The 115,343-nt window shown below is 71.9% G+C and carries 94 protein-coding genes and 2 pseudogenes (1 of these 96 only partly in view); 42 read left to right on the top strand and 54 right to left on the bottom strand.

What is annotated here, in order from left to right; genetic code table 11:
- Together AC6I72_RS37855 and AC6I72_RS37850 are read left to right on the top strand one after the other, a co-directional pair.
- Positions 1 to 91: pseudogene (locus AC6I72_RS37855) on the top strand (transposase family protein); its annotated part reaches 490 nt to the left of the window's first position; the annotation flags it as partial.
- 549 nt (positions 92 to 640) lie between these two features.
- A complete protein-coding gene (locus AC6I72_RS37850; protein WP_498006375.1) occupies positions 641 to 1,213 on the top strand; it encodes a hypothetical protein in 573 nt (190 codons plus the stop codon).
- Between the two features lie 381 nt (positions 1,214 to 1,594).
- Here the strand turns inward: AC6I72_RS37850 and AC6I72_RS37845 are convergent, their stop codons facing one another.
- Both AC6I72_RS37845 and AC6I72_RS37840 read right to left on the bottom strand, forming a co-directional pair.
- On the bottom strand, positions 1,595 to 2,308 hold the full coding sequence (locus tag AC6I72_RS37845; RefSeq protein WP_498006373.1) for a class I SAM-dependent methyltransferase: 714 nt from the start codon (positions 2,306 to 2,308) through the stop codon (positions 1,595 to 1,597).
- 53 nt (positions 2,309 to 2,361) lie between these two features.
- A complete protein-coding gene (locus tag AC6I72_RS37840; protein ID WP_498006371.1) occupies positions 2,362 to 2,841 on the bottom strand; it encodes a hypothetical protein in 480 nt (159 codons plus the stop codon).
- A gap of 171 nt (positions 2,842 to 3,012) precedes the next feature.
- Here AC6I72_RS37840 and AC6I72_RS37835 point away from each other — a divergent pair, with 171 nt between their 5' ends.
- The 3 genes from AC6I72_RS37835 (at position 3,013) to AC6I72_RS37825 (ending at position 7,281) form a co-directional block, all read left to right on the top strand.
- Positions 3,013 to 4,284, top strand: coding sequence for a sensor histidine kinase (locus AC6I72_RS37835; protein WP_498006370.1), 1,272 nt, complete (start codon positions 3,013 to 3,015; stop codon positions 4,282 to 4,284).
- On the top strand, positions 4,272 to 4,922 hold the full coding sequence (locus AC6I72_RS37830; protein ID WP_498006368.1) for a response regulator transcription factor: 651 nt from the start codon (positions 4,272 to 4,274) through the stop codon (positions 4,920 to 4,922). The genes AC6I72_RS37835 and AC6I72_RS37830 overlap by 13 nt, the downstream gene beginning before the upstream one ends.
- 874 nt (positions 4,923 to 5,796) lie before the next feature.
- A complete protein-coding gene (locus AC6I72_RS37825; RefSeq protein WP_498006366.1) occupies positions 5,797 to 7,281 on the top strand; it encodes a hypothetical protein in 1,485 nt (494 codons plus the stop codon).
- A 384-nt stretch (positions 7,282 to 7,665) separates the two neighbouring features.
- Here AC6I72_RS37825 and AC6I72_RS37820 read toward each other — a convergent pair whose 3' ends face one another.
- Positions 7,666 to 8,574, bottom strand: coding sequence for an NAD(P)-dependent oxidoreductase (locus AC6I72_RS37820; protein ID WP_498006364.1), 909 nt, complete (start codon positions 8,572 to 8,574; stop codon positions 7,666 to 7,668).
- A gap of 84 nt (positions 8,575 to 8,658) precedes the next feature.
- On the opposite strand from AC6I72_RS37820, the gene AC6I72_RS37815 reads away from it, so the two are divergent.
- Positions 8,659 to 9,072, top strand: coding sequence for a winged helix-turn-helix transcriptional regulator (locus AC6I72_RS37815; protein ID WP_498006362.1), 414 nt, complete (start codon positions 8,659 to 8,661; stop codon positions 9,070 to 9,072).
- Positions 9,073 to 9,287: 215 nt separating this feature from the next.
- On the opposite strand, the gene AC6I72_RS37810 is transcribed toward AC6I72_RS37815, so the two are convergent.
- From AC6I72_RS37810 to AC6I72_RS37800, 3 genes are all read right to left on the bottom strand, one after another.
- The gene (locus AC6I72_RS37810; RefSeq protein WP_498006360.1) at positions 9,288 to 9,428 is read right to left on the bottom strand and encodes a hypothetical protein; all 141 of its coding nucleotides are present in this window, start codon (positions 9,426 to 9,428) and stop codon (positions 9,288 to 9,290) included.
- Between the two features lie 112 nt (positions 9,429 to 9,540).
- Positions 9,541 to 9,996, bottom strand: a complete 456-nt coding sequence (locus AC6I72_RS37805; RefSeq protein WP_498006359.1) for a VOC family protein — start codon at positions 9,994 to 9,996, stop codon at positions 9,541 to 9,543.
- A 154-nt stretch (positions 9,997 to 10,150) separates the two neighbouring features.
- Positions 10,151 to 10,750: a TetR/AcrR family transcriptional regulator gene (locus tag AC6I72_RS37800; RefSeq protein WP_498006358.1), complete on the bottom strand. Its 600-nt coding sequence runs from the start codon at positions 10,748 to 10,750 to the stop codon at positions 10,151 to 10,153.
- Positions 10,751 to 10,867: 117 nt separating this feature from the next.
- Between AC6I72_RS37800 and AC6I72_RS37795 the strand changes: the two genes are divergently transcribed.
- Together AC6I72_RS37795 and AC6I72_RS37790 are read left to right on the top strand one after the other, a co-directional pair.
- The gene (locus AC6I72_RS37795; RefSeq protein ID WP_498006356.1) at positions 10,868 to 11,617 is read left to right on the top strand and encodes an SDR family NAD(P)-dependent oxidoreductase; all 750 of its coding nucleotides are present in this window, start codon (positions 10,868 to 10,870) and stop codon (positions 11,615 to 11,617) included.
- A gap of 14 nt (positions 11,618 to 11,631) precedes the next feature.
- Entirely contained in the window at positions 11,632 to 12,381 is a 750-nt protein-coding gene (locus AC6I72_RS37790; protein ID WP_498006354.1) for an SDR family oxidoreductase, read from the top strand.
- 524 nt (positions 12,382 to 12,905) lie between these two features.
- Here AC6I72_RS37790 and AC6I72_RS37785 read toward each other — a convergent pair.
- Positions 12,906 to 13,292 (bottom strand): VOC family protein, encoded by a 387-nt coding sequence (locus tag AC6I72_RS37785; RefSeq protein WP_498006352.1) that lies wholly within the window; start codon positions 13,290 to 13,292, stop codon positions 12,906 to 12,908.
- 319 nt (positions 13,293 to 13,611) lie between these two features.
- Here AC6I72_RS37785 and AC6I72_RS37780 point away from each other — a divergent pair, with 319 nt between their 5' ends.
- Complete coding sequence (locus AC6I72_RS37780) at positions 13,612 to 14,139, top strand: DinB family protein (RefSeq protein WP_498006350.1); 528 nt, start codon at positions 13,612 to 13,614, stop codon at positions 14,137 to 14,139.
- A 38-nt stretch (positions 14,140 to 14,177) separates the two neighbouring features.
- Here AC6I72_RS37780 and AC6I72_RS37775 read toward each other — a convergent pair whose 3' ends face one another.
- From AC6I72_RS37775 to AC6I72_RS37690, 18 genes are all read right to left on the bottom strand, one after another.
- Positions 14,178 to 15,257, bottom strand: a complete 1,080-nt coding sequence (locus tag AC6I72_RS37775; RefSeq protein WP_498006348.1) for a winged helix DNA-binding domain-containing protein — start codon at positions 15,255 to 15,257, stop codon at positions 14,178 to 14,180.
- 143 nt (positions 15,258 to 15,400) lie between these two features.
- Entirely contained in the window at positions 15,401 to 16,402 is a 1,002-nt protein-coding gene (locus AC6I72_RS37770; RefSeq protein WP_498006347.1) for an acyl-CoA dehydrogenase family protein, read from the bottom strand.
- Between the two features lie 5 nt (positions 16,403 to 16,407).
- Positions 16,408 to 17,568, bottom strand: coding sequence for an acyl-CoA dehydrogenase family protein (locus AC6I72_RS37765; RefSeq protein WP_498006345.1), 1,161 nt, complete (start codon positions 17,566 to 17,568; stop codon positions 16,408 to 16,410).
- A gap of 21 nt (positions 17,569 to 17,589) precedes the next feature.
- Positions 17,590 to 18,354, bottom strand: a complete 765-nt coding sequence (locus AC6I72_RS37760) for a thioesterase II family protein (protein WP_498006343.1) — start codon at positions 18,352 to 18,354, stop codon at positions 17,590 to 17,592.
- On the bottom strand, positions 18,351 to 19,610 hold the full coding sequence (locus AC6I72_RS37755) for a cytochrome P450 (protein ID WP_498006341.1): 1,260 nt from the start codon (positions 19,608 to 19,610) through the stop codon (positions 18,351 to 18,353). Before AC6I72_RS37755 ends, AC6I72_RS37760 begins: the two co-directional genes overlap by 4 nt.
- A gap of 69 nt (positions 19,611 to 19,679) precedes the next feature.
- On the bottom strand, positions 19,680 to 20,411 hold the full coding sequence (locus AC6I72_RS37750) for a sulfotransferase-like domain-containing protein (RefSeq protein WP_498006339.1): 732 nt from the start codon (positions 20,409 to 20,411) through the stop codon (positions 19,680 to 19,682).
- Positions 20,408 to 21,271, bottom strand: coding sequence for a RimK family alpha-L-glutamate ligase (locus AC6I72_RS37745; protein ID WP_498006337.1), 864 nt, complete (start codon positions 21,269 to 21,271; stop codon positions 20,408 to 20,410). The genes AC6I72_RS37750 and AC6I72_RS37745 overlap by 4 nt, the downstream gene beginning before the upstream one ends.
- A gap of 79 nt (positions 21,272 to 21,350) precedes the next feature.
- Positions 21,351 to 22,364: a BtrH N-terminal domain-containing protein gene (locus AC6I72_RS37740; RefSeq protein ID WP_498006335.1), complete on the bottom strand. Its 1,014-nt coding sequence runs from the start codon at positions 22,362 to 22,364 to the stop codon at positions 21,351 to 21,353.
- On the bottom strand, positions 22,361 to 22,972 hold the full coding sequence (locus AC6I72_RS37735) for a beta-sandwich domain-containing protein (RefSeq protein WP_498006334.1): 612 nt from the start codon (positions 22,970 to 22,972) through the stop codon (positions 22,361 to 22,363). The genes AC6I72_RS37740 and AC6I72_RS37735 overlap by 4 nt, the downstream gene beginning before the upstream one ends.
- Before the next feature lie 64 nt (positions 22,973 to 23,036).
- Positions 23,037 to 23,711: a 2OG-Fe dioxygenase family protein gene (locus AC6I72_RS37730; RefSeq protein ID WP_498006332.1), complete on the bottom strand. Its 675-nt coding sequence runs from the start codon at positions 23,709 to 23,711 to the stop codon at positions 23,037 to 23,039.
- A gap of 298 nt (positions 23,712 to 24,009) precedes the next feature.
- Complete coding sequence (locus tag AC6I72_RS37725) at positions 24,010 to 29,349, bottom strand: type I polyketide synthase (protein WP_498006330.1); 5,340 nt, start codon at positions 29,347 to 29,349, stop codon at positions 24,010 to 24,012.
- On the bottom strand, positions 29,342 to 29,572 hold the full coding sequence (locus AC6I72_RS37720; RefSeq protein WP_366726278.1) for an MbtH family protein: 231 nt from the start codon (positions 29,570 to 29,572) through the stop codon (positions 29,342 to 29,344). Before AC6I72_RS37720 ends, AC6I72_RS37725 begins: the two co-directional genes overlap by 8 nt.
- A 30-nt stretch (positions 29,573 to 29,602) precedes the next feature.
- The gene (locus AC6I72_RS37715) at positions 29,603 to 34,228 is read right to left on the bottom strand and encodes an SDR family oxidoreductase (protein WP_498006328.1); all 4,626 of its coding nucleotides are present in this window, start codon (positions 34,226 to 34,228) and stop codon (positions 29,603 to 29,605) included.
- A 76-nt stretch (positions 34,229 to 34,304) separates the two neighbouring features.
- The gene (locus AC6I72_RS37710; RefSeq protein ID WP_498006326.1) at positions 34,305 to 35,129 is read right to left on the bottom strand and encodes a mycofactocin-coupled SDR family oxidoreductase; all 825 of its coding nucleotides are present in this window, start codon (positions 35,127 to 35,129) and stop codon (positions 34,305 to 34,307) included.
- Positions 35,126 to 36,256, bottom strand: a complete 1,131-nt coding sequence (locus AC6I72_RS37705) for a M20/M25/M40 family metallo-hydrolase (protein ID WP_498006324.1) — start codon at positions 36,254 to 36,256, stop codon at positions 35,126 to 35,128. Before AC6I72_RS37705 ends, AC6I72_RS37710 begins: the two co-directional genes overlap by 4 nt.
- Positions 36,249 to 37,127, bottom strand: coding sequence for an acetylglutamate kinase (gene argB / locus AC6I72_RS37700; RefSeq protein WP_498006323.1), 879 nt, complete (start codon positions 37,125 to 37,127; stop codon positions 36,249 to 36,251). Before argB ends, AC6I72_RS37705 begins: the two co-directional genes overlap by 8 nt.
- A gap of 78 nt (positions 37,128 to 37,205) precedes the next feature.
- On the bottom strand, positions 37,206 to 38,180 hold the full coding sequence (gene argC / locus AC6I72_RS37695; protein WP_498006322.1) for an N-acetyl-gamma-glutamyl-phosphate reductase: 975 nt from the start codon (positions 38,178 to 38,180) through the stop codon (positions 37,206 to 37,208).
- A gap of 8 nt (positions 38,181 to 38,188) precedes the next feature.
- Entirely contained in the window at positions 38,189 to 38,368 is a 180-nt protein-coding gene (locus AC6I72_RS37690; protein WP_037853601.1) for a hypothetical protein, read from the bottom strand.
- A 201-nt stretch (positions 38,369 to 38,569) separates the two neighbouring features.
- On the opposite strand from AC6I72_RS37690, the gene AC6I72_RS37685 reads away from it, so the two are divergent.
- The 6 genes from AC6I72_RS37685 to AC6I72_RS37660 all read left to right on the top strand — a co-directional run bounded on the left by AC6I72_RS37685 (position 38,570) and on the right by AC6I72_RS37660 (position 43,536).
- Positions 38,570 to 39,892, top strand: a complete 1,323-nt coding sequence (locus AC6I72_RS37685; protein WP_498006321.1) for a DegT/DnrJ/EryC1/StrS family aminotransferase — start codon at positions 38,570 to 38,572, stop codon at positions 39,890 to 39,892.
- Between the two features lie 86 nt (positions 39,893 to 39,978).
- Entirely contained in the window at positions 39,979 to 40,824 is an 846-nt protein-coding gene (locus AC6I72_RS37680) for a transketolase (protein ID WP_498006319.1), read from the top strand.
- A complete protein-coding gene (locus tag AC6I72_RS37675) occupies positions 40,821 to 41,843 on the top strand; it encodes a transketolase family protein (protein ID WP_498006318.1) in 1,023 nt (340 codons plus the stop codon). The genes AC6I72_RS37680 and AC6I72_RS37675 overlap by 4 nt, the downstream gene beginning before the upstream one ends.
- Entirely contained in the window at positions 41,840 to 42,109 is a 270-nt protein-coding gene (locus AC6I72_RS37670; RefSeq protein WP_078883864.1) for an acyl carrier protein, read from the top strand. The genes AC6I72_RS37675 and AC6I72_RS37670 overlap by 4 nt, the downstream gene beginning before the upstream one ends.
- Complete coding sequence (locus AC6I72_RS37665) at positions 42,106 to 43,317, top strand: acyltransferase family protein (protein WP_498006316.1); 1,212 nt, start codon at positions 42,106 to 42,108, stop codon at positions 43,315 to 43,317. Before AC6I72_RS37670 ends, AC6I72_RS37665 begins: the two co-directional genes overlap by 4 nt.
- A gap of 30 nt (positions 43,318 to 43,347) precedes the next feature.
- Positions 43,348 to 43,536 (top strand): acyl-CoA carboxylase epsilon subunit, encoded by a 189-nt coding sequence (locus AC6I72_RS37660; protein ID WP_498006315.1) that lies wholly within the window; start codon positions 43,348 to 43,350, stop codon positions 43,534 to 43,536.
- Positions 43,537 to 43,736: 200 nt separating this feature from the next.
- Here AC6I72_RS37660 and AC6I72_RS37655 read toward each other — a convergent pair whose 3' ends face one another.
- Positions 43,737 to 44,138, bottom strand: a complete 402-nt coding sequence (locus AC6I72_RS37655; RefSeq protein WP_498006313.1) for a PaaI family thioesterase — start codon at positions 44,136 to 44,138, stop codon at positions 43,737 to 43,739.
- Between the two features lie 64 nt (positions 44,139 to 44,202).
- Between AC6I72_RS37655 and cysC the strand changes: the two genes are divergently transcribed.
- The 3 genes from cysC to AC6I72_RS37640 are packed head-to-tail and all read left to right on the top strand — an operon-like array spanning position 44,203 to position 46,987.
- The gene (gene cysC, locus AC6I72_RS37650; RefSeq protein WP_498006311.1) at positions 44,203 to 44,763 is read left to right on the top strand and encodes an adenylyl-sulfate kinase; all 561 of its coding nucleotides are present in this window, start codon (positions 44,203 to 44,205) and stop codon (positions 44,761 to 44,763) included.
- A complete protein-coding gene (gene cysD, locus AC6I72_RS37645; RefSeq protein ID WP_498006310.1) occupies positions 44,760 to 45,680 on the top strand; it encodes a sulfate adenylyltransferase subunit CysD in 921 nt (306 codons plus the stop codon). Before cysC ends, cysD begins: the two co-directional genes overlap by 4 nt.
- Positions 45,680 to 46,987 (top strand): sulfate adenylyltransferase subunit 1, encoded by a 1,308-nt coding sequence (locus AC6I72_RS37640; protein ID WP_498006308.1) that lies wholly within the window; start codon positions 45,680 to 45,682, stop codon positions 46,985 to 46,987. The genes cysD and AC6I72_RS37640 overlap by 1 nt, the downstream gene beginning before the upstream one ends.
- On the opposite strand, the gene AC6I72_RS37635 is transcribed toward AC6I72_RS37640, so the two are convergent.
- The gene (locus AC6I72_RS37635) at positions 46,977 to 50,345 is read right to left on the bottom strand and encodes a condensation domain-containing protein (protein ID WP_498006306.1); all 3,369 of its coding nucleotides are present in this window, start codon (positions 50,343 to 50,345) and stop codon (positions 46,977 to 46,979) included. The two genes, AC6I72_RS37640 and AC6I72_RS37635, sit on opposite strands and share 11 nt — an antisense overlap.
- Positions 50,346 to 50,625: 280 nt before the next feature.
- Between AC6I72_RS37635 and AC6I72_RS37630 the strand changes: the two genes are divergently transcribed.
- The 8 genes from AC6I72_RS37630 (at position 50,626) to AC6I72_RS37595 (ending at position 65,269) form a co-directional block, all read left to right on the top strand.
- Positions 50,626 to 52,026 carry an MFS transporter gene (locus tag AC6I72_RS37630; RefSeq protein WP_498006305.1) on the top strand — a complete coding sequence of 467 codons (1,401 nt, stop codon included), beginning with the start codon at positions 50,626 to 50,628 and terminating at the stop codon, positions 52,024 to 52,026.
- 82 nt (positions 52,027 to 52,108) lie between these two features.
- Positions 52,109 to 53,992 (top strand): non-ribosomal peptide synthetase, encoded by a 1,884-nt coding sequence (locus tag AC6I72_RS37625; RefSeq protein ID WP_498006303.1) that lies wholly within the window; start codon positions 52,109 to 52,111, stop codon positions 53,990 to 53,992.
- 80 nt (positions 53,993 to 54,072) lie between these two features.
- Positions 54,073 to 55,278 carry a cytochrome P450 gene (locus AC6I72_RS37620; RefSeq protein ID WP_498006302.1) on the top strand — a complete coding sequence of 402 codons (1,206 nt, stop codon included), beginning with the start codon at positions 54,073 to 54,075 and terminating at the stop codon, positions 55,276 to 55,278.
- A 1-nt stretch (position 55,279) separates the two neighbouring features.
- A complete protein-coding gene (locus tag AC6I72_RS37615) occupies positions 55,280 to 56,317 on the top strand; it encodes a methyltransferase (RefSeq protein ID WP_498006300.1) in 1,038 nt (345 codons plus the stop codon).
- Positions 56,314 to 57,069, top strand: a complete 756-nt coding sequence (locus tag AC6I72_RS37610; RefSeq protein ID WP_498006299.1) for a thioesterase II family protein — start codon at positions 56,314 to 56,316, stop codon at positions 57,067 to 57,069. The genes AC6I72_RS37615 and AC6I72_RS37610 overlap by 4 nt, the downstream gene beginning before the upstream one ends.
- 282 nt (positions 57,070 to 57,351) lie before the next feature.
- Positions 57,352 to 60,663 carry a non-ribosomal peptide synthetase gene (locus AC6I72_RS37605; RefSeq protein ID WP_498006297.1) on the top strand — a complete coding sequence of 1,104 codons (3,312 nt, stop codon included), beginning with the start codon at positions 57,352 to 57,354 and terminating at the stop codon, positions 60,661 to 60,663.
- A complete protein-coding gene (locus tag AC6I72_RS37600) occupies positions 60,660 to 61,481 on the top strand; it encodes a thioesterase II family protein (protein ID WP_498006296.1) in 822 nt (273 codons plus the stop codon). The genes AC6I72_RS37605 and AC6I72_RS37600 overlap by 4 nt, the downstream gene beginning before the upstream one ends.
- Entirely contained in the window at positions 61,478 to 65,269 is a 3,792-nt protein-coding gene (locus AC6I72_RS37595) for an SDR family NAD(P)-dependent oxidoreductase (RefSeq protein ID WP_498006294.1), read from the top strand. The genes AC6I72_RS37600 and AC6I72_RS37595 overlap by 4 nt, the downstream gene beginning before the upstream one ends.
- Before the next feature lie 1,766 nt (positions 65,270 to 67,035).
- Here AC6I72_RS37595 and AC6I72_RS37590 read toward each other — a convergent pair.
- Positions 67,036 to 67,410, bottom strand: coding sequence for an STAS domain-containing protein (locus tag AC6I72_RS37590; protein ID WP_498006292.1), 375 nt, complete (start codon positions 67,408 to 67,410; stop codon positions 67,036 to 67,038).
- Positions 67,411 to 67,438: 28 nt separating this feature from the next.
- A complete protein-coding gene (locus AC6I72_RS37585) occupies positions 67,439 to 68,623 on the bottom strand; it encodes a PP2C family protein-serine/threonine phosphatase (protein WP_498006472.1) in 1,185 nt (394 codons plus the stop codon).
- Between the two features lie 277 nt (positions 68,624 to 68,900).
- On the opposite strand from AC6I72_RS37585, the gene AC6I72_RS37580 reads away from it, so the two are divergent.
- The 3 genes and pseudogenes from AC6I72_RS37580 to AC6I72_RS37570 form a co-directional block, all read left to right on the top strand.
- Complete coding sequence (locus AC6I72_RS37580; RefSeq protein WP_498006291.1) at positions 68,901 to 69,497, top strand: DUF6233 domain-containing protein; 597 nt, start codon at positions 68,901 to 68,903, stop codon at positions 69,495 to 69,497.
- Between the two features lie 7 nt (positions 69,498 to 69,504).
- A complete protein-coding gene (locus AC6I72_RS37575) occupies positions 69,505 to 70,233 on the top strand; it encodes a dienelactone hydrolase family protein (protein WP_498006290.1) in 729 nt (242 codons plus the stop codon).
- Positions 70,234 to 70,350: 117 nt separating this feature from the next.
- Positions 70,351 to 70,665: pseudogene (locus tag AC6I72_RS37570) on the top strand (alpha/beta fold hydrolase); the annotation flags it as partial.
- Positions 70,666 to 70,779: 114 nt separating this feature from the next.
- Here AC6I72_RS37570 and AC6I72_RS37565 read toward each other — a convergent pair.
- Positions 70,780 to 72,096 carry a hypothetical protein gene (locus tag AC6I72_RS37565; RefSeq protein WP_498006288.1) on the bottom strand — a complete coding sequence of 439 codons (1,317 nt, stop codon included), beginning with the start codon at positions 72,094 to 72,096 and terminating at the stop codon, positions 70,780 to 70,782.
- A gap of 786 nt (positions 72,097 to 72,882) precedes the next feature.
- On the opposite strand from AC6I72_RS37565, the gene AC6I72_RS37560 reads away from it, so the two are divergent.
- The 4 genes from AC6I72_RS37560 (at position 72,883) to AC6I72_RS37545 (ending at position 78,187) form a co-directional block, all read left to right on the top strand.
- Entirely contained in the window at positions 72,883 to 76,014 is a 3,132-nt protein-coding gene (locus tag AC6I72_RS37560) for a tetratricopeptide repeat protein (protein WP_498006286.1), read from the top strand.
- A complete protein-coding gene (locus tag AC6I72_RS37555) occupies positions 75,945 to 76,247 on the top strand; it encodes an MmyB family transcriptional regulator (protein ID WP_498006284.1) in 303 nt (100 codons plus the stop codon). The genes AC6I72_RS37560 and AC6I72_RS37555 overlap by 70 nt, the downstream gene beginning before the upstream one ends.
- Before the next feature lie 190 nt (positions 76,248 to 76,437).
- Positions 76,438 to 77,436 (top strand): AraC-like ligand-binding domain-containing protein, encoded by a 999-nt coding sequence (locus AC6I72_RS37550; protein ID WP_498006283.1) that lies wholly within the window; start codon positions 76,438 to 76,440, stop codon positions 77,434 to 77,436.
- Between the two features lie 349 nt (positions 77,437 to 77,785).
- Positions 77,786 to 78,187, top strand: a complete 402-nt coding sequence (locus AC6I72_RS37545; protein WP_498006281.1) for a hypothetical protein — start codon at positions 77,786 to 77,788, stop codon at positions 78,185 to 78,187.
- 277 nt (positions 78,188 to 78,464) lie between these two features.
- Here AC6I72_RS37545 and AC6I72_RS37540 read toward each other — a convergent pair whose 3' ends face one another.
- The gene (locus AC6I72_RS37540) at positions 78,465 to 79,385 is read right to left on the bottom strand and encodes a helix-turn-helix transcriptional regulator (RefSeq protein WP_498006279.1); all 921 of its coding nucleotides are present in this window, start codon (positions 79,383 to 79,385) and stop codon (positions 78,465 to 78,467) included.
- A gap of 176 nt (positions 79,386 to 79,561) precedes the next feature.
- On the opposite strand from AC6I72_RS37540, the gene AC6I72_RS37535 reads away from it, so the two are divergent.
- The 3 genes from AC6I72_RS37535 to AC6I72_RS37525 all read left to right on the top strand — a co-directional run bounded on the left by AC6I72_RS37535 (position 79,562) and on the right by AC6I72_RS37525 (position 82,930).
- Positions 79,562 to 80,485: an aldo/keto reductase gene (locus AC6I72_RS37535; RefSeq protein WP_498006277.1), complete on the top strand. Its 924-nt coding sequence runs from the start codon at positions 79,562 to 79,564 to the stop codon at positions 80,483 to 80,485.
- Between the two features lie 416 nt (positions 80,486 to 80,901).
- A complete protein-coding gene (locus tag AC6I72_RS37530) occupies positions 80,902 to 81,723 on the top strand; it encodes a YhjD/YihY/BrkB family envelope integrity protein (protein WP_498006275.1) in 822 nt (273 codons plus the stop codon).
- A 187-nt stretch (positions 81,724 to 81,910) separates the two neighbouring features.
- The gene (locus tag AC6I72_RS37525; RefSeq protein WP_498006273.1) at positions 81,911 to 82,930 is read left to right on the top strand and encodes a CorA family divalent cation transporter; all 1,020 of its coding nucleotides are present in this window, start codon (positions 81,911 to 81,913) and stop codon (positions 82,928 to 82,930) included.
- A 226-nt stretch (positions 82,931 to 83,156) separates the two neighbouring features.
- Here the strand turns inward: AC6I72_RS37525 and AC6I72_RS37520 are convergent, their stop codons facing one another.
- The 19 genes from AC6I72_RS37520 to AC6I72_RS37430 form a co-directional block, all read right to left on the bottom strand.
- A complete protein-coding gene (locus AC6I72_RS37520; protein ID WP_498006271.1) occupies positions 83,157 to 84,464 on the bottom strand; it encodes a hypothetical protein in 1,308 nt (435 codons plus the stop codon).
- Positions 84,465 to 85,403: 939 nt separating this feature from the next.
- A complete protein-coding gene (locus tag AC6I72_RS37515) occupies positions 85,404 to 85,934 on the bottom strand; it encodes an SRPBCC family protein (RefSeq protein ID WP_498006470.1) in 531 nt (176 codons plus the stop codon).
- A gap of 92 nt (positions 85,935 to 86,026) precedes the next feature.
- Positions 86,027 to 86,641: a DUF6817 domain-containing protein gene (locus AC6I72_RS37510; RefSeq protein ID WP_498006269.1), complete on the bottom strand. Its 615-nt coding sequence runs from the start codon at positions 86,639 to 86,641 to the stop codon at positions 86,027 to 86,029.
- Positions 86,642 to 87,106: 465 nt separating this feature from the next.
- On the bottom strand, positions 87,107 to 88,606 hold the full coding sequence (locus AC6I72_RS37505) for a CoA-acylating methylmalonate-semialdehyde dehydrogenase (RefSeq protein WP_498006267.1): 1,500 nt from the start codon (positions 88,604 to 88,606) through the stop codon (positions 87,107 to 87,109).
- Positions 88,607 to 88,629: 23 nt separating this feature from the next.
- A complete protein-coding gene (gene iolD / locus AC6I72_RS37500; protein WP_498006265.1) occupies positions 88,630 to 90,630 on the bottom strand; it encodes a 3D-(3,5/4)-trihydroxycyclohexane-1,2-dione acylhydrolase (decyclizing) in 2,001 nt (666 codons plus the stop codon).
- On the bottom strand, positions 90,627 to 91,598 hold the full coding sequence (gene iolB, locus AC6I72_RS37495) for a 5-deoxy-glucuronate isomerase (RefSeq protein WP_498006263.1): 972 nt from the start codon (positions 91,596 to 91,598) through the stop codon (positions 90,627 to 90,629). Before iolB ends, iolD begins: the two co-directional genes overlap by 4 nt.
- On the bottom strand, positions 91,595 to 92,473 hold the full coding sequence (locus tag AC6I72_RS37490; RefSeq protein WP_498006469.1) for a Cgl0159 family (beta/alpha)8-fold protein: 879 nt from the start codon (positions 92,471 to 92,473) through the stop codon (positions 91,595 to 91,597). Before AC6I72_RS37490 ends, iolB begins: the two co-directional genes overlap by 4 nt.
- Positions 92,473 to 93,447: a 5-dehydro-2-deoxygluconokinase gene (gene iolC, locus AC6I72_RS37485; protein ID WP_498006262.1), complete on the bottom strand. Its 975-nt coding sequence runs from the start codon at positions 93,445 to 93,447 to the stop codon at positions 92,473 to 92,475. The genes AC6I72_RS37490 and iolC overlap by 1 nt, the downstream gene beginning before the upstream one ends.
- Before the next feature lie 3 nt (positions 93,448 to 93,450).
- Entirely contained in the window at positions 93,451 to 94,362 is a 912-nt protein-coding gene (locus AC6I72_RS37480; RefSeq protein ID WP_498006260.1) for a TIM barrel protein, read from the bottom strand.
- A gap of 280 nt (positions 94,363 to 94,642) precedes the next feature.
- On the bottom strand, positions 94,643 to 95,338 hold the full coding sequence (locus AC6I72_RS37475; RefSeq protein ID WP_498006258.1) for an MgtC/SapB family protein: 696 nt from the start codon (positions 95,336 to 95,338) through the stop codon (positions 94,643 to 94,645).
- A complete protein-coding gene (locus AC6I72_RS37470) occupies positions 95,335 to 95,727 on the bottom strand; it encodes a hypothetical protein (RefSeq protein WP_498006256.1) in 393 nt (130 codons plus the stop codon). Before AC6I72_RS37470 ends, AC6I72_RS37475 begins: the two co-directional genes overlap by 4 nt.
- Positions 95,728 to 96,603, bottom strand: coding sequence for an MBL fold metallo-hydrolase (locus tag AC6I72_RS37465; protein WP_498006255.1), 876 nt, complete (start codon positions 96,601 to 96,603; stop codon positions 95,728 to 95,730).
- A complete protein-coding gene (locus AC6I72_RS37460; RefSeq protein WP_498006253.1) occupies positions 96,600 to 97,415 on the bottom strand; it encodes an HAD hydrolase family protein in 816 nt (271 codons plus the stop codon). Before AC6I72_RS37460 ends, AC6I72_RS37465 begins: the two co-directional genes overlap by 4 nt.
- Entirely contained in the window at positions 97,415 to 98,242 is an 828-nt protein-coding gene (locus AC6I72_RS37455; protein WP_498006251.1) for an inositol monophosphatase family protein, read from the bottom strand. The genes AC6I72_RS37460 and AC6I72_RS37455 overlap by 1 nt, the downstream gene beginning before the upstream one ends.
- On the bottom strand, positions 98,239 to 99,042 hold the full coding sequence (locus tag AC6I72_RS37450; RefSeq protein ID WP_498006250.1) for an HAD family hydrolase: 804 nt from the start codon (positions 99,040 to 99,042) through the stop codon (positions 98,239 to 98,241). Before AC6I72_RS37450 ends, AC6I72_RS37455 begins: the two co-directional genes overlap by 4 nt.
- Positions 99,043 to 99,241: 199 nt before the next feature.
- Positions 99,242 to 100,027, bottom strand: a complete 786-nt coding sequence (locus AC6I72_RS37445) for an HAD family hydrolase (RefSeq protein WP_498006248.1) — start codon at positions 100,025 to 100,027, stop codon at positions 99,242 to 99,244.
- Positions 100,015 to 101,169, bottom strand: a complete 1,155-nt coding sequence (locus AC6I72_RS37440) for an ABC transporter ATP-binding protein (protein ID WP_498006246.1) — start codon at positions 101,167 to 101,169, stop codon at positions 100,015 to 100,017. Before AC6I72_RS37440 ends, AC6I72_RS37445 begins: the two co-directional genes overlap by 13 nt.
- A 7-nt stretch (positions 101,170 to 101,176) precedes the next feature.
- Positions 101,177 to 103,033 (bottom strand): ABC transporter permease, encoded by a 1,857-nt coding sequence (locus AC6I72_RS37435; protein WP_498006244.1) that lies wholly within the window; start codon positions 103,031 to 103,033, stop codon positions 101,177 to 101,179.
- A gap of 66 nt (positions 103,034 to 103,099) precedes the next feature.
- Entirely contained in the window at positions 103,100 to 104,311 is a 1,212-nt protein-coding gene (locus tag AC6I72_RS37430) for an ABC transporter substrate-binding protein (RefSeq protein WP_498006243.1), read from the bottom strand.
- 300 nt (positions 104,312 to 104,611) lie between these two features.
- Here AC6I72_RS37430 and AC6I72_RS37425 point away from each other — a divergent pair, with 300 nt between their 5' ends.
- The 3 genes from AC6I72_RS37425 (at position 104,612) to AC6I72_RS37415 (ending at position 107,786) form a co-directional block, all read left to right on the top strand.
- Complete coding sequence (locus tag AC6I72_RS37425; RefSeq protein WP_498006241.1) at positions 104,612 to 105,919, top strand: phytase; 1,308 nt, start codon at positions 104,612 to 104,614, stop codon at positions 105,917 to 105,919.
- A gap of 257 nt (positions 105,920 to 106,176) precedes the next feature.
- Positions 106,177 to 107,148 (top strand): inorganic phosphate transporter, encoded by a 972-nt coding sequence (locus AC6I72_RS37420; RefSeq protein WP_498006240.1) that lies wholly within the window; start codon positions 106,177 to 106,179, stop codon positions 107,146 to 107,148.
- A complete protein-coding gene (locus AC6I72_RS37415; RefSeq protein WP_498006238.1) occupies positions 107,142 to 107,786 on the top strand; it encodes a DUF47 domain-containing protein in 645 nt (214 codons plus the stop codon). The genes AC6I72_RS37420 and AC6I72_RS37415 overlap by 7 nt, the downstream gene beginning before the upstream one ends.
- Positions 107,787 to 108,001: 215 nt before the next feature.
- Here the strand turns inward: AC6I72_RS37415 and AC6I72_RS37410 are convergent, their stop codons facing one another.
- Entirely contained in the window at positions 108,002 to 108,745 is a 744-nt protein-coding gene (locus AC6I72_RS37410; RefSeq protein WP_498006237.1) for a GntR family transcriptional regulator, read from the bottom strand.
- A gap of 167 nt (positions 108,746 to 108,912) precedes the next feature.
- On the opposite strand from AC6I72_RS37410, the gene AC6I72_RS37405 reads away from it, so the two are divergent.
- Positions 108,913 to 109,944 carry a Gfo/Idh/MocA family protein gene (locus AC6I72_RS37405; RefSeq protein WP_498006235.1) on the top strand — a complete coding sequence of 344 codons (1,032 nt, stop codon included), beginning with the start codon at positions 108,913 to 108,915 and terminating at the stop codon, positions 109,942 to 109,944.
- A gap of 154 nt (positions 109,945 to 110,098) precedes the next feature.
- Here AC6I72_RS37405 and AC6I72_RS37400 read toward each other — a convergent pair whose 3' ends face one another.
- Positions 110,099 to 110,737 carry a TetR/AcrR family transcriptional regulator gene (locus AC6I72_RS37400; RefSeq protein WP_498006234.1) on the bottom strand — a complete coding sequence of 213 codons (639 nt, stop codon included), beginning with the start codon at positions 110,735 to 110,737 and terminating at the stop codon, positions 110,099 to 110,101.
- Between the two features lie 187 nt (positions 110,738 to 110,924).
- Here AC6I72_RS37400 and AC6I72_RS37395 point away from each other — a divergent pair, with 187 nt between their 5' ends.
- Positions 110,925 to 112,016 (top strand): zinc-binding dehydrogenase, encoded by a 1,092-nt coding sequence (locus AC6I72_RS37395; RefSeq protein WP_498006232.1) that lies wholly within the window; start codon positions 110,925 to 110,927, stop codon positions 112,014 to 112,016.
- A 35-nt stretch (positions 112,017 to 112,051) separates the two neighbouring features.
- Here AC6I72_RS37395 and uppS (AC6I72_RS37390) read toward each other — a convergent pair whose 3' ends face one another.
- Complete coding sequence (uppS, locus tag AC6I72_RS37390) at positions 112,052 to 112,993, bottom strand: polyprenyl diphosphate synthase (protein WP_498006230.1); 942 nt, start codon at positions 112,991 to 112,993, stop codon at positions 112,052 to 112,054.
- 129 nt (positions 112,994 to 113,122) lie between these two features.
- On the opposite strand from uppS (AC6I72_RS37390), the gene AC6I72_RS37385 reads away from it, so the two are divergent.
- Positions 113,123 to 114,121: a squalene/phytoene synthase family protein gene (locus AC6I72_RS37385; protein WP_498006229.1), complete on the top strand. Its 999-nt coding sequence runs from the start codon at positions 113,123 to 113,125 to the stop codon at positions 114,119 to 114,121.
- Between the two features lie 136 nt (positions 114,122 to 114,257).
- On the opposite strand, the gene uppS (AC6I72_RS37380) is transcribed toward AC6I72_RS37385, so the two are convergent.
- Entirely contained in the window at positions 114,258 to 115,223 is a 966-nt protein-coding gene (gene uppS / locus AC6I72_RS37380; RefSeq protein WP_498006228.1) for a polyprenyl diphosphate synthase, read from the bottom strand.
- Positions 115,224 to 115,343 lie beyond the last annotated feature (120 nt).

Genomic DNA, 115,343 nt, shown 5'->3' with positions numbered 1-115,343 from the left:
CGCAACGACTGCAAGGCGTGGGAACTCTCCGGCGCGAAGGACGCCGTCGGGCACCTCGGTCATAGCGGACGGCGGCTACCGGGGCACCGGCCGGGCGCGCGCAGGGGAAGGCAGGCACCGTGACGTGGACGCTGCCAGGCCCGAGACTCACCCCCCGTGCCAGGCCGGCTCTGCGCCTGTACGGCCTTGCCGGCCGCGGCCAGCAATTACAGCGGTGTCTGTACATGGCTCGTTCAGGGGGGCGCACCCGTCGGCACGGGCGGTGGAACTAGCCCGTACAGGCCAACAACCCCCCGGTCATCACCCACATGGGTTGTGCGTGACTCTGGCTGATGACTCGTGTGCCCGAGCGGTGCATGGTGTTCGCGTCCGAAAGGGAAGACGAAGCGGCACGCCGTACCGGGGAGGACGGGCCGGGATCGTGTGACGCACCGGCCCGTGCCCGTGCCGTCGATAGTCCCGCCGCGGGAAGTGCCGGCTGCCGGAACTCCGCTCCGCCAAGGCCGCTCACCGGCCGACCCGCCCGGTCGTCACCGCCGTACCCAGCGTGTCCCCCTCGGCAGCCAGCCGCATGTCGCAGCGCTCTTGGTGCCCACCGGCAGCAACGCGCGCGGATCAACCCCGTGAAGGAGACATCACCATGCCCCGCATACCGACTCCGCGCCGCGCTGTGACGGCCCTGCTGCCCGTCCCCGCGCTGGTCTGCGCCCTTCTCACGGGCGTCTCGCAGCCCGCTCACGCCCAGGACGGCGTCCCCCTGGCAGCCTGCCCCGGCTATGCCGAGCAGACCATCAGCCCCGCGCTGTCAGTGCTGCCCCAAACCGAGACGGTGAGCGTGGACGGACAGTTCGGTCCATGTACAGGACAGCTCATCGATCCCGAGCACGCTTTCGCCGAGTACACCGCCAGCGCCACGGGAACGCTCAGCTGCACACTCAACGCCCCGATCACCAACGCGAGCGGCACCGTGCGGTGGCAGGACGACGCCGGCCACAACACCGGCACGTCGCACTTCACGGGCGGCATCACCCTGAGCCAGCGCCCCGTGGGCGAGACCGTCGGCATCGTCGTGGCCACCATCGACTCGGGCGACTTCCAGGGCCGCACCCTGCAGATCACCAGCGCCCGTCTGACCATCGACCCGGTGCAGTGCCTGACCACCGGCGTCCAGCGCGTCGCCGGCCCCGGCACCCTGGCGATCCTGCCCCTGTGAGCTCGGTCGTTCTCCCGGCTCCGCAAGGACCTGATCGGTGAAGTGGCCGGGGTGCGGACACCGCGGACCGCGCCCGCACCCCGGCCACGCGGAAGTACACAAGGTGCGGGTCACCACCGAGGCCGTCATCGGCGCCGTCGCCGACTCCCCCGCCGCGCCCCCGACAGTGCTGCTGGGCTGGTCATGCCGCAGATGTCGAAGGTCGGACTGATACGCGGCGATCCGGCGTGATCACCGTGCCGGCATGGAGATGCGCGAGCTCGAGCGGGCGCCGCCGTTTTGTGGCTGGCCGCGGTTCAGGCGGAGCCCGCTCGCCTCTTGGAGCGGCCTACCGCGCGCCGCGTTGTTCAGCTCGGTGACCGCGGTCCCTGCGTGCGCTGCTCACGCTTGCGCGTCGTCGGTGTTCCGGTCGCGGTGGGCCAGGCGCTCGCTCTGGTGGCCTGGCGCGTCGGCTCCGCAGGGTCGGAAGCGGGCGAGGTATGCCGGGCTTGGGCCGCGGCGCTCGGTCAGGTGGAGGCCGACGGCGTCGGCGAGCCGGTGCAGCCGGCCGAAGGGGATCCAGTGCCGGTCGAAGAACTCGCCGATCACCAGCCGCCCGCCCGGTGCCAGCACCCGCGCCGCCTCGCGCAGTACCCGATCCGGCTCGGGGATCTCACCGAGCGCGGTCACGGCGTAAATGGCGTCGAACGTCTTGTCGGCGTAGGGCAGTTCACGTGCGTCCGAACGGGTGGGCCTGATCGTCGCCAGGCCCTCGCGCTCGGCGCGGCACATCACGTGGTCGAGCATCTCCTGCTGGATGTCGAGCACATCGAGCCGTCCCTCCGGCCCGAGCTGCGGGGCGACGTGCAGCGACTGCAGGCCGGTCCCCGGGCCGATCTCCAGCATCCGCTCCCCCGGTCGCGGCCGCAGTACGGCGTCCGTCCGGCCGGCGGTCAGGAACGGCAACGGCACGTCGAGCAGGCCGCGTTGGGCGTACGGATAGGGCGCTGTGTCGCCCAGCCACCAGGCGGCGGCCAGCGCGGCGCCCGCCCCGGCGGCGACCGCCCAGCGGGTCCGGGCCGGGATCGCGGCGGGGGCGGTGGGGATGCGGTGCATGGTGTTCTCCGGTGGATCGATTCGGTCCGTGGTACGTGGTCGGGCGGTCGGCGTCACGCGGGCCGGCTCAGCGTCCGCAGCGCCAGCCGACCGCACAGCGCGGCGAGCGGCAGCTCGGCGCCGAGCGCCATGGCGACCGCCGTGGCGAAGTCGCCGCCCGGGGCCGCGGTCGTGGTGTCGAACCAGGCGTCCACCACAAGCAGCGTCGCGGTCGCGGCGGCTGCCAGGGCGTGCCGCCGGTCGCCGCGGGCGGCGAGGAGGCCGGTGGCGATCAGGCCGAGCGCCTCCAGCGCGTCGAGCCCGACCCAGGCGACCGGCCAGTGCGCCGCGGTCGCGGTGGCCGGCAGGCCCGTGGCCAGCACGTACAGCCACGGCAGCAGGCCGAGCCCGCAGGCGACCAGCAGCCACCCGGCCCGCCGCATGCCCCGCGCCGGGCGCGGCTCCTCCGCCTCTTGGTGGAGCGGGATGACCTCGGCGCGGCCGAAGCCCTCGGCACCGGCCACTTCCTCATCGCACACGACCCGTTGACGCATCGTCTTCCCCCGCTCCCTGCCGGCTCTGCCCTTCACGTGCTCCACCCTCCGCCGCACACCGGGGCGCCGTCAGTCACGCAGGGTTCCGACCCGGGGTGGAGACAAGTGCACCCCCGAACCGGGCAGAAGCGTCATGGCACGGGGATGGCCTGCGGCTTTACCGTTTGACCCATGCAACTCACGACGTGGCTGCAGCTGGTGCCGGGCCGATCGTTCCGCAGGGCGGGACACCGGACCGCGCTCGTCGCCGCCGGCCTGCCGCTCCACCTCGCCGTGGTGCCACTGTGGCTCTGGCTGCTCGGCACGACGGCGGCGTTGGTGCGCGCGCCCGGCGCGGTGGCCGTGGCTCCGCTGCCCGTGCTGCTCACGCTCGCGGTGACACCCCTGCTGACCGTCGGGCAGCGGCGGCGCTACCGAGCGCTCGTCGGCAAGGACCTGCCGCGCCCCGCCGTACCCGGGCCGGGACGCAACTGGAAGTCGGCGGTGCGCCGGCTGACCGGCCGGGCCTTGTGGCGGCAGGTCTGCTACCACGCCGTGGCGGGTCCGCTGCTCGCCGTCCTGGACCTCGCCGTCCTCACCGTCTGGGCCACCGCTCTCGTGGCCGCCTCCATCTACGTGTGGATCTGGGCGCTGCCCCCGCAGTGGCGGGTCACCGACCTCGGGTACACCACGCAGGCCGCGTACATCACCGCCGGCGGCCTCGCCCTGCTGTTCCTCGGGCCGCGGCTGACCGGCGCTCTGGTGCGGCTGGAGACCCGGGTGGCCGAGGTCCTGCTCGGCCCCAGCCGCACGGAGAGGCTGGCCCGCCGGGTCGCCGACCTCGCCGAGAGCCGGGCCGGCGTGCTCGACGCCGCCGACGCCGAGCGGCGGCGGATCGAGCGCGACCTGCACGACGGCGCGCAGCAGCGCCTCGTCTCACTCGCCGTCAACCTCGGCCTGGCCAGGGCCACCCTCGACGACCTGCCGGAGGACGCCCGCAAGGTGATCGACGAGGCGCACCGCGAGGCGAAGGAGGCGATCGCCGAACTGAACAACCTGGTGCGCGGCCTGCATCCGGCTGTCCTTGAGGACCGCGGCCTCGACGCCGCGCTGTCCGGGGTCGCCGCCCGCCTCCCGATCCCGGTGCGCGTGGCGGTGGACCTGCCGCAGCGCCCCTCACCCACGATCGAGGCCGTCGCGTACTTCGTGGTCTCCGAAGCCCTGACGAACGTGGTCAAACACGCCCAGGCTTCCCGGGCGGACGTGACCGTGGAGCGGATCGGGGAGATACTGCTGGTGGTCGTCGCGGACGACGGAGCGGGCGGCGCGGATCTCGCGGCGGCCGGCGGCACCGGGCTCGCCGGGCTCGCCAAGCGCGTCGCGTCCGTCGACGGCACGTTCTCCTGCCGCAGCCCCGCCGGGGGCCCGACCGTCATCACCGTGGAGCTGCCGTGCGCGCCGTGATCGCCGAGGATTCCCTCTTGCTGCGCATCGGCGTGGTCAAGGTGCTGGAGGCGGCCGGCTTCGAGATGTGCGCGCAGGTCGCCGACGCGGAAGGGCTGCTGGCGGCCGTCGAGGAGCACCGGCCCGACATCGCCGTGGTCGACGTGCGCATGCCGCCCGGCTTCACCGACGAGGGAGTACGCGCCGCGCTGGTGATCCGCCGCCAGTACCCGCGTACCGCCGTGCTCCTGCTGTCGCAGTACGTGGAGGAGCGGTACGCCGCCGATCTGCTCGCCGCCAACACCTCGGGCGTCGGCTATCTGCTCAAGCAACGCGTCGCCGACGTGGAGGAGTTCGCCGAGGCGGTACGCCGGGTGGCGGCCGGCGGCACCGCGCTCGACCCGCAGGTCGTCGCGCAGCTGCTGGTGCGCCGGCACAGCGATCCGCTCGACCGGCTCACACCGCGCGAGCGGGAGGTGCTGGAGCTGATGGCGGGCGGCCGGTCCAACTCCGGCATAGCCGCCGAGCTGGTGGTGAGCGAGAGCGCTGTCGCCAAGCACATCAACAGCATTTTCACCAAGCTCGACCTGCCCAGGGCCGACGCCGACCACCGCCGCGTCCTGGCGGTGCTGCGCTTCCTGGGCGTTGCGACCGTGTAGTACGCGACCCTGCCGTATGCCCAGTCGACAACGGTGCTGACCGCCATCTGGTGGGGAATGCGGCTCCTTCGGAGAGGTGCTCTTCACCAGGCTCTGCCGCGCTGGAGTCGAAGGTGGTGGCCGTCGTGCGCAGGGTCATGGCATGGGGGGCCCGGTCAGCGCGGGTGTATTCGCAGTCGCCGCCGGCGCGCGGCCGGGTACGGCAGCGCGGCGAGCAGTTGCGGCTGTCCGGCCGTTTCCGGTTCCCCATCGGGGTGTCACTGACGTACCAGACGGCTTCGCACTGCGGGCAGCGGAACCGGGCCAGGGGGCGGGCGCCCCTTCAGCAGAGCGGTGTACGCCTCGCCCCCGGCGTCGATGGCAGCCCAGCGGGCCCGCTGCATCCTCCAGGACCGGGTCCGGCACCGGGCGCCGCAGTACAACCGCGAGCACCGGCTCCCCTTCCGTTCCAACGGAACCAGGCCCGCTCACCGTCGATATGCAGCAAGAACTCCGCAACCGGACCCGCGGGGGCGGGGTCGTCCGGCGAGGGTGGCTGCTGTGGTATGGCGGCGCTGATGCCGGGGCCCGGAGCGGCCAGAACAATGCGATGGTCACGAACCGGTGTACAGAACCGATACACAGAATGAACGCGAGACGAGAAACACCTTCCATGAGAGTCATGGGGCAGTCGATACTGTGGGGAAGCAAGGCCCCGCCGGATGCCCCGACTTGCCACGCACCCGGTCTCAGCACGAGCACGGAAAGGACACCGGTGGGTAGTAACACTGCTTTCGACAACCGTACGAAGCAGCCGGCCGTTCCACAGCCCCGGCCTCTCATACGCGGCCCGGAGCATCTGGCGGGGGCGCCGGACCGCCACAGCGTCGGACCGATGATGGGGTCCATACAGGCGCTCGCCGGCAACAAGGCCGCGTCCGCCGTCGTCCAGCGTCTCGCGGGGAACGACGAGACGGCGAAGCCCGCCGACGAGCAGGCCAAGCCGGAAGCGAAGAAGAAGTCCCGTACCGGGCTGAACATCCGGGAGCGGATCGCCGGCGCGCTGGAGCGGGCCAACAAGCACCTCGACGTCCTCGACACCTTCGTCCTGCGCGGCATGGTCCCGGCCAACGCGGAGATGAACTGGAAGTCGTCCCAGAACGCCGACACGCACTTTTCGGAGCAGGTCGGCGCGTCCGCCGCAGCGGCCAGTGCCGAGATGGGGCTCACCGACGGGGTCACGGCGGTCAACAACGTCATCGACGCCACCAAGGCGTACAAGGAGTCCAAGCAGAACCCGACGGGTCCCTCCTCCCATGCCCCGCGCAAGAAGTATCCCTCCAAGATGCTCGACGCGATCCAGAACACGGCGACCGACGCCTCCGACTTCATCGGCGTCGCCAGGAACGCTCTGCACGCGGAGGGCCTCGTGACGGCGGCGAGCGTCGCCGAGGCCGGGAGCGGGATGGTCGGCGCCGTCGCGGGCGTCAAGAGCGTCCGTGCGGCGCGCCGGTTCGGGCTGACGACGCGCAAGTACCAGAACGTCAAGAAGATCGACGTGCCCGCGCCGGTGCAGGAGCCCGAGATCAACCGGCTCCACAAGGCGGAGGTGGACAGCCACTGGGCGCTCGCGCAGGCGTATGTCGCGCTGGAGCGTGCCCATGACGGCGACGACGAGGGCCTCGCGGACCGGCTGGGCGCCGCCCTGGACCAGACCGGTGCGGCCTTCACGAGCATCGAGAAGGCCGCCGACGACGTCAAGAAGGCACAGGACACCGTCGCCCTCAACACCGCCCGGGACTACGCGCTGGCGAAGCAGCGCAACAAGCTCTGGAAGCAGGGGGTCGGCGCGGTCGGGGACGGCGTGAGGTCGGCCGGCGGCGCGGTGGCGATCGCAGCGGCTGCCACGGGGACGCTGGCGAGCAACCCGGCCGGCTGGGCGCTGGCCGCGACAGCTGCGGGGCTCCTGCTCTCGGTCACCGCGTACAAGGCCGGGCGCGCCGGCAAGAAGCGTTACGACGGCGCCCGCCACCCCGAGCGCTGGGCCCCGCCCACGGAGGAGGGCGAGCAGACGACAGCCGAGCCCGCCTCCCGCCAGGACGCCCTCAAGGAAGCGCTGAAGTTCTGGAAGAAGGCCGAACACAGCAAGCGCGACGCCATGGCGCGCACCCTCTACGGCCTCGCCGCGGGCCCCGATGTCCCGGCCGGCAAGGGCACCTCGCCCGAACTGCGCACCTCGGCCCGGGAACTGCTCGTCGCGCTGAAGTCGGGCCCCGGGAACCTGCACATGACGGAGGAGGCGTGGGCGGCATCCCTGAACGACCCCGCCGACGCCGAGAAGTGGCACAAGGAGATCGCCAACCAGCTTGCTTCGAGCTGAGGTTGGCGGCATGCCCGGCTGTCCAGGTCTCCGGTTCGCCCGGTTGCCCGGCTGACGGTCTCCGGCGAGAGGCACCGCCCCGGCGGCGTCTCTCGCCGGCCCCGGGGCGCGGACCGGAAATCCGGAGGATCCGGACGGCATTCGGGTGCAGCAGGAGTGACCTCGAGCAGCAGAGGCTTGCCGTACTCCACAGCGGCGTCACCGACGCCACGACCGGGCTTTCACGCGGGCGCGTCGAGCCCGTGTACGACTCCGCCGGCTCAACGACGAAGACCGGCACCGCTTCCCACGGGAGGGGACCGTATGGGCAACGGCGACGGTGGCGCTGACGTATCGCCCCGGCCACACCGGCCGGGGCCGGAACGTCGGGTGGCCGCGCACGGGTCAGCGCGGTCCTCGGATGCTGTCGATGATGCGGGTCCAGTTGTCGCTGCCGTGTCCGTTCTCGATCGCCCGCCGGTAGTGGGCCTGCACGGCCAGGGGGAGCGCGAGGTCGAGGCCGAGTGACGTACTGGTCTCGACGATGTGGTCGGATGTCGCGCCCATCATCGTGACCGTGCTGAGGTCGCCGGGATGTTCTCCGGCATCAAGCGCGGTGCCGGGGTTCTCTTCACCAGCCCTCAGGATGTCGCCGATCGAGTCGGCGGAGGAGAGCAACTCCGGCAGCGCTTCCTTGGCCTTCATTCCTGCGGTGCCCAGCATCGCGGTGGCGTGCATGAGTCCGGACAAGGTGGTGAGGAACACCGCGAGCTGGGCTTGATACATCATCTGGGCGAGGCCCGGGTCTTCGCCCAGATACTTTGGTGTTCCCAGCAGTGTCAACGCCGCCAGGTGGCGCTCCATCACTTGGTCGCGGCCGCTGTAGTAGACATGGGCTGCCTCCGTGCCGACCATCGGCGCGGGGACCATGACACCTCCGGTGAGGAAGGTGGCGTCGTGGCCCGCTGCCCAGGTTGCTGCCTCGCGTGAACGGTCGGGAGTGTCAGAGCTCAGGTTGACCAGTGTCCGGCCGGCGAGCGATGCGGTGGCGCTGCCGAGGATGTCGTACATCGCCTGGTAGTCGGTGAGACTGAGGATCACGAGGTCACTCGCTTCGACCGCTTCGCTGGGTGTCGCCGCGAGCGTCGCTCCGTCGGTGACGACGCCGTCGGCCCGACCGGCGGTGCGGTTCCAGACGGTGACCGGGTGGCCGGCGGTGAGGAGGGTGCGGGTCATCGCCTGGCCCATCGGGCCGAGCCCGATCACGGTGACAGTGCTGTCCTGCCTGGTGGTGTGGTTCTGTTGTTCGTTCACCCCTCCATGCTCGGAGAGTGTCACTACTCTCAGAAGTACCCACTATTTTCTGCGGTACTTACCTTTCCGTAAGGGGGACCAGTGATGGCCAAGGCACCGAGACGCGGGCCCTACATCTGCGGCATCGACGCTGCGCTCGACGTGGTGAGCGGCAAGTGGAAGGGACTGATCCTCTGGGAACTCGACGCCCATCGCGTACGCCGTTTCGCTGAGCTCCGTCGCGGTCTGCCGGGGGTGAGCGAGAAGATGCTGACGCAGCACCTGCGCGAGATGGAGGAAGACGGTCTCGTGCACCGAGAGGTCTATGCCGAGGTGCCGCCGCGGGTGGAGTACTCCCTGACCGAGCACGGGCGCACGCTCAACCAAGCGCTCGGACCGCTCGGCGCCTGGGGGGTCGAGCGGATGCGCCGCGAAGGCTCCGAAGCGGTCGCCGTGACCGAGACCTCACACGAGGTAAGCGTCCCGGCCGGCAACCCTGTGCGTGGGTGCCACTCCTGATGGGCTGAACGCTGCGGGGGGACCACGCTACCTATGCCCGGCCGTGCACGGTCGACCGGACTGGTCCCGCTTTCGGGCCACGCCGGGCCGCCCGCACCCAGGAGGAGTCGATGCGCTTCCCGCTGGCGTGCAGGGTGCCGAGGAGGGCCAGTGCCTGGGCGGAGGGGAGGGCGTCGGCCAGGGCGTTGGCGTGCCTTTCACCAGCCGCGCCTCGATCAGCAGGCCACCGGTCGGAGCGAGCGCTCCCACACGCTCACCATGCCGAAGACGGCGACCGAGGCCAGGAAGGCACCGTCGTCGGCCGGACGGACCGGCGGTCCGGCCGCCCAGGAGGGACCCGCCGTGGCCGAGGGCACAGGCGGACAGAGTCACTGCGGGGAACCCGATGGCATGCCAAGGTCATGCTCGATGGCAGTACCGGCCACGACCGTGGACGAGTGATTGTGGTCGGCGCCATCACAACAGCCCTCAGACGACGTCGAACTCGTTGCCCTCGGGGTCCTGCATGGCCGCGGCGTAAAGCCCCGTGCGCGGCTCATCCTTGATCTTCACCACGGTGGCACCGGCTTCGACCAGCCGGTCCACAGCGGCCCTGACCCGCCGCGCGCGGACGTCCAACGGGACGTCACGGCCGCCACCGGCCTTCAGGTCGAAGTGCCACCGGTTCTTGGCGGCCTTCGGCTCCGGAACCTGCTGGAACCACACACGGGGCCCGCGACCCGCCGGATCGACGATCGACTCCGCGGTGTCGCCTGCCCCGGCCGGCAACTCTTCCGCGGGCACCCCCGTCGCCTCCCAGTAAGCGCCCCACGTCGCGTACCCGTCCGGCGCGGGCTCGGGCACGTAGCCCAGGGCCTCCGCCCAGAACGCCACCATTGTCCGCGGATCGGAGCAGTCGATCGTCAGCTGCACTGTCATCTCCATGCCCGGAGCCTCCCAGACAGGTCTGACACACGATCCACCGACGATCACGGCCGCCGCGTGTCGCACTGTCCGGGAGACGTGTGTGCGGCTGACGGCAGCGCGGATCTCGGTACGCCTGCACAGCGAGGGACTCTTCGCATGCCCGGGGGACCGGTCATGCCCGCAGTCCGTCCAGCGCCGTGTCGATCGCCGCCAGGGCCGCCGCCCTGTCGAGCCCCGCCCTCGATACGAGCGAGAGGCCCTGGACGATGTAGAGGAGGAGTTGTGCCTGGGCCTCGGGGGAGCAGGTGTCCGTGACCTCTCCGTCGGCCTGTGCGCGGCGGAGCGCAGCGGCGACGATGTCGGTGAACCGGTGGTACGAGCGGGTGACGATCTGCGTGGCTTCGCTGTCCTGGGGGACGAGCTCGGCGGTCGTGTTGCCGATCAGGCAGCCCTGTGGGACGCCCAGGTCGGAGATCAGTTCGTCCAGCCGCGCGGGATGGGTCAGGATCTCCCGCAGGGCGGGCAGGAGGGGGCGGGTGTCGAGCGCGGCGGTCAGGTGCCGCTCGTACACCTCCCAGTAGAGCCTGACGGCCTCGAGGTAGAAGCGGCGCTTGTCGCCGAACGCGCCGTAGAGGCTGCCGCGTTCGACCGCCAGCGCGTCGACCAGGTCCTGGATCGACGTCGCCCCGTATCCCCGGGACCAGAAGAGTTCGAGTGCGCGCTCCAGCGTCCGTTCCTTGTCGAACTCGCGGGGGCGTCCGGTTCGTGCCACGGGACAGATCCTACGACTTCTTGACTTGGCGTTCAAGAAGTCGTAGCTTCCGTCGCGACACTTCTTGAACGACTGCACAGAAGTCGGTCGCTCGCCGGCCGGCATGAAGGGCGAAGCATGGAATTCGCAGGCAAGACGGCACTCGTCACCGGATCCGGTGCGATCGGCGGACTCGGGCACGTCACGGCCGGGGTGCTGGCCGCGGGCGGCGCCGGCCTGATCCTCACCGGCACCGATCCGCAGCGCGGCGCCCAGGTCGTGGAAGACCTCCGCGCAGCCGGCGGCGGCTCCGCCGGGGCGGTGCGTTTCATCGCCGCCGATCTGTCCGACCCGGCGAGCGTGCGGCAGCTGGCCGAGGACGCCGGCCCCGTCGACATCCTGGTCAACAACGCGAGCGTGATGACGTTCTCCCCGACCACCGGACAGGACCTCGCGAGCTACGAGGCCGCCTTCGCCGTCAATGTGCGGGCGCCCTTCCTGCTCACCGCCCTGCTCGCGGAGAAAATGGCCGCGAACGGCGGCGGCAGCATCGTCAACGTCAGTTCCACCGCGGCGGGCCTCGGCATGCCGGGCATGGCCGTCTACGGTGCCACCAAGGCCGCGCTCGAATCGCTCACCCGCACCTGGGCGGCGGAATTCGCCGGCTCGAACGTGCGGGTCAACGCCGTCGCCCCGGGCCCGATGCGCACCTCGAAGGTGGTCGCGGCAATGGGCCCGGACATGGGCGGCATGGGTCTGACCACCGCACTCAAGCGCACCTCCGACCCGGCCGAGGTGGCCCACGTGATCGCCTTCCTCGCCAGTGACCGGGCCAGTTACATGACCGGCGCGGTCGTGGCCGCCGACGGTGGCCGCACCGCGATCTGAAGAGGGACAGGACAATGGACCGACTTGCAGGAAAGCACGCACTGATCACCGGGGGGACGAGCGGCATCGGCCTGGAAACGGCCCGCGAATTCCTCGCCGAGGGAGCGACCGTGGCCATCACGGGCCGTTCGCGGGAGAAACTGGAGGAGGCGGCCCGGGAGCTGGGCGGCCCGCTGCTGACCATCGTCAGTGACGCCGGCGACGTACCCGGCCAGGCGGCGCTCGCGGCGCGTCTGCGGGAGGAGTGGCCGAAGCTCGACATCCTGATGAGCAACGCCGCCGACATCACCCACCTCCCCATCGAGGCATGGACCGAGGAGGCGTTCGACAGGCTCGTAGCGACCAATCTGAAGTCGCCGTTCTTCCTGATCAGGGACCTGCTGCCGCTCTTCTCGCGGCAGTCCTCGGTCATCCTCGTGGGCTCGGTCTCCGCGTACATCGGACACGACAACGCGGCCGTCTACGGCGCGGCCAAGGCGGGTCTGCTCTCCTACACGCGAGGGCTGACCCATGAGCTGAAGGACCGGGGCATCCGCGTCAACGGACTGAGCCCGGGTCCGACGATCACCAATGCGTTCGCGTCCCTCGGCCCCGAGCGCCAGGCCGCCCTCTACGAGGAACTCCGGCAGACCGTGCCTCTGCATCGCCTGGGCACCGCCACCGAGCTGGCGAAGGCGGCGGTCTACCTCGCCTCGGACGAATCCGGCTACACCGCGGGGACCGTGCTGCGCGTCGACGGAGGCATCGGGCAGCTCGCGTACTAGGTTCCGTCTCCGATCGGATCTTGCCCTGAGCGGGAAGGACGTGAGTGGGACCGCTGCCTCGTAGAAGGTGGCGGTCCTGTCATCCCGGGTGGGTGCACCACGAGGCCGTTCCGGGTCCGGCAAGCGTCCGACGTTCCCGCAGCCGGCGCGGCACCGGACCGTGGTCCGCGAGGTCGTCGGCTACGCGATGGCCCACCATCACCGCGCCGAACTCGTCGTGGACGCACTCGGCATGACCCACGACCGGAGTGGACCGGAGGACGGCTGCCTGATCCACAGCGATCGCGGAGGTGAATCCACGTCGGCCCGATTCCGGGACCGCACAGGCACGTTCGGACCGCGGCAGAGCTGCGGACGCACCGGGTCGTGCTTCGACAACTCCCCCGCGGAGAGCTTCTGGACCCTGCTCAAAGAAGGGACCGGCACCCGCACATCATCCGACCGGGCCCCCGGCCGCCCGAAGGGCTTCAACTTCATCGAGACCTTCTGCAACCGCCACCGCCTGCGCAGGCCCCTGGGCAAGGTCACTCAAGACGGAACTCGTTGCCTTCGAGGTCCGTCATCACTATGTGGCCGGTGTCGATCACGGAGGCAGGCTCTTGGCGGCGTACGCGCGTCGCCCCGAGTGCGAGGAGCCGCTCGCACTCGGCCTCCAGCGCCGTCATCCGCTCCTCGCCCGTCAGCCCGGGGGCCGGGTGGACCGCGATGCTGAGGCGGTTCCCGGTGCCCTCGGCCTCCGGCACCCGCCGGAACGACAGCCGGTACCCCCGGCCCTCGGGGTCCTCCAGCACCGCGCGCGTGTCGCGCTCGCCCTCCGCGCCGACGTGGACGTAGCCCAATGCGGCACTCCAGAAGGACGACAGCGCGCGCGGGTCGTGCGCGTCGACGGTCACCTGGACGCGATCACTCATCGGGGTGCTCCCTCGGTACCAGGCACGCCGGTACGGACATTACAGATCGCGTTGTGGGCAAATGATTTCCGTGACCCGTCATGTGGAGTGGTACGTGCGTCCTCCCCCGCCCCACGTCCTCCGAGAGCCACGCCATCATGCGGTCTTTTTACACCAAGACAACAGTGGCGACAAGGAATCTACGAGTCGCGCGGCGTCTTCGACGACGATCAATACCCCATACGACTACTGTCGGTGGTGATGTGAGTGCAGACTGTGCTGAACCGGTTACCCTCGTATGCGTTCATCACCGACATCACGATTTCGGCAGGAGTACTGGATGATCTGGCGAACCGAGGTCCTCGATCAGCTCGACCTGTACTGGGACCACCACTTGATGCCCAGGCTGGCCGGTCTCACCGACGACGAGTATCTGTGGGAGCCGGTGGCGGACTGCTGGTCGGTCCGCGTCGGCGAGGACGGAAGGGCCTCGCTCGACCTGCGACGCCCCGCCCCCGAGCCGCCTCCCGTGACGACGATCGCCTGGCGCATGTGCCACGTCGCCTTTCACGTACTGGGCATCCGGTCCAGCGCTCACTTCGGCGACGGATCACTGACCTTGGAGACCGCGTCCATCCCCGTCACGGCCGCGGACGGGCTCGGGGCGCTGCACGAGCACTACCACGCATGGCGCAAGGGGGTGCTCTCCCTCGACGACGCGGAACTGGCGCGGCCCATAGGAGATGTCGAGGGGCCGTGGGGAGAGCGGCCGATGGCGACCCTGCTCCTGCACGTCAATCGTGAAGTGATGCATCACGGAGGGGAGATCGCCCTGCTCCGCGATCTCTACCGCGCCCGCTTCGCGTGAGCTGCGGGCGAGCGCGGCAGAGCGGTCGGGCCAGGTCGTCAGACGATGCGCACCGGCAGCCGGCTCACTCCGCTGGCGCGGGCGACGTGCGCGGCCTCCTTCTCGACCGCCTTCACAGGGAGCCGTTCGGTGTCCGGGAACGGGGTCACCACCAGCTCCTGGTCGACGATCTCCCACACCCCGACGACTCTGCCGTCCTTCACGACCACGGGGGAGATCCAGCCGGCGGCGCGGCTCACCGCGGAGCGGTGTTCCGGTGCGAGGACGACCTCGTCCTTGGTTCCGGGGCCGAGGAGGTACTGGTCGAAGCCGCCGAGCAGCCTGATGCCGGTGCACGGGGCGGTGGCGGCGAGTTCCTCCGCGTGCTCCGTCAGGACGAAGGCCTTGCGCCCCTCGACGTCGACCTCGGTGAGCTCGTCGCCCATGTCGCCGAACCACTTGCGCAGCTTCGGCTTGCTCGTGCTGTTGAGCGACAGCCAGCGGTCGAAGGTCTCGATCGTCGCAGGGCCGTACGCGCCCAGGTAGGCCTTGATCACCGTGGGCGCCGCCTCGTCGGGTTCGGGCATCTTGCCCCAGTCCGCACCGAACTGGCTCGCCGGCAGCGTGAACGTGATCTTGTTGCCCCGGTTCGGGCCGTGGCACAGGACGCCTCGCCAGGCCAGCGGTTTGAGCACGGAGCCCCACCCCGACCGCAGTCGCTCCTCCATGCTCACGAACCGCTTGTCGGCGACGAGCCGGGTGACGAGCTCATCCCGGGTGAGCACCACTCCGTCGAGGATTCCCGCCACCTCTTCGGTCAGCTCGTCGACCTGTCGGGGCGTGACGCCGGAGGCCCGGGTCCAGGACGGCTTGAGCCAGCTTCCCGTGTTCGCCATGAGCGACAGGTAGGGCCCGGCCTCGCTCGGCCGCAGGAGGTGCAGGGTTCCGCGCATCGCCCAGGTCTTCATCAACGAGAGGTCGGCGACCTCCCGGTTGACGCTTTCCCGGTCGGGTGCCGCCTGCCGAAGTGCGACGTTCAGCTCGGCGACACTCCAGACCTGTGCCTGCACGCCACAGAGTCTGCCGACGACGTCACTCGCACTCGGCTGGGTACGCGGCTCCAGGAACTGCCGCTGCATCCGCCACGCAAATACCTGTCTCCAGCTGGCCTTCACACCGTTCCTTCCGGCCCACAGTCCACACACTGCATGAGAATCTGCATGTCAACCTACACCGAGAAACCCGGGATGCCAGCGGAACGGTGAATGTGGGCCGACCGGAGTCAGGCGGCGGATCCGGCTTCCCGCCACAGCGCGGCGGGGGTGCCCAGCCGCGCCGACTCCACGGCCACCATCCGGTACACGGATGCCGCTGTCGAGTGCGCGAGCATTCCCCGTACGCCGTGCAGTTGGAGGGCGATGCGGCTGGCGAGCTGCGCGTGTTCGCCGGCGACCGCCAGCATCGCCGCCGCGTCGGGGCGCCCGCCGCGGTCGAACTCCCAGGCCGCCTTGTTCAGCAGGAGCTTCCAGCCCTCCCCCTCGCCGATCAGGACGGCCAGCCGGTGGGCGACCGTCTGCCGCTCCACGAGCGGTTTGCCGGACTGCGTGCGGGTGTTGACATGGGCGCGGGCCACATCGGTGATCCAGTCGGCGATGCCCAGCAGCAGTGCCGCCTGCCGGATCCGCGCCGCCGCCAGGGCCCGCTGCCAGTGAGCGGTGGTCACCGGCAGAGACTGGGACGGCGCACCGTGGAATCTCAATCGCGAGGCGGGTATGCCGAGATGCTCCGCCGGCTCCGTGACGCAGGTGCCGGGTTCCGGAATCGCCAGACGCCATGCGGCGCCGTCCTCGCCGGCGGTTCGCACGATGCACAGCGCGATGTCACCCGCAGGCAGCGATTCCGACTCGCCCCACAGCCGGCCTCCGTCCCGCACTTGTACGGCGCCGCCGCCTCGCGCCCCCACGACCACCGCGTGCCGGGTGCCCTTGTACAGGTCAGCGAGGATCTCGGCCAGCAGTTCCGTGGGTGCGCCGTCGCAGTCGAGCAGGTCGAGCGCGAACGCGGTCGCCCGATAGCTGTCGAGCGGTTCGAGTCCGTGTCCGAGGCGTTCGTTCACGACGATGTCGGCGCTGAGTCCGAGCGCGAAGCCGCCGAGGCGCTCCGGTGCGCCGAGGGAGGGCACGCCGATGTCCGCCAGTTGAGCGGGGAGGTCGCCGGTGCGCGTGAGGACCGTGTCCACGGCGCTGCGCAGACGCTGCTGGAACGGATCAGGTCGCAGGTCCATCGCGGTCAGTCCTCCCTCGGGGCGTGGGTGAATACCCGGGCGCTGCTCAGAATGTCCAGCATGACCTCCGAGGCCCCGCCGGAGATGGTCATTCCCGGTGCCTCCCGGAAGGCTGCCTCCAGAGTGCGGTCACCGGGGTCGGGCCCGGGTTCCAGCAGGTCCTGGCCCAGGGTGTCCAGGGCCCACCAGGCGATGCGCTGGGCCGATTCGCTGCAGTGCCATTTCGCGAAGGAGGATTCGGCGATGTCGGGACTGCCGTCCTGAAGGTTCTGCATGACCTGGCAGCTCAGCAGTTTGCTCGCGGTGATCCGCGCCTCGTGACGGGCCAGTTCGGTGCGTACGGCATCGGACTGCCGTGCACCGTTCCTGTCGACACGCTGCGCGACGAGATCCAGCCAGTGGCGTCCCCGCGCGTAGTAGTCCAGCCCCGTGCGCTCCGCGGCGAACATCTGAGTGATCAGCGACCAGCCCTCGCCGACCTGGCCGAACAGCGCTGACTCGTCGACACGCACATCGGTGAACCAGATGTCGTGGAACTGCTCGTCGGCCAGGCTGGGAATGGGGCGGATGACGACACCGGGTGCGTCCAGCGGGACGAGGAAGAGGGTGAGTCCCTCGTACTGGCTGCTCTGCGGATCGGTCCGTACCGCGATGAGCGCGATGTCGGCGTAGGCGCTCTTGAGGTTGTAGGTCTTGCGCCCGTTGAGGACCCAGCCGGTGCCGTCGCGCACCGCGGTCGTGGTGATGCCTGCCAGGTCGGATCCGTTGCCGGGCTCGGTGAACAGGATGCACGACGTGAGTTCGGTGCTCGCCAGGGCGGGCAGCAGCGTCCGGCGCTGCTGCTCCGAGCCCGCGGCCAGGATCAGGGAGCCGACGTTCTGCACCGAGATGCAGTACAGATTCTGCGGTATCCGGTGGGCGACGAGCTTTTCCAGCAGCGCCACGGTCGCGGTGAAGTCGGCGCCCCTGCCGCCGTATTCGACCGGCCAGGAGGGAGCGAGGATCCCTGCGTCGCCCAGATGCCGGTACAAGGCACGGGGGTCGCCGTCCATGCCGTCCTGCCGGGTGGCGAGCTCCCGCAGCAGCCGTTCCGTCTCCGGGGCCGTCAGAATCTCCTCGACCTCGTTCGCGAAGTCGACGCTCTGAGGTGGCACATCGAAGTCCACGCTCTCACTCCTTGTCGGTAGTCAACGCGCTCGACGGACCGCGGCGAGTACGGCCCGCATGATCTCGGCCCGGTGCTCGGTCAGGAAGAAGTGCCCGCCTCGCAGCACGGAGAGGGTGAACTCTCCCGATGTCTGGTCGCCCCAGCCACGCATCGCCGTGGGAGGCACCTCCGGGTCGGCGTCTCCGCACCAGGCGGAGATCGGGCACGAGAGCCGCGGTGCCTCCTGGTACCGGTAGTTCTCGATCATGGCGAAGTCCGCCCGGATCATCGGCATGAGCAGGTCCAGCAGTTCGTCGTGCTCGAAGACCGTCTGGTCGGCGGCGCCGTAGTCGCGCAGCATCTGGATGAACTCGGCGCGGGGCAGGTGGCTGACGGGGGCGATCGGACGCACGATCGTCGGCGCGGGGCGGCCGCTGACGAAGAGGTGCCGCACCGGCCGGTTCAGCGTCTGAAGCCGTCGGCTCACCTCGAACGCCAGCATGGCTCCCATACTGTGCCCGTACAGGAGGGTCCGCGTGGGTTCGGCGGCGATGGTGTCGGCGATCTCCTCGGCGAGCTGCACCAGATCCTTGGCCGACGACTCGGTCATGCGGCCACCGCGGCCGGGCAGCTGCACCGGCACCAGTTCGACGGGGCTCGCGCAGTGGGGCGCCCAGTCGGCGTAGTAGGTCGCGGAACCACCGGCGAAGGGCAGGCAGTACAGACTGTGTGTCGCCGTGGCGGAGCGGAACCGGCCGTCGAACCACAGCCGGGCGTCGGAGCGGTGCACGGGGTAGCTGCTCACCGTACGTGTGCCTCACGAGGAGTGAACCGCACCGGCATGCTCTTGTAGCCGGGCACGAAGTGGGAGGCGACGTGCTTCACCTCGCCGGCGATCTCGATGCTCTCCACCCGCTCCAGGAGTTCGTCGAGGAAGATGTCGAGGCCGACCTTGGCCAGGTTGGCGCCGATGCAGTAGTGCGGTCCCAGGCCGAAGGCGAGGTGCTTGTTCGGCCGTCGTGCGACATCGAAGGTGTAGGGGTCGGGGAAGACCCTCTCGTCCCGGTTGGCCGCGCCGATCCACGCGGTGACCGGCTCGCCCGCCCGGATGGTTCGGCCGTGCATCTCCACGTCCTTGACGGCGTACCGCATCAGCGCGGTGACCGGGGAGGACCAGCGCAGGAGCTCCTGGAGGCAGGACGCCCGCAGCTCGGGGTTCTCCTGTACGGCCCGGTACTGCTCCGGGTGTTCGGCCATCACGGACATCAGGGTGCACAGGGCGTGCGGCGTGGTGACGTTCGCGCCGATGAGCAGCACGAAGGCGTTGAGGAGGACCTGCTCCTGCGTCATCGGTCCTTCCGAGAGATCCATGCCGACCATCGCGCCGATGACGTCGGGGTCGACGTCGTCCCGGCTCCGCTGCGCGTACTCCTTCTGGAAGTACTCGAACAGCTCGTGCCGGGCCTGGCGCACGGTGGCCTGCGCACTGCCGGCGGAGTAGTCGGGGTCGTCGTAGGCGATCGTCATCATGACCAGCTCCGCGAGCCTTTCCCAGGACTCGGGGGGCAGGCCCATGAGCGTGCCCGTGACGGCCATCGGGAACATCATCGTCTTGTGGGCGATGTCGTACACGCCGGCTTCCAGGACCGACTGGATCAGGTCCTGCGACAGTTCTCTGAGCAGCCGCTCCTGAGTGGCGACCACGGAGGGGGCGAACGCCTTGTTGAGCGGCTCCCTGAACTCCCGGTGCCGGGGCGGATCGGTGTCGGCCATCATGTTGTCGGACGCGATGTCCGCGGTGTTGAGGTCGAGCACGCACAGGATCGTGCCCCGCCGGGAGGAGAACTCCCCGTGGCTGCGCAGCACCCGGCTGACGTCCTCGTGGCGGGTCACGACCCAGAACGGCTCCCGGCCACCGCCGGGGTCGGCCCGGTAGAGCGGCTGGTTCTCACGCAGGTCGGCCCAGAGCGCGTGCATGTCCGTGGCGGCGTGGAATCCGGAGTTGAGCAGGTCGGAGTCCTGGAACTGCACCGGGCAGAACGGGGGCTTGGAAATAATCATCTGCCGTACCTCTCGGATCTGATCGGCCAGAGCGCCCATTTCATCGGCGAGTCGGTGTCCCGGGTCCCGTCAGGAGATCCGGAGCCGCCGCTCCCACAGGTACTCGTAGAAGGGAATGTGGTGTTCGTAGAAGCGTTGCAGCAGCGGGTCGTTGTCCGTCGTCCTGTCGTAGGTCCGCTCGCGGCGCCGTATCGTCGACGTGGCGCTGACATCCGTGTGCCAGCGCGCGGACTGGCTCCACTCCGGCCGCTGACCCGGCTGCCATTGGAGGGCGTCGGCGCGGAAGGGCAGGCCCACCGTCGCGCAGTACTGCCGGACGGTCGCCTCCGGGTGGTCCACGAAGTCGTCGGAGTCCAGGATCACCGCACTGCCGCCGGCGTCGAGTACCGCCTGGTGGATCCGGTGGAGGTAGGCGATGCCCACTTCGTGACAGGCCATGTCCGGCTTGATGGCCGCGTACGACGGGATGATCTCCTTCGGGTTCCTCAGCAGGAAGGCGTGGTGCCCGCTCTTGAGGAAGTCCGGACGTGCGAACACGGAGTCGTAGAAGCAGTCGGTGGTGTCCTTGAAGAACACCGTTCGCTGTGCCGCGAGTCCGATGAGCGTGTCCGTCAGGGTGTCCGTGCTGTGCACCACGCGGCCGTCGATCACGGTGCTGCCGTCGTTGGCGATGTTGCAGAACGGCTCGTGCAGCGCCAGGACGTCCTGGCGTTCCACCATCATCCGGAAGAACACCGTGGAGCGGGAGCGGGGCGCGCTCCACAGCGCGAGCAACGAGGGGGGACCGGCCGTCGCGCTCATGCCGCCGCCCTTTCCTGTGCCTCGATCTCCGCGACGGCCCACTCGACGATGCCTTGCGCGACGTCGATCCCGGTCGCGTCGACGGCGCCGTGGAACTCGGGGGTGTGGTTGACCTCGTTGGCGTAGAGGCGCTCCTGCTGGTCGATGAGCAGGTCGACGCCGAGGAACCCGCCTCCTACCGCGTGTGCCGCCGCGACGGCGAGCTCCGTCAGTTCGGGGGTGATCGGACAGGGGGTCGCCGCGCCTCCGATGGCGGTGTTGGTCCGCCAGTCGTCGACCGCGTTCTTGTAGATCGCGCAGATCACCCGGTCACCCGCGACGTAGGCCTTGATGTCGCGCCCGGGTTTGTCGATGTGCTCCTGCAGGAAGAAGACGTGCTGCTGCGGGTTCGGCAGGGCGGCACGGTGTTCGAGAACGGCCCGGCCCTGCTCCTCGTCGCGGACGCGCGTGGTCAGGTGTCCCCACGAACCGGTGACGGGTTTGACCACGACGGGGTACCCGAGCTTGGGCATCGCTTCCAGGGCCGCCCCCGTGCCCCAGGTCGCCGCGGCCTGCGGCATCCGGAGCCCGGCGCTGTGGAAGGCGAGGGCGGTGCGCAGTTTGTCGCCGCAGACGTCCAGTACGCGGGGCCTGTTGTAGGTGGGGACCCCGAGCGCTTCCAGCGTGGTCGCTACGGAGGCGGCACGGCTGTGGCTCACTTCGCGCATGAGCGCGGCCCGGTAGGGCGGCCGGCCGTCGGCGAGCAGCAGCCTGAGCCCGCGCGGATCGACGTGCTCGCAGCGCAGCCCGAGCCGCTCGAACGCTTCGAGGATCAGCCGCTCCTCGCGGCGTATCCGGGAGGCGACCACGGCTATGGGCATGGCAGTTCTGTCCACGATTGCCCTTCACGGTCGGTGTGCGGTGGTGGAGGTGTCGTCGGCCGGCTGCGTGCCGGCCCGGTCAGGACACCGCGTCCGCGGCGAGTTCGAGCAGGTCGAGGGCGGCTTCGAGGCGCCGGACGAGTGCGGTGGCGTGCCCGCGCAGTTCCGCCGGCCGGTGCCGCTGCCAGACGCGTGAGTGGGCGCCGGTCATGCGTACCCCGGTCCAGCCGTGTGCCACCGCGTCGACACCGGCCGCTGCTTCCGCCAGTTCCGGGATCCGCCATTTCACCGAGTGGGCGCGCAGGAACTCGGCGTGCAAGCCGCTCTGGGCCTGGATGTTCCACGAGATGACGTACAGCTCGCTCAGGGCCTCGGACGCCGCGTTCGTGCCGGGAGTGAGCGCGCACAGCTCGTCGAGGTACCGGCGCAGGCCGGGCAGTCCCGTCTGGGTGTCCGCAGGGGGCTCCTGCCGGTACCGGGCGACGTTCTCCCGGATGACACGGCCGACCCAGTGCCGGTCCGGTTCCGGGACGGGGCCCGTCATACGGGTCCTCAGCCAGCGGCGGCCACTGGGGCTGGCGCTGAAGAACACGTCCGCGTCGTCCGGCGGGTTGAGCGATCCCCAGCTCGCCAGGAAGTCGGCGAGCGGGATCGCGCCCTGGAAGGCAGGGGGCTGGGCGTCGGAGACGTACACCTCGGTCTCGGTGATCCGGTAGACCACGAGGAGGTGCGCGGCGTGTACGTCGTGGAAGGCGGGCCGGAAGGGCAGATGGAAGTTGTCGACGGCGGCGATGGGCAGCACGCCTGCCGCGAGCGCCTCGCGCAGGTCGTCCACGCCGTCGCCGTCACTGCGGTGCCAGGTCGACTCGAAGGGGTGGTAGAGGGCGAGCCGCCCGGCGAGCGAATCGGGTTCCGCGAAGAAGAAGTACTCCTCCGAGCTCCAGGCCCCGGGGCGGCGGCGGAACTCCCAGGGCGCGCCGAGGACGGTGACCGGGTCGTGGCCGTCGCGGATCAGCGCCGTCGCCAGGGTGCCGTGCAGGCAGCTTCCCAGGTCGCGTGTCCAGAGTTCGACGGGCGGTGCGGTGGTGGTCATGTCGTCGCCCCTTCCGCGAGTCGTACGGCGGCCGCGGTCCGCAGGGTGAGCGCGAAGACGTGCATCGCGACCGAACGCGGCAGCCGCAGGGACCGGGCGACCCCGTGGCGCGGCATCCCCACGCGGGTCAGCCACATCGTGGTGGGCAGCCCTTCCTGGACGTGGTGCGGGTAGTGCATCCGGGAGGTGCGGAAGGCACTGAGCTCTCCGAACGCGGGGGTGCCGTCCAGGAAGTCCGAGATTCCGACCCGGAGCGGATCGGCGTGCCCGTCGTCGTAGTGGGCCCAGATGGTGTCCTCGCTGCGCCGTTCCGAGGCGGCGAGGAGATAGATCCAGTCGTACTGGCCCGGCGGGATGTCGACGACCTGTCCTTCGCACCGGATGTTGTCCCCCCTCGCGTGCGCGTTCGCCCAGGTGAAGGGAATGCCGGCCACCGTGATCAGGGATCCGGGCGCGGGAAGTTCCGCTGCCGGGAAGGAGTTTCCCCAGGCGTTCAGCCGCCCGGAGCCGAGGTCGCGGACGTCGGTCGTCGCCCGGTTGTTGAGCAGGCCGTCGATGTCGATCAGGCGGAACTCCGGTGCCGATGCCGTTCCGGGCAGTGTGAGCACGCGCGTATCCGGTTCGCTTCGGGTGGGTGCCGAAGTCTCTGCCACGTGAGTCATCAATCCCCCATCACCGGATGAATCCGTACGTGCGTCCTGTCACTTCCTCCGGGACGGGCACACGGTTGAAGTCGACGATCATGGTGTCCCGCCAGCCGGACCCGGTGCCGGCTTCGGGCCGGATCTCGCTGACGCTGTGTTCCATCGTCGTGTCGGACACGATCAGGGTCTCCAGCGGCTCGGTCATGACGACCGAGAACTGTGCCCGCGACTCGTTGTTCCGGAACAGTTGGTTACGTCCTCCGGCACACTGGTGCCGGTCGATCAGGTGTATGGCCACGTAGGCGTGACCGTCCGAATGACGGCCCTCCGGTGCCGGTTCCGAGCTTTCACCAGGATCCGCGATGACCCGGATGAAGTGGATGCCGAGTTCCCAGTCCTGCTTCCCCGCCGCCTCGTTGACGACGGCGACGGTCTCGCGCAGCAACCGGGGAAGGCAAGGACCCGTCAGTACGGCATCGGTCAGCGGCTCGAACACGCGCAGCCGGCCGCCGAAGGCGCGGTTGATCTCCTTGCTCTGGAAGAAGTCGGATCCGCGCAGCGGCTCCAGCGCACCGTCCCGGTGCGCGAGCACCCTGCCGAACCGCCGGTTGCGACGGCACCGCTCCTCGCCGAGGTAGGGGTCCGGGACGAGTTCGTCCCAGGCCGAGGCGAATTGCTCCCAGTCGCTTCCCTCGGTGGGCACGCTCAGGCGGCCGTGTGCCCAACCGTGCTGAGCGAAGTGATCGGCGCGCAACCTTCCAGGTATCGATTCCTCGATCAGCACTGAGTCCTGACCTGGCATGTGGGGCTTCCCCTCTGCGGTGCGACGTCATACACGAAAACCCGCAGTCGTTGCCGAAACAATACTACAAATACTGCACCTATACTGCGACGACCCTCTGGAAAGGCTGCAACGAGCCGGGCCCGGGACAGGTGGGTCGCGCCGTCCCGGGCCCGGACGGCCCGGGGTGGCGAGATCGTCGTCACCCCGGGCCGGCCGGTCACCCGGCCGCGGCCGCGACGGCGTCGAGCTGCTCGGCAGTTCCCGATCCCTGTTGAGGTGCGGGAAGGCCGGCGACCGGGTCGGTCTCCTCGGCGTCCGCGGTGGCACCGCCGACCTCGGCGGCGAGGAACTCCGCGAGGGCGCGGACCGTCGGGTTGCTCCACAGGATCGTCGGCGGCAGGTCCACCGCGAAACACCGGTGCAGCCGTACCCGGAGTGCCACGGTGAGCACGGAGTCGACACCGAGCTCCAGCAGGGGCTGGTCGATCGCGATGTCGTCCACCGCGAGGTTGAGCTCGGCGGCCACCTGCTCGTGGGTCACCTTCAGCACCAGCTCCGGCAGTTCCCCGGCCGGCACGGTGGCCCAGTCGACGCCCCCGGCATCGGCGCTCTGCGCCCCCGCGTCGGTGACGGACAGGTGGGAGAACACCGGCAGCGTGTGATCCGGCATGACCCGCATCACCGCCGCGTACGGCAGCGCGAACCGGTCCGCGTAGGCCCAGCTGCGCAGCGCCTCGGAGACGGTGATGCCACCGAGTCCGCGGGACTCCGCCTCCAGGATCGTCGCCCTGCCGGTGGTCTCGCCCATGCCGCGTCCGATCCACTGCGCCCACGCGAAGCTCGTCGTACCCGTCTCCCCCCGCGAACGCCGCAAGGCGGCGAGCGCGTCCAGGAAGGAGTTCGCGGAGGCGTAGCTGACCTGGCCGGTGAGCCGTGCCAGCTGGCCGCACGAGGAGAACATCGTGAAGAAGTCCAGCGTGCCGGCCGGGAAGAGCCGGTGCAGGACCATCGCGCCGTCGGCCTTGGGGCCCATGGTGGTGTCCAGGTTCGCCGCACCGGTCTTCTCCACCAGCGCGTCGGAGACCACACCGGCGCAGTGCACGATGCCCCGGACCGGCGGCATGTCCAGAGCGCCCGGGTCCAGGGCACGGGCCGTCGCCTCGGCGTCGGAGATGTCCAGGCTGAGGACACGCACCGTGGCGCCCGCCGCCTCCAGGGCGACGACCTCGGCGATCTGCGCGGCCACGGCGGGGTCGTCCACCTGGTCCCACCGCGACCGGGAGGGAAGACCCCGCCGGCCGATGAGCACCAGACGCCTGGCGCCCTGCTCGACCAGATGGCGCGCGGCCTCCAGGCCGAGCGCGCCCAGACCGCCGGTGACCAGGTACGTACCGTCGGGGCGGCAGTCCACCGGTTCGCGCTCCGCGGGCCGCGCGACCTGGCGCAGCCGGGCGGCGGTGACGCCTTCGGAGTCGAGCGACAGTACGTCCTCGGTGTGCGGCAGAGCTCCGATGAGCGAGGCCACCTGCTGGGGTACGGCGTTCTCCGCGACGTCGATCACGCCGCCCCACAGGTCGGGGCGCTCGCCGGCGACGATGCGTCCGGCGCCCCACAGCGGGGCGTGCGCGAGCGCGGCCTCCGTCGCGCCCGCCCGTACCTCGCGGGTGAGCGCCCACACCCTGGGCCGCCGCCGCTCGTCCGGGACGGCCGCCACCTGTTGCACGGCGTCGACGAGCAGCTGCGCGCACCGGCGCGCCGCCTGCTCGGGTGCCTCCCCGGGCAGCAGCGCCTCGGGCGCCACGACGACCACGTCGGCGCAGGTGAGCGAGGCGTCGCCGATCGCGGTCGCGTCCGGTACCGCCCGTGCCCGCACTCCGCGTGCGGTGAGCGCCTCGACCAGGGCGGGGCCGCCGGCGGCGCCGCCCACCACCAGGGCCTGGGACGGGACCGGCGCGTCCGCGGGGACCTCCACCGGCTCCCAGGCGAGTTCGTGCACCAGGTCGCGCGGGCCGACCGCGCCGGAGCCGATGTCCTGGACCTTGACGTAGCGCAGCCCTCGGGCCTCGCAGACCACGGCGCCGCTCTCGTCGGCCACCGTCATGCTGATGGTGTCCGGGGTGCGCGGGTCACGCACGGTGTGTACGTGGATCCTGGGCGGCGGGGGGCCGACGAAGGACAGGGACTCCAGGTGCGAGCAGGTGCGCAGGACGTTCGAGTTCTCGTCCATCACCAGCACACCACTGGCGGTCAGCGCGGCGTCGACGACCGCGGTCCAGCTGGACGGGTGCAGCTTCGGCGTGTGGTCCACCGTGATCGTGGAGAACTGCTCGTCCTCACCGCGCAGGAGCTCCTCCACGACCCAGGGGAAGGTGTACCCGTCCACGCCCATGGTCCGGAAGATCCCGTCGACCTTGGCCCAGGTCCAGGACACCGGGCAGCGGGCCCGGATGACGTCCGGGTCCTCCATCGGACGCGCCCCGACCTCCGGCTCGTGCACGACGGTCGCGGTGGTGTGGGTGAGCCACTCGTCGTCGCGGACGCCGCCGCTCTCCTGGTCCCGCTTGATGCGGCTGGCGATGCGCACCTTGTCCTGTTCCAGCACCACCTGGACCACCCGTGTCGGGTGCGCGGCCAGCGGGATGCGGAAGACGATGTCGCGCAGTCCGCAGGCCCGTTCGCCCTCGTTGGTGGCGGCGGTGATGAACGAGTTGAGCACCACGGACGCGGGCACCGTCTCCACGCCGACGACCTTGTGCGACTGCGCGTACGGACGGTTCTCCATGTGCAGTTCGGTCTGCCAGACGCGCTGGACCGGAGCGCTGGCGACGGTGGTGCGCGCGCCGATCAGCGTGTGGGTCTGCGGGTCGTGGCCCAGGCCCGCGCCCTGTTCCGGTGCGGTGTCCGGGAAGATCCAGTACGGCTTGTGCTGCCAGCGCACCGCGGGGACGTCCACGAGGTCACCGTCGTAGGACCAGGTGACCGGAGTGCCGAGGCTGTGGAGCCGGGCCAGGTTGGCCAGCACGGTGCGCTGCTCCGGCTGTTCCCTGCGCAGGGTGATCGCCACGTGGGCGTCGGGGACCCCGGCGTCCAGTGCGGTCTCGGTGATGGAGTGGGCCACCACCGGGTGCGAGGAGACCTCCAGGAAGACCCGGGTGCCGTCGTCGAGCGCGGCCCGTACGGCCTGGTGGAAGCGGACCGGGTCGGCCAGGTTGGTGGCCCAGTACTCGCCCTCACGGGGAGCGTCGGAGCGCGGGTCCGCGAGGGCGGTGCTGTACAGCGTCACCCGGGGTGTTCCGGCCCGCAGTGCGGCGGCGGCCTGCCTGACCTCGTCGAGGATCTCCTGGACGTGCGGGCTGTGGAAGGCGACGTCGGTGTTGACCCGGCGAGCCTGGATGCCGTCGGCCTCCAGGTCCGCGAGCAGGGCCTCGACCGCGGCCGTGTCACCCGACACCACGGTCGACAGAGGGCTGGCGGCGATCGCCGCGACCACTGCGTCCCGGCCGGCGACCCGCTGTTCGACGTCGGCGAACGCCATGGGCACCATCGCCATCGCGCCACGCCCGGCGATCTTTCCGAGGGCGCGGGCGCGGCGGCAGGCGAAGCGTGCCGCCTCTGCGCGGTCCAGGCTCCCGGCCACCGCGGCGGCGGCGATCTCGCCGACCGAGTGCCCGATGATCGCGCCCGGACGCAGGCCCAGGTCCGACCACACCTCGGCGAGGGCGACCTGCATCGCGAAGGTCATCGCCTGGGTACGGACGACGGTCCACGGGCCGCCCGCCTCGATCGCCTCGCGCGGGGTCCATCCGAGCTCTTCGGAGAAGACCGGGGCGAGTTCGTCGATGACCTGGGCGAACACGGGCTCGGTGGTGAGCAGTTCCCGGCCCATGCCGGACCACTGCGCGCCGTGCCCGGAGAACACCCAGGCGGGTCCGGCCGCGCCGCCGTCACCGAACCCGGACGCCGATGCCAGGGCCACCGCGGGGGATTTCTCGCCGCCGGCCAACGCGTCCAGTCCGCCGAGCAGTTCCTCCGTGGTGCCGGCCACGACGGCGGCCCGGCGGGAGAGATGGGAGCGGCGGGCGGTGAAGGTGTGGGCGAGATCGTCCAGGGCGGTCTCGGGGTGTGCCCGCAGCCACGCGGCGACCGAGCCGGCCAGTCCTCGTACGCCCTGCTCGGAGGCGGCGGACAGCGGGAAGACCTGGGGGCGGCCCGTGGCGGCGGCGGCCGGGCGCTCGGTCCTGTCCGGGCGCGGCGGGGCCTGCTGCAGTACGGCGTGGGCGATCGAGCCGCCCACGCCGTAGCTGGAGACACCGGCGCGCATGCCGTGTTCGCCCCGCGGCCACGGCGTCGGCTCGGCGACCAGACGCAGTCCCCTGGCCTCCAGCCCGAGCCCGGGATCGGGCTCCTCGTGCGGGCTGGGCGGCAGTTCGCCGTGGCGCATCCCCAGCAGGACCTTGATCACGCCCGCGATGCCGGAGGCTGCCTCGACGTGGCCCACGTTCGGCTTCAGCGTCCCGATCAGCAGGGGGTTGTCGCCGTCCCTGCCGGGGCCGAAGACATTGCCGATGGCCTGGGCCTCCGCGGCGTCACCGAGCTGGGTGCCGGTGCCGTGCGCCTCGACGTACTGCACTGTGCCGGGGTCGATGCCGGACCGCCGGTAGATTTCTTCCAGCATGCGCTGCTGGGCACTGCCGTTGGGGGCCATCATGCCGTCGGAGCGGCCGTCCTGGAAGACACCGCTGGCCAGGACGAGCCCGTGCACCGGGTCACCGTCGCGCACCGCGTCGGACAGTCGCTTGAGCACGACGACTCCGCCGCCCTCGCCGCGCCCGTAGCCGTCGGCCGCCTTGTCGAACGACTTGCTGCGGCCGTCCGGGGAGGTCGCGGAGGCCGCGTCCAGGGCCACGACCAGCGCCGGCGAGGCCATGATGTTGATGCCGCCGACGATGGCCACGCTCGTCTCGCCCCTGTGCAGCGCCTGGCCCGCGACGTGCAGGGCGGTCAGGGATCCGGCGCAGGCGGTGTCCACGGCCATGCTGGGGCCGTGCGCGTCCAGGAAGTACGAGATGCGGTTGGCGATGCCGTAGAAGGTGGTGCCGTTCACGGCCCAGGCGCCCGTGCGGTCCAGGTCTTCGAGCAGGCGGCGGCCGTAGTCGTTGGAGTTCGCCGCCACGTAGACGCTCGCGTCGGTGCCGGCCAGCGAGGTCGGCGGCAGTCCGGCGTCGCACAGGGCTTCCCAGGCGAGTTCGAGCATGATCCGCTGCTGCGGGTCGATGTACTCGGCCTCGCGGGGCGTGATCTGGAAGAACTCGGCGTCGAAGCCCTCGATGTCCCGCATGAACGAACCCTTGCGGGTGGTCGTGCGCAGGATGTCGCGGGTGCGGCTGTCCGTCACGTACGGGTCCCAGCGCCGGTCGGGCATCTCGCCCACCGCGCTGCCCCCGGCGCGCAGGAACTCCCAGAGCCGGCCGGGGGTGTCGAGGTCGGGGGCGAACCGGCAGCTCATGCCGATCACCGCGAGGGGCTCCACGGGCGGGTTCTGCACATTCTCAGCCAACGCGCTCTGCTCCCTTGTCGTCACCGGCGCGGCGCAGGCTCAGCGGCCGCAGATCAGTCCATACCTCGGCTATGTGTGCCAGGCAGTCGCTCTTGGGGCCTTGGAAGCCCTCCGCGGCCCAGCCGGCCGGGACGTCCTGCCCGGCGGGCCAGATCGAGTACTGCTCCTCGTGGTTGCGCACCACGAGGTACGTGCGCTCGTCCGAACTCACTCCCACTCCCATCGGTCATGCGGTGATGTGCGGTCCTGCGGGTCAGCCGCGCGCGGGCCGGGCTTTCTCCCGGTCGTTGCCGGCGGGCGGGAAGGACGCGTCGAGCGTCCGGATGTACCCGGCCAGCTGGGCCGAGGAGTACAGGGCCCGGGTGCGCAACAGCTCGTCCAGCTCACCGGGCTCCACGGGGGCGGTGAAGCGGCGCAGGGTGCGGGGGGCCGTGGCGGACGGATCCGCGGCCAGCCGGGCGGCGGCCTGCCCTGCGATGCCCGCCACCCAGACCCGGCCGGGGTCCAGCTCGCCCACGGCGGTGTACCACGCGTGGTCCGGGCAGGGGCTCAGTGCATGACCGGCGGCGCGCAGAGCGGCCAGCAGGTCCTCTGTCGTGCCGACGGCGGCCGGGACGGCGTCCAGGTAGCGGGTGCCCGGTTCGGTGTGATCGCGGTCGGCCAGCAGCACCGCCCGGGCCACGGCGTCGGCGGGCAGCGCCTGGAACAGTTCGTTGCCCGGCTGCGCGAAGCTCTCGGGGAAGCCGCTGGTCTCGATCATCGCCCGGCACCAACTCCACACGGCGTCTGCGGGGTTGATCTGGTACCGCCGCTGATCGCCGAAGACGCTGGGAATCCTGATCACCGCGGCGGGTACGTCCAGTTCGGCTGCCAGGTGGAGGTACTGCTCGGCCACCGCCTTGGAACGCACGTATCCGTTCGCGGCGGACGGCAGTGCCTTCAGCGGGCCCGGCGGCACGGTCGAGCCGGGCGGGTACGCGGCGGAGTCGGCCACCGAGCTGGTGGACACCACAGTGAGAGCCGAGCGGCGGCCGCGGGCCGCGAGTTCCAGCAGACCTGCCATGCAGTGCGTGTTCGCCGCGGCCAGCCGCTCGTACGGGTAGACGTGGTTCACCCAGGCCGCGGCGTGGATGATGCGGCCCGCCCGGTCGGCCAGGCGGTCGCGGTCCGGTCCGGCGAGGCCGAGCCCGGGTTCGGCGATGTCGCCGTCGACCAGTTCCAGCCGTGCGGCGTGCTCCTCGTGCCACAGCCCGAGGTCCGCCATCCCCGCCACCAGCTCCTCCCGGCGGGCGGTCCCGCCGCGGAGCAGGCAGATCACCCGGGCCCCCGCGGCAAGGAGTTCGGCGAGCACGAACCGGCCGACGAAGCCCGTGGCCCCGGTGAGCAGGACTGTGTCGCGGTCCGCGTCCGCCCGGGCCCCCGGGCGGGGGATCCCGGCGGCCCGGGCGGCCAGGTCGGCGCGCACGTCGGCGAGTTCGGCCGCCGCGTCCTGTCCCGGCTCCGGCGCCGCGGCCCTCTGCGCCGCGGTACGTGCCGCGTCCACCTCGTCGGCCAGCGGCTGCAGTTGAGGGCGGCGGAAGAGGGTCTCCACCGGCATCTCGACGCCGAAGGCCGTGCGTATCCGGGCGACGAGGTGCATCACCATCAGGGAGTGGCCGCCGAGTTCGAAGAAGCTGTCCTCGCCGCCCACCGCGGGGACGCCGAGCAGCTCCTGCCAGATCTCGGCAAGTTGCCGCGCGGTGTCGCTGCGGGGCGCCTCGCCGCGCGGTCCGGCCGGCGCCGCGTGCTCCTTGCGGTCGGTCAGGGCCCGGCGGTCCAGCTTGCCGTTCCGGGTCAGGGGCAGCTCGTCGAGGACGGTGACCGAGGCGGGCACCATCCATTCCGGCAGGGAGCGCAGCAGGGTCCGGCGAATCCCGGTGCCGCTGACGCCGGCGTTCCCCTCGGCCGGTACGACGTAGGCCGCCAGGACGGCGGCGCCCACCCGGTCGCGTTCCACCACCACGGCGGCACGGGCGACGACGGCCAGGGCGTCCAGCGCCGCCCGGACCTCACCCGGCTCGATCCGGTGCCCGCGGATCTTCACCTGGTCGTCGGCGCGGCCCAGACAGACCAGCTCTCCGTCGCCGCGGCGGACCGCCAGGTCGCCGCTGCGGTACATACGGGCGCCGGGACGTCCGGCGAACGGGTCGGGGAGCATGCGCTCCGCGGTCAGCCCCGGGTTGGCGACGTAGCCCAGGCTCACCCCGTCCCCTCCGACGAAGATCTCCCCGGGTACACCGGTGCCGACCGGACGCAGGGAATCGTCCAGCAGGTACAGGGACAGGTCGGCGAGCGGAGGTCCGATCGGGGACGCCGTCCCGGCGAGGTCCTTCTCGCGCAGCGGCCGCGCGGTGACGTGCACGGTGGTCTCGGTGATCCCGTACATGTTGATCAGTTCCGGCCGCCGGTCGCCGTACACACGCGTCCAGGGACGCAGCGCGGTGGGATCGAGTGCCTCGCCGCCGAACACCACGTACCGCAGCGCCGCCGGGTCGGGGTGCTTCAGCAGGGTCTCGCTCACCTGGCCGAACGCGGACGGGGTCTGGCTCAGCACGGTGACCCGCTCGTCCCGTACGAGTTCGGCGAAGACGTCGGGGGCGCGGGTCGCCCACTGCGGGACGACCACCAGCCTGCCGCCGTGCAGCAGCGCACCCCAGATCTCCCAGACGGAGAAGTCGAAGGCGTAGGAGTGGAACAGGGTCCATACGTCGTCCGGCCCCACCCTCAGATGCTCGTCGCAGGCGGTGAACAGCCGGAGCACGTTGCGGTGCGTGACGAGCACGCCCTTGGGGCGGCCGGTGGATCCCGAGGTGTAGATGACGTAGGCGGGCGCGTCCGCGGGTACGTCCACGGCAGCCGGGCCGGGGGTCTGCTCCCGCCATCCGGGGTCCTGCCAGTCCACCACGAGGATGCGCGGTCCGTCGTCCAGTTCCTCCAACGCGGGTGCCGACGCGGTGGCCGGGGTGGTCAGCACGGTCCGGACCCGGCACTCGGTGAACTGGTCAGCGGTGCGTCCGGCGGGATTCTCCGGGTCGACGGGCAGGTAGGCGGCACCCGCGCGAAGCACGCCGAGAACGGCGGCGGGCAGGTCCACGGTGCGGTCGAGGACGAGGCCGACGATGCTGCCGGGTCCCTCACCCCGCTCTTGCAGGGCGGCGGCGATCCGGTCGGCTCGTGCGGACAGTTCCGCGTAGGTGAGCCGGTCCCGCTCGTCGGAGACGGCGGGGGCGTCGGGCCGCCGAGCCGCCTGCGCGGCGAACACCCCGTGCAGGGTCCGGGCCGGCCGGGCGACGCCCCCCTCGGCCGTCACCGGCGCGCGGGCCGGGATCACCACGGACTCGCCGGGAGCGAGCATCTCCAGGTCCGCCACCGGGGTGTCCGGTGCGGCCAGCCCGGCGCGCAGCAGCGTCTTGAGCCAGCCGGCCCAGCGGGCCACCGTCTGCGCGTCCAGCAGTTCGTCGTCGTAGGGCACGTAGCCCACGACCTCGTCGCCCTCGCACCACAGTTCGGCCATCAGGTCGTAATGGGTGGCTCCGCCGTCGAGTTCGGCGAAGGTGACGTCGATGCCCGGCATGGCCGGCGGGGTGGGGGCGCCGTCACGCAGCGAGAAGGAGGTCTGGAAGATCGGTGTCTCCCCGGGGCGCCGCGAGGGCCGCAGCTCGCGCACCAGCATGTCGAACGGCACGTCCTGATGGGTCATCGCCTCGCTCAGGGCGGTTCCGGTGCGGCGTATCAGGGTGTGCAGGTCCGGCCGGTCACCGACCTGGACGTGGATCGGCAGCCAGTTCAGGAAGTACCCGATCATCTGCTGCATCTCCGCGCGCGGCCGCCCGGCCACCGGTACACCGACCACCAGCGAGTCCGACCGCACGAGGCGGGAGAGCAGGGCTATGTACCCTGCGAGGAACGCGCCCAGGAGGGTGGTGTCGTGCTGCCGGGCCGCTTCGCGCAGCCCGGCGACCAGGTCGGCGTCGAACCGTACGTGGTGGAACTTCCCCTGGCTGCCGCGGACCGCGGGCCGGGGACGGTCGGTGGGCAGGTCGAGACTGTCCGGGGCGCCGTCCAGGCGGTCGCGCCAGTGATCGAGGGTGCGCCGCATCGTCGTGCTGTCGACCGTGGCCCGCTGCCATGCGGCGAAGTCGGGGTAGTGCAGGTCGAGCGGGGGCAGCTCCCCCGGTGCCCCCAGCTCGCGGGCGTACAGCTTGCCGAGGTCGTCGAGCAGGATGCCCAGCGACCAGTTGTCGGAGACGATGTGGTGCTGCACCACGGCCAGCAGGTGTTCGTGTTCCCCCGTCCGGTACAGCGTGCAGCGCACCAGGGGTCCTTCTTCGAGGTCGAAGTCCTCGGTGACCAGTGCGGAGGCCTGCTGCCGGGCGGCGAGGGCGGGATCGGCGGCGGTGCGGCAGTCGACCCGCTCCAGCGGGAGATCGAGCTGTTCCCGTACCACCTGGTAGGGGCGGCCGTCGCGCTGCCGGAACACGGTGCGCAGTGCCTCGTGCCGTCGGCCGAGCTGCCGCAGTGCCCGCTCCAGCGCGTCGGGGTCCAGTTCGCCTTCGAGGCGCAGGGCGACCGGGACGTGAAAGATCTCGCGCCGGGTCAGCAGCTCGTACATGAACCACAGCCGCTCTTGCTCGAAGGAGCAGGGGGCCTCGGGCGCACCGCCGGCGCGACGGGTGATGCCGAGGCCGGCGCCCTGACGGGCCAGCAGTCGCTCCACCAACCGGCGTTTTTCCGGGCTCAGTTCGGCCAGCCGCGAGCGCAGGGCGGCGAGATCGGGCGGCACCGCGGCGGCCACCGGCGTGTCCGGCAGGGACCGTGGCTGCTCGGTGGGCAGATCCATGGCAGAGGACTCCTTGTCGGGTCGGCGGTCCGCGGCAGGGCAGGTCGTTCGCGTGGACGTGGTGCGGGCGGGCGGCTCAGTGGGCGGTGAAGCCGCCGTCCACCAGGAGTTCGGTGCCGGTGACACCGCCGGACCGGTCACCGGCCAGCCAGAGGCAGGCGGCCGACACCTCCGCGGCGGTGACCAGTCGGCCGATCGGATGCAGCGCCGCCGACGTGCGCTCGTAGTCGGGCAGTTCGGCGCCCATCGACGCGGCCACGGCGCGGGTGCTGCGGGTGCCCAGTGCGGCGTCGTCGGCCACGGTGGTGGGACAGACCGCGTTGGCACGTATGCCGTGGCGTCCGTACTCCAGCGCGATGGACTTGGTCAGTCCGATCACGCCGTGCTTGGAGGCGACGTAGTTGGCGTACCGCTCGAAGGCGACGCGTCCGCCGGTGGAGGCGGTGTTGACGATCCGTCCGCCGCCCCGCTCGACCATGTGCGGCAGCACTGCGCGGCAGGTGCGCCAAGTGCCGCTCAGGTTGACGTCCAGCGCCAACTGCCACTGTTCCTCGCTGAGTTCGTGTACGCGGACGCCGCCGGGACCGAGGACGCCCGCGTTGTTGAGCAGGACGTCGATCCGGCCGAACGCGTCGAGCCCGGCGTCCACCACCTTGTCCACGTCCGCCTGGTGGCGTACGTCGGCGACTCCGGTCAGGACGCGGCTGCCGAGCCTTCGGCAGGCTTCCGCGGTCTCCTCCAGGTCACGCCGGCCGGCCATCGGGTAGGGGCCGTCGTCGGGGGCGCAGCGGTCGAGGAGGATCAGGTCCGCGCCCTCGCGGGCGAAGGCCAGCGCGTGCGACCGGCCCAGCGCGCGAGCAGCACCGGTGATCAGGGCGACGTCGCCGTCGAGCATCATCATGCCTCCAGCAGCTCGGGCGCGCCGGTGGTCCGCGGCGGCGCCGCGAGGCGGCTCGCCAGCCGGGGCAGCGCGAGGGCCAGGACGTCGATCGCGCGGTACAGGTCGCCGAGCGGGATGTGTTCGTCGGTGGTGTGGTCCAGGTGGGCGTCGCCCGGCCCGTAGGCGGCCATGGGGATGCCCCAGGGGGCGAGGGTGTTCATGTCCGAGGTGCCGGCCTTGCGTTTGAGCGTCGGGCGGACTCCCTGGGCGGCTATCGCGGCGCGGAGCTGGCTCACCACGGGGTCGGTGCGCGGCCGGGTCACTCCGGGGACCCGTTCGTCCACCCGGATGCGGCTGTGCGGTCTGCTGCGGGCGAAGCGTTCCAGCGCGGCGAAGTCGAACCCCGGCGGCACCCGGCAGCTCAGGAAGGCCTCGGCCTCGGCCAGATCGCCGTGCAGCCGGACGAGCGTCGCGGCGGCGACCCCGAAGGCGACCGGGTCGTCCTGTTCGGGCGAGAGTCCCCGCAGATACTCCTGTATGTCGTGGGCGAAGCGGGCGGCGCACTCCACGGCGGTCGGCTCCGGGCTGCTGGTGTGCAGGGGTGGCCGGCTGATCTCGTAGCCGATGCCGATACGTCCCTTGTAGCCCAGGCAGACGCCGTCCCAGCCGCTCGGTTCGCCGATCACGAGCGCCGCCGGGGGCGGCACCGTGGCCAGCACGTGGTGGGCGCCGCGGGAGCCGGCGACCTCCTCGCCGACCGCGCCGATCACGTGCACGCGTACTCCCTCGGTGCGGGCCGCGGCACAGATCATGGTGACGATGGAGCCCTTCGCGTCCACCGCGCCGCGGCCGTAGAGCAGATCGCCGACCTGGACCACCGGTACCTGTCCGGGGACGGTGTCGATGTGTCCGAGCAGCATGACGGTGGGGCCCGTGCGCGGGCCGATCAGGCCGTGCACGTTGCCGACCTCGTCGACGTACGAGTCGAGGCCCAGCTCGGCCATCCGGTCGGCGAGGAAGCGGGCGACGGGCAGTTCCCGGCCGGAGACCGAGGGGATGCCGAGCGCGGCCCGCAGGAGCCAGGCCGGGTAGTCCCCGTCGCCCGCCGCGGGGCGGGTACGGTCGGCGGTGCGCTGGTGGTCAGCCATCTTCGGGCCTCTCCCCTTCGTCGCACAGCCGGCTGCCGGCACCGGAGAGGGCCTGGTGGATCGGCCGGTGCAGATGCGCGGCGCCGATGGCCACCTGCCGCACGGTCCTGCTGGCCCGCAGCCCGGCGCGTACCTTGTGCCGCATCCGTCCTCGGACGACGTCGCCTTCCAGGTGGTGCGGGCCCACCCGCGCGATCCGGGTGGCGGGGTCGCCGAGGTCGGCCAGGACGCCACCCACATCGGTGAGCAGGACCAGGGCCGACGCGTCCAGGGCGGTCGCCAGCCGGGCCGCCGCCTCGTCGGCGTCCACGTTGAGCAGGTTGCCCGCGGCGTCGCTGGCCGGCGGGGAGACCACGGGGACGTGCCCCCGGTCCAGCACCGCGCGGACCGGCGCGGGGTCGACGCGCTCGATGCGGCCGGACCGGTCGTCCCGGATCAGTACGGTCCGGCCGTCCTGCACGGAGCGCAGGGCCGGTTTGCGGGTGGCGGTCAGCAGGGCGCCGTCCGCGCCGCTCAGGCCCACCGACCGTGCGCCGCGTGCCCGTAATCCGCTGATCAGACGTGGTTTCACCCGCCCGAGCAGGGCGAGGGTGATGACATCGAGCATGGCCGCGTCCGTGCGACGGCTGTGCGTGCCGTCCGGGGACCTGATCACCCGCCGCTCCACGCCGAGTTGTTCCGACAGCAGGTCGGCGACTGCTCCGCCGCCGTGGACGAGTACCGTCGGCCGGCCGGCGAGCGCCAGTTCGGCCACCTCGTCCAGTACGGGCTCCGGGTCGCTCCCGCCGCCGATCTTGACCACGATCGGCCCGTCGTGCGCGAACCCGCCGATCAGCGGGTTCGGCTCGTGCCCCCTCGGATCCTGCGCCATGTTCCCCGCTCACCTCCCCTCGTCTCGTGCCGCTGTTCCCCTCGCGCCGTTCGGACGGGCCGTGTTCACGGGCCGGCATCAGGCGGGGTGCAGTCCGGTGAATTCCAGTCCGGCGTCCTGTGGCATGCCGGCCGCCACGTTCAGGCTCTGCACCCCGCCCCCCGCGGCCCCCTTCACGAGGTTGTCCAGCGCGGCGACCAGGACGATGCGGCCGCCGTCCTCGTCCACGGCGCAACCGATGTCGACGAAATTGGTGCCGCCGAGGAACTGCGGATCGGGCATCCGGTGCACCCCGCGCCCGCGGGACACGATCCGGACGAACGGGTGGTCTCGGTAGGCGCGCTGCAGCACGTGCAGCACCTCGCGGCGGGTGACCGGCCGCGGGGGTGTGACATGGCAGAGCACCTGCGCGCCGCGCACCGTGGGGACGGCGGTCACCGTCATCCGGGCACGCACCCCGGCCAGTGCGGCGATCTCCTTCTCGTGCCGGTGTCCCGCGGGCTTGTAGACCCGGAAGGCGTTGCCGCGCTCCGCGTGGTGCGAGGCAGGGCTCGGCTCCGCTCCGGAGCCCGACGACCCGGCCCGGGCGTCCACCACCACGTCGCCGGCCACCAGACCACTGCGCTGGACCGGAGCCAGGGCCAGGACGGCCGCGGTGGCCATGCATCCGGGCACGCTGATCCGGGTGGCGCCGACGAGTTCGCCGGCGAACAGCTCGGGCAGGCCGGTCCGGTAGGCGGTGCCGTCCGCCGAGGGCCGGCCGCCCCGGAAATCGGGGCTCAGGTCCACGATGGTCGTGGCCCGGCCCGTCACCGCTGTCTCCACCTCGGCGGAGGCGCCGGAGGGCAGGGCCAGGAACGCCGCGTCCACCGGCTCCAGCTCCTCGGGGGACCGGAAGGCCAGGGCGAGATGATGCAGGTTGGGGTGCACCTCTGCCACCGGCCGGCCCGCATGCCGCCGCGAAAGCGCCTGTGCCAGTTCCAGCTTGGGGTGGGCATGCACCAGCCGCAGCAGTTCACCTCCGGTGTATCCGGCCGCGCCGACGACGCTCACCTTCACGACTACTCGCCCCAGTCCTCTTCGACCTCCGGAGCGAGGGCCAGCACCACGGGCCCGGTCGCCACGACCTCGAGCTCGCTCGAACACTGTCCGCAGACCACGATCTCGGCGGCGAGCACATCAGGGCGTACCTCCAGCGTCCCGGCGCACTCGGGACACGGCACGCTCAGCGCCGTAGTCATGTGTTGCCTCCTGTAGATTGTGTGATGAGCGTCTCCAAGAACACTGCAGAAGCTAACACAGACTCCACAAGGGCACACCCCCAAAGATCAGTTGATTCAGACTGTCGACAGTCTCTCCGGGATGCGGCAACAATGGGGCGCCGAGTACGCAGACTCTGCACAGTGGGGAACTCGCAGCCGTACGACCGGAGGTACCCGTCCATGCCCGAGCTCGCCCACGCCACGACCCGCCTGGCCCTGCTCGGCGGAGACCGGGCCGTACCGAAGGACAGCGTGGGCGGCACCTGGCCGCTGGTCACCACCGCCGACGAACAGGCCGTGCTGCGGGTGTTGCGCGAGGGCCCGCTGAACGCCGCCTCCCCCGGAGAACGCGAGGTCGGCGGCCTGGAACGGGCCTGGGCGCAGGCCACCGGGACCCGGCACTGTGTCGCTGTCGCCTCCGGCACCGCCGCACTGCATCTGGCCCTGCGCGGCTGCGGGATCGGTCCGGGCGACGAGGTGATCGTCCCGGCACTGACCATGAACGCGACCGCCCACGCGGTGTGCGCGGCAGGCGCCACACCCGTGTTCGCCGACGTGGATCCCGACACGTACACACTCGACCCGCGGTCCGCCGCAGCGGTCTGCGGACCGCGAACCGCCGCGCTCCTGCCGGTACATCTGCACGGACTGCCGGCCGACATGCGGGCGCTGGACGAACTGGCCGGCCGACGGGGCGTCCCCGTCGTGGAGGACGCGGCCCAGGCACACGGCGCGCAGCTCGACGGGCGCCGGGTCGGCGCCCTCGGCAAGGCGGGCTGCTTCAGCCTGCATCCCCACAAGAACCTGCCGAGCTGTGGTGAGGGGGGACTGATCACCACCGACGACGACAGCCTGCACGAACAGCTGGTACGGCTGCGCAACTTCGGCGAGCTGGAACCCACCGGGGCTCGCAGCTACATCGCCCACCGGGCCGCCCTCAACGCCCGGATCACACCGATGGCAGCCGCGTTCACCCGCTCCCAGCTGGCCCGCTTCGACGACTACGCCCGCCGCCGCGAGCCGGGAATCCGCCGGTTCCTGAACCGGCTGGCTCAGCTGCCCGGACTGCGGGTGCCACAGGTCCCGGCCGGACGCACCCACGCCTGGCACATCCTGCGGCTGATGCCGGACCCGGAGGCGTTCGGCCTCGGGCCCGAGCACCGCTGCGCCCTGCGCGCCGCCCTGCACCGGATCCTGCGGGCCGAGGGGGTGCCCGTCTCCCGGTACCAGGTCGCTCCGCTCGCGGCGCAGCCCGCGTTCCGTCCCCCGGGTGCGTCCCCGGCGGACGCCGCGGACCAGGTGGACGCCCTCCTCCCGGTGACCGTCGCCGTCGTCGACGGATCGCTGTGCCTGCAGCGCCGGCACCTCGATCCGGCCGCCGGGCCCCTGCTGCAGTCGTACGCCGACGCGTTCGAGAAGGTCTGGCAGAACCTCGAACTCGTCCGCCGGATGGCCACCTCCCGCTCCGCTCCCGGCTGGCGGGAGGCGCTGCGCCAGGGGTGAGCCGCCCGCCGCTCCCCCGCCGGTTCCTCCGCTCCACGTCCTGGTCCACGTCCCGGACCGACGCCCGTCCGAAGGGAATCCGCACGATGGCCGTACCCCTCACCGGCCCACCGCAGCCACCCGCCCCCGCGCCGCCTCCGCAGCCGCTCGACCCGGCGGACATGGCCCGGCGGATCCGCCAGGACGTGATCCGCATGGCGGGCGGGCCCGAGGGCGCGCACGTCGGCGGCAGTCTGTCGTGCGCGGACGTCCTGGCCGTCCTGCACACCCGGCTCCTGCGTCCGGGCGACTCGTTCGTGCTGAGCAAGGGGCACGCCGCACCCGCGCTGTACAGCACGCTGGTCCAGCTCGGAAGGCTCCCGGCGGACGAGCTCGACAGCTACACCGCGCCGGGCAGCCGGCTGTTCGGCCACCCCTCGCACGACCTGCCCGGAGTCGAGTTCGCCACCGGTTCCCTGGGCCACGGACTCGGCCTGTCGGTGGGCCTGGCCATCGCCGAGCAGCTGCACGGCGGCGACGGACGCGTGTACACCCTGCTCGGAGACGGTGAACTGCAGGAGGGCAGTGTCTGGGAGGCCGCCCTGCTCGCCGGTCACCGCAGGCCGCCCGGGCTGGTCGCGGTGGTGGACCGCAACGGGCTGCAGATCACGGGCGGTACGGAGGACTGCGTCGGACTCGAACCGCTGGACGCCAAGTTCGCGGCGTTCGGCTGGGAGACACGCACCGTCGACGGACACGACCTGCCCGCGCTGTACGAGGCCCTGCAGCCGTCCCCGGGCGGTCCGGTCGCGGTGCTCGCGCGCACCGTGAAGGGCCGCGGGGTGCCGTTCCTCGAGGCCCGCGTGGCCGGTCACTACGCCAAGCTCAAACCGGCCCTGGTCAGCAGGGCCCTGGCCGCGCTCGGCCACCCCGTGCAGGGAGGTACGGCGTGACGACGGCGCGCCCCGCCGAGCAGACCCCGCAGCCGGTCCTCGGCCCGGATCCCCGGGCCGCGTACCGCGAGGCGCTGCTGGAACTGGCCGCCGCCGACAGCCGCGTGGTCTGTCTCGACTCCGACACCGGCGGCCTGGAGAACACCTTCGGCGAGCGCTTCCCGGACCGGTACGTCAATGTCGGGATCGCGGAGGCGAACCTGATGACGGTGGCCGCCGGACTCGCCCGCCGCGGATTCCTTCCCTACGTGCACACGATGGCCACCTTCGCCACGATGCGCGCGGGCGAGTTCCTCAAGCTGGACGTCGTGGGAAACCGGCTACCCGTACGGGTGGTGGCCACCCACGGCGGTCTCTCCGCCGCCCACTTCGGCACCAGCCACTTCGCGCTGGAGGACCTCGCGGTGACCCGCGCCCTGTCCGACCTGACCGTCGTCGTACCCGGTGACGCACGCCAGATCGGCCCTGCCATGCGCCAGTTGCACGAGGTGCCCGGTCCCGCCTACCTGCGGCTGGGCCGCTCGGCCACCCCCGTGCCGCCGGGGCCTGCCCCCGCCTTCCGGCTGGGCCGCGCCCGGGTCCTGCGCGAGGGCGCCGACGTCACGCTGGTGGCCGCGGGACCGCTGCCCCTGCTCCTCTCGCTGGAGGCCGCGGCAGAACTGGCTGCCGACGGCACCGAGGCGCAGGTCCTGGACCTGCACACCCTGCACCCGTTGGACCACGAGGGCCTGTTGGCGGCGTGCCGGGGCCGCGCCGGAGTGGTGACGGTGGAGGAGCACCGGCCGCAAGGCGGGCTGGGCGACGCGGTCACCGAGGTGGTCGCCGCCGAACTGGCTCTCCCGGTGCGCCGCGTGGCCGTACGAGGCCGTCCCGGCGTGCGCGTCGCCGGCCAGCGGGCCGCGCTGGAGCAGCTCGGCGTGAGCACCGGCGCGGTGGCGGACGCGGCCCGGCACCTGCACGCAGCACGAGCCGAATCACCGGCGCAGCACACTGCCGCCGGCCCAACCATGAGGGGATGACGATGGCGAGCCCTGGGCTGGTCCACGACGAAGACCGCATCCGTTACGTGCAGAGCGTGTTCCGACGCGTACTCCGTCTGGAACAGGACGCGGCCCCCGACGACGACTTCTTCGTGCTCGGCGGAACCTCGCTGGCCGCCATGGAAGTGATCGACCTGATCGAGCGGGAACGGGGGCTGCGCATCCCCGTACGGAACTTCTACCGCTCCACCGTGGTGCGCGCGCTGGCCCTCGAGCTCGACCCGTCCCGCAGGGAGGCCCCATGACCATCCAGAGACCGGCGGCGGCACCACAGCTGTCCGTCGCCACGCCCGATCACCGGGTCCACCGGCTTCCGTCCCTGACCGGGCTGCGGTTCTTCGCCGCGTTCCTGGTGGTGATCTCGCACGTCGGGACCAACCTGCTGCCGCGGGTGGCTCCGGATCAGACGTTCGCGATCAGGGTCCTGTACGAGTGCGGTGCCTTCGGGGTGTCGTTCTTCTTCATCCTGAGCGGGTTCGTGCTGACCTGGGTCGCCCGGGACGAGGACTCCGTGGGGCGGTTCTGGCGGCGCCGCTTCTTCAAGATCTATCCGAACCATCTGGTCACGCTGCTCGCCGCCCTTCTGCTCGCGGCGGGCGCGGGCCATGCCCTGTCGGGACGCGACGCGAGCACGACACTGCTGCTGGTGCAGTCCTGGATCCCGGACATGAAGCTCCAGTACAACCTGTGGTCGAACACTCCGACCTGGTCGCTCGCCTGCGAAGTGCTCTTCTACCTGGCGTTCCCGTGGCTCCTGAAGCTGCTGCGGAAGATCCCGCCGGCCCGCCTGTGGGTGACGTTCGCGGTGGTCTACGCGGCGATCTGGGCGGTGCCGCTGGTGGCTTCCTGGATGCCGACGTCCGGGGGTGTCCACCCGGGCACCGGCCAGAACTGGCTCTCCATGTGGTTCATGACGTTCTTCCCGCCGGTGCGGATGCTGGAGTTCGTGCTGGGCATCGTGACGGCGCTGATCGTCGTCAACCGGCGGTGGATCCGGCTGCCGTTCGCCGTGTCGCTCGTGTTCCCCCTGATTCCGCTCGTCGCCGAGGGCAGCATGCCCGACGAGCTCGGGTTCGTGGCGCTCACGTCGCTGCCGCTCGCCTTCCTCGTCGCGGCCGTCGCCAGCGCCGACATCAACGGCCGCAACGGCCGGACCTGGCTCGGCAGCAGGCCCCTGGTGTTCCTGGGCGAGATCTCCTTCGCCCTCTACCTCGTGCACTGGCTGGTGGTGGCCTACGGCTGGATCGGCCGCAGCTCCCCCGCCTGGGGGGCTCGGCCGGAGCCCTCGACATGGCCGGAGATCCTCGGCCTGGCGGGTCTGACCATCGCCTCCAGCCTGGTGCTGGCGTGGCTGCTGTACACGCTGGTGGAGCGGCCGGTCATGAGGCGGTGGAGCCGGCCCCGCGCGGCCCGGACCGAGGGCGTGCTCACCGCCGCCCCGGAACGGGGCTGAGCCCTGTCCCGGCAGACCGGCCCCGCCTGGTTGCTCCGGGTCGAGAGGGGACACGCGGAGCCCGAGGAACTCGCGGCTCTCACCGCCCTGCTGCTGGTCTGCGCCGCGGCCCGGCGGCAGGCCGGGGGCGGTGTCCCCTCCCGGGACCACTCCCCCGCCGGCCGGCGGCGCCCGCTGCGCATTCCGCAGTTCCGGGCGCCGCACAGCTGGCAGGGCTGAGAGCCGCGGACAGAAGCGGGATCCGGTCAGCGGACGGTGTCCGGTGCGTGCGATCGCTCGGCGCCGGAAGGTCCTTGTGGCGCACCTGCCAGGGCCTTCCGGCGCCGCGGCGAGGGCGCGCCGGGCGCCCCTCGCCGTGGCCTGCTTCTGTTCCGGAGCTCTGGGGCCGTCCCCCTTCCTGTCCGTCCGTGATGCCGGAGTCAGCGGAGGTTGTGCAGCCGGACCTGTCCACGGGCGACGAGCCGGCCCGCCGCGTCCACCGTCTCCACCGACCAGACCTGTTGGGTGGCGCCGCGGTGGACCGGCAGGGCCGTCGACGTGAGACGGCCGTCGGCCACGGTCGCGGGAGCGAAGAAGTCCGTGCTGTTGCTGACCCCGACCACGGTCCCCCGGTCGCCCAGCCAGCGGTCCGCTGCCGCGCTGGCGACGGACTCGACCACAGCGCAGTGCACCCCGCCGTGCAGTATCCCGTGAGGCTGCAGCAGGTCGGCGCGCACCGACCAGTACGCCACCGCCCGGTCCGGGTCGATCCGCTCGAACTGCAGGCCCAGGTGCTCGACGTAGGGCCCAAGTCGGCTGTCGGTCTTGTCAGTTGTCGTCATGTATCGAGTATTTCAGCTTTTGTCGTGTTTTCCTACTGTACCTGGAAGGCGGTTCGGATCGACCATGGTGATCGGGCCTGAATCATGTGACTGCGGCGTGACCGTCCTGCTGACGGGGCTGCCGAGTGCGGGCAAGACGACGGTCGCGTTCCTGGTCGCCGGGCGACTGCGCGACGCGGGACACCGAGTGGAGGTCCTGGACGGTGACGTCATGCGGAAGACACTGTCGGCAGGGCTCGGATTCGGCCGGGCGGACCGGCACGAGAACCTGCAGCGGATCGGGGTGATGGCCGAGGTCCTCGCCCGCAACGGCGTGATCGTCCTCGTGCCGGTGGTCGCGCCGTACGCCGACAGCCGCGACGCCGTCCGGCAGCGGCACACCGCGAGCGGGACCGCATTCCTGGAAGTCCATGTGGCCACGCCCGTGGAGGTCTGTGCGCAACGGGACGTCAAGGGCCTGTACGCCCGGCAGCGGGCCGGCGAGCTGACCGGTCTCACCGGGGTCGACGATCCCTACCAGGCGCCCGAGAAGCCCGACCTCGTCATCCCGACGGTCCGGCAGTCGGCCGACGCGTCGGCCTCCCTGCTCATGGACCTGCTCGTGCGGAAGCGGTTCGTGGCATGACGGCGACGACACCGCTCCCGCGCTACGGGATCAGCCATCTGGACGCGCTGGAGTCCGAGGCCGTGCACATCTTCCGGGAGGTGGCGGGCGAGTTCGAGAAGCCGGTGATCCTGTTCTCCGGCGGCAAGGACTCGATCGTCATGCTGCACCTGGCGCTCAAGGCGTTCGCGCCCGCGCCGGTCCCCTTCTCGCTGCTGCACGTCGACACCGGGCACAACTTCCCCGAGGTCCTCGCCTACCGCGACCGCGCGGTGGCCCGCCACGGACTGCGGCTGCACGTCGCCTCCGTGCAGGACTACATCGACCGCGGGGTGCTCAAGGAGCGCCCGGACGGCACCCGCAACCCGCTGCAGACCGTGCCGCTCACGGAGAAGATCCACAGCGAGCGGTTCGACGCGGTCCTCGGCGGCGGGCGCCGCGACGAGGAGAAGGCCCGCGCCAAGGAGCGCGTGTTCAGTCTCCGCGACGAGTTCTCGCAGTGGGACCCGCGCCGCCAGCGCCCGGAACTGTGGCAGCTGTACAACGGGCGGCACGGCCCCGGCGAGCACGTCCGCGTCTTCCCGCTGTCCAACTGGACCGAGCTGGACGTGTGGCAGTACATCGCCCGCGAGGACATCGAACTCCCCGGGATCTACTACGCCCACGAGCGCCCGGTGTTCCGCCGCAACGGCATGTGGCTGACCGCCGGCGAGTGGGGCGGCCCCAAGGACGGCGAACGCGTCGAGACCCGGCTGGTCCGCTACCGCACGGTCGGCGACATGTCCTGCACCGGCGCCGTCGACTCCGACGCGGTGACGCTGGACCAGGTCGTCGCCGAGATCGCCACGTCCCGGCTCACCGAGCGGGGCGCCACCCGGGCCGACGACCGGCTGTCCGAGGCCGCGATGGAGGACCGCAAGCGTGAGGGGTACTTCTGATGAGTGGATCCACCGGACGGTGGGCCGGTCCGTCGGCCACCGCACTGCTGCGTTTCGCGACGGCCGGGTCGGTCGACGACGGCAAATCCACCCTCGTCGGCCGTCTTCTGTACGACTCCAAGTCGGTCCTCACCGACCAGTGGGAGGCCGTCGAGCGCGCCTCCCGCCACCGCGGCCAGGACGCCCCCGACCTGGCGCTGCTCACCGACGGCCTGCGCGCGGAGCGGGAGCAGGGCATCACCATCGACGTCGCCTACCGCTACTTCGCCACCGCCCGGCGCCGGTTCATCCTGGCGGACACCCCCGGGCACGTGCAGTACACGCGGAACATGGTGACGGGCGCGTCCACGGCCGAGCTGGCCCTCGTCCTCGTCGACGCCCGCCACGGCGTGGTCGAGCAGACCCGCAGGCACGCCACCATCGCCGCCCTGCTGCGCGTCCCGCACCTCGTCCTCGCCGTCAACAAGATGGACCTGGCGGGCTACGAGGCGCGGGTGTTCGCCCGGATCGCCGAGGAGTTCACCGCGTACGCGACGGAGCTGGGCGTCCCGGAGGTCACCGCGATCCCGATCTCCGCGCTCGTCGGCGACAACGTCGTGGAACCGTCGGCGAACATGGACTGGTACGGCGGTCCCACCGTCCTGGAGCACCTGGAGACGGTCCCGGTCAGCCACGACCTGACCGGCTGCCACGCCCGCCTCCCCGTCCAGTACGTGATCAGGCCGCGGACCGCCGAGCACCCGGACTACCGCGGCTACGCGGGTCAGATCGCCGCCGGTGCGTTCCGCGTCGGCCAGGAGGTCACGGTCCTGCCCTCCGGCGCCACCTCGCGCATCAGCGGTATCGACGTGCTGGGCGAAGCGGTCGGCGAGGCGCGGGCGCCGCAGTCGGTGACGCTCCTGCTGGAGGACGACATCGACGTCGCGCGCGGTGACCTCCTGGTGCCGTCAGGGGACGGCCCGGTCGCCCGCCGGGACGTCGAGGCGACGGTCTGCCACGTCGCGGACGCGCCGCTCGCGGTCGGGCAGCGGGTGCTCCTCAAACACACCACCCGTACCGTCAGAGCCATCGTCGCGGAGATCCGGTCCCGGCTCGTCCTGGACGGGATCGTCGCGCACCCGGAGCCCGGGCAGCTGGTCGCCAATGACATCGGCCGGGTCCGGATCCGTACCGCGGAGCCGCTCGCCGTGGACGCCTACGCCGACTCGCGGCGCACCGGCTCCTTCCTGCTGATCGACCCGGCCGACGGGACGACGCTCGCCGCGGGCATGGCGGGTCCCGCGTTCGGCGCGGCCGTCACCGGCTGAGGGACCGCGGCTCCCGCTCCGTCACGGGCAGGTCGTCGATCGGGGTCCGCGGGCCGCGCGCCGCCACGGCGAGCAGCTCCAGCACCTGGTCGATCCGCCGGTAGCCGGTCGCCCGGTCCCACAGGTCGGTGTCGAGCTCCACCATCGCCGAGAGTCCGGAGGGGCGCAGCAGCCCGTGGAAGGCCATGTCGTAGCGGGCCGTGCCGTGGGAGACGAAGCGGTAGTCGCAGTCCAGGTCCGCGAACCGGGCGGGCATCCAGGACTCCAGCTGCAGTTCGCAGGTGACCTGGTAGATGGGGTGGGTACCGGGCACTCGCCGGGGCCGGACCGCCTGGACGATCTCCGCGAAGGGCAGCTGCTGGTGTTCGTAGGAGCGCAGGACGGCCTCGCTCACCCGCTGGACGAGTTCGTCGAAGCGGGGGTTGCCCGACAGGTCGAGCCGGACCGGGACGACGTTGAGGAAGCAGCCGATCAGCCGGTCGGCTCCCCGCTGCGTGCGGTTGGCGGTGGGGATCCCGATGACGATGTCGCTCTGGCCGCTCAGCCGTCTCAGCACGATCGCGACGGCGGCGCAGAACACGGTGAACGGGGTCGTGCGGCAGACGCCGGCCAGTTCACGCAGAGTGGTGGCCGCGTCGGCGGAGGCCGGTCGTTCCAGGAACTCGCCGCGGAAGCCGGCCCGGTCGCCGCGCGGGCGGTCGGTGGGCAGGCGCAGCGGGGCCGCTCCGGTCAGCTCACGGACCCAGAACCGCCGCAGGCGTTCGCCCTCCGCGCCGGCGAGGGAGTCCTGCTCGTCCTTGGCCAGGGTGGCGAGGTCGGTCTCGTGCGGCGGCAGGACCGGAGCGCGTCCGGCGGTCCTGGCCCGGTAGGCGGTGCTCAGCTCCTGCATCAGCAGGGTCTGGGACACCTCGTCGGTGACCAGGTGGTGGAACAGGAGCTGGACCTGGCCGCGGTCCGCCCCCAGCAGGATGATCCGGGCCCGCAGCAGCGGGCCGCGGGTGAGGTCGAATCCGGTGTAGGCGATCTCCTGTTCCAGGCGCCGCAGTTCGGCTTCGCGGGCGGCGTCGTCGTGGTCGGTCAGGTCGATCACGGGGACGTCGACCGGGGTGTGGGGACTGATCCGCTGCACCGGCAGGCCGTCGACCTCGACGAACGTGGCGCGCAGGCCCGGCTGGTGCGCGACCACGTCGTTCAGCGCCGCGGCGAACGCCCCCGGGTTCAGCGGTCCGGCCAGGTCCAGGATGAGCGGGATGGTGTGGGTGAGCGCGTCCGGGTCGGCCTGCTGGGCGAGCCACAGCTGACGCTGGCCGGACAGCAGAGGTGTGTCCACGGTCTGCGCGGTTTCTCCCGCCGGCTGCGCGGTGGCGGGGTGCGCGTCGTGCTGCTCCGGCGCGTCGGCGCTCTTCTCCGGCGTGGTGTCCGGCAGCGCGGCGAGGAGTTCGAGCATGCCGTCCAGTTCGGGTTCGGTCTCCCGCAGGTGGGCGGTCAGCTCTGCCGGGGTCGGATTCTCGAACAGCGCGCGGACCCGTACCCTGACGCCGAGTGTCTCCTGCATCTCGCTCACCAGCGCGGTGGCCAGCAGCGAGTGCCCGCCGCAGGTGAAGAAGTCGTCGTCCGGGGCGAGTCCGGGCACCTCGAGTGCCTGTGCCCAGATCTCCGTGACGAGGTCGAGGAGCCGGTCCTGGCCCGTGCCCGGACGGGCGTCCGCCACCGGGGCGGGTGTCTCCACCACGATCTCCAGCCGGCCCCGTGGATCGCGCCGGGCCGTGAGGCCGGTGGGGACCCCGGCGAGCAGCAGGTCCGTGGGGTGATGCACGGATCCTCCGGGCCGCAGCTCCAGGTCCTCCGCCCGGGCCCCGCGCAGTCCGGCCAGGACGGGCCGGTACTCGGGTCCGGGTGAGCGGTCGAGCAGGAACGTGACGGCTCCGCCGCCGGGCAGGTCCACCCGGAGTTCCTCCGCCGGCTTCCCGTCGGCCGGCTCCCGGTCGTCCAAGGCGAGACCGGCCGGCTCCGGTGCGCTCAGTTCCAGTTCCGGCAGGCGCAGCGCGGGCCGGGCCAGCCACTGCCGCAGCACCCCCGCGTAGTCGTCCACCAGAGCGTGTATCCCGTCCGGGGTGTAGAGGTCGCTGTCGTACTCGAGCCACAACCGGACCTGGTCGCCGGTGACGTCGATCTCGGCGACGGTGTCGAAGCGGCCGCGGTCGCGTTCGACGTCCAGGGTCCGTACCGGCTGTCCCCCCAGGGTCAGTTCGCCGACGGCGTCCACGCGCGGCATGAACATGTGCTGGATCAGCGGGGGCCGGTCGGTCGGGCGCGGGGCGGCCGCGGCCCGCACGATCCGGTTGAACGGCAGCCTGCCGTGCTCGACGGCGGCGGCCACCGCGGCCGAGCAGCGGGACACCGCGTCGGCGAGGTCCGGTGCGCCCGCCAGGTCCAGCCGCAGCGGGACGGTGTTGGCGAACTGCCCGACAAGCGGCTCCAGCTGGGGAACGGTCCGGTTGGCCGCGAGTACGCCGAGTATCAGGTCCGTGTCACCGGTGGAGCGGGTGATCATGGCCGCCCAGCCCGCCAGGCACAGGGCGTAGGGCGAGGCGTGCAGGGTCCGTGCGGTGTTCCGCACGGCGGGTCCGTCGACTCCCCGCAGGACGAGGCCGACGCGTCGGCCGGCGCCTCGGCGGACACGGCGGCGCGGGCGGTCCGGTCTGACGTCCAGGGCGGTGGGCGCGTCACGCAGGGTCTCCCGCCACCACGCGGTGTCGGGTTCCTGGACGGCCGGGAGCAGCGAGGCATGTTCCCACTGGGTGAAGTCGCCGTACTGGAGTTCGGGTTCGGGTACCGGTGAGGGGGCCCCGGCGAGCGCGGCGTCGTAGTCGGCGGCCAGCTCCGACAGCAGGAGCCGGACCGCGGTGGCGTCCGCGAAGATGTGGTGCACGGCCAGGGCCAGGGTGTCCTCGCCCGCCGGGTCGCTGTCGCGCAGCAGCAGGAACGCGATCCCGCATCCGGCGGCGGGGTCGATCCCGGTCGCGGCGAACCGGGACAGTTCCCGGTCCCGGGCCTGACGTGCGTCCGCGTCCCGGTCCGGGGAGGGGAGAGTGGTGATCGTCAACGGCAGCCGCTCGGGCACGGGGAGCACCACTTGGCTCGGCTGTCCGTCGTGCAGCCGTACCGCGCTGCGCAGGATCTCGTGCCGGGACAGCAGGGCGCCGACCGCCGTGCGCAGAGCGGCCGCGTCCAGTGGGCCCCGCACCGCCAGCGCCACGCACTCGGTCAGCGGGGCCTGTTCCGTTGCCGATCCGTCCGAGGACCAGAAGTGCTCCTGGATGACCGCTAGGGGCATGTAGTCTTCGTAGTCTCTCATGGACATACGATATCGTGACGCGCAGACACTTGCCCAGGGGCGCGCCGGGGGCGGAGGGTTGTCTTCAAGCCACTTGCCCATCCGATCCGGTCGGGTGATCTCGTCATACGTGCCGACTCTGCGGAAGGACTGGATGCCCGATGCAGACTGAATGTACGGTTCAGCCTGGCCGCATGTGACGCCGTCGTCGATTGTGGTGTGCGTTGAGGGAGTTCGTCTGCCAGCACCCGACCGGACACGGCGTCTCGCACCGAATTCCTGCAATGAGGAGCCACAGGGCATGACCTCGACCAACTCGTCATCCGGGACGGGGACCACTCCGGCAGCGTCAGAAAGTGCCGGGGCAGAGGTCTCGCCCACATCGCCGCCGGAACCGTCCGGCGACACGTCCGCCCCCACGGGTGGCACGAGCACGAAGCCGCGCTCCGTCCTGTTCCGCAACCGCGACTTCGCTCTGGTCTGGGGCGGCGAGTCGATCAGCCTGCTCGGCAGCGAGATCAGCGTGGTCGCGCTGCCGCTGCTCGCCGTCATCACCTTCGGCGAGGGCGCGTTCGGGGTCGGCATGCTCATCGCCGCCCAATGGGTTCCGTTCGTCGTGCTCGCGCCGCTCATGGGGGTGTTCACCGACCGCCTGAACCGGCGGATGCTGATGCAGCTGTCCAACGCGGTCCGCTTCGTCGTCCTCGGCTCACTGCCGCTGGCCTGGGCGCTGGGCAACCTGACGATGGTCCACCTGTACGCGGCCGCGCTCGTCAAGGGCGTCTTCGACGTCGTCTTCCAGCTCGCCTACCAGGCCTACCTTCCGCAGCTGCTGGCGCGCGAGGACCTGGTGGACGGCAACGCCAAGACGCAGCTGAGCCGCTCGGTCGCCCTGATCTTCGGACGCAGCGGTGGCGGCGCGCTGGTCAGCGCACTCGGCGCCGCGCGGGCGATCACCGTCGACGCCGTCTCCTACCTGCTGGCGGCCATCGCGCTGGGTTTCGTACGGTTCCGTGAGCCCGAGAAGCAGCAGACCGCGCGCGGTCTGAGCGCCACGCTGGCCGACCTGCGTGGTGGCATCACCATGACCTTCGGCAACAGACTGCTGCGGTATCTGACGCTGATGGCCACCTTCGGCAACACCGCCGTGTCCATGGTCCTCGCGATGATCATCGTGTTCGGGTACGACGACCTGGGACTGAGCGCGGCGCAGGTCGGGCTGACCCTCGGTGTCGGTGGCGCCCCGGTGGTGGTCGGCGCGATCCTGTCCCGCCGGATCAACGAGCGGCTGGGCATCGGCCGCACCCTGCTGATGACCCACTCGATGCTGGTGGTGGCGTTCGCCCTGCTGCCCGTGTCCCAGGCCGGCGGGACCGGGTTCGCCGTGGCCGTGCTGATCGTCTCCCAGGGCATCTCGTCGTTCACCACACCCGTGGGGAACGTCGGGGTCATGACCCTCATCCAGAAGGCCACGCCGCCGCAGGCGATGGGCCGCGTCGGCGGCGTCTCCCTGCCGCTCGTCTGGGGCGCCAACGCCGTCGGCCCGCTGCTGGGCAGTGCCGTCGCCGTGACGGCCGGCAACAGCGCCGCCTTCTACCTGGCCTCCGCGCTCGCCCTGTGTGCCGTGCTCTGGATCCTGGCCGGTTCGGTGACCCGGCTGACCGACGACGTACCGGAGGACATGCGACTGGTCGTCGGCTGACCGACGGTCCGGCGACCCGACGACCGACCCGTACGGCCGGACCGCCCTGCACGGCTCATCCCCCTTCAGAGAAGAGGACTCCATGATCCGCCAGCAGGACGCTCCGGCCGTACCCGGGGCCGGGCCGGCCACCACGGTGGTCTCCCGTATCGAGCTGTTCGCCCGCGACACCCCCGATGCCCCCGCGGTCCGGCACGGCGAACGGGAGCTGACCTACCGGGACCTGGACCGGCGTGCCGGGCAACTCGCCTCGGAGCTGGTCGAGTCGGGAGTACGACATGGCGACATGGTCGCCATGTACCTGGGCCGCTCCATCGAGTGGGTGGTCGGCATGCTCGGCTGCCTGAAGACGGGCGGTGTGTGCATGCCGCTGGACCCGGCCGTACCCGCGGAACGGTTCGACCGGGCGGTCGCCGCGGCGCGCCCCGCGGCCGTCGTGACCGCGGTTCCCGGCCGTGGTACGGGCAACCCCCTGCCCGCACTCCCCGCCGGGCTGCCCGTGGTCACCCTCGACGCGAGCGCTCCGCTCCCCGCAGAGACACCCGGCGGCGGACTCGCCCCGCGTGCGCAACCACGGTGCGAGGACCTCGCGTACGCGATGTTCACCTCCGGTTCCTCCGGTGAGGCCAAGATCGTGCTGGCCCAGCACTCCTGGCTGGCGCTCAGCGCCGCCCGCAGCGCCGCGGTGAACGCCACCACCGCCGCCGACCGCGGTTCCTGGCTCGGCGCGGCCGGCGCCGGGATCGCGCTGCACGAGGTCGGCGGTCTGCTCTGGCAGGGGGCCCAGCTCGTGATCGGCGACCACGAGGTGATCGCGTCACCGCCCGCCCTGCGGGACTGGCTGCTCGCCGAGCGGATCACCCAGAGTTTCGTGATCACCCCCGTCGGCGAGGTCCTGCAGAATCTGCCCTGGCCGCGCGAGTGCGCGCTGCGGCTCCTCACCCTGGGCGGTGACCGGCTGAACCGGTGGGGGCCCGCGGACCTGCCGTTCGAGGTCGCCGTCTCCTACGGCAGCCTGGAAGCCTTCCAGATAGCCAACTCGTGCCATCCCTGGTCCCAGAGGTGCACTCCCGCCACGGCCACCGACGCCGACCGCGCCAGCGCCCCGCCTGTCGGCCGGCCGATCGCCGGGGTCACCGTCCACCTGCTGGAGGACGACGGCCTGACACCGGTCGTCGACGGGATCGGCGAGGTGTGGATCGACTCGGACTGCCTCAGTCTCGGGTATCTGGGCGATCCGGCGCAGACCGCGGACCGGTTCCGGCCCAACCCGTTCGGCGCCGCGGGCAGCCGCATCTACCGCTCGGGCGACGCGGGCAGGTTCCGTCCCGACGGGATCCTGGAGCACCACGGCCGGATCGACAACATCGTGAAGATACGCGGCCACCGGGTGGAGCTCGGGGATGTCGAGTGGGCGCTCGGGCAGCACCCGGACGTCGACCAGGTCGCCGTGGTGGCGACCTGGGACGGCGACCAGCGCCGCCTCGTCGCCTGCTTCGTCGCGGCACGCGAGATCGCGCCGCTGGAGCTGCGCGACCACGCGGTGGAACGGCTGCCGGACTGGATGGTCCCGGTCGCGTACGTGCAACTGGACGAGTTCCCGCTGAACACGTCCCGCAAGATCGACCGCCGCAGGCTGCCCCCGGCCGACTGGTCCCGGGGACGTCCGTCGCGCCCCTGGCGGGCACCCGCACCCGGAGCGCAGACCGAGCTGGCCCGCCTGTTCGCGGATCTGCTGCAGGTGGACCGGGTCGGAGCCGACGACCACTTCGTGGAACTCGGCGGCGACTCCCTGCTGCTGGCCCGGTTGCAGAGCAGGATCGAGCAGCGCTTCGGCGTCCGGATCGAACTGCCGGACCTGATGGCCGGCCCGACCGTCGTCGAACTGGCCGGACGCATCCCGGGGGCCACCGCCGGGCGCACCGGCGCGGCCGCGCTGCCGCCCATCGTGCCCCGGCGCCGCTGAGCACCGTCCGCCGGCGGCGCCGCCCCGGCACTCCGCACGAGACACCTCGTCCGACCGAAGACATCGGCAGGGAGGCCTGCATGACCACCGAAGCCGCGGACGCCACCGACCGGCTGGTGACCGCTTTCGACCACCACGACCCCGGATACACCCCGCGGACCGCGGAGCGGATCAACACGGAGATCCGTGAGCGGGGGGTGACGTGGTCACCGGCGTACGGCGGCATCTGGATACTGTCCCGGTACGCGGACGTGCGCGCCGCCCTGACGGACTGGCGTACCTACAGCTCGGCCCGCGGCGTGCACTTCCCGCGCGCCGAGGGGATGCCGATGTTCTCACCCATCGACTACGACCCCCCGGCGCAGCGCGGGATACGTGAGCGGATGGCCGCTCCGATGACGGGCGACGCCGTCTCCGCGATGGTGCCTGAGCTGCGCCGCATGGTCGCGCGGCTGCTCGCGCCGCTGGCCGGGCGCGGCCACGGGGACCTGATGGCCGAGTTCGCGGAGCCGTTCGCCATCGAGGTGCTCGGAGTGGCCTTCGGGCTTTCCGAGAGCTGCCGCGCCCGGATCCGCGAGGCGACGCGGACGATGTGGACCTACATCTCGGCCGACCGGGACGCGAGCAAGTTCTGGCCCGCCTTCCACGCCCTGCTGGCCGAGGAGGTCGAGCGGGTGCGCGACGAGCCGGACGGCAGCTATCTCGCCCGGCTCGCGGCCATGCGGCGGGACGGTTCGCCGTTGCCGGACGAGGAGCTGTACTCGATCATCGTCAGCTTCTGCGTCGCCGGGCACGACAACACGATGAACTCGATCACCCGCCTCGTGCACACGCTGGCCCAGGATCCCGCACTCCAACTGAGGCTGCGCCGCGAGCCGGAGCTGCGCCCGGCCGTCGCGGAGGAAGCCCTGCGCCGCTGGTGTCCCACCGACCGGTTCACACGGGTCACCACCCGTGAGGTCACCGTCGCGGGCACCGTCATTCCGGCGGGTGCCCGGGTGGTGCTCCTGTTCGACGCTGCCAACCGGGACCCGGAGAAGTTCCCGGATCCCGACACCTTCGATCCCGACCGCGGCAACTCCCATCAGCACCTCAGCTTCGGGCACGGCATCCATCACTGCATGGGGGTGCACCTGGCCCGCGCCGAGTTCGCCGCCGTGCTCGACGAACTGTCCCGGCTGCCGCTGTTCGACCTGGAGCAGCCGAGCGACCTGCATTTCGAGAACGGTCGGCACATCATGTTCGACCGGGTGTCGGTGCGGTTCCGCACCGGAGAGGAGCACTGACATGGCCGCCGGTTCCGGCTCCGGGACGCCTCCCGGCACCCCGCCTCCGACCCTGCTGACCGACCTGGCGACGGGGCTGTGGAAGACCCAGACCCTGACCGCGGCGATCGAGACAGGCCTCTTCGAAGCCCTGGCCGCCGGCGACGCCGACGCTCCCGAGACGGCGCAACGGCTCGGCATCGGCAAGCGGCCGGCCGAGATCCTGCTGACCGCGTGCACCGCGCTCGGGCTGCTGGAGCAGCGGGACGGGCGCTATCGGAACACCGCCGTCGCGGCGCACTACCTGGTGCCCGGCCTGCCCGACTACTTCGGCGGTTACGTGCAGATGGTGGCCCGGTACACCGCGCCGGGGTGGCTTCGGGCGACCGAGGCGGTACGCACCGACGCCCCCACCAAGCCGGTGCCCGACCCGGACCGGAACATGTTCGAGGAGGGCAACCGGCCGGAGTCCTTCTGGGAGGGGCTCTTCACCTTCTCCACCCTGACCGCCCGCCAGCTGGCGGCGTCGGTGGACCTCTCCGGTGTCCGCCGGATCATGGACGTCGGCGGCGGCGCGGGCGCCACGCTGATCGAACTGTGCCGGCAGCACCCGCACCTGAGCGGCACCGTCGTCGACCTGCCGCACGTGTGCGCACTCGCCGGCGAACGCATCGCCGCGGCCGGTATGACCGGACGCATCGACACGGCCGCGGCCGACTTCTTCGCGGATCCGCTGCCCTCCGGGCACGACGCCGTCCTGCTGTCGATGATCCTGCACGACTGGGACGAGAGCCAGAACCGGAAGATCCTCGCCTCCTGCCTGGACGCGCTGCCCTCCGGCGGCACCGTCCTGATCAGTGAGCTGCTGGTGGACGACGACAAATCCGGCCCGGTGGACGCGGCGCTGATGAGCATGAACATGCTGGTGGGCACCTGGGGACGGAACTACACCGGCGCCGAGTACACCGACTGGCTGCGCGACGCGGGCTGCTCCGAGGTGCGCACGGTCCGGTTCGCCTCACCGGGGGCGAACGGTGTGGTGGCGGGGGTGAAGGCATGATGGAGCCCCGTCAGCGGCGCTGGTTCCTGCGCGAGCCGTCGCCCGACGCCCGGATGCTGCTGCTGTGCATGCCGTACTCCGGGTGCGGCGCCTCCATGTACCGGGCCTGGCCCGCCACCATCGGTGAGGCGGAGGTGGTCCCGCTGCAACTGCCCTGGCGGGAGAACCGGATGCGCGAGCCGCACTTCGGCACCTACGAGGAGCTGGCCGCCGCGCTGCTGGACGACGTCGGGGAGCTGCTGACCTCCCGGCCCTACGCGCTGTTCGGGCACTGCGGGGGCGCCCTGCCGGCGTTCGAGACGGTGATCGGGATCGCGGAGCGCGGGCTGCCCGCGCCGGTGCGGTATTTCGTGTCGAGTCAGGTGGCTCCGCAGGACGGTCCCTGGGGTCGTTTCCTCGGGCTGGACGACCAGGGTCTGCGGGACGAGATCGCCGGGCTGCTGACCGCGATGGGCGCCGCCGCCTCCGCCGACGAGCTCGTCGACCTGTTCATCGACGTGATGCACGCCGATCTGGAGGCCAACCGGAAGTACTTCCGTCCGGCCGGTACGGTGCCCTGCCCCATCACCGCGCTGGGCTGGGACGACGATGTCGAGGTACCGCACCGTCTGATGGGCGGCTGGCAGGCCTGGGCGCCCACGGACAAGGTGGTCCTGCCGGGGACCCACTACACCTTCCTGGACGCGCCGTCCGCGCTGGTCCGGGTACTGGCGGACCGTCTCACCCTCGGCTCCGGCTCCCTCGCGCCGTGACCCGCCGCCGGGACCAGTAAGAGCTGCGAACAAAAGGGGCGCCCGGCTCGCGGTGTCCGGCACGCACGCTCGCGGCGTTGCCGAAAGGCCCTGGTAGCTCCGCTACAAGGACCTTCCGGCGCCTTGCGATCGCACGCACCGGACACCGCCCGCTGATCGGAACCCACTTTTGTTCGCAGCTCTAAGCGGCATTTGAAGTATTGCGTTGACTCCAATGTTGCCTGTTGGATGAGCCTTTGAAGTATGTGTCGTGGTGTACATGCCGACTTGGAGGACAGTGGCATGAGTCAACAGAGCGAGCTGCTTCGCCGACTGCGCCGGCTCCCGGGGGAGCGCCGGGACGCGCTGTTGGCTCAGCTGGAGGATGTGTCCGCCGGAGCCCGGTCCGCCCCCCTGTCCTACCGGCAGGAGCAGCTGTGGCTGTTCGACCGGTTCGCCCCCAGCAGCCTGGCCTACGGGCTCGGCTTCGCCCTCCCGATCGAGGGCCGGCTCGACACGGAAGCGCTGGGCGCGGCGCTGGCCGATCTGCTGCAGCGCCACACCGTGCTGCGCTCGACGTTCTCCGACGAGGACACCCGGGGCACCCAGCGGCTGAAGCCGGTGCCCCGCATCCGTCTGGAGACCGAGGACGTTCCCGCCGAGCGGTTGCACCCGCGCGCCGACGAGGTGGTGCAGGGCGAGCTGCGCCGGGGATTCGACCTCAACTCCGGCCCGATGGTCCGTTTCCGGCTGCTGCGGTCCGCCCCCGACCTGCACCTGCTGGTGCTGACCAGCCACTCCATCGTCCTCGACCCGCGCTCCGCACGCGTGCTGCAGGGCGATCTGGCCCACGCCTACCGCGCCCGGGCGGCGGGCGCAGCGCCGGCCTGGGCGCAGGATCCGGTGGAGTTCGGTACCTACGCGGCCTGGCAGCGGGCCTGGTGCGAGCAGGACGCCGCCCGCGAGGCGACCACCTACTGGCGTGACGCCCTCGCGGGCTGGGAGAGCACCGAGCTGCCCACCGACCTCCCCCGTCCGCGGCTGATCGACCTGAGCAGCGACGTCGTCCGGCGGCCGCTGCCGCCCGGACTGGCGGCGGCCGCCGACGACTTGGCGACCGGGAGCGGCGCCGAACGGCGGGACGTCCTGCTGGCCGCTTTCCTGGTCGTGATCGCCCGCCACACCTCCCGGGGCGACCTCACCATCGGACTTCCCCAGGACGTCGCGGGCCCGTACGACGAGAGCCGACTCGTCGGTGACATCGGAAACCTGCTGCCGCTGCGGGTCGAACTGGACGAGGCGGACAGCTTCGCCGCCGTGGTGGCCCGGGTGCGCGACGCCCGGCGGGACGGCCTGCACCACGCGAGTCTGCCGTTCAAGCTGATCCTGGACGCACTCGGGGTGGAGCCCGACGCCGGCCGGCTGCCCCTGGTACAGATCGGCTTCACGACCCCGGTCGCGGGCGGCGGACCGGCCGAGGCCGACGGGGTGCGCTTCGGCTGCGAGCAGATCGACGCCGGGTCCGGCGCGTTCGAACTCGCGCTGGAGGTCACGGACGGTGAACAGCCCACCGTGGCCGTGCGGTTCGCCACCTCTCTCTACCGGCGGGCCACGGCCACCCGCGTCCTGGACCGTTTCCTGCAGACCCTGGACGCGCTCTGCCGACAGCCGCGGCGTCCCCTGGGAGACGCCCCGCTGGGCACGCCGCAGGAGCACGCCGACGTACGGGAGCGCTGGAACGAGCCGATCGGCGCGCCTGCCGACACCCCGCTGCACGACCTGTTCGCCGAGGTCGTCGCGGCGGCTCCGGACAACACCGCGCTGCTGTGGAAGGGCGGCTCCCTGTCCTACGGCGAACTGGACGCCTGGTCCTGGCGGATCGCGCGGCGGCTGACGGCCGCCGGGGTGGGGCTCGGCGACCTCGTGCCGGTGGTGATGCAGCGGGGCCCGGCCCTGCTCGCCGCCGTCCTCGGTGTCCTGCGGGCCGGGGGCGCCTACGTGCCGGTGGACGCCGGCCAGCCCGACGAGCGGCTGGCGATGATCCTGGAGGACACCGGGGCCAGGACCGTGGTGGTCTCCCCCGGTACGGCGGACCGGGTCCCCGGTCCGCTGGCGCTGGTCGTCGGTGCCGATCCGCTGGACGGACCGCAGGCGGAGGAGGAGCCGCCTGCGGTCGTCGTGCCGGCCGCCTCCGCGGCGTACGTCATCTACACCTCGGGGTCCACCGGCCGTCCCAAGGGGGTGGTGGTCGAGCACCGCAACGCGGCCAACTTCACCCGCACCGTCCGGGACATGTTCGACCTCACTCCCGAGGACCGGGTCCTGCATTTCGCCTCCCCCGGCTTCGACGTCTCGGTGTTCGAGATCTTCGGAACCCTGCTCAGCGGCGCGGTCCTGTACGTACTGGACGAGGACCAGCGGCGCTCCGTGGACGCCCTCGACGCAGTCCTGCAGGAGCAGCGGATCACCGTCATCGACCTGCCCCCGGCGATCATGGATCTGCTCGCTCCCGAGAACTATCCCGACCTGCGGGTGGCGTTCGTCGGGGGCGAGGCGTTCACCGGCGAGCTGACCACGCGGTGGGCCCGTGGCCGGAGCTTCTGGAACGGGTACGGCCCGACGGAGACCACGGTGACCGTGGTGGCCAAGCGATGCGAGGGCGAGTGGACGGCCTCGCCGCCGATCGGCCGGGCGATGGCCAATCACCGTGCCTACGTGGTGGACGGCGCCGGTGCGTCGTTGCTCCCGGCCGGCGCGGTCGGTGAACTCGCCATCGCCGGGCTGGGCGTGGCGCGCGGCTACCTGGGCCAGCCCGCCCTCACCGCCGACCGGTTCCGGCCGGACCCCGACGGGCCTCCCGGTTCCCGCCGCTACCTCACCGGTGACCTGGCCGTCTGGGACGAGGCAGGGGACCTGTGCTTCGTCGGTAGGGCCGACCGGCAGGTGAAGGTCCGCGGCGTGCGGATCGAGCTGGGCGAGGTGGAGGCCGCGCTGCAGGCGGTGGACGGAGTCGCCCAGGCGGTGGCGGAGGTGGCGACCGATCCGCGCACCGGCGCGCTGCTGGTGGCGTACGTGGTGCCGGAGCGTCCCGGCGAGCTGCAGCTGGACACGATCCGCTCCGCGGTGGCGCGCCGGCTGCCGGCCGCGATGGTCCCCTCCGTCCTGGTGCCGCTCGACGCGGTCCCGCTGACCCCGAGCGGCAAGATCGACCGACGGCGGCTGCCCGCCGTGGAGTTCGCCGTGGTGGACGAACTCTCCGAGGCCGACGAGGAGAACAGCACGCCCACCGAGCGCACGATGCGCGAGGAGGTGTTCACCCCGCTGCTGGGCGCCCGGATCGGCAATCACGTGAACTTCTTCGCGGCGGGCGGCACCAGTCTTCAGGCGATCCAGCTGTCCTCCCGCGTGAACGCCGTGTTCGGGGTGGCCCTGCCGATCGCCGACTTCTTCGCCACTCCCACCGTGGCCGGTCTGGCCGGGCTCGTCGACGCGGCGCGTTCGGGCCAGGAAGCGCGGCGGGACGCGCTGGCGGAGGCCCTGGACCTGGTGGAGGGGAGCAGCGACGAGGAACTCGCCGAGCTGGCCGCCTCGCTGGACGGGGAGGGGACGCGTTGAGCACGGACACCCACGCAGGGGCGTCCCCGCGCAGCGGACCGGTGAGCTTCACCATGGACTCGCCCTGGGTGCGCCGCGTCCCCCGCGAACAGGCCCGGGTACGGCTGATCTGTCTGCCGTTCGCCGGTGGCGGCGCGTCCGTGTACCAGCGGACGGCGGCACTCATGCCCTCCTGGGTGGAGACGCTGACGGTGCAGCTGCCCGGCCGTGAGGACCGCTCCCGGGAGGAGCCGCCGGCCCGCATCGAAACGCTGGTCACCGCCTGCTCGATCGCCCTGCGCCCGTACACCACCATGCCGTACGTGCTGTACGGGCACTGTGCGGGCGGGTTGCTGGCGTACGAGATCGCGCACGAGATGGGCCGCCGGTTCGGAACGTGGCCGCAGCGGCTGATCGTCGGCGAGCAGCCCGCTCCGCAGGCGCCGCCGCCTGCGGAGCCGTTGCACCTGCTCCCGGACGAGGAGCTGCTGGCGACGGTGCGCGAGCGCGGCGGGCTGCCCGACGCGGTGGCCCGCAACGCGCCGTTGCTGGACATGCTCCTGCCGCTGCTGCGCAGTGACTTCGAGCTCTGGGAGAACTACCGGCACCGGCCGCGTCCCCCGCTGCCGGTTCCGATCACCACGGTTCGGGGGCTGACCGGCTCGGTGGACGAGTCGGACCTGGCCGGCTGGGCCGCGCAGACGGCCGTGGGCCGGACCGGTCTGAGTGTGGAGGGCGGGCACTACTTCGTCGTCGGACTCACCCCGGAGGCCGCCCGGGAGATCGGTGGACAGCTGGCCGTCGAACCGCCCGCTCCGGCCGGAAGGACCTCTTCGTGACCACCGCCACCAGCGCCGCAGTCCCCCAGCTCTCCCTGGAGACCGTCGCCGAGATCGCGGCCGGTACCGCCGGGGTCCGTGACGCCGCCGCCGTCCGCGACCGCCGGCTGCGCGTCACCGCCACGCGCCGCGCGGCGTCCGGTCCCGGGTCCGGCGGAGGCGAAGCGGGGCGCGGCACCGCCGTCCCCGCCGACCGTCCGGCCCTGGTTCGCGGCCCCGAGCCGGTGCTGCCGCCGGACGCCGTGCCGACGCTGCCGCAGGCGCTGGCCCGGGCGGCGCGGGTGGCTCCGGGCCGCGGCACCACCTATCTGCTGCCGGACGGCAGCACCGACCGGCAGACGTACGCCGAGCTGTACGAGGACGCCCGCCGCATGCTGGGCGGACTGCGCCGCCACGGTCTGGCCCCGGGCGACCCCGTGCTGCTGCAGTGCGCCGACAGCCGTACGTTCGTCACCGCCTGGTGGGCCTGTGTGCTGGGCGGGTTCCTGCCCACTCCGCTGGCTCCGGCGCCGGAGTACGCCACGGACAACGCCGCGGTACGCAAGCTCGCCGCCGCCTGGGACCTGCTCGGCCGGCCGCCGGTGATCGCCGATCCCGGGCTGTGCGAAGGGGTGCGTTCGCTGGCCGGCCGACTGCCTGGCGGCGAGGCGCCGCGGGTACTGGCCTCCGACGCCCTGCCCGATCCGGAACCGGCCGACTGGACCGTACCGGACCCGGACGCGCTGATCGTCAACCTGCTCACCTCCGGCAGCACCGGCACGCCCAAGTGCGTGCAGCACCGCCATCGCACGATCGTCGCCAGGAGCTACGCGGCGATCGCCGCGAACGGCTTCACGGAGCACGACGTCTCGCTCAACTGGATGCCGCTGGACCACGTCGGCGGCATGATCATGTACAACCTCCGGGACGTGTTCCTGGCGTGTGAGCACGTCAACGTACGAACGGAGTCGGTGATCCGCAGGCCGTTGCTGTGGCTGGACTGTCTGGACCGGTTCCGTGCCACCAACACCTGGGCGCCCAACTTCGCGTTCTCGCTCGTGTGCCAGCGCGCGGAGGAGATCGCCGCCGGTTCCTGGGACCTCAGCCGTCTGACCAACATCTGCAACGCCGGTGAGGCCGTCGTCGCCCGTACCGCACTCCGCTTCGTGGAACTGCTCGCCCCGCACGCACTGCCCGCCGACGCCATGGTGCCCTGCTGGGGGATGTCGGAGACGTCCTCGGGGGTCACGTACACCCGCATGCACCGTGACGACGCGGCGGTCGGCACCGTCTCCCTGGTGCCCGCCTCGCTGGACGGCGAACTGCGCGAGCTGCCGGCGGGCACTCCCGGCGCGGTCGTGGTGACCGAGGTCGGTTCCCCGGTGCCCGGTGTCGCCCTGCGCATCGTGGACCAGGAAGGAGAGGTGCTCCCGGAGGGCCGGGTCGGGCGGCTGCACGTGTCCGGCGACACGGTCCTGAGCGGTTACGCGTACAACGAGCGGGCCAACCGGGAGAGTTTCACCGCGGACGGCTGGTTCGACACGGGTGACCTGGGGTTCCTGCGTGACGGCCGGCTGTTCCTCACCGGCCGCCGGAAGAACATGGTGATCGTCAACGGGGCGAACTTCCCCGCGCACGAGATCGAGGCGGTGGTGGAGCAGGTACCCGGCGTCGTGCCCGCCTGCTCCGCGGTGGCCGGGGTGCCCGACGAGGACACCGGCACCGACGCTCTGGTGGTCTTCTTCGTGCCCGGCACCGACGACGTGCCCGCGCTGGTGGACGCCATCCGCTCGGCTCTCGCCCGCGACCTGGCCCTGCGTCCGACCTACGTGGTGCCGGTGACGTCCCGGGAGTTCCCACGGCACAACGGCGGGAAGGTGCAGCGCGAGCGGCTGCTCGAAGGCTGGCGCGAAGGCCTGTTCGACGACCGCTGTTACGGCGGTGGGACGGACGGCGTCGCACCGGACGAGGCGCCGGACTCGGAGGCCTCCGTCCCCGCGCTGGCGGTCGTGTGGGAACCGGCCGACGCACGGCTGAGGCAACGGCCGGACGGTCCCCTCGTGGCCTGTGTCAGCGGTGACGTCCCCGACTGGCTGCCCGTGTCGACCACGGCTCAGATCGTGGTCGGCCCGGACGCCGTGGAGCTGGCCTCGGCCCTGGAGCGGGCCTTCGCGACGGCCGGCGAGGGGCCCACGGACGAAGGGGCCGTACCACAGGTGCTGTTCGTCGCCGCCTCGGACCCCGCGACGGCGCCGGCCGACGGCGACGCCGGGGTGCTGTCGGAGTTCCTCGCCGTGGCGTCGGCCGTGGCGCGGATCCGCCCCGATGCCGAGCTCACCGTGCTGACCCGGGGAGCCGTGCCGGCCGCCCCGGGCGACACGGTTGTTCCGGGCCGGACCGGACTGACCGCGCTGGTGCGTACCGCGCGCTCGGAACGGCTTCTCGCCCGTACCGCACTGATCGACGCCCCGGCGGACGCCGGCGCGGCCGAGCTCGCGGCCCTGGCCACGGTGCGGCACAGCGGCGACGTGATCGCCGTGCGTGACGGCAGGCCGCTGCAACAGCGGCTGCGCGCCGTGCCGTTGCCGGAGGTCTTCGACGTACCCGCTGATGTGCTGCCCCGGGGCGGGACCTGCCTCATCACCGGTGGTCTCGGCGGCCTGGGACGAGCCGTGGCGGAGCACCTGGTGGTCACGCACGGGGCACGGCTGCTGATCGTCGGGCGGACCCCGCAGGAGCGCCTGGACACCGGGGCCCGGGAGGCGCTGGAGGTCCTGCACGCCATCGGCGAGGTCCGCTACCGCACGGCCGATGCCGCGGACCCGGACGCGCTGGCCGGGGCGGTGGCCGAAGCGGAGGCGTCCTGGGGGTGCGGCCTCGACCTGGTGCTGCATCTCGCCGGTGCCGCGGTCGCCCCGCAGTGGGAGTCCTTGACCGACCACGAACTGCGGGCCGAGTCCGCGCAGTGGCTCGCGACGATGCTGCATCCGAAGGCCGGTGGCTGTGCGGCCCTCGATGGGGTGCTGGCCACACGGCCGGACACCGCCGTGGTGCTGTACTCGTCCGTGAACGGTCTGTTCGGCGGGACGGGTTTCGGTGCGTACGCGGCGGCCAACGCGGTACTGGACGGCTGGGCCCAGCGCTGGGCCGCGGCGGGGCGACGGGCCCAGAGCCTGGCCTGGAGCATGTGGGACGGCCCGGGGATGAACCAGGGCAGTCCGCTGGTCGCGGCGGGCAGGCACCGGGGACTGACCCTGATCGACCCGACCCGGGGCACGCTGGCCCTGCTGGGCGCCCTGCACGCCGGGCCGGTACACCTGCTCATCGGCGCGGATCCGGCGAACGAGCAGATCAAGCCGCTCCTGGCGGCGGACCAATTGGGCGGCGGCACCGTCGCCGTGGCGGTCGTACCCGCGTCGGACACGGACCCTCAGCAGGTGCGGGCCGCGGTGTCGGCTCAACTGGCCGACCGTGGGATCTTCGCCCGGGTCGTGGTGACCTCACGGATAGAGCGGGACCGCAGTGGCACCCCCGACCCGGCCGCTGTACTCGCGGCCGTCGGCGCGGGCGGCGCCTCCTATCTGCCGCCCGAAGGACGGCTCGAAGCACTGTTGGCCGAGGCCGCGGCCGAGGTGCTCGGAGTCGCGCGCGTGGGCAGGGACGACTCGTTCTTCAGCCTGGGGTGCGATTCGATCAGGGCTGTGCAGCTTGCGGAGGCGCTGAGCGGGCAGCTGGACAGTCCGGTCTCGGTGGGCTCGCTCTACGAGTCCCCGACGGTCCGCTCCCTGGCGGCCAGGATCGCCGGCTGAGGAAACGGCGTGCCTTCCGGGCCGTGGCACGGCCCGGAAGGCACGTTCAGCGCACAGGTCCAGGCGTCGTCCCGCGCACCGGTGACACTTCCTACCGACGTCCTTTGCCGCGCAGTCTGGGGTTGCTCGATTTCGCTTCTTCGAGATGTCCCATACGACGCAGCCTGTCCACCCATGCCTGTGCGGTGTAACGAGGTACGTCGTAGTGCTGCGCCACCTTCCCCACACTCCTGAGTCTGAGGAAGACTTCTCTGACCTCGTCCGGGTCGGGCATCTTGCGGTAAGGGCGCTGATTCTGTACTTCGGCTGCAGGGGGGGACACGCTTGCAGGCCGGTGACTCTCCGATCCGCTCTCGGAGAGGGAGGAGGGCACAGCAGCGACCCCGCTCACCGCCTGAGCCAGCATCTCGAAGTCGATGTCGAGTGCTCCTCTGGGGGGGATCGCGCCCTGCTCCGAGGCTCTGACCACCAGTTCGACTATCCGTGGCGGTCCGCCGGGAACGCTCTGCATCACTGCAGTGATCGTCGCCGGTTCCTCGTCAGCGCCTCCGTACGTTTCGACCGTAATAGTCCATTTCATACTATACCTGCTATCGTCTTCTATGCGGCCGTTACCCGTATGAGACGTAGCGGCCGAGGACGCGAGCGCCCTTGGCGAGGTCACACACGAGTACTCATCCCCCCCCGGGTCATGCGAGAGTGATTCGCATGATCCAAATGTAGTCATCTTTGTGCTCGAAAGCTATGTTGATTTAGTAAACGGCTCACAAAGGGTCCATGGGTCCACTAGCATACGCGCTCTCCTCGGAGACACGCGGGTCCGTGCCCCATACGACGAGTTGCCGGACCGCAACCGTCTCCCCACAACAGAGCCACGACCTGCGGTGATCGACATTCCCGAAGTTTGCTGACACCACGACAGACTGCACACACTGTCAGCTTCCCTGCCCCACACTCTGCGGACACCATCGCGGGTCTTCGACCGGACACCCCCGCTATCGAGCCACGGATGCCCCGTTTCGCCGCGCGACATGCCCGAGCGGACCCCACGGCAGAGCTGCGATCCCCGCTGTCGCCTGGGCTCTCCGGCTCTCCTCGGATCCACCCATGATTGCGGTGCGGACTTGTCTCTGGCCGACATCGATCGCTGCACAGTCGACACAGACCCGGCAACACGCCGAAGAGTTGACCTGAACTGCCTGCCCCGTACACGGAACCATCGTCGCATCACCCTCTGGAAGATCGTCGCATCGCCCACTCGAAGTACGGCAGGATGCCGCTACACGACCGAACTGCCGCTGAGCTTGCTGTCCGGGACGGCTGCGTGATCGGGTGAGCGCTGACCGAGGGGGCGAGGGCGAACGGCGACGCCGTGCTCGCCGCACTCGACGCCGGTCCCGAGCCGGTTACCCCTAGCGACTCAGGCCCCCGCCAACTGAGCGTTTCAGAATGAGGTCCGCGGACGGCGGAGGCAGGTGAGGCCGCAGGCCGGCTCTCGAGGTGGTGGCGGCACAGTGCGCTCGGAACCCCGTCCGGGACACGGCAGTTGTGCGGACCGCCGGAAGGTGAGCGGCACAACTGCCGTCGGCGCGCCACGGCGACGACGACACGACGAGCACCGCGAGGAACGCAGTGGCGACCGAACGCGCGGCCGTTCCCGCGACCGCCGGCGCCCGTGTCCAGGGAGCTGATCCTCCGCCTCCCGCAGACCTCATCCCGGCCCGAGGCCCTCGGGGCCCGCTGATGTGATCGCCGGGGCGGGGCGGTCAGCCGGGTGCCGCATCGGGGGTCGGGTAGCTGTGCAGGACCTGGTCCGCGCCGGTCAGAGCCAGCATGTGGCGCACGCGTTCACCGGGCGCGATCAGCGCCAGGCGGGCACCGGTGGTTCTGGCGGTGCGGTAGGCCGCGATCAGGCACGTCAGGCCGGTGGAGTCCAGGAAGGTGACGCCGGACAGGTCCAGGAGCACGCTGTGACCCTCGGTGGCCAGCAGTGGCTGCAGGGTGTCGGCCAGGAGAGGAGCGGTGTGCAGATCGAGGTCCCCTCGGAACGTGACCAGATGGCGGCCGGCACGAGTGCGGTGCACATCGACGTGCGGGGCGCGCTCTTGTTCTCGGGGGGCGGGCGGCTGATCGGTGCTCATCTCCGTTTCCTTCCGCGTGCGCGGCGCTTCAGGGGGTCAGCTCGCGCTGGTGGCCGCCGCGCCATTCGGTGAGCAGGACCGTGGCGTCGTCGTCGAGCTTGCCGTCGTGGTGTTCCATGACGGCGGCCATCAGCCGGCGCAGGGTCTCGTGCAGGGTGTGCCGGCCGGAGTGATGGCGGCGGATGAAGTCGACGAAACGGTCCCGTCCGAACTCCGTTCCGTGTCTGTCGCGGGCTTCGACGATGCCGTCCGTGTACAGCAGCAGTCGGTCACCGGGCTCCAGCTGCTCGGTGGCCACGGTGACGGACAGGCCCAGGTCGGCTCCCATGGGACCGGCCGGGGGACAGGACAGGTCGGTGATCCAGCGGCTGTCACGGATCAGGATCGGCAGATGGTCGCCGCGGTTGACCCACGTCAGCCTGCCGGTCTCCATGTCCAGGTCGGCCAGGATCCCGGTGACGTAGCGGCGTCCGTCGAACTGCTCGATCAGGGCCTGTTCCACTTCCTGGCTGGTCCTGGCGAGCGTGGCCCCCTGGCGGCGGGCGTTGCGGCAGGCCGCGACAGCGACGTTGGCCGTGATGCCGGCGGTGGTGTCGTGTCCCATGGCGTCGAAGACGCCCAGATGCAGGGTGGAGCCGGCCACGGCGTAGTCGAAGGCGTCCCCGCCGACCTGGTAGGCGGGCTCCATCACCGCGCCGACGGTCGCGTCGTGCCCGGCGTATGCGGGCGGCGGAGTCAGATTCCACTGCATCTCCGCCGCCACGTTCATCGCCTCGGTACGCACCAGACGCGCATAGGAATCACTGAACGACCGCTTGCTCAGCAGCAGCAGGGCCGCCATCGACGCCAGATCGCTCACAGCCCGCCGCACGCGTTCGGTGTCGCTGTCGGTGTCGGCCCGCAGCACCCCCAGCCGTTCCACACCGTCGGTGACGGCCACCCACCACCGCCGCCGCACACCCTCACCCACCCGGCCCCCTACATGTTCACGGATCACCTCCACACGCTGATAGGCCTGGCCCGGCAGACTGCCCGAAACGGTGAACTCCAGCCCGCCGTCCCCCGCAGCCGGCCCCCGCCCCGTGACCTCGCGCAGCACCGTCTCCCGGACATCCACCAGAAACAGTGCCACGTCGTGCATGCCCACCGAGGCGGCGTGATCAGCGATCAGCTGGGGCAGCTGCTCGAAGGTGACCGTGTGACTGGCCTGCATCAGCCACACCAGCGACTCCGCACTGCTCTGCGTCACAGTCCTGGATCTCCTCGCCGGACGTCCGGTCCCCCGACGGCGCGCCGCTTCCTCCCACAGCCCCTGCTGTGCCCTTTCCACTCCTCGACGACCTCACGAGTACCCCCTCCCCCGCGGCACCCACGCCCAGGCCGGAAAGGGGCGCGGTCGCCCTGCGACAGACTGCGGCCCCGGGCTCCGACCGGGGGTGAAGAGCGGGAACGGCGAGGCGGCAGCCAGGGGCGGCGCAGAAGCGGCCTGTATGAGTTCACCCGCCTCGGCGCACGGCAGTGAGGTGATCAGCAGCGCACCTGCCATAATCGAACACAGGAACGAGCATCCGTCGCGGCTGCAGCTGCTCCGTTACGCCGTGCACATGGTGGTCCAGCAGGCGCCAGGGGCCCTCGCCCCAGACCGGCGGCTGGATCGCGGCGGAAGAGCGACGCGAGGCAGAACGGCGCCCGGGCGCGGAGACGCGGCCGCCATCGCCCGAGTGCGTGTGCGCTACGGGCTCGACCGCACGAACGCCGACGCCGTGCACACCAGTGAATGCTGGGCAGCGGCCGAGAGCAGCCGGTGCCGTCCGGTCACCCGGCAGCAGGCGGTCGAGGCCTCGCGCCGGCTGGTCCCGGCGTGTGCCCACGGCCGGCCCGACACCGCCCCGGGGATCCTGGACCAGTGCCGCATCAGGCACCCTTCGCCCCGGCGGGGAGCGGGTGTTGATCTCTGTGATACGTTCGGCGCCGCCGTGCACCACCGCGAGTCCAAGGAGGTGAGACCGATCAACGCTGTGACAGGTCGGGGCTCCCTCCTTCGCATGGCCTGGGAGCGCCCGCACAAGGCATCCCGAAAGGCCTGAACGGCTGATGCGCTTCACCTCCCGGACGTCATCGGACGGCGTCACCGAACAGTTCTTCACCGTCGGCGAGATCCCCGGCGTGCTGTGGACGCCCGACGACGCCTCTGGTACCCGTCCCCTCATTCTGCTGGGCCACGGCGGCGGGCAGCACAAGACGGCCCCCGGCAACGTGTCCCGCGCCCGCTGCTACGCCGCCGACGGCTTCGCGGTCGTCGCGATCGACGCGCCCCATCACGGCGACCGGCCCCAGGACGAGGAGTTCGGCCGGCTCCTGGCCGGCATGCGGGCCGGCATGGCCGCCGGTGAGAACCCGGGCGCGCTGGTCGCCGACATGCACAGCCATCTGGCCGGTCAGGCCGTCGCGGATTGGCAGGCGGTCCTGACCGCGGTCCAGAACCTCGGCCAGGTCGGCGTCGGACCGGTGGGCTACTGCGGTATGTCGATGGGCTGCGGGCTGGGCATACCGCTCATCGCCGCGGAACCCCGGATCCGAGCCGCAGTGCTGGGCCTGCTCGGCGTGCACGGGCTGGCCCAGGACGCCGCGCGGGTCACCGTACCGGTGCAGTTCCTGGTCCAGTGGGACGACCAGATGGTTCCGCGGGACCAGAGCCTGGCGTTGTTCGACGCGCTGGCCTCACCTGAGAAGACACTGCACGCCAACACCGGCAGGCACGAGGACGTGCCGTCGTTCGAAGTGGACAGCTCACTGAAGTTCTTCACCCGGCATCTGAGCTGACAGGGAATCCGGTGCGCACCCAGAACTGGCCCCCAGCGGTTCTGACCTCTCCCATCCCGAGGTCGTCAGTCCGAGGACCCGTCTGCGCGTGAGGGCAGCCGCGCTGCATGCGCGCCGCCGCTGTTCGGGGACCTGCCCGACGGGCAGGCCGAGGAGGCCGTCGGCCGGCTCGTCACGCAGAGCCGACGCTCCTTCCCGCAGCGGGTGACCCGGGCAGGGTGGCGGACGGTGCCCTCCACGTATGCGCTCTGCGAGCGCGACAGGGCACTCCCACCCGCATCGCAGGAGCGGATGTCCGCCCGCGCCGGGCGCGTCGAACAACTGAATACCGGCCATGCGCCGTTCCTGTCCGCGTCCGCCGAACTGGCCGCGCTCCTCGGCCGGATCGGCTCCCGGTGTGACCCTCGCGGACACAGGCCCCGCCGGACATGATCTGTCCGGGGTGCCGTAGCCGCGCTGGAAGGCGTCCTGGCCGATGAACTGCAGCGACCGGGTCGCCACCGGGTGTGCCGGGAGATCGGCTGCACCTCGCTCGGTTCGATCGGCTCACCGGGCGTGCCGGTAGGCGACCACCTTGTAGTCCTCCAGGTTTGTGTCCGATCTGTCGGCGTTGTAGAGGAAGAGGCCGTGGCCGGCGAAGTCACCGAACGGCGTCACCTCGTACCGGTCGGCCCTGACCGTTCCGGTGGCGATGTCCACGACCACCGGGGACCGTTCCTCCGAGTCGTCCACCGGGAGGGTGCTGCCGAAGGCGGTGCCGTCGTCGGTCACGCCGTCGAGATCGACGGCCTTGGTCTGCGCGGTGTCCCCGAAGCAGCGGCCGGTGCCCTTCTCCAGGTCGAAGGCGGCGTCGTCCTGGACGAGGTAGCGCCCGTTCGCGGACAGCGACGCGCTCTTGGCGGCGTCCTCGTTCCGTTGGAAGCCGTGCGCCGTGCAGTTCACCTTCGCCCGTACCTTGCCGGTCGCGGGGTCCAGGACGGCGAGGGTGTCCTGCCTGGCCCCGTCGTCGTGCCACAGGGCGAACAGGGCGGTGCCGACCGGGGTCATGAAGAGCTTGTTCTCGGAGTCGGTGGTCAGGGCGCCGCCCGACCAATTGCCGGGAACCCAGTAGTGGGCCTTGGGCTGCTCGTCCGTGGCGAGCAGCGGTCCTCGCGAGGTCACCGCGACGGCCTTGGTCGACGCGAAGCACAGATGGCACTCGTCGGCCGGCGGCTTCGTCTTCGTCAGGTCGAAGGACTTCGTCGCCCCGGTGGCCGGATCCACCGTCGCAATGCTCTCGTCGCCGAACCGCACCAGCAGGCCGCCGCCCCCGTCGGTGACCGTGCCCTCGCCCGGCAGTTCGAGATGGCGCGCCGGCGTGACAGCTCCGGAGGCCGCGTCCTTGGCGCTGAAGATGTCGAGGGTCGTGACGTCCCGGCCTTTTCTGACCGCGTCCTCACCCTTCGTGCCGGACGACGTGGCCACGAGGTAGTCCTGACCCTGCTCGGTCGTCACCAGGGCCGACATCATGCCGACGCCTTCGACCTTTTTCGTCCACTTCGTTGTGCCGGTGGCCGCGTCCATGAGGGTGAAATCGCCGTGGTTCGCGGCCGGTTGGAAGACGGCGACGGCCGCGGAGTGCGGGAGGAAGAGATGGGTGCCCATCATGTCCGATTCCCAGCCGTGGGAGGTGTCGTACACGCTGGGCACGGACAGGCGGTGACGGGGCGCGGACTGACCGTGGGGCGCGGGTCCGCTCTTCCCCGCGCCGGCCGGGGGCTTGTGGGTCTCTCCCGTTCCGTCACCGTGCCCCGAGCCGCTGACGCAAGAGCTGAGCAGACCCGCTGTGACGACTCCCGCGAGGACGTACCTGAGCCGTTGCATGGAGATTCCCCGTTCGACACACGCCGTGACATGTCCTACGGGAGCAGGAGTATCCCCGACGTTCCCGCAGCCGGCACGGTGCCGGACCGTGGCCCCGCGATTTCCGGCCATTCCATGCCGACCAGGGAAGTGCGCCCCCGTTCCCGACCCCGCCTGCGGAGCAGCGGAGTTCATGGAAGAGCGGAGGAACGTACGCCACGCCGCTCGTGAGCGGAGCCCTTGCCTTCGCCTGCCGCGACTCTCCGGCGTGGGCTGGTGCTCAGCCACGTTCACGTCGATGGCACCCGACAACGTTCACCGGACCCGCGTGGATCCGCGGGGCGCCGAGCGCGGGCCGGCGTATGGCGCGCCGTTGGTTTGAGCGCCCGCTCCACAACCGGACATGCGCCGGCAATCGAGGGCGAGTACCGCAGTTTCCCGGTGGTGAGGTCGTCGTCGAGCGACCAGCCGCCGCCCCTGGCATGTCCTGGGTTCGGCTTGCGCCATCACTCTCCGGACCGTAAGAGTCAGCGAGAGCAGTCGTGCCTTCCCGTGCTGCGGGTCTTCAGCCCAGCGTTGTCCGGGTTCGTTCAGGGACAGGTACGGCAGTTGAGGTGAGGGGACGGGGAGATGGCGGGGACGGGGCGTCAGGGCCGGTCGCGTGGCGAGGTGAACCGTCGACGGGCGCGCTCGCAGTTCTTCGGCCGTCGGGCTCAGTTGTCCCAGTTCTCCGAGAACTTGGCGAAGGATCCGGAGTCGGAGACGGATCCGGCCGCTTACCTGTTCCATGTCCGGGGAGTGGGCGGGGTGGGGAAGTCCACGCTGCTGCGGCAGTGGCAGGAGACCGCCCGGCGGGCTGGCGCGGTGACAGCGGTGGTGGACGAAGGCGATGTACACAGCGTGCCGCAGGCGCTGGAAGAGCTGGCCCGGCAACTGGCGCGGCAGGACGGTCCGCTGAAGGAGTTCGACAGGGCGGCGGATCAGTACCGCCGGGACCAGGAAGCAGCCGCGGAAGCCGCGCCGGCGAGTGCTCCGGCGGGAGACGGTGGGACGTCGGTGTCCAGCCGGGTGGTGGCCCAGGCCGCCCTGGGGGCGGCGTCACTGATCCCCGGCGCCGGGGTCGTCACCGCGATGACGAACCCGGATACGGCAGCCCAGGGCCTGGACCGGCTGCGGGCCGGCGTGCGGGCACGAGGACGCCGGGGACGCGAAAGGGACACAGCCACACTGACGCGGGCCTTCATCACGGAACTCGGCCGGCTGTGCGACCGCCACCGCTGGGTGGTGCTGTTCCTCGACACGTGGGAGGAGACCGCCCGCTACCTGGACGAATGGCTGCGCGATGTGCTGGCGGACGCCTTCGGCCCTCTCCCTCTCAACGTCATGGTGGTACTGGCCGGCCGTGACGCGCTGGCCGAACGGGAGTGGGCGGTCCTGCGGGAGGACGTGCAGGACATCCCTCTGGACGTGTTCACCGAGGCCGAGACCCGTACCCTGCTCGCCACACGTGGCATCACCGAGCCCGCGGTGGTGGAGGCGGTGTGGCAGCTGTCGATGGGTCTGCCGCTGCTCGTCGCCCTGCTGGCCCTGGCCCAGCCGGCGACCGTCGAGGACGTGAACGCGGGCGGGGACGTGGTGGACCAGGCCGTGGAACGCTTCGTACAGTGGATCCCCGACCCCGGACACCGCGAGACCGTCCTGAGCTGCGCCCTCGCACCGCAGCTCAACGAGGACGTCTTCACCGCCGCGGCACCGCAAGAAGGCCGCGGCTCCTGGGAATGGCTGTGCAGGCAGCCCTTCGTCAGCGGCCGCGGTGACTTCAAGCAGTACCACGCGGTGGTACGCGCGAGCATGGTGCGCCAGCAGCGAGCCCACTCCCCCCAGCGCTGGGAGGCAGCGCACCTCCGGCTCGCCGACGCCCACACCACCTGGCGCACCGGGATCGAGGCGGGGCTGCCCGATGCGAAGCGGTGGGGCGAGCAGCAGTGGCGCCAGCACCGGCTGGCCGAGACCTACCACCGGCTGTGCGCCCGCCCCGCAGTGGAGCTGGCGGGCGCGCTGGAACTGGCCGTCCACGCGGCCGGCGAGGGCGCCGAAGTCCTGCGCCAGTGGCTGGACTCCTTCGGCCAAGCGGCCAAGGACACCACGGACCCCGCTCTGACGTCCTGGTCCGAACGCCTCCACCACGCCGCCGCCAGTGATCATCCCACCCTCACGGTGCTCACCGCCTTGCTGCGCCACGGTCATCTCAGCCGCACCGTCCAGGCCTGGGCACACAGCTACCGGGGGCACCAGCTCTTCCTCGACGACCGGGACGACGAAGCCGTCCTCGAACTCGACCGTGCCCTCGCAGCAGATCCTCACAACTCCCGCGCCTGGGCATACCGCGGCAACGTCCACCGCTGGCTCGATCACCTCGACCAGGCACTCAGCGACCTCACCGAAGCCCTCCGGCTCGACCCCTCCAATGCCTGGGCGAGGGCGCGACGCGGCGAAGCCCACCGGGGGTTGGAACGTTATGACGACGCCATCGCCGACTTCACCGCTGCACTCGACCTCGACCCCGCGGATGCCTGGGCCCTGGGATCCCGCGGGCAGACCCACCGGCAGGCGGGACGCCATGACGATGCCGTCACCGACCTGACCGCCGCACTCGATCTCGACCCCACCCTCGACTGGGCACTGGCCGAACGCGGCATCGCACACCGGCTGGCAGAACGTTTCGAGGACGCCGTCACCGACCTGACCGCCGCACTCGAACCCAACCCCAACGACGCCGTCTCACTGGTCCAACGCGGCATCGCGTACTGGCAGACGGGACGCCATGACGACGCCGTCACCGACCTGACCGCCGCACTCGACCTCGACCCCACCGACGCCGTCCCACTCGCCCAACGCGGTATCGCACACCTGCTGGCAGAACGTTTCGAGGACGCCGTCACCGACCTGACCGCCGCACTCGAACTCAACCCCACCCTCGACTGGGCACTGGCCGAACGCGGCATCGCACACCTGCTGGCAGAACGTTTCGAGGACGCCGTCACCGACCTGACCGCCGCACTCGAACTCAACTCCACCGACGCCGTCCCACTCGCCCAACGCGGCATCGCACACCGGCGGACGGGACGCTACGACGACGCCGTCACCGACCTGACCGCCGCACTCGAACTCAACCCCACCCTCGACTGGGCACTGACCGAACGCGGCATCGCACACCGGCAGGCGGGACACTACGACAAGGCCGTCACCGACCTGACCGCCGCACTCGAACTCAACCCCACAATCGCTCTCCCACTCGCCCAACGCGGCACTGCCTTCCGACAGGCGGGACGCTACGACGACGCCGTCACCGACCTGACCGCCGCACTCGACCTCGCCCCCAGCCTCGACTGGGCACTGGCCGCACGCGGCACAGCGCACCTGCAAGCGGCCCGCTACGACAAGGCCGTCACCGACCTGACCGCCGCACTCGAACTCAACCCCAGCCTCGACTGGGCACTGGCCGCACGCGGCACTGCGCACCGGCGGGTCGGCAACTACGTCCTGGCTCGCGACGACCTCGGGCGGGCTATCGCTCTTGATCCGCATGATGCGGAACACCGGTTCGAGCTGACGATGCTGGACACGGTGACGTCGGGTCCTGCAGCCTGTCTGGAAGGCTGGATCGAAGTCCTCAGCTCTCCCCCGGACGACGACGCTGCCGTCACCTTCCCCTTGTTCCGGACGCTTATCCTGGAGCCCGAGACCGACGTGGCAGTGGCCACCGAGATGTTCCTGTCAGATGCCGCTGCTCCCGTGGTGGCCAAGCTGGCTCGGTACCTCGCTGAACTCGCTGCGTTGGACGGTGCCATAGCGGCCCGAGCCAGGCAGTGTCACCAATTGATCACGCAAAGCGTCACCACTTCCGCAACTGCGTCTCGTCAGGCTCCGAGTGGGTAGATGCGCGACCCAGGGGCCTTGCAGCGGTCCTCCACCACGGCCAAGCACTCACCTTCCGGGTCCCCGAGGCCGGCGACATCGTCCTGGACCGGGACACGTGTCCCCTGCCCGGAGCACCGGGTCCGGGCGTGCTGATCTGGACGGCCGAACCGGGCAGCGCCGACGCGGACCGGCTGCGCCTCCCGGCATCGCTGCTCGCTACCGGCCCGGCATCCGTCGTCGATTTGTCCTGATTCCACCTGCGCCGGGGGCGCTCCCGAGGCGGGCTCACTCGACCGGGTGAACGGCTTCGAGTCACGTGATCGAGATGTCCGGCAAGCCGGACCGGTCCGGGAGGAACATCGGAGAGGAAGGGGATGCCCGGCCGCAGGCCAGGCACGACGGAGCTGAGCGCGGCGCCGAGCCGCGGGGCTTGGGGGGGCCGTGGAGAAGGTCTTCGACAGCGACGACTTCCCGGCGCGGGATGCTCTCTCTGCGTGGGAGCAGGTCATCGCGGACGCGGTGATGCCGACGTCGTTCACGCCGATCGGTACAGATGTCTTCCGCGGACGGGTCAGCACGATGCCGCTGGGAGCAGTCCAGGTCTCAGCGATGTCTTACTCGCCCTACCTCACGCGAAGGACCCCTGCGCTGATCCGCGCATCGGACCCGGAGATCCTTGCCTTCGGCGTCACCAGCTCCGGTCCGCATGTGATCGAACAGAATCGCAATCGTGCTGCGGTCCAGCCGGGTGAACTCCTGTTCTTCGAAAGCTCGCGCCCCTTCGAGACGTACGCCGACGGCGGATGCATCCTCATCCAGTTCCCCCGCACACTGCTGCCCCTACCTGCCCGCCACGTCAGTCAGCTCCTCTGCCGTGCCCTTCCCGGAGACCGGGGAATGGGGCGGCTGCTGACAGCCTTCCTCACCCACCTCGCAGAAGACGGCACGAGCTACACCTCACATGACACCGTGCGACTCGGCACCCTGGGCCTGGACTTGGTCACTGCCACGCTGGCGCACTTCCTGGAGCTGGAGAGCGGCATTCCCTCCGACTCCCGTCAACGTGTCCTGTACATGCGCATCACCTCGTTCATCGAGCGTCACCTCGGTGACACCGCCCTGACCGCGAGTGAGCTGGCAGCAGCCCACCACATCTCGGTCCGCTCACTGCACAGGCTTTTCCAGCAGCATGGCGTCACCGTCCGGTCCTGGATCCGCAACCGACGCCTCGAACGCTGCCGTCGCGACCTGGCCGACCCCTTGAAGAGTCACGTGCCCATCCAGGCCATCGCAGCCCGCTGGGGATTCCCCCATGCCCCGGACTTCACACGAGCGTTCCGCGCTCTGCACGGCATCACCCCCAGTGACTTCAGGAACCAGGCACACCACCGCAGCCCTCGGGCCGGCACACGGAGCCAAGTACCTGGCGCGCCCGGCTAAGGCACTGCGGACAGCTTCTGGCGACGATCGAGTGACCACAGGTGGCGTCGACCACCTTGGCCGGAGAACTGGCAGCCGACGGAGGAGGTTCCACATCACGGCGCACGGGACGGCCACGCGGTGCGGTGCGGCGGCGTCAGCTTCGGGAGGACAGGGCCGCCCAGCAGATCGCTGAAGAGTTCGACGTCCCCGTTGCGCCACCTACTGCCACCTCATCACACGGCCGCGAACCCGGCCGGCCCGCAGTCGAAAGCGACACCAGGCGCTGCACGCCCCTTCGGGCGGTTCGGGGTCGTCCACAGCACCCCATGAGCAGCGCACCGGATGACCCTTGGAAGGGGAGAGACCGATGAAGCACACGACCAACCGCACCGGAATCCGACGCACCGCCCTCGTGACGGGCGCCCTGCTCGCGATGGCCACGGCCGCCGGCACCGCCCAGGCCACCACCCCGGCTCCGGGGCAGCAGCATGCGGGCGCCCGCATCATGGCGGCGCCGGCCACCTGCCCGAAGTCCTACTTCTGCGGCTACGCGGGCGCCAACTACTCCAACCTCGTCTTCAAGTTCAAGGACTGCTACATGCAGAAGATCGCCGCCAGGACCGGCGGCTCCTGGTACAACAACCAGTCCAAGGGCACCACGGCCAGGATGTACAACGCCAAGAAGAAGCTCGTCTACACGACCCCGGGCGCCCCCTACGGCGACCCGCACGGCAACTGGGCGGGCATCCGCTACATCGACGCCTGCTGATCCGCTCCGCGCGATGAGGGGCGGCCCCGTGGGGAGCGCCCCTCATCACGTTCTCACGTCACTCTCAATAAGCATGTGCGATGCAGTCCCGGCCGGCTTGGGCGTCTGCGCCTGCCCCTCGTCGCCGTAGCCCTGCGGCCCCTCGGCCCGTCCGGTGCACACGGACATGGCCCCGCGGTCCCGCGCGAGACGACAGTCGGTGATCAACGGGTACGGGTGTTCCGCGCGGCCGGCCGAGTTCCCGCTCCGGCCTCCCGCCGAGGCGAACCGCGACGGATCAGAGCGGCCCGGGCTGAGGAGAACGGCTGGGGGGCTGTGCCGCCCGAGATCGCGTGGCCGCGCAGACGGCGAGGAGTTTGAGCCGGTCCTCGGATGCGCTGCCGGGTTCGGCGGTGTAGATGATCAGGTCGTGCACGGCTCGGCCCGACAAGGGGAGGTCGAGGGACTGGAAGGTCAGTTCCAGGTGGCCGACGTCGGGGTGCTGGAGCCGTTTGACGCCGTCGTGGCGCATCAGGACGTCGTGCGCGGCCCATCGGCTGCGAAACTCCGGGCTGAGGGTGGTCAGCTCGCCCACGAGTTCGCGCAGTGCCCGGTCTCGGGGCTCGCGCCCGACCTCGGCGCGCAGCAGGGCGGCGGTGGCGGCGCCGGCGGCGTACCAGTCGACGAAGAAGTCATGGGCACCGAGGTCGAGGAAGATGTAGCGGGCGATGTTGGGGCGGCCACGTTTGTCGATGGTGGCGCTGTCGAACATCGGCGCGAGCAGGGCCCGGGCCAGGGGGTTGGTGGCGACGATGTCCGTGTGGCCGTTGCGTACGAACGCCGAGGACATCGTCATGGAGTCGAGCAGCCACTGGACCCGGGGCGGGACCTCGACGTCCCTGCGACGCGACGGCGTGCGCCTCGCGTGCCGCGACGACCGGGCCAGGTCGAACAGGTAGGTGCGTTCGTCGTCGTCCAGTCGCAGGGCACGAGCGACCGCGTCAAGGACGTCTTCGGACACGCCGCCGATGTGCCCCTTCTCCAGCCGCGTGTACCACTCCGTGCTCACACCGGCAAGGACGGCGACCTCCTCGCGCCGCAGCCCGGTGACCCGGCGACGGGGGCTGGTCGGCAGTCCGGCCTGCGCCGGAGTGATTCTGGCGCGTCGGCCGGCGAGGAAGTCCCGGATGTCGCCGCGGTTTCCGGGCGGTTGGTCCATGTCATTCATCGTAGCCACCGGTCACGGCGCGAAGGGGGTCGAGGTTGTAACCCCATAGACGCGACCTTCTCCGGTGGCGGCGGTCACGGTCTCCTGGGGTTCGAACGTTCCGACACGATCCCGAGAACGGACAACGGAGGCAAGACGTGACGAGCAAGGCGCTGACAGTGCCGGCGGTGGCGTTGGGCACATGGGCCTGGGGAGACAGCGGCGAGGCGGGCGACGGCTACTTCGGCAGCCGGCTGAGCGAGTCCGGCCTGCGAGAGGTCGTGGAGAAGGCGCAGTCGAACGGGTTCACCTTGTGGGACACCGCCGTGGCGTACGGCATGGGCCGCTCGGAGACCGCCCTCGCCAAGGCGCTGACGGGCTGTCACCGCAGCGAGTACCAGCTGTCGACGAAGTTCACCCCGCAGCTCGCGGGTGACGGCGACGATCCGGTCGCGGACATGCTGGAGCAGAGCCTCGACCGGCTGCGTACGGACTATGTGGATCTGTTCTGGATCCACAATCCTGCCGACGTGGCACGCTGGACGCCGCTTCTGATCCCGCTGCTCAAGAGCGGCACGATCAAGCATGTCGGCGTCTCGAACCACAACCTGGAGGAGATCGCTCTCGCCGACCGGATCCTCGGCGAGGCCGGCTTCCGCGTGGAGGCGGTCCAGAACCACTACAGCCTCCTGCACCGGAGCTCTGAGCGCGCGGGCATCCTCGACCACTGCCGCGAGCACGACGTACGGTTCTTCTCCTACATGGTCCTCGAGCAAGGAACGCTGACCGGCAGGTACAGCCCGGCGGACCCGTTGCCGCAGGGGAGCAGCCGGGCGGCCGTGTACAACGGCATCCTGCCCCAGCTGCAGGCGCTGACGGACCGGATGGGGGTGATCGGCAAGGACCGGGGCGCGTCCGCCGCCGATGTCGCCACCGCCTGGGCCATCGCCAAGGGGACCACCCCGGTCATCGGGGTCACGAAGGCGGGTTACGTCGACGGGCTGGTCCGGGCTCGCGGCATCGAGCTCGCCGACGAGGAGATCGCGGAGCTGGAGGCGCTGGCGGATGCGGCGGGCGTCGACACGCGCGGCTGGTGGGAGCACGAGATGTAGCAATCGCCGGAACCGGAGAAGGGGCGAGATCCGGACAGCGGCTCTCGCGCAGCTGCCGGCGGACACTCCCGAGGCGCCGCTGAGTCGTGCCCGTCGACCACGGACCCGGCCGTGGCCCGAGGACGGCTGTGGCGCGGACGAGAGGGTCCGCAGAGAGGGGGGTGCAGAGGCTGAAGGTTCCTGCGGAGCCCCGCGGCCCGTCCGGGGAGGCCGCGGGGTCGTGGCGGCGGACGAGGCTGTCCGACACCAGCGTGCGTTCCGTCGCCGCCGAGGCCGGCAGCCGGCCCGCGGGAAGCATGGCAGGAGCCCTTCTCCGTCGGCCGTGCGCCCGATCGGGCCAGCTGTACTCGCTCCTGCCCGGCCGGGATCGTTGACTGGCCCTCGACAACACGGCGTACGACCGAGGAGGGGCGGCCATGACATGGACGGGGTGGCGTACGCGTCTGCGGGCCCTCGTCGAACGCCGCTCCCCGTTCGTGGACGAAATGGCGGCCCGGTTGTTGTCCGTGAACGCGCTGGACGCCGGCACCAGGCTGGCCGCGCAGGCATTCCTGGCCTCGGTTCCTCTCCTCTTCGCCTTCGCCGCGTTCGCCCCGCAGAGTGTGCGCGACGAGCTTCTGAGGTCGCTGCGTGCCATGTTCGGGCTCACGGGGCAGTCCGACGAGGAACTCCAGAAGGTCCTGGCGAATCCGGAAGGCAAGAGCCTGCGCCAGACCACCGGGGTCGTGGGCCTGCTGATCGCTCTGCTCTCCGCGACCAGCTTCAGCCGCGCCATGGCACGGGTGTGTGAGCGCGCCTGGCGCCTGCCCAGATCCGGCACCCGTATCGCGGCCTGGCGCTGGGTGATCTGGCTGCTCGCTCTGGTCGGGGTCGTCCTCCTGCAGGGGCCGATCCGGGACGGCTTCGGTGTCGGCCTGTGGCTCGGCACACCGCTGTTCTTCCTGGTGGCCACGGGGGTGTGGCTGTGGACGCAGCACCTGCTTCTCGCCGCCCGCGTTCCCTGGACTCGGCTGCTGCCCGGCGCGCTCCTCACCGCGGCGGCCACGACCGCGCTCAGTCTGACCGCCCGGCTCTACGTACCCGCGACCCTCAACCGTGCCGTGGCCGAGTACGGCTCGCTCGGCATGGTCCTTGCCATGCTGTCCTGGCTGATCACGGTGTGCGTCGCGATCACCTTCGGGGTGACCGTGGGCGCGCTGCTGGCTGAGCGGCCGGCGCCGCGCCGGCACCCGCGGTGAGGGCGGCGGTGACGGGGCGGGGCGGCGTACCAGTCCGTCCCGGCGACGCCAAGCCGTGGGGGCGTACGCGGAAACACCGACGTCACCCGGAGGGGGCGGCAGGTCAGGCGTGTGCACGCGTGCATGTGCGGGGGCGCCGGATCACGCGCACGGTGGGAAGCACGGACCGTCACGGCGATGAGGGAAGATGATCGTATCGGTGGTGTCGCTGCCGGAAGGCAGCGTTGCTCGCATCGGCCTGTCGGAGGCTCGCCGACGGCTCGCCGTGTCCGGCTTCCTGCTCGTCGACGTCCTCCTGCCCGGCGAACCGTCGTCCGGCGAGCCGACGTCCGGCGAGCCGACGTCCGACGAGCCGTCCGTCGTGGAGCAGCTCGGTCTGGAAGCCGAGACCCCGCGGTGGTTCGGCAGGCTCGGTGCGGACGTGCGGGCCGACTTCCTCGGGGACAGAGCGGCGTTCGCCGTTCCCGCGTACGAGGACGACCGGATCGTGCACCTTCACGTCCTGGTGACCGAGCGGCACCTGGTCATACTCCACCGGGAGGCGGCCACGCCCCTGCGCAGCCTCGCCGGACGGCTGCGGCACGAGGCACCTCCCGACCCTGTGGCCGTACTCTTCCTGCTGCTCCAGGAGGCTCTGGAGACCTTCCGCAGAAGCGCTGTGGCGGCCCTCCTGGCCGTGGAGGACCTGGAGGACGAGATGTTCGACAAGCGACGTCCGGAGCAGGTCTACCGGCTGGCCCGGTTGCGACGGCACGCCGCGCTGCTGCATCACGCCCTGCTCCCCTTCCTGCAAGTGACGGACGAGACCTTCACCAGGAGGATGCTGAACCGCGGCTTCCCCGAAGAGCGGCAGCGCCTGGCCCGGGAGTTCCAGCACACCGGCAGACTGGTGCTCACGGACGTCGAGGCCCTCCAGGAGGCAGCCCGACGGGCCTTCGCCAGTTACTCCTCCCTCGCGTCCGGCGAGCAGAACGGCGTGATCAACAGGTTGACCATCGTGTCGACGATCTTCCTGCCACTGACCTTCCTGACCGGCTACTTCGGCATGAACTTCAGTTACCTCACGGACGAGATGGAGAGCCGGGCCGTCTTCTGGCTGCTCGCCGTGGGTCTGCAGGCCGGCGTCCTGTTCATGGCGCTCTACGCGCTGCACCGCACCCGTATCTGGCGGAGACTGCGCGGCGACGACGGTACGGACGACGGGTGAGTCGTCCTGGGGGGCACAACCGGCCAGGGTCTTTCGTCCGGATTCAGGGCGGGTCAGGGAGCGGGGCCCGGTGATGGGGCACCTGCCACGCCGTTCGGGCAGGGGGAACATCGCAAGGCGGAGGAGTAGGGCGGCCGGCGGAGCCATGGAGCCGACGGCAACGCCGCGAGGTGCGGTGCCGGACCCCGCGAGCCCGGCATGATGCGAACGAGGGGGCCGACAGGGCCTAGTGACCTTGTGCGCGCGGTGCCGCCGGGTCGTCCAGGAACTCCACCACCGCCATGGCGGCCAGCAGCACCAGCGCGATGACGAGGACCACCCATCCGGTGGGGTAGCTCCACAGCACGTACGTCACCACGGCTGCCGCCACGAGCACCCAGGTGATCCAGGTCCGGTAGCGGTGGACGAAAGGGCCGACGGGGCCGGTGCCGAAGCCCGTCCGGGCCGCCGTGGTGCGGACCGCGCGGATACCCGAGCTCCACGCGTCCCGTACGAACGCCGCCCGCCGCCCCCGGCCGGTCAGCCAGGCGGCCAGCGCGATGACCACGGCGAGCGCCACGATCCTGCGCACGGACGTGCGCAGGAATCGGACGAGCGCGTCGTAGACGGCTCCGGCCGCCGGCGCGGAGACGGAGTCCGGCAGGGCGTTCAGGTACACCTCGCGGAAGACCGTGAGGGCGAGGCCGAGGAGAAGCATGGCGAACGCGGCGCCGAGCACCGCAGCGACGAGGACGCGTCGGGGGCGGGCGCAGAGAAGTACACCCCCGACGATGAGCAGCGCCGCCAGCACCGGCAGCCACAGGCCGGCGATCCGCAGCAGTCTGAGACCGCTCTTCAGCTCACCGAGCTTGTCGGAGCGCAGGACGGTGATGTCGGTGTGGATCTGCGGGATCCTCGCGGCGACCGTCATGCCTTCGCCGACGAGGCGCTGCTTGACCTGGTCCACCACCGGAGCCAGGTCGACGGTCACGGACTGGTTGTTGATCCGCACGGCGCCGCCGCCGCCTGTCAGCGCCTTGTCGATCGCACCGTGGATCCGGCGGTTGGCGTCGGTCCAGACGCGTTGGAAGAAGGCAGAGGAGACGACCTCCTCCGCCTTGCTGTGGACGAAGCCGCGGACAGCCTTCTCCAGGGGGTTCGCCAGCACGCCGAGTGCCTTCTCCAGCCGCGGCCTGTCGGCCGGCGCGGCGCCTTCGAGCAGGTCCGGCAGGCGGATGTGCTGCATCACCGCGTCGGTGACCCGGTTCGCCGCAGCCGCCCGCACCGCCGGATCGGACGCGAGGGGAGCCACCGTGGCGACGTACCGTTCGGTGTCGTCGACCTCGGATGCGGCCCATGCGGCCACGGCGGCGAGGGGGACCAGGACGCAGCCGACGACCACGAGCAGTGCCGCCAGGAAGGACTTCCAGCGGTGGCGCGTGGCCCGGGTGCTCCTGGCGGACTCCAACGCGGCCACGCGTGAGCGCAGTTGTTCCAGCTCGGAGTCCCGGTCGGGCGGCGGGGAGCCCGGGGGTCGGTCCGCATCGGGGGCCATCGCCTGCTCCTCCGGCATGTGATCGGCGTGTCGCGGTCGCGGCAGCCGCCTCGCTCCTCCCACCGCGCCACCCGGATCGCCCGGCTACGACTGACGCTCATGTGTCACACAGAACCACCGGGGAAGGACGACGACATTCGGCAGCGCGCCTGGTTGCGCCGCCCGACTGCGCAGGTTCGCCCGGTCGGAGGAGGGGGGCCGGCGGGCGCGCACACCCGGGGACGTCCCAGGAAAGATCCGGCACGGTCTCGACGGTGACGCGGGCCGGCGGCTTCGGATCGCGCAGTGAGCAGGATGGGCCGCGTGCGGGCGCTGTCCCACCTGGAGGTACCCGCCGGTTCGCGGCACTTGTGCCGGCCGGCCCTGCGGTCTGCGCGTCTGCGCGTCTGCGGGAGGAGAGAGGGAGCAACAGTTGGCGGGCGGGAAGGCGGCCGCGGTGCCGTCGGCCTGGATGGCCTGGTCCGGTCGCTGCCCGCGCGTCGTCGCACCGGCCTGCGACGCGGCCCTGGCGCTCGTCGTCCTGCGGCGGACTTCGCCGGCCTGGTCGTGGTGACGGCCGCGGCGGGCGTGCTGCTGCCCGCCCTGCGGGCCTCGCGCACCTCACCGACGTGGGAGGCGGCGTTCTCCCCGGTGAAGTCGCCGTCGGCCGCGACGGTGGCCGGAGCGGGACAGCAGGGCGGCCGGCGGGCCACCGGTGCCGCCGGCGCCCACGAGGGCCGCCGTGGGCTTGCTCGTCGTGAGGAGTCCTCTCGTCGGCCGGCCCCGGTGATCGGTGGCCGCCTGCAAGACGATCTTCGCGGGGTTGCGCGCCGTGTGTGTGGGCTGAGGCGTCCACTGGAGGACGGACCCGCCATGCCTGCCCTTGCCTTCTCCTCCGGTGCGATCCCATGACACCCGAGGTGAAGCCGGTCACGAGAGCAGACCGGACGACACGACGTCTCAGCTGCCGTCCTCGGCAAGCGCCTTGATCCCGCGAAGGGTGGCCTCCATCCCGGCGCGCAGTTCCTTCATCCGGAAGGCGATGATCTCCTCCTCCCGGTCCGGCCGGCGCTCGAGGGCCAGCGTGACTCCGCTACGGCCCGGCCCGATGAGAACCGACTGCCGCAGCCGGGTCCCCCCGCCCTCGGCCTCCAGCTCATAGCACCAGGACGCCATGGGTCTCGCCGGGTCCGACGTCGGTTCTCCGTATCGGCCGTCCGCATCCGTGACGGCCCAGGCGAACTTCCGCGGTTCGTCCAGCTCGACCACGTGGGAGACAGTCCGCCACTCGCCGAGTTGCCCGTGCCGGTTGTAGCCCTCGAAGCACGCACCGACCAGGGGCCGTTCCGCGCCGTCGAGCCAGGCGACGCGCTGCAGCTCCGGGCTGAGCAGGGCAGGCAGGCGAATGTCGGTCACCAGCTCCCAGACTCGCGCCACGTCTGCCTCGACATGAACATCGCAGTGCACGCTCGGGCCATCGGCACATCGCATGTCGTCCCCCATGTCAGATTCCGGAATCGGTCCACGGTCTTGATCCATTGACGCAACAGGCTCTTAAGAGCTGCGGCCGGTTGTCGGCCGTCTCAGCTCTGGTCCGCCTTCCCCGCCGGCAAGGTGGAAGCGGCGGGTCGGTCCGCCTGCTCGGAGGCAGGGGTGGCAAGAGCCGTGCGGCACTCCAGCCAGGCGCCGGCACTGAGCAGGTCCCGCACTCTGGTGAACAGGGCGAGCAGCGCGGGGCCCCACGTGTCACGGAAGGCGGGGTCGATGATGGCGAGATCGACTTCATTGGCCGCCGACAGCTCGGTGAAGTCCCGGCGCACCTGTGGACCTGGCACGTGGGAGCGGCCGGTGAACCTGTCGTGGAAGGCAGCGTCGGCCTGGTGGAGATCCGGGTACGTCGCCTTCCTGTCGCAGGAGGCGTACAGGTACACGATGGCCTCGGCCTCGGCGCCGATCACCGCCGCCAGGTCATCGCGGCGGTCCAGGGGCAGCAGTGCGGTGGGAAAGCCGTCCGTGCCGTAGAACGCGTGGCACAGACCGGCGAGTTGGAGGGCCGGACGGGCCTTCCACGCCGCCAGCCGCGCCTGTACACGCTGGAGATGGGTGAGGAGGGTGCCGCCGGGGTGGGGAATGCTTTCGGCACCGAAGTCACGCAGCAGGGTGACAGCCCGGTCAGTCGAGGCAGGGAGAGCAGGCACAGCGTCCGTGTCCCTTCGGTCATGAGTTGGCCGGCACCCGCACAGCGCCTCGCCGGTCCAGGACCGTGCCGAGGCACAAGCCGGGTTGCCGCCTGGGCGCCCTGCAGTGATCTTCCGGCACCTCGGCACCCCGGTCAATCCCGGGAATCACTCCACTCACCCCAGGTGGAGCTGGGTGTTGCGACTCGGGGTGACCTGCGGGGTCCCGGGTGCCGGTGCTCACGTACATCCCGGGGGCGATCGTGTTCGCTGCGGTCTGGCCCCGCTTCGGACGGGCCGCCCGCAAGGGGATCACCGTCGCGGGCGGGCCGTCAGGGGGCCACCCGACCGCACCGCGCGCAGCGGCTCGATGTCCCAGCCCGGTTCGGTCTTCAGCTTGACCGGGGGCCCGGCCGCCCGGCCGGCGAGGTCCCACGGCACGGTGCCGAGGGCGGCAGGCCCCGGTGCCGGGCCGGGGGACTGGGCTCAGGCGTTCTGGGGGAAGCCGAGGTCGAGGCCGCCGTGGCCGGGGTCCGGCCAGCGGGAGGTGACGACCTTGCCGCGGGTGAAGAAGTGGACGCCCTCGACGCCGTGGGCGTGGCTGTCTCCGAAGAGGCTGTTCTTCCAGCCGCCGAAGGAGAAGTACGAGACGGGCACGGGGACGGGCACGTTGACGCCGACCATGCCGACCTCGGCCTCGTGCTCGAAGCGGCGGGCCGCGCCTCCGTCGTTGGTGTAGATCGCCGTGCCGTTGCCGTAGGGGTTGTCGTTGATGAGCTTCAGCCCTTCCTCGAAGGACGCCACACGGACGACGGACAGCACCGGGCCGAAGATCTCGTCGGTGTAGAGCGGCATCCCCGGATCGACGTGGTCGAAGAGTGTCGGGGCCAGGAAGAAGCCGTCGCCCTCGGCGTCGAAGTCGCCCTCACGGCCGTCGGCCAGGAGCACCGCACCGGCCTCGACGCCGGCGTCGAGGTAGGAGGCCACCTTGTCGCGGTGCGCGCGGGTGACGAGGGGGCCCATGTCGCAGCCGCGGGTGCCGTCGCCGGTGCGCAGTGCGCGCATCCGCTCGGTGATCCTGGCGACGAGTGCGTCGGCGACCGGTTCCACCGCGACGAGCACGGAGATCGCCATGCACCGCTCTCCGGCCGAACCGAAGGCGGCGTTGACGGCGGCGTCGGCGGCCAGGTCCAGGTCGGCGTCGGGGAGCACCAGCATGTGGTTCTTGGCGCCGCCCAGGGCCTGGACGCGCTTGCCGTGCGCGGCGCCCGTCTCGTAGACGTACCGCGCGACGGGTGTGGAACCCACGAAGGAGACGGCCTTGACGTCCTCGTGGCGCAGGAGCGCGTCGACGGCCTCCTTGTCGCCGTTGACGACCTGCAGTACGCCGTCGGGCAGGCCGGCCTCCTTCCACAGGGCCGCCAGGGCCAGCGGGGCGCTCGGGTCCTTCTCGCTCGGCTTGAGCACCACGGCGTTGCCGCAGGCCAGGGCGAGGGGGACGAACCACATCGGCACCATCGCCGGGAAGTTGAACGGCGAGATGACGGCGACGACACCGAGGCTCTGCCGGACCGAGTGGACGTCCAGCCGGGTCGAGGCGTTCTCGGAGTAGCCGCCCTTCAGCAGGTGCGGTATGCCGCACGCGAACTCGGCGACCTCCAGTCCGCGGGTCACCTCGCCGAGGGCGTCCGACAGGACCTTGCCGTGTTCGGCGGTGATCAGGGCCGCGATCCCCTCCTTCCTCGCGTTGAGCAGTTCGCGGAAGGTGAAGAGCACCTGCACGCGCCTGGCGAGCGAGAGGTCGCGCCACTCCTCCCACGCGGCCTTCGCCGACGCCACGGCGGCGCCGACCAGTCCGGCCGGTGCGAGGTCCACGGCCGCGGTCCGCTCTCCGGTGGCCGGGTTGTGCACCGCGGCGGTGCGGCCGGCCGGGCCGGCCCACGGGCGGCCGTCGATGAAGTGGGTGATGCGCGTCGGCGCGCTCACGGCGGGCTCCTTCGGTGATGCGGTCAAGGCTGCTTCCTCACGTGCCGGGCACGGGTGTCCTCGTGCGGCGGCCGGGCCGGCTCCGGCTGCGGCGCCGTTGCGAGCAGCGGCCGTTGGGCCTTCTTGTGACGGGCGTAGACGGTGTGGGCCTGCCGCGTCGAGTCCAGCGTGGAGACGGCGCTGACGGGGACGTCCCACCAGCTGTCGCTCCCGGGGGCGGGGACGAGCGGATCGGTCTCCACGTGGATGACGACGGGACCGCCGTCGGCCGGCCACGCCTTGGCCTCGGCGATGGCCGCCTGCAGTCCGGCGCGCGAGCGCGCCTCGATCACGTGGGCGCCCAGGCTGCGGGCGTTGCCCGCGAGGTCGGTGGGCAGGTGGGGGCCGTCCAGCCGCCCGTCGGCGGTGCGGTAGCGGTACCGGGTGCCGAACCGCTGGGAGCCGAGCGATTCCGACAGCGCGCCGATCGAGTGGAATCCGTTGTTCTGGACGAGCACGACGACGACCTTGATCCGTTCCTGGACCGCGGTGGCCAGTTCGGTGGGCATCATGAGGTAACCGCCGTCCCCGATCATGGCGAAGACGTCCCGGGTCTCGTCGGCGAGCCGGACGCCGAGTGCGGCGGGGATCTCGTAGCCCATGCAGGAGTAGCCGTACTCGACGTGGTACGCCTTGCGGTCGCGCACGCGCCACAGCTTGTGCAGGTCGCCGGGCATCGACCCGGCCGCGCACAGGACGACGTCGCGGGGATCGGTGAGTTCGTTGACGCAGCCGAGGACCGTCCCCTGGGTGAGGACGCCGTCGGCCAGTCGGTCCGTCACCTCGGCGCCCGGGTGGTAGGTGTCCTCGACCCGCTCGTTCCACCGTCGCCACAACTCGGCCTGCCGCTCGGCGTGCCGGGCGGGCACACGGTAGCCGTGCAGGGCGCCGGCGAGAGCGGTGAGGGCCTCGCGGGCGTCGGCCACGACCGGCAGGCCGGCGTGCTTGCCCGCGTCGAAGCCGGCGATGTTGATGTTGACGAAACGGACTCCCTCCTCCTGGAAGGCCGTCCGGGACGCCGTCGTGAAGTCGGTCCACCGGGTGCCGACGCCGATGACCACGTCGGCGTCGCGGGCCAGCGCGTTGGCCGCGGTCGTCCCGGTGGAGCCGATGCCGCCCATCTGCCGCGGGTGGCCGTGGGGCAGCGCGCCCTTGCCGGCCTGCGTCTCACCGACCGGGATGCCGGTCGCCTCGGCGAACGCGGCCAGGGCTTCTTCGGCGCCGGAGTAGTGGACGCCGCCGCCGGCGACGATCAGGGGCCGCCGGGCCGTGCGGACCAGGGCGGCCGCCTCGGCGACGCGGGCCGCCTCGGCGGGCGGGCGGGCGATGTGCCAGGTGCGTTCGTGGAACAGCTCGACGGGCCAGTCGTACGCCTCGGCCTGCACGTCCTGGGGCAGGGCGATCGTCGCCGCACCGGTCTCGGCGGGGTCCGTGAGCACCCGCAGGGCGCCCAGCAGCGCCGAGGGCAGTTGTTCGGGCCGGGTGATCCGGTCGAAGAACCGCGACAGGGGGCGGAAGGCGTCGTTGACGGTGATGTCCGCGGCCGAGGGCTGCTCCAGTTCCTGGAGCACGGGCGCGCTCGGTCGCGTCGCGAACGTGTCGGAGGGCAGCAGCAGCACCGGGATCCGGTTGACGGTGGCCAGCGCCGCGCCCGTGAGCATGTTGGTCGAGCCGGGGCCGACGGAGGCGGTGCAGGCCCAGGTCTGCGTCCGGTCCTTGTGCCGCGCGTAGGCGACCGCCGTGTGCACCATGGCCTGTTCGTTGCGGGCCAGGACATAGGGGAGGCCGGGGTGGCCGCCGGACTGCTGTTCCTGCTGGAGGAGTGCCTGGCCGACGCCGGCGACGTTCCCGTGACCGAAGATGCCGAGGACGCCCGCGAAGAACCGTCCGCGCTCGCCGTCGCGCTCGGACCACTGGGCGGCCAGGAACCGCATGGTCGCCTGCGCCACCGTCAGCCGTACCGTCGCGGACCGTGCCGTGCTCATGCGGTGCCTCCTTCGGCGGGGGCGTGGGAGGGGGCCGCCGCGCCCGTCCCCGGCGGGGCGAGCCGCTCGTCGAAGGGCAGGCCGGCCCAGGTGTCGCGGACCCCCGCGTGCGCGGGGTCGTCGCAGATGAGCCAGGCACGCCGGGGGCCGGGGCCGGCCATGACGTTGAGGTAGTAGAGGTGGGCGTCCGGCGCGGCCATCGCGGGCCCGTGCCAGCCGTACGGCACCAGGACGACGTCGCCGGTGCGCACCTCGGTGAGCACGTCGATCGGCCGGCCGGGGTCGGAGGCGTAGACGCGCTGGTAGCCGACGGGGTCGGTGCCGCGGGTGCCGGCCGGCTCCGTCTCGAAGTAGTAGATCTCCTCCAGGGCGGTCTCCTTGCCCTCCCGCTCGGTGTCGTGCTTGTGCGGCGGCCACGAACTCCAGTTGCCGGCCGATGTGACGACCTCGCAGGCGATGACGGAGTCGGCGGCGAGGACATCGGGCGTGCCGAAGTTGCGCACCTGCCGCGAGGCCGGACCGGCGCCCCGCCGCTCGACCGGGACGTCGGCGGCGGCGACGTGCCGGAAGGTGTGACCGCCGGGCGAGCCGGCGGCGGAGGCGCCCGGTATCAGGGCCCCGGCGAGGGCGACGCGGGCCGGGCCGGACGACGCCCGCAGGGTGATCCGGGAACCCGCGGGCACGTAGGCGGTGTCGGTGGGTCCGGCGAAGACACCTGTCCGGCCCGCGAGTCGTGCCTGGTGGGTGCTGCCGTCGGCGGTCACCGCGGTGACATGGACGGCACCGCGCAGGGGGACGACGACGTGCTCCCAGTCCCCGGCGGCGACGGTGCGGCTGTCCCCGGCGGTCAGGGCCGCCACGCGCAGACTCGTGTGGTGCCAGTCCTGGCCGGCGGCGGTGACGGCGACCTCCCAGCCGTCGCCGCCCGCGGTGCCCAGCGGCCGCACCCATCGGGTGCTGTGGCTCATGCGCCGCTCCCGTGGACCAGTTCGGCCGCGATGTCGACAGCGGCGGCCACGTCCCCGTCGGGCGGGTAGAGCAGGGCGCGTCCGACGACCAGTCCCCGTACGGCCGGGAGTTCCAGGGCCGCGCCCCAGGCGGCGTAGGTGTCGTGCGGGTCGCCCTGCGGGTCACCGCCGAGCAGGAGGGTCGGCAGCGTGGTCGCGTCCAGGACCCGTTCGAGTTCGTCGACCACGGGCAGCTTGAGCCAGGTGTGCGCGCTGCTCGCGCCGAGCCCGCTCGCGATCTGGATCGACCGGATGACGCTGTCGGGGTCGAGCAGATTGCGGACGCGGTCGTCCTCCCGCACCGCGAGGAACGGCTCGACCATGGCCATGAGGCTGTGCTCGGCCAGGCCGGTGACCGCCTTCCCCGCCGCCTCCAGGGTGGCCACGGTGCCGGCGTCCTGGAGGCAGATCCGGGTGAGCGTCTTGCCCCCGTCGAGTCCCTGGGCGGCGATGGCCTCGGGGGTGTACGCGGTGAACCGGTCGTCGAGTTCGAAGACCGATCCCTGGAGTCCGCCCCGGTTCATCGACCCGATGGCGATCCGGTCCTCCAGCGCCCCCATGAGCAGGAGGTCGTCGAGGAGGTCGGGGGTGCCTAGCACCCCGTCGACGCCCGGCCGTGACAGGGCGGTCGCCAGACGGTCGAGGAGGGTGGTGCGGCTCGCCATGGCGCCCTCGTCGCCCCGGACCCCGAGGGCGCCGCGGGCCGGGTGGTCGGCGGCGACGACGAGCAGGCGGCCGTCCGGCCCGCACCGCGGGCGGCGGGCCCGTTTCCGCCACGACTGTTCGATGCGCTCGGGCTCACGGGCGCGTATCCCGGTCAGCTGGGCGGCGTCCATCATGCGGTCCCTTCGGCGCGGACCAGCGACCGTGAGGCGAGGAAGGCCTCCACCTCGGACGTGGTCGGCATGGCGGTGGAGCAGGCGAGGCGGGAGGCGACGACGGCGCCCGCGACGTTGGCGAACTCGATGACCCGGGTCAGGTCCCAGCCGCTGAGCAGGCCGTGGACGAGGGCGCCCCCGAACGCGTCGCCCGCACCGAGGCCGTTGACCACCTCGACGGGGAAGGGCGCGACCTCCACCCGCTCGTGCCGGGTGGCCGCCAGCACGCCCTTGGGTCCCTGTTTGACGACGGCGAGTTCGAGGCCGCGGTCGAGGAGGGCGTCGGCGGCCCGGTGCGGCTGCGTCTCACCGACGGCCACCTCGCACTCCTGGAGGTTGCCGACGGCGACGGTGACGTGTTCCAGCGCGCGGGTCACCTGCTCCCTGGCCGCTTCGGGTCCGGCCCAGAACACCGGCCGGTAGTCGAGGTCGAGGACGGTGGGGCCGCGCCGGCCGCGGGCCTGCCAGGCGGCGAAGTGGGCGGCCCGGCTCGGTTCGGCCGACAGGCCGGTGACCGTGGCCCAGAAGACGGCGGCCTGCCGGATGTCCTCCAGCGGCAGTTCGCCGGGTTCGACCAGCAGGTCGGGCGCGCCGGCGTACCGGTAGAAGTACAGCGGGAAGTCGTCGGGCGGGAAGACCTCGCAGAAGGTGACCGGAGTGGGGGGTCCGCCCGTCGTCGTGAGCGCCGTCAGGTGTGCCGTGTCCACGCCGAGCCGCGCGGCCTCGCGCCGGACGTACCTGCCGAAGGGATCGCGGCCGACCCGGCTGATCAGGGCGGTGCTGCGGCCGTGGCGGGCGGCGGCGACCGCCACGTTCGCCGCGCTCCCGCCGAGGAACTTCTCGAAGGTCCGCACCTGTTCCAGGCCCACGCCGTGGTCGAGCGGGTAGATGTCGACCCCGGTCCGCCCGAGGGCGACGAGCTCGTGTGTCATCGGTCAGCTCCCCTGGCCGCGTCCGGCGGCACCGGCGAGGGAGAGGAGGTGGGCGACCGAGGCACGCACGTCCTCGGCGGGGTCGGCGCCGCCCTCCGCTCCGGGTGCGGCCGCCAGGACCGTGTCCTGTTCGAGTACGTACCATCCGGCGTACCCGTCGGCCTCCAGCAGGCCGACGATCGCGGCGACGTCCACGTCGCCGGTACCGAGGGGGACGTACATCCCCGCGGCGACGGCCTCCGTGTACGTCATCCGGCCGGCCCGCACGCGGTCGGCGAGGTCCAGGCGCACGTCCTTCAGGTGCATGTGGGCGATGCGGTCGGTCCGCCGGGCCGCCAGGGCGACCGGGTCCCCGCCGCCGATGATCAGGTGACCGGTGTCCAGGCACAGCCCGATGCCCGAACCGTCGAGCACGCGTTCGGTCTCCTCGCCCGTCTCGATCATCGTCCCGACGTGGGGGTGCAGGGTGGCGACCAGGCCCGCCTCGTCCGCGGCACGGGAGATCCGGTCGAGGTTGGCCAGGAGCGCGGACCAGCCCACCGCGTCGAGGACCGGACGGTCGTCGTAGCCGTCGGCTCCGGTGGCCGCGGCGACGACGACCGTACGGGCGTCGGCGGCCAGCAGGCCGGTCATCGCCGCCCGGACCGCGGGCAGCGGGTCGTGGTCCGGGTCGTGCAGCACGACCGGCACGAACTGCCCGACGGCCCGCAGGCCGTGGGAGGCCAGCGTCGCGGCCTTGTCGGCGGGCGCGTCGGGCAGGAAGCCGTCGGGCCCGAACTCGGTGGCGGTGAGGCCGACCTCGCGCATCTGGCGCAGGACCAGGTCCGGCGCGAGCTGGTGCCCCCAGCCCGGGACCTCGCAGACCCCCCAGGAGATCGGTGCTCCTGCGACCCGCTCGGCGATGGGTGTGCTCACGGCCTGCCTCCCTCGGTGACGTGTACGGCGTGGGCCAACCTGATCGGCATGCCAAGCCCTCTCTCTGCTTCTGCTGGAGCGCCGGGCCGGCGGCCCGTCCGCGTGGAACGAGCCTGCCTCCCCCTCGCACACCCTGTCAACCTATTGTCCTTACATTCTGACTCATGGAGCACCCTCGTTCGCCCTGCGGCCGAGGGTCCTCGCACGTGCCTCCGCGGGGACCCGGCCGGCAGCCGGTGGCGGACACGCCCGGACGCCGCCCCGCCGGTCAGCTGCCCCGTCAGTCCGCCTCGTCCTCCAGCAGGGTCACTTCCGTGATCCCCTCCCGGTCCGAGAGACGGGGCACCAGTTCGTCCCGCACGCCGTTGCCGGACAGCTCCAGCAGGACGCCGACCTGGGCCGGCGCGGCATCCGTCAGCAGCGGGCCGGCCCTGCGCAGCCCGGCCACGTGGAAACCCGCGCCGGTGCACTCGCGGACGATGTCGCGCAGCAGGCCGCGACCGTCCAGATAGCTGATGCGCAGCAGTACCGCCTCCGCAGGAGAACGGGGCAGCCGCCGGGCGAGCGGCGGGAACGCGAACGCCACGACGAGGTAGGCCACCGTCACGGCACAGGCCGGCACCAGCATTCCCGCGCCCGCCGCGGCGCCGATCGACGCCGCAAGCCACACGCTGGCCGCCGTCGTCAGGCCCCGCACCGCGTCCCTGCGTACGAAGATCAGTCCGCCGCCGATGAAGCCGATGCCGGACACGATCTGGGCGGCGACCCGCGAGGGGTCCAGCGCCACCCCGTCCAGCCCCAGCATGTCCGCGAAACCGTACTTCGACACCAGCATGAACAGCGCCGAGCCGAGCCCCACCAGGACGTGGGTGCGCAGGCCGGCCGACTTCTGCCGGTACTCGCGCTCCAGGCCGATGACGGCGCACAGTCCGAACGCCGACGCCAGGTGGGCCAGCGAGGTCCCGTCGTGGTTCACCGCGCCACCGCCGCCGCGGCCCGCACCGCTGCCGGGCGGGCCGGCACCGCTTCGTGCACCCGGGCGTCGCCGGCCACCGTCGTGCCGTCACCGGGGCACCGGGGCAGCTCCTCCCCTGTGGTCGCCGCTCCCCCGGCCTCCCGGACCGGCAGGGCCCCGGCGGCCCGGTCCCACGGGCCGCCGCCCTCCTCACCGAGGATCGCCTCGCCGGGGAACCCGGTGGCCGGCCTGCGGCGGATCAGCCGTTCCACCTGCCGGTCGGTACGGGTCCGGGCGTCCGCCACCGAGGTCTTCGGGCGGACCCGCTGCGGCCGGGCGGACGTTCTGACGGCCGTCGCGGCGTCGCGGACGGTGCGGATCGCGGCCGGCAGCCGCTCCGTGCGTCTCACTCATCTCTCCTGTTCCGGGTGCGGTGCTCTCTCCTCTTCCGGGGGGTGTGCGCCGGTGGCGCCACCGGGGACCAGCCGCAGCCCCGGCCGGGCGAGGAGGACCGGGCCGGGGAACCGGGCCGCCGCGGCGGCCAGCGACCGTCCGGGGTCGTCCCACGGACGCAGGTGGGTCACCGCCAGCAGGCCGGCACCGGCCGAAGCGGCCAGTTCCCCTGCCTGTCCCGCGGTCAGATGGTGCGGGGCGGGGGCCGTGTGGTCGCGGCCCCCGCCATGTGCGGCCGCGCCGGGGCCGGCCGCGGCCCCGGCTCCTGCTCCGGCCCCGGCCCCGACTTCGGCTGGGGCTTCGGCTCCGGCCCCGGCTCCCAGCGCGGCCTCGGCCAGCAGGACACCGCTTCCGCGGGCCAGCTCCGCCAGTTCCCGGCACGGCCCGGAGTCACCGGTGTACGTCAGGCGGCCGCCGCCCGCCTCCACCCGCACGGCGTAGGTCTCCACCGAGTGCCGCACCCGTGCCAGTCGCAGCCGGAACGGCCCGCACTCCAGGTCCCCGGGCCGGGAGTCCTCGAAGGCCAGCACGGAAGCGCGCCGTACGCCCTCCGCCGTCCCGGGCGGCGCGATCACCCGGGTCGGCACCTCACGGCCGGTCAGCTTCTCCTGCGCGTACGCCAGCGCCGCCAGGTCCGCCGAGTGGTCGGCGTGCCGGTGGCTGAGCACCACCGTGTCCACCTGGTGGGGGCCGGCGTGCGTCAGCAGCGCGCCGAACGCCCCGGTCCCGAGGTCCAGCAGCAGCCGGTGTCCGCCGTGTTCGAGCAGGTAGCCCGAGCACGGGTTGCCGGGGCCCGGCACCGAGCCGGAGGAGCCGAGGACGGTGAGGATCACCGGGCCGGGCCCGCGGTGACGCGCTCGACGAGGTCGGCCACCGCGCCCAGGGCGCACGGCCCGACCACGACGTCGGCAGCGGCACGGACCTCCTTGTGGCCGTCGCCGACCGCCGCGCCCAGGCCCGCGGCCCGCACCATGGCGGTGTCGTTCGGGTTGTCGCCGATGGCCGCTATCCGCTCCATCGGCACACCCGCCCGCTCCGCGAGGTGGCGCAGCGCCACTTCCTTGCCGGCGTCGGCCGGGAGGATCTCCAGATACGTGTCCTCCGACTGCAGCAGCCGGGCCTCCGGACAGCAGCGGGCGGTGAGGTCCGCCAGCGGGCCGAGGCCCGGCCGGCCGGCGATCAGCATCACCTTCGTCGGGACCTGCCGCACAGGGCCTTCGCGCAACTCGATCCGGTCGCGTGCGGCGTACGCCGCCAGCGAGGGGGCCCGCCGCAGCACGTGGGCGTCCTCACCGGCGAAGGCCACCGCCCCCACGCCCTCGGGCAGCCTGGGCAGCAGGTCCTCGCGCAGTGTCCGCCAGGAGGCGCCCAGGTCCAGGTCGAGCAGCCGGGTCCCGGTCAGCGGATCGACGACGCGAGCGCCGTTGTAGACGATCATCGGCGTGTCCAGGCCGAGTTCGCGGTGGAAGCGGCCTGCCGACAGCTCGTTGCGGCCGGTGGCGATCACCACGGTTCCGCCGAGTTCCCGGTACCGCCGCAGGGCCAGCGCACTGCGCCGCACGATCTCCAGGCCGCGGTCGACCAGGGTGCCGTCGAGGTCGGTGACGATCCACACGTAGCGCAGGCCGGGGCCGGACAGCGGCATCACGTGTTCCTTCCTGGCAGGCGGGACAGGTACCAGTCCACGAACTCCCGGGCCGCGTGCGGCTCCAGGCTCGCGCCGTGGGCCAGGTAGCCGGGCTGGTCCCAGCCGCCGTCCCCGGCGAAGGCGGTGTAGTGGGCGCCCGCGCGCTGCACCAGCACCCGGGCGGCGCAGATGTCCCAGGCGTTGACGGAGGTGCCCAGCGCGGCGTCGCACCAGCCGGCGGCCACGTGGGCGAGGGTCAGCGCGGCGCTTCCGGTGCGCCGCACGGTGCCGTAACGTGCGACGAGTTCACCGAAGCGCGGCAGGGTCTGCGGGTCGTCGCGCGCCAGTTCGCGTGTGGTGGGGAAGCCGGTGATGAGCAGGGCGCGGGCCTCCTCGCGCACGCCGCTCGGGCGCAGCGGCTCGCCGTCGAGGCAGGCGCCCGTGGCGTCGGCGGTGAAGACGTGCCCGGCGACCGGGTCGACGATGGCACCGGCCACGGGTTCGCCGTCGACCGCGGCGCCGACGGAGGTGCAGAAGAAGGCCAGCCCGCGGGCGAAGTTGGCGGTTCCGTCGATGGGGTCGACGTACCACGCTATGCGGCCGGTGCCGTCCTGGCGTCCGCCCTCCTCACCGACGACGGTACTGTCCGGCACCCGCTTGAGGAGCAGCTCGCGGATGCGCTCCTCGGCGCGTCGGTCGTGCACGGTGACCGGGTCGTGCTCGTCGCGCTTGAAGTCGACGTCCATCGCACCGCGGAACGCCGCCAGCAGGTCCGGGGCGACGGCCAGCGCCGCCTCGGTGGCGGCCTCGCGCAGCCGGACCGTCAGTGCGTCCAGTTCGCTCATGCGGCCGCCTCCCGCCCGGGGAGCGGCCGGGTGCCGTTCCCGGTCAGCACGGTCCGCAGCAGGCCGAGCAGTTCGAGGCCGTCGGCGACCTCGGCGTCCGGCTGCGGGCGCGCGCCCGCGTCCCGGCGGTCGGCCGGCCGCATCAGGATCGTCGCGCCCGCACCGGCGCGCCGGCCGCACACCACGTCCCGGTCGTAGTGGTCGCCGACGTACCAGCAGTCGGCGGGGTCGACCGAAAGGGCGCGCGCGGCCAGGCGGATCGTCTCGGGTGCGGGTTTGCGCAGCCCGATCTCGTCGGAGTAGACCTGCACGTCCAGGTAGGGGTCGGTGCCGACGTGCCGGGCGAGGTCGCGGTTGAGCGAGCCGAGCAGGGTGTTGGACACGACGCCCGTGCGCACCCCGTGGCCGCGTGCCAGTCTGAGGGTCTCCAGCATGCCGGGGGCGAGGGTCTTGTCGCTCTCGGCGAGCGTCATCTCCCGGCACAGGGGGACGGCCTCGGCGCCGACCAGGGCGCGCGCGGCGGGCGGCCAGTCGGCGGCGATGAAGTCCTCCCACAGTTCCCGGTGCCCGATCTCGCGCGGCTCGGGGGTCCGGACGCCGCCGTTCTTCCAGGCGCGGTAGGCGGCCTTGCCGGCGTTGACGTCGCGCAGCACGGCGTCCCGGTCGAGGCCCGTGCGGGGGCCCACCAGGGCGAGCACGCGGCCGGCGAAGGCGGCCATGCGCTCGGGGCGTCTGACGGACCTCATCAGCACGCCGCCGTGGTCCAGCAGCAGCGCCCGCGGGGGGCGGAGCGTCGTCACGGGGACTCTCCCATCGGGTTGTTCGGGTTGTTCGGGTTGTTCGGGTTTTTCGGGTTGCTCAGGTCGTCCTGGATGTTCGGGTGTTCGCGGGGCTCAGGTGGTCCAGCGTGGTGCGGACCGCAGGGGCGCGCGTCGCTCCGTCGTCCGCCGGGGCCGGGCCGGTGGGCGGCAGGGGCGGCGCGCGGGCCGTCGGCGGGTCTCACCGGACGGCAGGGGCCGGGGCGGCGAGCAGCAGTTCCCGCAGTCCGTCCGGGTCGGCGACGACCGCGTCGGGCTCGGCCTGCACGGTGTAGGGCCGGTCGTAGGTGCCGCGGGCCTCCATCAGGACGGTCGCGCCGGCTCCGGCGCGCCGGCCGCACAGCACGTCGCGGTCGTAGTTGTCGCCGACGTACCAGCAGCCGGCCGGGTCGGTGTCCAGGGCACGCGCGGCGATGCGGATCATCTCCGGGTTGGGTTTGCGGACGGCGACCTCGTCGCTGTACACCTGCACCGCGACGCGCTTGTCGAGGCCGTGTTCGGCCATGTAGTCGCGGTGCACCGAGCCGGCCAGGGCGTTGGAGACGATGCCGACGGCGATGCCCAGTTCGTCACAGGTGTCCAGGAGTGCGGGCATGCCGTCGCGGGTGACGCGGTCCTGCTTGAGCTCGCCGAGCCGGTGGCACAGCGGTTCGGCGTGGGCGGTCACCCAGGCGAGCGCGGCCTGCGGCCAGTCCGCGGCGACGAAGTCGCTCCAGAAGCGCCGGTGCGTCATCTCCTCAGGGGCGGCCGGCCGGCTCATCGCGTTCTTCCAGTGCGAGTCGGCGGCGGATCCGGCCGACAGGTCCGCCTCGATGTGCTCGACGGTCAGCTCGGCGCAGCCCGCGGCGGTCAGGGCGGCGTGCAGTTCGGTGGCGAGATCGTGCGCCCAGGAGGGGCGGTTGGTGGTCGCCACGACCACTCCGCCGAAGTCCAGCAGAAGTGCCGTGGGTCGGGTCAGCTGGCCCATGTCGCGGTGTTCTCCTTCATCGGTGCGGCGCCGGCCGCGTCGTCGGGCAGCCTCTTGCCCGAGGCGTCGAACAGGTGCAGGTCGGCCGTGCGGACGGCGCAGCGCACGGTGGTGGCGGGGGTGGCGCGCACGTCGGTGTACGACACCAGGTACAGCTCGGTGCGTCCGGCGGTCACCAGCACGGTCCAGCTGGAACCGGTGGGCAGCGCCGTCTTGACGGTGCCCTCGAAGACGAACGCGTCGGCGGGCGGCTCCTCGGCGTCGTGCAGCAGCCGCAGGTTCTCGGGCCGGACGCCGACGGTGGCCAGCCGGCCGGTCAGGTCCGGCCGGGCGGCCAGGACCCGTTCGCGCGCTGCGTCGGTGAACGTGTCGCGCGCGGTGTCGTCCCCGGCCTCGAAGAGGTTCATCGGCGGGCTGCCGACGAACCGGGCCACGAAGGTGTTGGCCGGGCGGCCGTAGACCTCCATCGGGGGTGCCATCTGCTGGACGACCCCCTTGTTCATCACCACGACGTGGGTGGCCATGGTCATGGCCTCCAGCTGGTCGTGAGTGACGAAGACGATGGTGTGGCCCGTCTCGTCGTGGATGCGTTTGAGTTCGGCCCGCATGTCCAGCCGCAGTTGGGCGTCGAGGTTGGACAGCGGTTCGTCCAGCAGCAGCACGTCGGGGCTGACGGCGAGCATGCGGGCGAGCGAGACGCGCTGCTGCTGGCCGCCGGAGAGCTGGGCCGGGTAGCGGTCGGCGGCCCAGTCGATCTGCATCATCTTCAGGGCGGCGGCGGCGCGTTCGGCGCGCTGGGCGGGTTTGACCTTGCGCACCCGGAGACCGAACTCGACGTTCTTGGCGACCGTCAGGTGCGGCCAGAGGGCGTAGTTCTGGAAGACCAGGCCCATGCCGCGCTTCTCCGGCGGCACGAAGACTCCTCGGTGCGTGGAGTCCATGACCCGGCCGCCGACGGTGATGGTTCCCGCGTTGAGCGACTCCAGTCCGGAGATCATGCGCAGGGTCGTGGTCTTTCCGCAGCCGGAAGGGCCGAGCAGGCACGTGAACGAGCCGTCGGGGATCTCCAGGTCGAGGTTGTCGACGGCGGGCGGTCCGGAGCCGTAGCTCTTGCGCACCGACGTGAGCGAGATGGCCGGCATGACGTCTTCAGCCTCCGAGTCCGGACGACAGGTTGGTCTTGGTCAGGCGCTGGGTGAGGTAGGTGGCGAGGAAGGAGACCAGCGCGATGACGAGGACCACCGCGTTGGCCATCTGGTCGTAGGCGTAGTCGACGAGGTTGATCGACAGTGTGGTCAGCAGCTGGGTGCCGGTGGTGGTGAGCATGATGACGATGCTCAGCTCCTTCAGGCCGGAGATGAACGGCAGGATCACTCCGGTGGTCAGGGCGCCGCGCTGGATCGGGAGGATGATGCGGCGCAGCCGGGTGAACCAGCCGGCCCCGGAGACCTGTGCGGCCTCCTCGGGTTCGCGGCCGAGCTGGGTCATGGCGCTGATGCCCGAACGCGAGGAGTACGGCAGGTGGGTGACGGCCAGCACGATCACCAGCAGGCCGACCGAGCCGTACAGGGCGGGGACCGGGCCGCGGCGCACGGCGAACAGGGAGAGGAAGGCCGCCGCGAAGGCGATGCCGGGCACCATGTACGGCAGGAAGCTGATCTGCCGCAGGAGCGAGCCGATCCTGCTGCCGCCGGCGCGGACGACGACGTAGCCGATGAGCAGACCCGCCACCCCGCAGATGAGGGCGGCCAGGCCGACGATGCGCAGGCTGTTCCACGCCGCCGAGTACAGCTCGGTGCCGCGCAGCACGCCGTGCGGGAAGCCGGGTGCGCCCGCCAGATGGGCGCCGACCCAGTACTTGAGGGTGAAGTTGTCGGCGTGGAAGACGCCCGGGGTCTTGGTCACGGTGGACAGGGCCAGGGTGGCCACGGGGACGACGACGCCCGCGGTGAACACCGCGAGCGCGACGCCGAGCGCGGGCAGCCGCCAGCGGCCGAGCCGGGCGAGGCGGTCCATGGCTCCCTTGCCGCCGACCGTGATGAACCGCTTCTGTTCCCTGGCCAGCCGGGTGTCGACGAGGATCACCAGCACGCCGATCACCACGATGACCGCGGTCAGCACGGCGGTGACGCCCCGCTGGTGGCTGTTGACCGACCGGAACAGTGAGGTGGAGAGCAGGTCGTAGTCGACCGGCAGGCCCAGGATGTAGGGGGTGCCGAAGGTGCCGAGGATGCGGCCGAAGACCAGCAGCACCGACGACGACAGCGACGGCAGCATCAGCGGCAGGGTGATCCGGGCCGCGATGGTGCCGCGGCCGGCGCCCAGGATGCGCGCGGAGTCCTCCAGCTGGCTGTCGATGCGGCGCAGCGCGTTGCCGAACAGCAGCAGCACGAACGGGTAGTAGTGCAGGCCCAGGCAGATGATGATCGGGACCTGGCCGTACGCCAGCCAGTCGGGGGTGTGCACTCCCCATGACTCCAGGATGCCGATCTGGCCGCCGGAGGAGTCGTTCTTGAAGAGCGCGAGCCAGGCCAGCGCGAACGTCCAGGAGGGCAGCATGTAGGGCACGACCAGCGCGGTGGACAGCCACTTGCGGCCGGTCACGTCGGTGCGGGTCAGCAGCCAGGCCGTCGACCCCCCGAGCAGCACGGCGACGACGGTGACGCCGAGCGCGACCACGACGGTGTGCAGCAGCGGCTGCCAGAACAGGAGCCTGGCCACGGGCGAGCGGAAGACCCGCCAGAAGTAGTAGCTGGTGGCGGAGCCGGGCGCCTGGAAGGCCTGGCCCTCGTCGCCGTACTGCACCTGTGCGGAGTCGGACAGGACCGCGATCAGCGGTGCGAGGACCAGGTAGACCAGGGCGGCGATGAGCAGGACGCCGAGCACGTGGGTGGGCTCGTGCCGCAGGACGCTCAGCCGGTAGCGCAGTCGGCTGAGCCGGGTCCCGGCCGGGCTGTGGCCGGGGTCGGGAGGTGCGGTGACGGGTGGGCGGGTGGCGGCGGCCATGCGCGGGTCTCCGTAACGTGTCCGGGTGCGGGCCGGGCCCGGTCGTGTCGGACCGGGCCCGGCGGGTCAGCGGTGGTTGAGGCGCCAGTAGTCCTGCATCGCCTGCAGGTTCGCGAAGTCGCCGCCGAGCCGGGCCGGGTCGAAGACGAACAGCTGCCCGTTCCAGTCGGTCAGGCCGTCCGGCATGAAGGAGCCGGTCCTGAGGCGAGGGTTGCCGGGGACGCCGCCGGTGTTCATCTGGGTGTCCACGCCGGCCTGCGTGAGCATGAAGTACACGAACAGCCTGGCCGCGTTCGGGTGCTTTGTCTTCGTCGCCACGGCGGCGAACTTGGGGTACTGGTAGCCCGCCCAGGGCTGCATCCCGGTGCAGACCCGCATGGAGTAGTTCTTGTCCTTCACGTCGCGGAACTTCGCGTTGGACACCAGGGCGACGCGTTCCTTGGTCTGGTTCGGCGAGGCGACGGCGGCGGCCGCGTCGTCGTCCGAGGACGTGAGGATCGGGCTGTTGCCGGCCAGGCCCTTGACCCAGGCCTCACCGGCGGACTCGCCGGCCGGCAGGTCCTTGCCGTACTTCGCCCGGTACGCCTCGCGCAGCCGGGTGTCCCCACCGGACTTCAACTGGTTGAAGAATTCGACGATGTTGGGCTTGCCCAGGGGGTCCTGCAGGGCGACCTTGCCCTTCCAGGCCGGGTCGGTCAGGTCCCAGACGTTCCGTACCGGGCACCCCTTCGGGAAGAGCTTGGGGTTGTAGACCCACATGTTGCCCTTGGACAGGACCTGCAGCGGATTCTGTCTGGGGGCGGGGATGCCCTGGGCCAGGCTGCCGGGTATCCATGTGTAGACGACCTTCTGCGCGAGCAACTGGCCGACGAGCGAGGGGCCGTCCTCGTAGAAGGTGGCGTCGATGGTCGCGTTGCCCGCCTGGTTCTCGCGGGTCATCTTCTCCAGGGTGTCACCGACCTTGCTCTTCACCCCGGTGGCCCTGATGCCGTACTCGGCGGTGAAGGCGGCGGCGGTCTTGGTGATGTCACCGGTGCTGTCGTAGACCGTGACGCTGCCCTCCTTCTTGGCCGCCGCGACGAGCCGGTCCAGGTCGAAGCCGGTCTCGATCACCGGCTTCACGCCGGGGCCGGCGCCCGGACCCGCGGCGGAACCCGCGGTGCCGGAGGGCGCGCAGGCGGCAGCGGCGCCGAGCGCGCCGGCGAGGACGACGGCGACGGCTGTGCGCCGGTGACGGCCGGTGCGTCGGGGACGGGCCCGGAAAGAGCGACTGGGCATGGCGTGACCTCCCGCGGTGTCCCGGGGGAAACCGGGCTCGAATGGCGTGGTCCGAGGCCATCGAGCACGGCTCGGCGACCTGATGCCGGACAGCTTCAACGGCACCGGGTTCTATGTCAAGACATTCTGATGACACCAGTTTCTGATGTGCTGTTAGTACTTCCGTAACCCGCAGGTCATCTGCTGTTCACCTGGAAGGGCCGCCACAACCTCCGTTCCACCCCCTTCATTTGTCCGCACATTCTTATGTAAGGTCCGCAGGACCATGGGGTGACAGACCCCCCGTCAGGGAGGAACACCATGCACCGACGCACCCGCCTCGCCGCCGCGCTCACCGTCCTCGTCTCCGGACTGACGGCGGCGACGGCGACCGCCGCCACCGCTCCGCTGCCCGGCAACGACACCGTTCCGCCGGTGTACGCCAAGGCGGAGACGCCGGCTCTCTTCGACGACGACGAGGGCGGCAACTCCAACGCCGACGACCCCGCGATCTGGTACGACGCCACCCACCCCGGATCCAGCCTCGTCCTGGGCACCGCGAAGGAGGGCGGCCTCGACGTCCACCGCCTCGACGGCACGCGGCTCCAGACCCTCCCCGCCCCCGCGGCGCCCGCCGCCGGATCGGCACCCGGCCGCTTCAACAACGTGGACGTGCTCACCGGCCTGCGCTTCCCCGACGGCCGGCGCTCGGACGTCGCCGTCGTCACCGACCGCGGACGCGACCGCATCCGCTTCTACCGGATCGACGGCTCCCGGCCGTCGGCGCCGCTGACCGACGTCACCGACGCGGCGGTCCCGCGCGCCTTCGCCGCCACCGAGGCCGAGGTCGACGACCAGTACACGGCGTACGGCACCGCGGCCTGGCGCGATCCGCGCACCGGTCGCTCCTACGTGCTCGCCAGCCGCCGCCACACCGCCGACGTGGGACTGTTCGAGGTGCGCGTCACGGCGGCCGGCACCCTCACCTACGACAAGGTCCGCACCCTCACCCTGCCGGGCACCTTCCGCACGCCCGGGGGCTCCTGGAGCCCGTGCGAGAAGCCGGGCAGCGGGCCGCAGGCCGAGGGCATCACCGTGGACGCCGACCGGGGGACCGCCTACATCGGCCAGGAGGACGTCGGGATCTGGAAGGTGTCCGCGAGCCTCGCCGCCGCGCCGCAACTGGTGGACCGGACCGAGCAGTTCGGAGTGCCGGCCGAGTACGACCCCGCGAGCGAGGAGTGCGTGGCCGGCGACGACCCGGGGTACGGCGGCCACCACCTCGTCGCGGACACCGAGGGACTCACCCTCCTGCGCGCACCCTCCGGCCGGCAGTACCTGATCGCCTCCAGCCAGGGTGACTACACCTACTCCGTCTACGACACCTCCGACGACCGCTGGGCCGGCGCGTTCCGCGTCGCCCCGGGCGCGACGGTCGACGGCTCGGAGGAGACGGACGGCATAGCCGCCACCGGCCGTGCGCTGGGCACCGCCTTCCCGCACGGCCTGTTCGTCGCCCAGGACGGTTACAACGCGCCGGCCGCGGGCGACGACGACGGGGGGCGCACCGACACCGACTACAAGCTCGTCGACCTCGCCGACGTCCTGCGCGCCGCCGGGGTGCGCTGACTTCTGCTCCGCTCCGGCGCGGAGCGCTCCGTGCGGTTCGCGGGGAGGCGGCACCCCCCGGCACGCCTCCCCGGCCGCTCCGCGGGCCTGCGATCCGCGCGGAGTGCGCCACGCGCCCGCACCCGCACCCATGCCGGTGCGGGTGCCGGAACCCTCGCCGGGCCCGGTGTCCACAGCCCCGCCGGCGCGGGTGCGGATCCGCTGTGGGTGCCCGTGCGCCGCCGTTGCCCGGCACGCCCGTCGTGAAAGAGGCCTCCGTGACCCTGACCGTCGCCCTGTGCGTCACCGCCGTCGCCTTCGTCTTCGTCTGCGGAGCCAACGACGGCGGCGCGCTGCTGGAGCTGGCCGTACGGCACCGCAGCCGCTCGGCGGGTCTGGCGCTGGCGCTGCTGTCCCTGGCCGTCGGTCTGGGCCCGCACCTGTTCGGCCTGGCCGTCGCCCGCACCTTCACCGGCCGCCTCAGCCAGGGGCGGCCCGCCACCGCGCAGTCGGTCTTCCTCGCGGGAGCCGCAGCCTCCGTGGCCCTCGTCGTGCTGCTGACCTGGCGGGGAGTGGCCACGTCGCTGACCCTGGCGGTGCTGGGTGCGCTGGCGGGGGCCGGCGTCGTCCTGGGGGTGCGTCCCTCCTGGGGGCACCTGGCCCTGGTGCTGGCCGTCGGTGCCGCTGCGCCGCTGGTGGGGGTGGCGGCCGGCTGGCTCATCGGCCGCACGGTGCGCCGGATCCCCGCGGTGCGCGGCATGCCCCGCCTGGTGCGCGCTCTGCAACTGGCCGCTTTCGGAACACAGTGCCTGGCCTACGCCGCCAACGACGGGCAGAAGATGTTCGCGGTGGTCGCCGTGACCTTCGCGGGAGACGCGCTGCTCCCCCGGCCCTGGGAGGCCGGCGACGCCCTGGTGGCGGTGGTCTTCGCCCTGGGCGCCCTGGTGGGGGCGCGCCGGATCGCGCGCGGCGCGGCCGGCCGGCTGCTCACGGTCCGGCCGTGGCAGGTGATGTCGGCCGAACTCGCCTCGTCCGCGGCGGTGTTGTCCACCGTGGGGCTCGGCATGCCGGTCAGCATGACCCAGTCCCTGGCCGGCGGCCTGATCGGCACGGGTGCCAGCGAGGGCAGCCGACGGGTGCGCTGGCAGTTCACCGTTCCCCTGCTCACCGCCTGGCTGGTGACCCTGCCGGCCGGTTTCGCCGCCGGCTCGCTGGCCGGCCTGCTCCTGAAGGGACTCACCTCTTGGTAGCCGCTGCCGTCCGCCGCATCCTCGGTGACCTCACCGGACATTCGCACCGTACAACCGTCGCCCTCCTGACCGAGCAGCTGAACGCGACGGTCAAGGGCGTCGACCTCGCCGCCGACCTCGCGGCCGGACACCTCAGTCCGGCCGACGCGCGCACGGCCATGGGCGCGGTCGAGCACGAGGGCGACCGCCACCGGGCCGCGCTGGTCGCCGAGTTGTCCGCGTCACTGACCACTCCGATCGACCGGGAGGACCTCTACCGCTTCTCCCGCTCCGTCGACGACGTGCTCGACAATCTGCGCGACCTCGTCCGCGAGACCGACCTGTTCGGCATGCCCGGCGACCCGGCCGACCTGACCGCCCTGGACGCGGTGCGCGAGGGACTCGCCGCGCTGCGCGACGCGGTCGCCGTGCTGCCGGACGACCCGCGCCGGGTGCAGGACGGAGCCCTGGCCGCCCGCAAGGCCGCGGGCCGGGTGCGCCGCGAGTACCAGACCGCCGTCGCCGCCCTGTTCCGCGAGGAACTGGGTCCCCGCTCCCTGAGCCGCCGCGAACTGCTGCGCCGCCTCGACGTGATCGGCCTGCGCCTGAACGACGCGGCGGCCGACCTGTCCGACGCGCTCCTCAAGCGCGGGCACTAGGTCCTGTCGTCACATTCCCGTCGTCCGCCCGGAGGGCGGGCCTCGCGGCGTCAGGTGCGTGCTCTCGGCGTGCCGGGCCCTGACCCTCGTACTGGACGTACTCGGGTCTGGGCCCGGTGCGGCGAGAGTGCGTGCATGGCGTCGCCAGGCAGGCGGGAATGTGACGACAGGGCCTAAGGGGCGCGGGACCGGTGAAGTACCGCACGGCAGCGCGCTCAGTGCGCGGAGACGGTCATCTCGAACGAGTAGCGCGAGGCCCGGTACACATGGGAACCGTATTCGACCGGCCGGCCCGAACCGTCGTACGCGACACGGGTCATGGTCAGCAGCGTGGCGCCGCGGGCCTCGCCGAGGAGTCCGGCCTCGGCGACCGTGGCCCGCCGGGCGCCGATGGTCTGCTCCGCGCTGCTCAGGCCGACGCCGGACTGGCGCATCAGCTGGTAGAGGCCCGCCTCGGCCAGCTCCTCCAGGGTCAGCTCGATCAGGCCTTCCGGCAGGAAGTTGTGCAGGAGCGCGATCGGCTGGTCGTCGGCGAACCGCAGACGCTCCAGGGCCAGCACCGGCGTCCCCTCGGCCAGACGGAGCCCGGCGGCGATATCCCCTTCGGCGGAGACGGTTTCGACGGACAGCACCTGGGTGCGCGGCCGGCGCCCGTCGCGTTCCAGGTCCTCGTGGAGGCTGGTGAACTCGAGCTGTCGCCTTATGCGGTTGGTGACGACCTGGGTGCCCACTCCGCGCTTGCGCGCCAGCAGACCCTTGTTGACGAGGTGCTGCATCGCCTGACGCATGGTCGGGCGGGACAGGCCGAACTGGTCCGCCATGGCGATCTCGTTGTTCAGCCGCGTGCCGGGCGGCAGTTCCCCGGACTCGATGAGGTCCTGCAACTGCTGGGCGAACTGGAAGTACAGAGGGACCGGACTGTTCCGGTCGATGGTGATCCTGTGTGCTAGCGGCTCCACGTCATCCTCCTGCGGACTGCTGCCGACAGCCGTCAGTATGCCTCATTGCCTCTAAGCTCCGTACGTCTTTATGTCAGCACAAATACTTGATCTCCGGGGCTTCCGGGACTAGAAAGCAGGCGGGCCGCTCCGGCTCTCCGTCCCCCTCCGCACGAAAGGTTCCGCACATGCGCATCGGACTCATCGGCACGGGCCGTATCGGCGCGTTCCACGCGACGACCCTGGCCGGGCTGCCGGCCGTCGCCTCTCTCGTGCTGCACGATCCCGACGAGCGGTCCGCCCGCGCGGTGGCGGACCGGGTCGGCGCGCAGTACGCGGGTGACCTCGACGCCCTGCTCGGCGCCGGGCTCGACGGCGTCGTCATCGCCGCGCCCACCCGCATCCACGCCGAACTGATCCTGGCGGCCCACCGCGCGGGGCTGCCCGCCTTCTGCGAGAAGCCGGTCGCCGGCACGCTGGAGGAGACCGACCGGGTGCTGACGGCGCTGGAGGGCAGCGACGTCCCGTTGCAGATCGGCTTCCAGCGCCGTTTCGACGCCGGGTACCAGGCGGTGCGTGAGGCCGTCGCCGACGGCCGCCTGGGCTGGACGCACACCCTGCGGGCATGCACGTCCGACCCTACGCCCCCTCCCCCCGGCTACATCCCCGGATCGGGCGGCATCTTCCGCGACTGCTCGGTCCACGACTACGACATCATCCGCTGGGTGACCGGCCAGGAGGTCGTCGAGGTGTACGCCACCGGTGCCAACCGCGGCGAGACGTTCTTCTCCGACGCCGGTGACGCCGACACCGCCGTCAGCGTCCTCACCCTCGACGACGGCACCCTCGCCACGTGCACCGCCACCCGTTACAACGGCGCCGGCTACGACGTGCGCCTGGAGGTGTGCGGCTCCGCGGGCACGATGGTCGCCGGCCTCACCGAAGAGACCCCGCTGGTCTCGGCGGAGGGGGCGGCCTGGCCCGGCGGCACCCCGCATCCCGGCTTCATGGAACGCTTCCTGGACGCCTACCGCGCCGAACTCACCGCCTTCACCGAGGTCGTGGCCGGTGTCCGCCCCAGTCCCTGCACCGGCCAGGACGCCCGCGCCGCCCTCGCCATCGCGGACGCCGCCACCCGCTCCCGGGCCGAAGGCCGCCCCGTCCCGGTCCCGGCGTCCGCACCCGCGCCGAAACCCGTCCCTGGCGGCCACCGCGGATGACCGGAGGGCCGGAGGAAGGCCGGCCGGCGAAGCACCACCGGCCGGCCGCCTGCCGAGGGCCCGCCCGCCGGCCGGCCGACCGCCGGCCGGCCGTCCTGTGACGCCGACCGGTCGTCCGCCGTCGAGGGTCCGCGCCACGGCGCGGGCGGGCCCCTCAGCGGGACGTTCCTCGCGGCTCGGTGGAGGCGAGTCGTGCCGCCGGCGGGAGGGACTGCTGCCGGGGGCGGGCCTCCAGCGCCTGGATCGCCAGTGCGGCGAAGCGGCGGGAGGCCGTGACCTGGGTGGCGGTCGAGGCGGCACGGATCCCCTTGTTGGCCATGAGGACGAGGATCAGGTCGTCCAGGACGAAGTCGGCCCGCAGACGTCCCGTCTCCTTGGCCCGCCGGGCCAGCGCGGCGACCGCGCCCACCGTGTACGCGCGGCCCGCGGCGACATCGGTGGTGTCCGGGAAACTCGAAAGGAACGCTTCCGTGAAGCCGCGGTCCCGAGCGTGCAGCTCGCAGATGCGCTCGATCACCTGGCACAGACCCCGCCACGGATCCGGCTCCGCGCACGCCTCGTCGACAATGGCGCGGCACGCGTTCAGCTGGTCGGCGAAGGCCTCGGCGACCAGCGCCTGCTTGGTCGGGAAGCGGCGGTACAGGGTGGCGGGCCCCACGCCCGCGCGCCGCGCGATCTCCCGCATCGGCACGTCCAAGCCGTCGGCGGAGAACAGCGCTCGGGCCGCTTCGAGGACGCGCGCGCGGTTGTCCCGGGCGTCGGAGCGCAGCGAGTGAGGCAGATCGTCGGTCACCGCTCTCACTTTAGTCAGGCGGACGGGGGCGTCCGTTACGGTCCGAGGCGTCAGTGGGACGCGGCTCGTGCGGCTCGGGTGCCGGGCTGCGGCGGGCGGCTTCCCCCCGCGCCGCGGCCGGGGCGAGGACGGCCGGCGGGCGCTGGAGACGGACCGCGCTGGGCGGTCCAGGAACAGGGAGTTGGCCTTGAAGGCGATCGAGATCCGGACGTTCGGCGGCCCCGAGGGGCTGGCCCTGGTCGAGCTGCCCGAGCCCGTGCCTGCCGCCGGGCAGGTGGTGATCGCCACCGAGGCGGTGGGCGTGGGCGGCGTCGACACCTTGATCCGGAGCGGGGCGCTGGCCTCCTACGGCTTCACGGAGGGGCACATCCCCGGCGGCGAGGTGGCAGGCACCGTCACCGCGGTCGGTGCGGGCGTGGACGCCTCATGGATCGGCAGGCGGGTCTGGGGCTTCACCGGTACCGGCGGCGGCTACGTCGAACAGGCCCTCGCGCCGGTCGAGCAGGTTCTCCCCCTGCCCGCCGGTCTGTCCGCCGCGGTGGCGGTGACCCTCGGCAGTGCGGGAGCGGTGGCCCACTTCGGGCTGCGGCACGCTCACTTCGCGCCGGGCGAGAGGGTCCTCGTGCGCGGCGCGGCCGGCAGCATCGGGATCATGACCGTCCAGCTCGCGGCCCGGGCCGGGGCCGCCGCGGTGGCGGTCACGACCTCGTCGGCGGAGCGGGGCGCACGTCTGCGGCGGCTCGGCGCGACCCTCGTGCTGGACCGTTCCGGCGAGAGGGGGGCAGGGGGGCGGGAGAGGGTAGCGGCTCCGGAGGGGGCGGGGGCTCCGGAGGGGGCAGTGGCCCCGCAGGGGGCGGCGGACGGGGAAGGTGCGGCGGCTTTGCAGGGGACGGTTGCTCAAGAGGCGGCGGCAGCGGCTCCAGAGGGGTACGACGTCATCATCGACGTGGTGGCGGGCAAGGACATGCCGTCGTTCTTCGACAGGCTCAACCCCAACGGCCGCATGGTGGCCGTGGGCGCGGTCGGCGGCCAGCCCCCCGCCGACTTCGGCACGAGGATCATGACGGCGTTCCAGAAGTCGATGTCCTTCGCCGCCTTCAGCGCGGCCACCGTTCCCCAGGCCGACCTGCGCGCCGTGCGCGGCGAGTTGTTCGCCTCGGCCGCCCGCGGTGAGATCGAGGCGGTGGTGCACGAACTGCTGCCCCTGGACGAAGCCGCGCTCGCGCACCGGAAGACGGACGCCGGTGAGGTCTTCGGCAGGATCGTGCTGACGCCGTAGCCCCGGCGCGGCTCCCCGGCCCCCCTCACGCGGTGTCAGGAGTGAGGCGGCCGGGCGCGGCCGGTGGTCCCGGAGGTGGCGTGGCGCCTGGTCTCCTCGAGTCCGTCGAGCAGGACGAGCCCCAGGCGGCCGGCGAGGGCGCGCGGGAGGTGGAGCAGCCGGGGCAGCAGGTCTTCGGCGACGCGGTGACCGGGGCCGGTCCGCGGGTCCGGGCCGGGGCGCAGGGCGGGGCCGGTGGGGGTCCCGCCGGGACCGCGGGCGGCCGCGGCGCCCTCCTGGCCGGCGGGGGCCCGGTCGAGGCGGCGTCGCCGGTAGAGGGCCAGGGCGTAGCGCAGATGGTCGGGGTGGAAGTCCGGCCAGGGCACGTCGAGGAAGACGAGTTCGGCGTCGGCGCAGTGCCACAGCAGGAGGCTCGGGAGCCGGTGGTCGCCTCCGGTGCGGATGCACAGGTCGACGTCGGGCAGCTCCGGGTACCGCATGTACCGGCGGAAGGAGCCCTCCGTCACCTGGTCGGCCGGGACACCGCGGCGGACCAGCTCGCGTGCCGCGTCCAGGGTGTCCTTCCGGCCTCCGTCGTCGAGGGCGATCGTCAGGTTGCGCCGCGTGTTGCGCCGGGTCAGCTCTTGCGCCTCCCGCAGCCGCAGGCGGATCTCCTCGCCGGGACCGGGGCCGGCGGCGCCCAGGAAACGTACGCGTACGCCCTCGTCGTGCAGGCGTTCCAGGGCTGTGCCGAGGACGTGCTGCGTGAGGAGGTGCGGCGGGCAGCCGGCGCCCCGGTCCGCGGGCGCCGCGGCCCTGTCGGCGGGGACGAGGAGAGTCAGCCATTCGATGCCCTCCTCGTCGGCGGCCTCGAACAGTGCTCCGACGGCGTGGGCGGAGGCGAGGTCCCCGTGCGCGGCGGCCAGTCCCCGCTGCCGGGCCCAGCGGCCGTTGCCGTCCATGACGCAGGCCACATGCCGAGGGGCGTTCGTGGGCATCCACCCTCCAAGTGAACACGTTCCGTGAGTGATCGATGCTGTGAAGTGACCTACCCGGGTGGTGCTCGCGCCACCCGTCCGAGAGCGCCTGTCGTGTGTACGGCACGCGGCGCGGGGAGGGAGCCCGTCATGCCGACGCCTTGGGAGCCGTTGTCCCGGATCGCCCGTTCCCAGGGGCTCACCCCCTGGGGACACGTACTGAACGCCGCCGGCCTGCGCGGCTCCCGGCTCCGTGACGACTACACGGCGGCGGCCGGTACGGCGATGCGCCGTTTCCCCCTGTGGTACGCGCCCACCCGGCTCTTCATGCCCGCCGCCTGGCAGCCGTACCTGCTCGCCGTCGTCGCCTTCGGCCTGCACGGCGACAACCTGGCCGACGCGCCGGTCGCCGAGCGTGACCCCGGGCCGCTGTACGACTGGAACGATCAGGTCCGGCGGGGGCTGGTCACCGGCCGGGCCGGGCAGCCGTTCCTGCGGGCCTTCCTGCACACCGTGGCCGCGCGCGGGCTGTCCCCCGCGGACGTGCACACCCTGCTGGCGGGCCAGGCCCAGCAGATCACCTACACCGAGTACCCGACCCAGGAGGACTACCGGCAGTACATCGAGCGCATCAACATGCCGCTCACCCGCCTGATCCATGCCGCGGTGCTGCCCGAGACCCCCCAGCCACCCGCCCCCGCGGCCCGCGCGCACGCCGAGGCCGTCCAGCGCACGGACGACCTCGCCGACCTGGCCAAGGACCTGCGCGGCGGGAAGCTCACCCTGCCGCTGGCGGATCTGGTCCGCTTCGGCGTCTCCCGGACCGACCTGGAAGCCGGGCGTGACACGCCCGGGGTGCGGAACCTGCTGGCCCACGCCTGCCGCGAGGCCGGCACCGCCCTGACCGCGGCGGAGGCGGCCTTCGCCCGGCAGGGCCCGGAGTACCAACTGCTCTACCGGCCCGGGCTGGTCTTCCAGCACCAGGTGATGAACACCGTGGAACACCGCGGCGCCTCGCTGACCCGCCACCCCGTCTCCCTCCCGCTGCGTCTGTGTGCGGGCCCTCTCCTCGACGGTCTGCTGCGCGTCCTGCACGGACGGCTCCGCATGGCCGTCTCCACGGGTACGCCGGGACGGACGGCGGTGTGAGGGCGCCGGGCGCGGAGCGAGGGTCAGGCCGGATCGACGCGGTGCTGGACGGCCCGGACGACGCCCTGGCCCAGGTGGGCGGTGACGGGCCGCGGGTGCCGCAGGTGACCGGGGCGGGGCAGGCCGGACAGCGGTCTCACCATGGCTCCGGTCCGTGGGTCTGCCCGTGGTCGTCGGAGAATTGCAGCAGCGCGAAGCGGGCGGTCTCCTTCAGGCCGTTCAGCAGGCTGGCGCCCAGGTGCGAGACGATCGTCGTGGGCAGACCGAGCAGGCCGGCCGGGCCGGGACGGGCGGGGACGGAGGGAAGCGCGGGGGCGGCGGGAAGTGCGGGGCGGCCGTCGGCGCCGGGCCGGGCGGTCCCGTCGTCCGCCGGGTGGTCCGGGCCTGGCACGGTGGCGGGGCCCAGGGTGCCGAAGCGGCGCCGGCGCTGCCGGTACAGCTCCAGGGCGTGCTGGAAGTGCGCGGCGCGGAAGTCGGGCCACAGCACGTCGAGGAAGACGAGTTCGGCGTAGGCGCAGTGCCACAGCAGGAAGTTCGAGATCCGGTGCTCGCCGCCGGTGCGCAGGAGCAGATCGACGTCGGGCAGTTCGGGCAGGGCCATGTGCCGGGCGAAGGTGTCGGGGGTGATCCTCTCGGGCGTGACGCCCTGGGAGACCAGGGAACGCGCGGTCTCGCACAGGTCCCGGCGTCCCCCGTAGTTGAACGCCAGGGTGAGGTGCAGTGTGGTGTTCCGCCGGGTGAGTTCCTCGGCTTCGCGCAGCCGGGCCATCACGTCGACGGGGATGCGGGGGTCCTCCCAGCCCAGCAGGCGAAGACGTACACCGCGTTGGTGCAGGCGCGACATGCTCCGCTTGATCACGCGTTCGGCGAGGAAGTGCACCAGGAAGGTGACCTCTTCTTCCGGGCGTGCCCAGTTCTCGGTGGAGAAGGCGAAGAGCGTCAGCCACTCCACGCCTTCGCCCAGGGCTCCGTCCACGATCGCATCGAAGGCGGAGTGGGCGGCCATATGGCCGTGGGTACGGTCCAGTCCGCGGTTCTGGGCCCAGCGGCCGTTGCCGTCCATGATGCAGGCGAGGTGCCTGACGGGAGCCCCGGGTGTCATTCACCCTCCACTGAACACATAGTGCGATCAAGCGAGTTCGGAGAGTGCATGCCCAGGTGCGGGCTGCCGTACCCCTGCCACCGGGCGCACCCGGACGCGGCCGCGCACCGCCTGAACACC

The sequence above is a fragment of the Streptomyces sp. Xyl84 genome (genome assembly GCF_059731885.1).
Note: the sequence above shows the minus strand (reverse complement) of the source record. Positions and strands in the feature narration are given on the sequence as shown.

Bases quoted from the DNA above. Each gene is read 5' to 3' on its own strand.
- AC6I72_RS37525 (WP_498006273.1), top strand. From the start codon at position 81,911: ATGATCGTATCGGTGGTGTCGCTGCCGGAAGGCAGCGTTGCTCGCATC.
- AC6I72_RS37455 (WP_498006251.1), bottom strand. From the start codon at position 98,242: ATGAGCGAACTGGACGCACTGACGGTCCGGCTGCGCGAGGCCGCCACC.
- AC6I72_RS37635 (WP_498006306.1), bottom strand. From the start codon at position 50,345: ATGAGAGACTACGAAGACTACATGCCCCTAGCGGTCATCCAGGAGCAC.
- AC6I72_RS37785 (WP_498006352.1), bottom strand. From the start codon at position 13,292: ATGAGTGATCGCGTCCAGGTGACCGTCGACGCGCACGACCCGCGCGCG.
- AC6I72_RS37575 (WP_498006290.1), top strand. From the start codon at position 69,505: ATGCGCTTCACCTCCCGGACGTCATCGGACGGCGTCACCGAACAGTTC.
- AC6I72_RS37585 (WP_498006472.1), bottom strand. From the start codon at position 68,623: ATGCAGGCCAGTCACACGGTCACCTTCGAGCAGCTGCCCCAGCTGATC.
- AC6I72_RS37520 (WP_498006271.1), bottom strand. From the start codon at position 84,464: ATGGCCCCCGATGCGGACCGACCCCCGGGCTCCCCGCCGCCCGACCGG.
- AC6I72_RS37435 (WP_498006244.1), bottom strand. From the start codon at position 103,033: ATGGCCGCCGCCACCCGCCCACCCGTCACCGCACCTCCCGACCCCGGC.
- AC6I72_RS37775 (WP_498006348.1), bottom strand. From the start codon at position 15,257: ATGCAGCGGCAGTTCCTGGAGCCGCGTACCCAGCCGAGTGCGAGTGAC.
- AC6I72_RS37710 (WP_498006326.1), bottom strand. From the start codon at position 35,129: ATGATGATGCTCGACGGCGACGTCGCCCTGATCACCGGTGCTGCTCGC.
- AC6I72_RS37780 (WP_498006350.1), top strand. From the start codon at position 13,612: ATGATCTGGCGAACCGAGGTCCTCGATCAGCTCGACCTGTACTGGGAC.
- AC6I72_RS37825 (WP_498006366.1), top strand. From the start codon at position 5,797: ATGATGGGGTCCATACAGGCGCTCGCCGGCAACAAGGCCGCGTCCGCC.
- AC6I72_RS37530 (WP_498006275.1), top strand. From the start codon at position 80,902: ATGACATGGACGGGGTGGCGTACGCGTCTGCGGGCCCTCGTCGAACGC.
- AC6I72_RS37625 (WP_498006303.1), top strand. From the start codon at position 52,109: ATGATCCGCCAGCAGGACGCTCCGGCCGTACCCGGGGCCGGGCCGGCC.
- AC6I72_RS37590 (WP_498006292.1), bottom strand. From the start codon at position 67,410: ATGAGCACCGATCAGCCGCCCGCCCCCCGAGAACAAGAGCGCGCCCCG.
- uppS (WP_498006228.1), bottom strand. From the start codon at position 115,223: ATGACACCCGGGGCTCCCGTCAGGCACCTCGCCTGCATCATGGACGGC.
- AC6I72_RS37720 (WP_366726278.1), bottom strand. From the start codon at position 29,572: ATGGGAGTGGGAGTGAGTTCGGACGAGCGCACGTACCTCGTGGTGCGC.
- AC6I72_RS37805 (WP_498006359.1), bottom strand. From the start codon at position 9,996: ATGGAGATGACAGTGCAGCTGACGATCGACTGCTCCGATCCGCGGACA.
- AC6I72_RS37385 (WP_498006229.1), top strand. From the start codon at position 113,123: ATGCCGACGCCTTGGGAGCCGTTGTCCCGGATCGCCCGTTCCCAGGGG.
- AC6I72_RS37490 (WP_498006469.1), bottom strand. From the start codon at position 92,473: ATGGACGCCGCCCAGCTGACCGGGATACGCGCCCGTGAGCCCGAGCGC.
- AC6I72_RS37580 (WP_498006291.1), top strand. From the start codon at position 68,901: ATGAGTTCACCCGCCTCGGCGCACGGCAGTGAGGTGATCAGCAGCGCA.
- AC6I72_RS37665 (WP_498006316.1), top strand. From the start codon at position 42,106: ATGACCATCCAGAGACCGGCGGCGGCACCACAGCTGTCCGTCGCCACG.
- cysC (WP_498006311.1), top strand. From the start codon at position 44,203: ATGGTGATCGGGCCTGAATCATGTGACTGCGGCGTGACCGTCCTGCTG.
- AC6I72_RS37845 (WP_498006373.1), bottom strand. From the start codon at position 2,308: ATGCACCGCATCCCCACCGCCCCCGCCGCGATCCCGGCCCGGACCCGC.
- AC6I72_RS37640 (WP_498006308.1), top strand. From the start codon at position 45,680: ATGAGTGGATCCACCGGACGGTGGGCCGGTCCGTCGGCCACCGCACTG.
- AC6I72_RS37850 (WP_498006375.1), top strand. From the start codon at position 641: ATGCCCCGCATACCGACTCCGCGCCGCGCTGTGACGGCCCTGCTGCCC.
- AC6I72_RS37540 (WP_498006279.1), bottom strand. From the start codon at position 79,385: ATGGACCAACCGCCCGGAAACCGCGGCGACATCCGGGACTTCCTCGCC.
- AC6I72_RS37750 (WP_498006339.1), bottom strand. From the start codon at position 20,411: ATGAGCGCGACGGCCGGTCCCCCCTCGTTGCTCGCGCTGTGGAGCGCG.
- AC6I72_RS37630 (WP_498006305.1), top strand. From the start codon at position 50,626: ATGACCTCGACCAACTCGTCATCCGGGACGGGGACCACTCCGGCAGCG.
- AC6I72_RS37815 (WP_498006362.1), top strand. From the start codon at position 8,659: ATGGCCAAGGCACCGAGACGCGGGCCCTACATCTGCGGCATCGACGCT.
- AC6I72_RS37795 (WP_498006356.1), top strand. From the start codon at position 10,868: ATGGAATTCGCAGGCAAGACGGCACTCGTCACCGGATCCGGTGCGATC.
- AC6I72_RS37565 (WP_498006288.1), bottom strand. From the start codon at position 72,096: ATGCAACGGCTCAGGTACGTCCTCGCGGGAGTCGTCACAGCGGGTCTG.
- AC6I72_RS37745 (WP_498006337.1), bottom strand. From the start codon at position 21,271: ATGCCCATAGCCGTGGTCGCCTCCCGGATACGCCGCGAGGAGCGGCTG.
- AC6I72_RS37680 (WP_498006319.1), top strand. From the start codon at position 39,979: ATGGCCGTACCCCTCACCGGCCCACCGCAGCCACCCGCCCCCGCGCCG.
- iolB (WP_498006263.1), bottom strand. From the start codon at position 91,598: ATGAGCCACAGCACCCGATGGGTGCGGCCGCTGGGCACCGCGGGCGGC.
- AC6I72_RS37840 (WP_498006371.1), bottom strand. From the start codon at position 2,841: ATGCGTCAACGGGTCGTGTGCGATGAGGAAGTGGCCGGTGCCGAGGGC.
- AC6I72_RS37770 (WP_498006347.1), bottom strand. From the start codon at position 16,402: ATGGACCTGCGACCTGATCCGTTCCAGCAGCGTCTGCGCAGCGCCGTG.
- iolC (WP_498006262.1), bottom strand. From the start codon at position 93,447: ATGACACACGAGCTCGTCGCCCTCGGGCGGACCGGGGTCGACATCTAC.
- AC6I72_RS37690 (WP_037853601.1), bottom strand. From the start codon at position 38,368: ATGACTACGGCGCTGAGCGTGCCGTGTCCCGAGTGCGCCGGGACGCTG.
- cysD (WP_498006310.1), top strand. From the start codon at position 44,760: ATGACGGCGACGACACCGCTCCCGCGCTACGGGATCAGCCATCTGGAC.
- AC6I72_RS37685 (WP_498006321.1), top strand. From the start codon at position 38,570: ATGCCCGAGCTCGCCCACGCCACGACCCGCCTGGCCCTGCTCGGCGGA.
- AC6I72_RS37405 (WP_498006235.1), top strand. From the start codon at position 108,913: ATGCGCATCGGACTCATCGGCACGGGCCGTATCGGCGCGTTCCACGCG.
- AC6I72_RS37610 (WP_498006299.1), top strand. From the start codon at position 56,314: ATGATGGAGCCCCGTCAGCGGCGCTGGTTCCTGCGCGAGCCGTCGCCC.
- AC6I72_RS37740 (WP_498006335.1), bottom strand. From the start codon at position 22,364: ATGACCACCACCGCACCGCCCGTCGAACTCTGGACACGCGACCTGGGA.
- AC6I72_RS37515 (WP_498006470.1), bottom strand. From the start codon at position 85,934: ATGCGATGTGCCGATGGCCCGAGCGTGCACTGCGATGTTCATGTCGAG.
- AC6I72_RS37605 (WP_498006297.1), top strand. From the start codon at position 57,352: ATGAGTCAACAGAGCGAGCTGCTTCGCCGACTGCGCCGGCTCCCGGGG.
- AC6I72_RS37790 (WP_498006354.1), top strand. From the start codon at position 11,632: ATGGACCGACTTGCAGGAAAGCACGCACTGATCACCGGGGGGACGAGC.
- argB (WP_498006323.1), bottom strand. From the start codon at position 37,127: ATGGCGCAGGATCCGAGGGGGCACGAGCCGAACCCGCTGATCGGCGGG.
- AC6I72_RS37670 (WP_078883864.1), top strand. From the start codon at position 41,840: ATGACGATGGCGAGCCCTGGGCTGGTCCACGACGAAGACCGCATCCGT.
- AC6I72_RS37440 (WP_498006246.1), bottom strand. From the start codon at position 101,169: ATGCCGGCCATCTCGCTCACGTCGGTGCGCAAGAGCTACGGCTCCGGA.
- iolD (WP_498006265.1), bottom strand. From the start codon at position 90,630: ATGAGCACGGCACGGTCCGCGACGGTACGGCTGACGGTGGCGCAGGCG.
- AC6I72_RS37425 (WP_498006241.1), top strand. From the start codon at position 104,612: ATGCACCGACGCACCCGCCTCGCCGCCGCGCTCACCGTCCTCGTCTCC.
- AC6I72_RS37430 (WP_498006243.1), bottom strand. From the start codon at position 104,311: ATGCCCAGTCGCTCTTTCCGGGCCCGTCCCCGACGCACCGGCCGTCAC.
- AC6I72_RS37835 (WP_498006370.1), top strand. From the start codon at position 3,013: ATGCAACTCACGACGTGGCTGCAGCTGGTGCCGGGCCGATCGTTCCGC.
- AC6I72_RS37445 (WP_498006248.1), bottom strand. From the start codon at position 100,027: ATGGGCCAGCTGACCCGACCCACGGCACTTCTGCTGGACTTCGGCGGA.
- AC6I72_RS37655 (WP_498006313.1), bottom strand. From the start codon at position 44,138: ATGACGACAACTGACAAGACCGACAGCCGACTTGGGCCCTACGTCGAG.
- AC6I72_RS37545 (WP_498006281.1), top strand. From the start codon at position 77,786: ATGAAGCACACGACCAACCGCACCGGAATCCGACGCACCGCCCTCGTG.
- AC6I72_RS37615 (WP_498006300.1), top strand. From the start codon at position 55,280: ATGGCCGCCGGTTCCGGCTCCGGGACGCCTCCCGGCACCCCGCCTCCG.
- uppS (WP_498006230.1), bottom strand. From the start codon at position 112,993: ATGCCCACGAACGCCCCTCGGCATGTGGCCTGCGTCATGGACGGCAAC.
- AC6I72_RS37715 (WP_498006328.1), bottom strand. From the start codon at position 34,228: ATGGATCTGCCCACCGAGCAGCCACGGTCCCTGCCGGACACGCCGGTG.
- AC6I72_RS37705 (WP_498006324.1), bottom strand. From the start codon at position 36,256: ATGGCTGACCACCAGCGCACCGCCGACCGTACCCGCCCCGCGGCGGGC.
- AC6I72_RS37755 (WP_498006341.1), bottom strand. From the start codon at position 19,610: ATGATTATTTCCAAGCCCCCGTTCTGCCCGGTGCAGTTCCAGGACTCC.
- AC6I72_RS37460 (WP_498006253.1), bottom strand. From the start codon at position 97,415: ATGCCGCTGTCCGGCCCCGGCCTGCGCTACGTGTGGATCGTCACCGAC.
- AC6I72_RS37620 (WP_498006302.1), top strand. From the start codon at position 54,073: ATGACCACCGAAGCCGCGGACGCCACCGACCGGCTGGTGACCGCTTTC.